The sequence below is a fragment of the Haloarchaeobius sp. FL176 genome (assembly GCF_024609245.1).
Taxonomy (GTDB): Archaea; Halobacteriota; Halobacteria; order Halobacteriales; family Natrialbaceae; genus Haloarchaeobius.
Genome location: NZ_JANJYH010000001.1, coordinates 278,417 through 389,631 on the forward strand (window position 1 = coordinate 278,417; position 111,215 = coordinate 389,631).

Consider the following 111,215-nt stretch of genomic DNA (forward strand, 5'->3'; position numbering starts at 1 on the left):
TGCGCGCTCGGTGAGCCCGTCCTCCTCGTCGTCACCGGCTCCGGCGGCTTCGCCGCCTCCGTCTCGATGCGCCTGCGGCGCATCGCCCGCCTGATACCCCAGCCAGCAGACCCGGCTCGGGAGCCCCTGGAAGTGGACCTGCTCCTGTGCGAGCTCGATCCAGCGCCGCAGGTGGTCCTTCTCGGGGAACAGTTCGAGGATGGCCTCGTCGGTGCGGTGAATGTCTTCGGGGTCGCCCGAGAGCGCGGCCCACCGGAACGGCCCCTTCCCGCGGCAGAACAGCGGGCGGATGTACGCCGGGACGAAGCCCGGGAAGTCGAACGCGTCCTCGTGGTTCCGGTGGTCCTGCACCTGTCCGCGGATGTTGTTCCCGTACTCGAAGGCGATGGCGCCCTCGTCCTGCATCTGCAGGATGCCGTCGACGTGGCGCTCCATCGTGTCCATGCTCTCCTCGACGTACTGCTCGGGGTCCCGCTCGCGCAGTTCGTCCGCCTCGTCGACGGTGTAGCCCGACGGGTAGTAGCCCTCCAGCTCGTCGTGGGCGCTCGTCTGGTCGGTGACGATATCGGGCACCCAGCCCCGCTCGAGCAGGCCCTCGAACATGTCGGCGGCGTTCATGTGGACGCCGATGGAGAACGACTCGCCGGCCTCGGCGGCCGCCTCGGCGCGCTCGATGGCCTCGTCGAGGTCGTCCGTCTTCGCCATGCAGTAGCCCGTCTCGATGCGGCGGTCGATGCGCTCCTCGTCGACCTCGGCGGCGATGCAGACGCCGTGGTTCATCGTCACCGCGAGGGGCTGTGCGCCGCCCATCCCGCCGAGGCCGGCCGTGACGACGGTCTTGCCGCGGAGGCCGTCGTTGTCGGGATAGTGCTGCTTGGCGAGTTCGGCCAGCGTCTCGTAGGTCCCCTGGATGATGCCCTGCGTGCCGATGTACGCCCACGAGCCGGCGGTCATCTGACCGTACATGATGAGCCCCTTGGACTCCAGCTCGTGGAAGTGCTCCCAGCTGTCCCAGCGGCCGACGATGTTCGAGTTCGCGATGAGCACGCGCGGGGACTCCTCCCGCGTCTGGAACACGCCGACGGGCTTGCCGGACTGCACGAGCAGCGTCTCGTCGTCCGCGAGCTCCCTGAGTTCGTCGAGTATGGCGTCGTAGGCGTCCCAGCTCCGTGCCGCGCGGCCGGTCCCGCCGTACACCACCAGCTCCTCGGGTTTCTCGGCGACCTCGGGGTCGAGGTTGTTGTTCAGCATCCGCAGCGCGGCCTCCTGCCGCCAGCCCTCGCACTCGATGTCCGTGCCGGTCGGTGCACCCTGGTACTCGCGCCACTGTTCGGACGGCTCCCCGATGTCGTGACCGCCCTCGTCGCTGTCGTCGTGCCGTTGCATACCTGATTAGACGGCAGCCAGACCGAAGGGAGAATAGCAAGCTATGGGAGGTATTTTTAAATGTAGCATGCGATTCGTCGACTATGCACGAGGTCACCGCTCGCGTCGCCGACGACAGCCCGTACGCGCTCGCGACCGCGGGATCGGACGCGACCGTCGAACTGTGGTGCAACGACCACCGCGATCTGCTCCACGTGCGCGGCCCCGCCGAGGGCGTGCGCGAGCACGTCGAGGCCGCCGTCGGCGTCTCGGACGCCGTCGCGCACGACGACGAACTGCTGCTCGTCACCGCCGACTGCCTGCGCGAGCACGACGAGACCATCGAGCCGTACGTCGCCGCGAACGACTGCCTGCTCGTCCCGCCCATCCGCTACGAGCGCGGTGCGAAGGTCGTCCGCGTCCTCGCGCTCGACCCCGCGAACCTCACCGGCTTCTACCGGGACCTCACGGCCGACCACGACGTGACCGTCGAGGCCAAGCACGACCGGGCGACGCCGAGCCGCCGGTCCCCGCTCGTCGACCTCGACGCCGTCCTCCCCGACCTCAGCCCGCGCCAGCGCGAGGCCCTCGTCATCGCCTTCGAGGCCGGGTATTACGAGATACCCCGCGAGACGACCACGGAAGACCTCGGGGAGGCACTCGGCGTGGACCGCCGGACCGCCGAGGAGCACCTCCGGCGGGCGGAGAACAAGCTGCTGGGTGCGCTCGCGCCGCGGCTGCGGTGAGCTTGATCACCTGCCCGGTCACTCGCCGAAGTCGACCACCCGCTCCTCGGTGCCGCCCGGCCAGGCGAACGTGAACCGGACCTCCCCGTTGGTCCCACCGAACAGCGACTCCGTCCGCTCGACGGTCACCGACTCGCCGGCACCGACCGGCCGGATGACCGTGGCCAGCGGGGCGTAGCCGGGGCCGCTCTGGTTGAGTGCCGCGCGGAAGGTTCCGTCCACGTCCGCAGTGTTCTCGACGATCACCGAGAAATCGGCTGGGCCACGGCTCCAGGCCGGCTCGATCGCGAACGTCCGGAGGTCGAACCCCGGTGGCGCACGCGCCAGTTCGTCGAGCACCGCCGACGGGAGCCTCCAGGACGCCGTCTCGTCGTCGACTGACAGCTCGATCCGGCCCGCTTCGGCGTCGAGCGATTCGGGGACCTCGAACAGGAGGGACCCACCCTCGTCCGCGTAGTACGACGTGATCGATTCGCCGTCGACCGTGGTGTCCCGGTAGCCGTAGCGGCCGGCCGGCCGGGTCGTCGTCGACCCCACGTCGAGCACGAACTCGTCCGCGGCGGGCGAGACGCCGTCGAGCGAGACGTTGGCGAACACGTACTGGTCCTCCCCGGAGACGCCCAGCGAGTCGGGCGTCGTGAGGTGGACGAACGACTCCGTCGTCACGACCGCATCGAGCGTCACGGTTCCGTCGCCGACGGCGACCGACTCCGACACCGTGACCGCTGTCTCGCCGGCTCCGGTGGTGGTGCCGGCCGGGTCGTCAGTCGTCGGCGTCCCGTCCGTCTCCGTCCCGCCGCCGGGCGAGCTGTCCCCCCCGAGACAGCCAGCCAGCGGGACGACGCCGCCACAGAGTGCGATGAGTTGCCGTCGGTTCATACGCCGTGGTGCGGGACGGACCGGTAAGTGCCTTCAGCAAGCTGAAACGCTGGTCGAACCCTCCGCCACCCCGGCGGGCGTCGCATTCAGACGGGAGGTCTCCACGCTGACCGAGCCCGCCGACCGTTTATGAGTGATGCCGGGGCCAACCAGGGGTAGATGACACCGACCATCACTCCGCCCGTCCGCCCTCCGAACGACCCCGCGATCGGGAACCGATGGGCCACCGCGCGCTCGTAGCCTACGGCCGCGCCGACGGGACCTACTCCCTGCACCACTCGCAGTGGGGTGCCCTCGGCTTCGCGCTGTGCGACGACCTCGGCCCGGACAGCCCGTTCGGGGCCGACGCCGACTGGGAGGAGCCAGCCCACGAGGCCGTCGTCGCCGGCGAACGCCCCGCCGTCCCCGAGACCCACGACGCGCCGGTCGACCCGGAGCCACGCGGGTCCATCCCGTCCCTCGGCGCTCTCCCCGCACGCTTCGACTTTCTGGAGTACGAGGCCGCGTTCGTCGTCTCTCGAACCGGCGACGTCCGCGCGTTCCAGCCCTGCTGGTTCGCCCGGGCGCTGGACGACGCCGAGCCCGTGGGCGACGGCGCGCTGGTCTCGGTCCGGCGTGGACGTGACCCAGTCAGCGATGCAGCCCGCGTCTCGACGTGGTTCCGCGGCGTCGCCGACACGGTGCGCGTGCTCTGTGAGTGCGGCACGCTCGACCGCGACGACGCCCGCGAGCACCTCCGGACCCGGCTTCGGGAGTGGGCTGCCGAGGGCCGGACGGTGCTGTTGCCACCCTGAGAACTCGCCGTCGACACGTGCGGCTTTTGTACCGCCGCCGCCGAGATGCAGGCAGTGTCACGCGAGCGAACCGGAGCCGGCGTCAGCACCGTCGTCGAGCCGACGCTCTCCGAGGCGGAGACGGCGATGACGGAGGCGCTGGGCCGCGGCGACCTGCTCACCGTCTTCGGCCGCTGTGCGGTCGACTACGAGGGTCGGGCGTCGAGCACGCTCGGCCCGGGCGACCGTCACGTCACTGCCAAGCCCGACGGGACGGTCCTCGTCCACACCGACGAGGGCCAGCAGCCCGTGAACTGGCAGCCACCGGGGTGCTCCCAGCACGTCGAGCGGGCCGCCGAGGACGACGAGCTCCGGCTGGTCAGCACGCGGGAGAACCCCGACGAGGAGCTGGTCGTCAACTTCGAGTCGGTTCGGCAGGTGTCCGCGTTCGCGGTCGACGACGGGGAGGACCTGTCGCTCACCGGCTCGGAGGCGGACCTCCGCCAGCGCATCCTCGAATCGCCGGGGCTGGTCGAACCGGGGTTCCAGCCGCTCGTGACCGAACGGCAGACCGCCGCCGGCGCGGTCGACATCTTCGGGGAGGACGCGGACGGGAACGTCGTCGTCGTCGAGCTCAAGCGCAAGCGCGTCGGGCCCGACGCGGTCGGTCAGCTGAGCCGCTACGTCGACGCGCTGGAGCGGGACCTCCACGCCGACGCCACGGTCCGGGGTATCCTCGTCGCGCCGTCGGTCACGGAGCGGGCGCGCCGGATGCTCGCCGACCGCGGACTGGAGTTCTCGGTGGTCGAGCCACCCTCGAAGGGCGAGTGAGGGCCGGTCGCGCCGCTCGCGACGCCCTCGCCGCGACGGGTGGACTTTTGACGCTCCCGTCCGCACTCGGGTGCATGGAGAAAGTGAACATCGACGACGTTGAACCCGCATTCATGGACGGCTCGGACCTCGACCGCCGCGGGCTGTCGGACCACCTCGGCACCGAGGACCTCGCCATCAACTACTACGCCATCGAGCCCGGCGAGTCGCTCTCGGGCGGGATGCACGCCCACTTCGACCAGGAGGAGGTGTTCTACGTGGTCGAGGGCGAGGTGACGTTCGAGACGCCCGAGGACGAGTTCGTGGTCGGCGAGCACGAGGTCGTCCGCTTCGCGCCGGGCGACTTCCAGACGAGCGTCAACGGCGGTGACGAGGACGCGGTCGTCATCGCGCTCGGGGCCCCGAAGCCGAGCGAGGACGTCCGCGTCCCGATGGAGTGTCGCGAGTGCGGGGAGTCGGACACCCTCCAGTTCCACATGACCGAGGACGGGCAGTACCTGCGCTGTCCCGAGTGCGGGAACGAGTTCGCCGCGCCGACCTGAGCGGCGTCGTCCTCTACTCGGCCCGGAACGAGATCGGCGGGAGCCGCGACCAGTTCGCGGCGCTGCTCCCGGTGTGGAGCCGCTGTCTGGTGCGTAACTCGACGATGTAGCTGCACTCTTCTGGGCCCTCGTCCGCGATGTCGAACCCGGCGTATCGGCAGTCACTCCAGCTCCCGCTGCAGCTCGTCCAGCAGGCGCAGCGCCTCCATCGGTGTCGTATCAGCGACGGTTACCCCGCGGAGTCGCTCGGCGACCACCTGTGCATCGTCCTCGCCGGACGCGGTGCCGGTGGGTGCCGTCGTCGTCCCCTCGACGGCGGTCACATCGCTTGGCTCGTCCTCACCACTGGTCGGTGCCGTTCCGGCGGTCGTCCGGGCCAGCAGCTCCCGTGACCGGTCGAGCACCGCGGTCGGGACGCCGGCCGCGCGGGCCACCTCGACGCCGTAGGACGCGGTGGCGGGGCCGCGGCCGACCTCGTGGTTGAACCGGACCTGGTCGTCCGTCTCGGTCGCGGAGAAGTGAAGGTTGAACGCACCGTCGAGCTCGCGGGCGGTCTCGGTCAGCTCGTGGTGGTGCGTCGCGAACAGCGTCGTCGCCCGGAGCTCGTCGTGGACGTACTCGGTGACGGCGCGGGCGATGGCGAGCCCGTCGGCCGTCGAGGTGCCCCGACCGACCTCGTCGAGCAGGACCAGCGAGTCATCGCTGGCCTCTCGGAGGATGTCTGCGAGCTCGGTCATCTCGACCATGAAGGTGGACTGCCCGCCGGCGATGTCGTCGCTCGCGCCGACGCGGGTGAAGACGCGGTCGAGTATGCGGAGGTCGGCCCTGGCCGCCGGGACGAAGCTGCCGGCCTGAGCCATGATACAGATCAGGGCTACCTGCCTCATGTACGTCGACTTTCCGCTCATGTTCGGCCCGGTGACGACGGCGAGGTACTCGTCCCGGTCGAAGCTCGCATCGTTCGGGACGAACGACTCCTGAGTGCGCTCGACGACGGGGTGACGACCGGCCTCGATGTCGATGCCGGTCTTCGAGAACGTCGGCCGGCTGTAGTCGTACTGTGCGGCGGCCGTGGCGAAGGCGACGAACACGTCGAGGGCGGCGACCCGGTCCGCCAGTCGCTGGACGCGTTCGGTCTCGGCGGCGACCGCCTCGCGCACCTCGCGGAACAGCTCGTACTCCAGGTCGTCGGCGCGCTGTTCCGCTCTGAATATCTCGTCCTCGCGCTCCTTCAGCTCGGGCGTGTAGAACCGCTCGGAGTTCTTCAGCGTCTGTCGGCGCTGGTAGTCCGCCGGCACCGAGTCGAGGTTCGGGTTCGTCACCTCGATGTAGTAGCCGTGGACCTGGTTGTGACCGACCTTCAGCGAGTCGATGCCGGTGCGCTCGCGCTCCTGTGCTTCGAGGTCGTCGATCCACTGCTTGCCGGAACGTTCGGTCTCGCGGAGGTCGTCGAGGCGTTCGTCGTACCCCTCGCGAATCACACCGCCCTCGGTCACCTCGATGGGCGGTTCGGGACGGATAGCCCGCCCGACGAGGTCCCGAACGTCTTCGAGTTCGTCGAGGCCGTCGCGCAGGCGGACGAGGCGGTCGCAGTCGGTGTCGGCGAGGGCCGCTTTCAGCTCCGGCACGACGTCGAGGGTGTCCTTCAGCGAGCGGAGGTCCCGGGCGTTCGCCCGGCCGCGGGAGACCCGGGCGATGAGCCGCTCCACGTCGTAGACGTCACGCAGCAGTTCGTGGAGCTGCTCCCGCGTTGCGGGGTCCCGGCTGAGCTCGCCGACGGCGTCGTGGCGACCGGCGATGCGTTCCTCGTCGACGAGCGGACGGCGGAGCCAGTCCGTGAGCCGACGGCGGCCCATCGCACAGGCCGTCTCGTCGAGCACGTCCGCGAGCGTCGCGCCTTCGACGCCGCGGACAGCGCGGCGCTCGAACAGCTCGAGGCTGGCGAGGGCGGTCGGGTCGAGCACCATGTACTCCCGCGGGTCGTACCTCGTGAGGTGGTTGAGGTAGTCGAGGTGGCCGTCCTCCGGATCGGTCGTGTCCGCCGAGTCGTCCGTCGCCGGTTCACCGGCCCCGCCGCGGGCGTACTCGGCGTAGGCGAGCAGCGCGCCGCAGGTCCGGACCTCGGCCTCGCCCGCGAGCAGGCTGTCGGGGTCGCCGAAGTACTCGCGGACCGTCTCGGCGGCTGCATCGACGTCGAAGGCGGTCCGGTCGAACGGCGAGACCATGCAGTCCGCCGGGAACGCGTCGGTGCCGACCTCCGGCCCGACGATGGCCTCGGCGGGGTCGAACCGTCCGATCTCGTCGGCGACGGCGGCTGGCGACGACGGCGCAGTCGCGTAGAAGTCACCCGTCGACACGTCGAGCACCGCGAAGCCGTACTCGCCGGTGGTCGCGGGGTCGTCGTCCGGGTCGGCGCTCCGGGTGAGACAGGCGACGAAGTTGTTGTCCGCCGAGGCGAGCAGTTCGTTCTCGGTGAGCGTGCCGGGCGTGACGACCCGGGTGACCGCGCGGTCGACCACACCGGTCGTCTCCGCCGGCTCCTGTACCTGGTCGGCGACTGCGACGCGGTAGCCGGCCTCCAGCAGCGACTCGATGTAGCTCTCGGCGTTGTCGATGGGCACCCCCGCCATCGGGTAGCGGCCCGTCGAGTCCTCCCGCTTGGTCAGCGTCACCTCGCAGATCCGGCTCGTGACCTCGGCGGCCTCGCAGAACGTCTCGTAGAAGTCGCCGACCTGGAACAGCACGAGCGCGTCGTCGTAGCGCCCGGTCAGCTCGAAGTACTGCCGCATCATCGGCGTCAGCTCGTCGGCCTGCTCGGCCATCTTCTCGGGCGGTCCGAGCGCTCCGTTCATGGGTGCCGCTCAGGAAGCCGACCCACAAGAGCGACCCGGTCTGTGGTAGCGAATCCGGGACGGGTTCCGGTCAGATGGTCGACGGGCGGACGTGGAACTCGAGGTCGACCCGCCGACGCTCCCCCTCGAGGTCGGCGACGGCCCGCTCGAACACCTGCTGGGCCTCGCGGGCGGCGAGGGGTTTGATGCGCCGGAGCACCCAGTCGGTCGAGACCATCGGCGGGAGGCTGAGCCGGCCGAGACGGGACCGTCGGCGGTCGAACTCGATGCGGAGGCGGATACGGGTCGCGGGAGCCTCGTCCTCGATAGCCCGGCCCCCGTCGGCTGCAGCGTCCGTCGCGTCCGGTTCCTCGTCGGCAGGCTCCAGTCCCCAGTACCCCTTCGCGTGCACGTCGTTCGGGATGCGCCAGTCGATGCGGTTCGGGCGGTCGAGCTCCGTCACGGCCGGGGTCAGCGTGTAGGAGAGCTTCCACCACTGGAGCGTGATGTCGAAGCGGGTCCCGACGGCGCCGTCGCCGCGTCTGGTCACGTCCGAGACGTACTCGGAGTAGCGCTCGTGGTTCGTGAAGTCCAGCAGGAACTCGAACGCCTCCTCGCGGGGCACGTACACGACGGTCGAAAGCTCGACTGCGTCCACGCCCGCACTGAGGACCGGACCGAAAAATAGCTGTCTCCGGCCCCGGCGCTGTCAGCCGCCCTTGACGAGGGTGGTGATGCCCGCCTCCTCGAGTATCAGCCAGACGACGAACAGGGCGTACAGCCCAAGGAGGAGCCACGCTTCCCTGCCGGAGACGTTCATGTCGGTCCGCATCAGGGTGAACAGCACCACCGTGGCGAACACGAGGAAGGCCATCATCGGTGCGGCCCGGGAGAAGTTGATCTCGAGGGCACCGCCGACGACGACCCCGAGTGGGACCGCGACGAGCAGGTCGAAGATGTTGCTCCCGAACACGTTGGCGAGGCTGGTCGAGTCGCGCCCGCCGCGGGCCGCCTGGACGCTGACGACCGTATCGGGCAGGCTCGTCCCGGCGGCGACGACCGTCAGCCCCCAGACGAACGAGGGCGTACCGAACGCGTCACCGAGCTCGATGGCGCTCCTGACGAGCATCTCGACGCCGACGAGGATGACTACCAGCCCGGCGAGCAGTTCGAGCCAGCGTCGCCCGATGTTGGCCGAGCGCTCGTGGTGACTGGAGTCGTAGTCGTTGGTGTCCTGGTACTGGTTGAAGACGTAGAGCCCGTACAGCGCCAGCGGGATGAGTGCGAGCATCGGGGTCATGTTCCCCTTGAGCGCCGTGCCGGTCTCCGTCGGGTAGTAGATGACCGCGAACGCGAAGGCGAGGAACAGCGTCGCGACCGACAGCATGTAGAACTGCGCCTCCTTGTAGACGAGGTCGCGGTCGGCGGTGAGGCCGGTGTTCCCGCTCAGTCCGGCCGCAGCGGGGATGATGAGGATGTTGAACACCGCCGAACCGACGATGGCCGCGACACCGAGCTCGAACTCACCGTGGACGAGCACGGACAGGAGCACACTCGACAGCTCGGGGAAACTGGACCCGAGGGCAGCGACGATGGCACCCTGGACGACCGGCGGGAGGCCGTAGTGGACGCCGATGCGCTCGCTCGAGCGCTCTAACCACGTACTACCGACCCACGTCACGCCGGTCCCGAGGGCTGCGAGACCGAGGAACAGCAGGACGTCTAGCATCCGGTTACGGCACCACCGTCACCGGGTACGTCTGGGCGTCCAGTATCGTCTCGGTGGCGCTCCCGAGGACGTACTCGTCGATGCCGGACCGCCCGTGACTCCCCATCACGATGTGGTCGACGTCGCGCTCGTCCGCGAGTTCGAGTATCTGGCCGCCGATCTTCGTCGCGTAGTGGAGCCGTGAGTCGTCCTCGGCCTCGGGGAGGGCCTCGATGGTCGCCTCGACTCCCTGTTCCTCGCACTGCTCGCGCGCGCTGTCGAGCAGCTGTTCGGTCGCCGCAGCCTCCGGGTCGCCGATGTGTACCACGTCGAGCTGGCCCTCGGACCGGTCCGCGAGGCCGATTCCGAGTGAGAGGGCACGGACGCTCGGCTCCGACCCGTCGATGGGGACGAGTACGTGCATATCGGAGGCAGTGTCTGGATTCGGGTTAACTGTTGGGTGTCCGGGCGCGCCACCTGAACGGTACGTAGGTGAAACCAGTATACATGACCGTAAGATATCGTTAATCAGCGGTTGTGGCCAGTAACGAGCCGTTGTGCCTGGCTGGCCGAAACGGGGGTCCGCATATAAACGTGTTGGCCACACAGGGCGTAGAGCTATAACGGTCGATACCCTGTATCACACTGGGGGAGAAGAGAGGTGTCAATCAGCACGCCAGCGATTAGTCGTACCGAACGCGCTGTCGACTCGACAGCGCTCGAAGAGGGGGAGATACATTCCGTACTGAGCAACCAGCGTCGGAGGCTCGTACTCAAACAGCTCCGTCGTAACGGGGGAGAATCGACGCTACGCGACCTCTCCGAGTCTATCGCCGCCGAGGAGACCGGAGAGTCGCCGCCACCACGGAACATCCGCGACAGCGTCTACGCGTCCCTGCACCAGACCCACCTGCCGAAGCTAGACGGGCTCGGCATCGTGGAGTACGACTCGAACACGAAGTCGGTGTCGCTCACCGACCTCGCGGACGATCTCGTACCCTACACGACGGTCATGAGCAACACGGGACTACCGTGGTATCAGCACTACCTGCTGCTCGGGCTCGCGGCGATGGCGAGTGTCATCGCCGCGGACCTCGGCGTTCCGCTGCTCACGGAGGTGGGTCCCATCGGGGTCGCACTCGTGTTCTCCGTCGCGATGATTACCTCGCTCCTGGTCCAGCTGTACACCGGGACGAGACCGCTTCAGCGACTCGGACAACGCGTCCGTAGCGGCCGAACCGACTGACCGGGGTAGTCCGAAAGGGGGGCTTCCTGGTCCGTTGTTTCTGCGTGAGAACGAGCTAGCGAGTGATTAGTACCGCGGGCAGAACGGTCTTTACGTTTCGATACGTTACATCGGACGACTGATGAGTGCGATCCGAACCGAGAAACTCCGGAAAACCTACGGTGACGTCACCGCTCTGGCCGATCTCACGCTCGATATCGAGGCCGGCGAGCTGTTCGGGGCGCTCGGACCGAACGGCGCGGGCAAGACGACGACCATCGGCATCCTGACAGGGCAGCTACAGCCCGACTCCGGCACCGCGTCGGTGCTGGGCCACGACCCTGTGGCCGAGCCGGTCGAGACGCGGCGCCACGTCGGCATCCTGCCGGAACAGGAGTCGCCGCCGAGTTTCATGACCCCGAGAGAGTACTTCGACTTCGTCGCGACCGTCCGCGACGTCCCGGCTGACGTGGTGGAAGAGCGCGTGGAGCAGTGGGCACAGCGGCTCTCGTTCGCCGAGAAGCTCGACACGCTCAGCTCGGACCTCTCGCGCGGCCAGCAGCAGAAGGTGATGATAACCCAGGCGTTCCTGCACGAACCCGAGGTCGTGTTCATCGACGAGCCACTCGCCAACCTCGACCCCATCGTCCAGGAGCGCGTGAAGCGCTACCTCCAGGACTACCGCGAGCGAGGCAACACCCTGTTCATCTCGACGCACCACATCGAGGTCGCCGAGGAGATCTGTAGCCGCGTCGGCATCGTCTACGACGGCCGTCTCATCGCGGACCGGCGGCCGGCCGAGATGGACGACGAGGAGTCGCTGCTCGACACGTTCGTCGCCAACGTCGGCAGCGACGAGGAGTGGACCGAACCGACGGCGACCGCCGGCGATGACTAGCCTGAACCGCCGGCTGTTCGTCGAGATGCTCCGCGAGGAGTGGCGGCTCCACAGCGAGCTGTTCGGGGGCAGCCGGTTCGCCGGGTTTCCGGTGTTCGTCGCGCTGCTGACCTCGGGGGCGGTGTATCTGCTCACCACCACCGGCACGGAGATCGGCGCGATACTCGCCGGTGTCCACGGGCTCGCGCTCTTCTTCGGGCTGCGTACCGGCTCTACCGGCTTCGTCGGTCAGGATGCGATGCGTGACGTGCTCGGGGACGCGACGATGCTGGTGTTCAGCGCCCGCACGCTGCCGGTCTCACAGCGTCGGCTCCTCAGCGTGTTCCTGCTGAAGGACGCGGTGTACTACGCCGTGCTGTTCCTGCTCCCCATCGCGGTCGGTTTCACGCCCGCCGTCGCGTCCGGTGACCTCACGCTGCTTGCGATTCCCACGGCGTGGGCGACCACGACCGCGATGTTCCTGCTCGGCGTGACCATCACCTTCGCCGCCATCGGCCTCTCGACGCGTGGGGCGTCCGGCCGGCTCCTCCTGCTCGGACTCGCCGCCGGTGCGGGACTGGCCTTCGTCTCGGGCGTCGACTTCGTGCAGTTCACGCCGTACGGGCTGTTCGACGGGGCGACGCTGCCGGAGGTCGTCGTCGCGCTCGCGCCGATTCCGCTGCTCGCGGTCATCGGCATCGCAGTCTACGACACCAGCTACGAGCGCGCCGCCCGCACCGCCGGCCGGACGTTCCCGCGCTGGCAGGCGCGGCTCCCGTTCGACGCCGACGGCCTGACCGTGAAGACGTTGCTCGACGTGCAACGCTCCAGCGGCGGCCTCGGCAAGGTGCTGTTCTCCGGCGGCATCCTCTTTGCGGTGAGCTGGCTGCTCATCGACCTCGCCGAGACCATCACCGGGCTCGAACCGTCGACCGGCATCTCCTTTGGGGCCATCCTCGCGCTCTCGGCCTTCACCACCTACAACTGGATCACGATGTACGACGACGTGGCCAGCTACCAGCTCTATCCGGTGTCGGTCGCAGACGCGGTTCGGGCGAAGTTCCGGGCGTTCCTCGTGCTCGGCATCCCGACCTGCGTAGGCTACTTCCTCCTCGCGGTCGTCTGGCAGGGAGCGCGGCTCCCCGAGGCGGTCGTCGGGCTCGTGCTGCTGGTCGGGGTCGCGCTCTACCTGTTCGGCGTGACCGTCGCGCTGGCGGGCTTCGACCCGAACGAGTTCCTGTTCGACACGGTGCTGTTCGCCGGGTTCGGGGCCGCACTCGCCGTCGTGCTCGTTCCCATCCTCATCGTGGGGCTGGTACTCGCGCCCGTCTCGACCGGACTGCTGGTCGCACTCGGCGTCGGCGGTGTCCTCGTCGGCGGTATCGGCATCGCACTCTACCGACGGTCGGTGCCGAAGTGGGAGCGCCACTACCGGCGTTAACCCGGTTACAGTGACGTTACCTGCATCGTTTGGAGGCAGGTATATCGGTCTCCGCGGACTACCTCGGTTCCTATGGAAGACGATCAGATTCCGGTCACCGCCGAGGCACCGGACAGCCCGTTCCGCACCACCGGCACCGACCACATGACCATCATCGGGAGCAACGAGGCGGACACCGTGGCGTTCTACCGCGACCTGCTCGGGATGCCGCTCGTACTCCGACAGCCGAACCTCGACGACCCGTCGCAGACGCACCTGTTCTTCGACACGGGTGATGGCCGCATCCTCACGTTCTTCGTGAGCGACGACCGGCCGTCGAACGCCGGCCCGCAACGGACCGGGGTCGGCGGCGTCCACCACCTCGCGTTCAGTGTCGCCCCCGACCGCTTCGAGGAGATGGTCGAAGCTATCGAGGCGGACGGCCGCGGCTACAACATCTTCGACCGCGGTATCTTCCACTCGCTGTACACCACCGACAACAACGGGCTCGTCATCGAACTCGCCACCGACAAGTACGAGTTCCCCGACGAGCGGCGGGCCGAGGTGCTGGCGACGACCCAGCGCATCCGTGAGGAGGACGGTGCCGAGTACGCGCAGGACGAGCACATGGCGGCCGCGCTGGAGGAGCTCGGCATCGAGGTCGTGAAGCACGACCTGCCCGACGCGGACAGCGGCGTCGGCGGCGTCTCGTAACCAATCCGTGCAAATCACCCCCCAAAGATAAGCCACCCACGGGTGTAGCGGTGGGTATGTACGAGGTACTGCTGGCACTCGACACGGCGGAAGAGCGCGCACGTTCTCAGGCTGAGGCGGTCGTCGACCTTCCGGAGGCTCCGGACTCCGTCCGCGTCACTATCTTCCACGTCTTCCGGGACAACCCGGAGGGGGCGTCCGTGACCCAGCTCGCCACGGTCCACGCAGTCCGTGACGTGCTCGACGAAGCGGGTATCGACTACTCGCTCTCCGAGTCGAGCGGGGACCCCGCCCCGGAGATTCTCGACCAGGCAGCCAAGAAGGACGTCGACTGCATCTGTGTGAGCGGCCGCCGGCGCTCGCCCGCCGGAAAGGCCCTGTTCGGCTCGACGACGCAGGGCATCATCCTCGATGCGGACCGCCCGGTGCTCGTCGCACCGCCGCAGAACAAGTAACGGAGGGCTCCGACCCCGTTTCTCGACGAACTCCTACGCCGAGTGATATCTGTGCCCGATAGAATAAAATGAATGCAGTACACTGTGAAATATATGTCTGGGCAACGTTCACGGACGTCGCAAGCTGCGACGGGTGACGGCGGCTCGCCGACCGTCGTCAGGACGGACTCGGTGCGTGTGGCGAAGCACCTCTCCGACGACGCGGCGGCCATCCCCGTCATCAGGTACGAGATCGAGTCGAACGCCGACACCGCTGTCGCAGTCACGCTCCGGGACACGATGCCACCCGGGGTCGAGTCCGACGACGTGGGGTTCCACGCCGACTACGAGGCCGACCAGTGGCAGAAGACGACCGAGGGCGTGGAGTTCCGCTACTCGCTCGCGCCGAACGACCTTGTCGAGACGGTGGTCGGCCTCCGTACTACGTCCGTCCCCGACCCCGCCGCGTTCGCGAGCGAGCCCGAGCTCACGGTCCTCGGCGGGGACGGGACCAGCCGGTCCGCCTCGAGTGCCGACGAGGACCCCGACACGGCTTCCGGTCCCGAAGTGCCGACTCCCGACGACGAATCGGCGGACTGGGAGCGCGATATGGACCTCTCGTCCATCGAGCGGTCGTTCGCCGGTCAGGACGCGGCCGGCTCCAGCGACGACGAAGACGACACCGCGCCCGCCGCGCCAACCACTGACGCCTCGGACGAGGTCGCCGACGACCCCCCGACCCTCGACCTCGAAAATCCCACGGGCGCGGCACCCGGGAACGACGAACCGAACCTGGGCGACACCTCGACCGACAGCTCGAGCGAAGCCGACGGCGACAGCGAGCCGCCCGGAACCGACCGACGGCTCGACGCCGAGGACGACGTGGTCGGCGAGCTCGTCGCGGCCTTCCGGAACGACCGCGTCGACGAGGCCGACCGCGAGCTGCTCCGCAACGAGCTGAACCTCGAGCTCGCCGATTCGACTTCCTCGTTCGTCGACCACCTGCAGTCCCGGGCGAAGCGAAAGCGGGACCAGCTCACCGCGGAGCTGGACGGGCTCGAGGAGAGCATCACCGACCTCTACGGGCTGAAAGCCGACGCGAGCAGCGTCTCGAACGTCCAGAACCGGGTCGATGCGCTCCAGCAGACCACCGCCGAAGCCGAGCGCGTCGAGACGCTCGCGGCGTCGCTGCGTGACCTCGAGGACCGCGCCGCGTCGGCGTCGACAGTCGGCGAGCTGTCCGACAGACTCGCCCACCTCGCGGACGACGCCGCCCGGGCCGACGATCTGGAGCGTGTCGCCCAGGCCGCCCGCGAACTCGAAGAGCGCAAGGCCGAGGAGCGGACGGTTGCGGCGCTCGAGCGCTCGCTCGGGAGCGACCTCGAAGCAATCCGGGCGGACCTGGCGGCCGACATCGAGACGACTGGGATCGAACTCGATGCCCGCATCGACGATGTCGTGGAGGCCCACGCCACCGTCTCGGAGGTGAACGAACTCGAGGGGCGGCTCGCGAGGCTGCGCGAGCGCGTCGCAGCGCTCGAGGAGTCCGCCGCGGCCGCGGCGGACCTGCAGGACGCCGAAGAGCGCCTCGATACCGCCGTCTCGACGCTCGCCGACGAGGTCGAGGCGCTCGACGAGCGCGCGGCCGACGACGACGACGACCTCGGCGCAGTCGAGGAGACGCTCCGGGCGGAGTACGTCACCGAAGCGGACGTCGAGGGCGTTGTGGAGGCGCGGCTGGACCAGGGGGTCGAGCGCTTCCTCGCCCTCGCACTCGGGACCGGCGCAGTCATGTCGAGTGTCTCGGTTGGGGCGACGACCAGCCTGACCGCGGGCGGTGCCGTCGCCGCCGTCGGTGTGGCACTGCTCGGCGTCTGGTGGTACCTCGGGCGGCGGCGAACGGACCCCGAGAGCGTCGGCGTCTGACACCGGCCGGCAGTGTTGGGGAGGGGGTGGCGTCAGCGGGTGGAGGGCAGGCGTCAGCGGGTGAAGGGCAGGCGTCAGCGGGTGGAGAGGGAGGTGATTCGGTGCGGCTCCGCGGGAAGCCGTCTCGGTGTTCAGACACGCTGTAGGTCGATACACGGCTCGAACCCACCGCCGACAACTGTCTCGGCGTCGACCGCACGCCGCTCGTAGGCGGTCCGTTCGCGTTCGGAGAGTGACTCCCACTGGTCCGAGAGCCGGCGCGTCGCCGTCGAGAGCGGGCCGCGTTCGTCGGCGACGAGCGCCTCGTTGAGCGCGACCGCGACCGCAGCGGGTGTCGAGCGAGCGAGACACGCATCGGCAGCGGCGTCGGCGTTGACGCTCTCGCCCGTCGGCTCCTCCACGGTGACCCGCTCGCGCAGCTGGTCGCTGAACCAGACCTCGCGCCCGGTGAGCGGGAGCCGCTCGACGGCGACGCGGGGGTCACCGGTCCAGGCGGGGAACTGCGGCGCGCGACGGTAGGCGTCGCCGAAGCCGCCGATCCGGTCCGTGCAGTCCGTACTGAGCAGGTCGTAGCAGGGCTCGCAGACGGCCACGAGGGTGCGGAGGGCCCAGCTGTCCTGGTCCTCGTCGGCGACGCTGAACAGGTACGCGACCTCGCCGTCGCCGCCGCTCCCGGTGTCGATCTGTGCGGCACAGCGACCGCATCGGTAGCCGTAGAACGCGACGACAGCGCGGCGACGGGCACCGAAGTCCGGGGGTGCGTCGCGGCGGCCGGTGTCGGGGTCGACGACGCCGTCGTCGTGCGCGGCGTCCACGTCGAACCGGTGGTAGCAGTAGCTGCGGTCGTCGACGAGGTACGCGAGGTTGTAGGGTGCGTGCTGGGCGTCCGTCTCGAAGGTGAACTCGGTCATGGGTTGGTGGAGTCGGCGCTGGCGGTCGAACGGCGGTTCCTCCACGGGTGGCCGCCTGCCAGCAGTACAGGGCGTGCTGGCGGTGGAGCCACGCGCTGCCGGGCGTCGGGGACCGGCGTGACGGGGGGCCTCAGCGAGAAAGCGGCGTACCCGTCACCGTGGTCGACGGCTTGTCACCGTGTGCGGCGTACCGGTGGTCGCCACCAGTACGGGTCTCGTTCCGCACGACGTGGGTACGCGTCATGTAACTCGATATTCAGGCTATGGGGTGTTAAAATTTTCTATCGTAAACTTATACCACTTATAATTGGTGTGGCTCCGGTTCTTTCGTGGATTACCCAATAAACACCCAATCAGTTCCGAGTTCAGTGCCCCCGGCCCGGACCAGCGTAAGAAACAAGTAAATCGTGGTACAGTTGCTATCGATGAACGAGCCAGTCATCGTGGACGCGGTACGGACACCGTTCGGGAAACGCGACGGTGCGTTCCGTGATACTCATCCACAGGACCTCGCGGCAGCACCGCTCCGTGCGCTGGAGGAACGCAACGGCTTCGACCCCGCCATCGTCGACGACGTGGTGTACGGCTGTGTGACCCCGAAAGGCGACCAGGGGTCGAACATCGCTCGCATCGCACCCCTCGTGGCGGGGTGGGGCGAAGAGATACCCAGAGACGCCGGGGCCGGCGCGTCCTACGAGGGCCGCCACGGCCCGCCGGGCGTCCAGCCCAACCGGATGTGCGGCTCCGGGCAGCAGGCCATCAACTTCGCGGCCGGGCAGGTCGCCGCCGGCTTTCAGGACGTGGTCGTCGCCGGCGGTGTCGAGCACATGACGCGCGAGCCGATGGGATCGGACGGCGGCTCGATGGCCGAGACTTACAGCGAGCACTACTCGGAGCTCGTCCCGCAGGGCGAGTCCGCCGAGCGCATCGCCGAGACGTGGGGCTTCGACCGGGACGACCTCGACGACCTCGCCGTGGACTCCCAGCGACGCTGGGGCGAGGCGTGGGAAGCTGGCCGCTACGACTCGCAGGTCGTCCCCGTCGAGACGACGCTCGACGGCGAGCCAATCACGGTCGAACGCGACGGCCACGCCAGACCCGGCACCGACATGGACACCCTCGGGGGGCTCCCGCTCGCGTTCCGCGAGGAGGGCGAGGGCGTCATCCACGCCGGCAACAGCTCCGGTATCGTCGACGGCGCGGCCGCGACGCTCGTCTGCTCCCGCGAGGTCGCCGAGGCGAACGGCTGGGAGCCGATGGCGCGTATCGTCGCCCAGGAGGTCGTCGGCGTCGACCCCGTGATGATGCTCACCGGTCCCATCCCGGCCACCCAGCAGCTCCTCGATTCGGAGGACATGACGGTCGACGACGTCGACCTGTTCGAGGTGAACGAGGCGTTCGCGAGCGTCGTCGCCGCGTGGCTCGAAGAAACGGGCGCGCCGTGGGAGCGCACGAACGTCAACGGCGGGGCCATCGCCCACGGCCACCCGCTCGGGGCGACCGGCGCGGCCCTCGTGACGAAGCTGGTCCACGAACTCGAACGGACCGGCGCGGAGACGGCGCTCTCCGCGATGTGTATCGGGTTCGGACAGGGCATCGCGACGCTCATCGAGCGCGAATAAGCGGTCGGTCAGCCGGGATGCTCGCTCTCGAGCGCGGTATCCCCGCGGAGCGGCCGCTGTCGGTTGGCGCGCTCGAAAGAGAAGAACCGCCGAATCAGGCGAGCCGCGCGAACGCGAGCGTGCCGGAGATATTCTTGATGTAGATCTGGACCACGTCGCCCTCCTGCGCGCCGGGCACGAAGATGGTGTACTTGCCCTTCTCGGCCACACCGTCGCCCTTGCGGCCGGTGCCGGTGATCTTGACCTCGTAGGTACGTCCCTCCTCGACCTCGTCGGGATTGACGTTGGCGCTGCTCGGGGACTTGCTCTTCGAGACGGGCTGGAAGGCACCACAGGCCTCACAGCGCAGCATGTCGACGCCGTCCTCGGTCACGAGGCGCGTGTCGGGGAGGCCGCACTCGCCGCAGGTGACGTACTCGTCGATGTACTGCTGGATGGCCGCGTCGAAGTCGGAGACGGAGAACGAACCGTTGTAGCGGGCGCGGTTGCCGTCGAACTGGCCGTTGGTACCGAGCTCCCGCTGGATGGTCCGGTGGAGGTGCTGGGAGTCCCGCGAGAGGGCGTCAGCAATGGCCTGGAGGTTGGTGAGCCGTGTGAACGCACCGTCTGTCTCGCCCGCGGGGTCGGGAACGGAGAGGCGGCTGCCAGCGTCCTGCGGTCTGTCGGGGAGGTCGTCGTGTGCTCGGTCGAGAAGTGCCTCGTATTCCATACACGCTGGAGGTGATGGGCGCGTTTCAACCTTCGGATACTGCCGTCGGCGGCCGTCCGGCGGTTCGCGGGTGGCTGACGGAGAAGCCCGAGGGTTCCCGACGGGCTACCTTCGGTGTTCGACGGCGACGTCGGTCGACCCACCATCGGGAAGCGCGTGGACCAGATCGACACCGGTGACACGCCCGGAGAACGTGAGCCGCGACTGGTAGGTACACACCGGCTGGTCGTCGCAGGACTCGCAGTCGGTGTCGCCGCCCGTCGGTCGAACCGGCGTCGCCTCGACGATGGCCTTCCCGCGCTCGTCCTCGGACGTGAACACGCTCAGGTTCACGTCGTCACAGGGGGTGTGCAGCAGGAGGTCCCCGCTGACGACGACGGTATCCGAGCCGTCGAACCGCACGGTGCCCTCGCTGACAGGGTCGGCCACGCACCGGCGGGCCGAGACGGTGGTGTCGGCGTCGTCGATGCCGAAAGAGTCCCCGCTCAGACAGCCGGCCAACGGGACCGCACCACAGAGTGCGGACAGGACGCGGCGTCGGTCCATACACTGATTCCCACCGAACAGTTCATCAATCTGTCCACTTCTCGCTGGAGCAGCAGGCTCTCGAACAGCAGAACCCGACGAGCAGCAGGTGCTTTACCGACGGCGGCCGATAGACCGGCCGTGACCGACCCGGACACCGTCGCGGCCGCGATCGCCGACGCCGAGGAGGTAGTCGCACTGACCGGCGCTGGCCTCTCCACCGCCTCCGGCATCCCGGACTTCCGGAGCGAGGGCGGCCTCTGGGACGAGTTCGACGAGGGAGCGTTCACCATCCGACGCTACCGCGCACAGCCGGCCCGGTTCTGGGCGGACTGGCTCTCGCTGCACGACCACTTCTTCGACGGCGAGGTCGCCCCCAATGCGGCGCACGATGCGCTGGCCCGGCTGGAGCACGCGGGCCACCTCGACGCGCTGCTGACCCAGAACGTCGACGGACTGCACGCCGAGGCCGGCTCCGAGACCGTCGTCCACCTCCACGGCACCGGGACGCGGGCGACCTGCCCCGACTGCGGCGCGTCCATCGCCGTCGAGGCCGCCCGCGACCGCGTCGCCGCCGGCGAGGGCGCGCCGACCTGCGACTGTGGCGGCGTCTACAAGCCCGACACCGTGCTGTTCGGCGAACAACTGCCCCCTGTGGCTATCCAAGAGGCGCGGCGGCGGGCGGAGACGGCGGACGTGTTCCTGGCCGCGGGCTCGTCCCTGACCGTCGACCCCGCTGGCCTGCTGCCCGACACCGCGCTCCGAAATGGCGCGACGCTCGTCGTCGTGAACCTCGACCGCACGAAGTACGCGGCCAGGGCCGACCACGTCGCCCGCCGGTCCGTCGAAGAGTTCCTGCCGGCGGTCGTGGCGCGGGTTGCGGAGCTCGACCGCTGAGTCTCAGTCCTCGGCCAGCCGCGCCGTGACGACGCTGCTCGTCAGCTCGTCGAGCGTAGCGGTGACGGTGTAGGCCGGTGTCTCCACCCGGAGGCGGGAGTCCGGCGTGACGTCCGCGAACCGGACGTGGACCTCGAACGTCCCGTCGCGCTGGACCGGCGCGGCTTCGACCCGGTCGCTCCCGACGTGGCGCGCCACGACCATCTCGCCGGCGTATCGCCGTCGGGTGCGCCCCCGGACGCGGTAGAGGGTGCGGTTCGACGCGTCGGCCCCGACCACGGGATAGGACTGGTCAACCCACTCGAAGAAGCCCTCGTCGATGACGTAGACGTTCTCGTAGCCCGCGGCCTGAAGCTCGGCCGCCCGCATGGAGGAGAGGTGGTGCGGGCAGCCGCAGTAGCAGACGATGCGCTCGTCGGTCGCCCAGTCGCCGACGTGGGTGTCGTCGATACCGGTCCCGACCGGGCTCGCGACCGCGCCGAGGACGTGGGACTCACGGTACTGGCTCAGCCCGCGGGCGTCGGCGATCCGGGCCTCCTGGCGCGCCCACCAGTAGTGGACGTCCTCGATGGGTGCGAGCTGTATCTGCTCCCCCTCGACGCCGATGGTCCGGTAGCTCGACGTGTCAACCGCGCGTTCGGCGGGCACCGCCTCGGGCTCAGGTGGGAAGCCGTCGGTCGGGTTCGGGTCGCCGGGGTTCGCGGTCACGTCGCGCGGGGAGTCCGAGGAGCCGCCCGACTCGGTCCCGTCCCCGCCGATCTCCTTCGGGGTGTTCGCGTCGGTCGTCCCGCTGGTCGTCTCCGTCGGGGCCTCCGTTCCTGTTGCCGGGTCCGTCCCGGCGGCGTCGCCGCCGTCGCCGAGACAGCCGGTCAGGGTGCCGAGGGCGACGGCACCGGAAGCGAGCAGCGCGCGTCGTTTCATACCAGATTAGTTCAGTCGGAACAAAAAATGCGTTCCGGTTAGAGAACGTCTATCACACTGTTCAGGTGTCCCGGTCCGGACCGCTCAGCTGGGCCGGAGTGCGGACTCGTCGACGTCGTCGACGGCGTCGTAGCCCGCGAGCGCGACCGTCAGGTCGAGATCCGCGAGGAAGTTCTCGCAGACCGTCGCCACACCGTCCTCACCGGCGAGTGCCAGCCCGTACACCCAGGGGCGACCGACCGAGACCACGTCGGCGCCGAGCGCGAGGGCGACCACGGCGTCGGCCCCGCGGCGGATACCCGAGTCGAAGACGACGGTGGCGTCCTCGCCGACAGCTTCGACGATGCCGGGGAGCTGGTCGAGCGCGGCGACGGCGTTGTCGACCTGTCGGCCACCGTGGTTCGAGACGACGACGCCCGCCGCGCCGTGGTCGACAGCCGCTCTCGCGTCGTCGGGATGGAGGATGTCCTTCGCGACGACCGGGAGGTCCGTCAGCTCGGCGATCCAGGCGAGGTCGTCCCAGGTGAGCGTGGCGTCGGAGAACACCTGCACGAACTCCTGGGCTGCGGCGCGCGGGTTCGCTTCGGGCGGCTGGGCGAGCCGGTCGCGGAACACCGGGTCGCTGGTGTAGTTCGCGATGCCGTCGCCGTCGAGGAACGGCAGGAAGCCGCGGTCGATGTCGCGCTCGCGCCAGCCCAGATGGGGCGTGTCGAGTGTCACGACGATGGCGTCGTAGCCGGCGTCCTCGGCGCGCTGGACCAGACTCCGCGTCAGCTCGCGGTCCTCGCTTGCGTAGAGCTGGAACCACTTCGGCGTCTCACCGAGCGCGTCGGCGACATCCTCCAGTGGCTCGGACGCCTGCGTCGAGCAGACGTATGGAACGTCCCACTGGGCCGCCGCCCGGGCGCTCGCGAGGTCGCCGTCCTCGTGGACGATACCCTGCGCGCCGATAGGTGCGAGGAGGACGGGGACCGCGAACTCCTGTCCGAGCACGGTCGTCGAGAGGTCACGTGTCCCCGTGTCACGCATGACCCGTGGGACGATGCGGTAGTCGTCGAACGCCCGGCGGTTGGCCCGCATCGTGGACTCGCCGCCGGCCCCGCCGGCCACGTAGTCGTACGCCCGGCCGTCGAGCTTCTCCCGGGCGCGCTCGGCGAGTCGGTCCGGGTCCACGGGGATATCCGGGACGGTTCCAGTGAGCATCCCCGTCGTGTAGACGCTCGTTTGACGGTGCCGTCCGTACGGTGTCGAGGCGTCCTCGTCGTCGACCATACGGAGGAATCGGCGGGTCGTCGCTTCAGTCTAGGGGCGCTCTACCGCCCGGGCGTCTACACCGTGCCGGGCGAGCCGTCGCCGAAGCCGTCATCGCCCTCGTCGGCGGGCGTGCCCTCCTCGAAGCCGTCCTCGTCGTCGAACCCGCCGGGGCCGCTGTCGTCGCCGGGGGTCGCACCGCCGGAACCACTCTCGTCGTCCGGTCTGCGGTCCGCAACGAGGTCGTAGTCCGGCAGCAGGTCGCCGAGGACGAGCAGCCCGTGGTAGCGGTGGTACGACTCGACGGGTACGAGGACGACGGCCCAGACCGCGAACAGCGCCACGGCGTAGACGGCGCCGACCACGACGACGGTGGCGGCAGCGAGCAGACCCGGCGTCGTCGAGAGGACCGCGAACACGCCGAACACGACCAGTGCAGCCGGGATGAACAGCACGAGCGCGGTCACGCCGAGGACCATCGTCGCGGCGGTACCGGTGACCAGCCGGATGACGTAGCTGATGACCGCGAACCCGATGTACTCCACCGTCTCGTCGGTGATGGACGGCCAGAGGGTCCGCCAGCCGTCGAGGACCCCGCAGTCGTCCGCGAGCATCACCGGGACGACGAAGGCGCTCGTGAACCCGTTGAGGATGCCGACGACGAACGCGAGGATGAGCAGGAGCGGGATGGCTGCCAACAGGAAGAGGAGCCCCAGCTCGGCCCCGGTTCCGAGCAGGAAGGGGACGAAGAACGCCGCGACGACACCGAGGACGACGAGCAGCATCGGCAGGGACACGGCGAGCCGGAAGCCGAACAGCCGGAGCCCACGCCGCCAGTACTCCCCGAGGTTGTGTCTGATGCGGATCTCGCCGCTGACGAGCGCCTCGACGAAGACGAACTCCATGATGGCGCCGAGAGCACCGAACAGGAGGAAGAACCCGAGGACGGCCACGACGAGCCCGCCAACGGCGAGGAGCAACTCGCCGTCGGTCAGCGTCAGCCCTAGGTCGCCGCCGCCACCGCCACCGCCGCCGCCACTCGACCCCGCGAAGTTGAAGGCGTAGGACGGGAAGCCGGTGCCGCCGCCGACGAACAGCACCACGAGCGCGAGCTTGAGCCAGCGACGCAGGTCGAAGGGGAACAGCAACCCCTTCGTCACGTCGATGGCGTCGTCCAGTTCGTCTACTGCGTGGAGGGACATGTCCGAGCAATTCGCTGGCACTACCATAGATGTACCGGAGAACCGACAGGACTCGGTGCCGGACCCGGAACACGTTTCCGCCGACCGGCCGTGGTGACCACCATTCGATGGCAGACGTACGACGGATACAGGTGTCGGGCGGATCGGACGGTAACGCCGAGGGCGGCAACAGCGCGTACCTGCTGCCCGACAGGGGTGTCCTCGTCGACCCCGGCCCGCCGACCGAATCGGCGTGGGACCGCCTCCACGACGGCATCACCGCCGCCGGGCTCGCGCTCGCGGATATCGACCACGTCCTCGTCACTCACTGGCACGCCGACCACACGGGGAACGCGGCACGCCTCCACGAGGCCGCCGACGCGACCCTCGCGATGCACGCGCACGATGCGCCGCTCGTGGCTGACTACGCGGCGGAACGGGAACGCCGCCTCGACCGCGACGCGGCGACGCTCGAACGCTGGGGGGTCTCGGCGGACCAGGTCGCGACGCTGGTCGACTTCGACAGCCCATCACCCGTGCCCGACTCGGTCCCCGTGCACGAACTCACTGACGGCGGGAGCGTCGCCGGAATAGAGGTCGTCCACACACCGGGCCACACAGCCGGGCACGCCGCCTTCGTCCTCGACGACGTGGGGTTCGTCGGCGACGCCGTCTTGCGGACCTGCACGCCCAACGTCGGCGGCGGCGACACCAGACAGGACGACCCGCTGACGGCGTACCGACGGACCCTCTCGCGGCTCGAAGCGCGGGTCGAGGTCGCCCGGCCCGGCCACGGCGAGTCGTTCCCGCTCGCGTCGCGCGTCGCCGAACTCCGCGCGCACCACCGCGAGCGCTCCGGTCGCGCGCTCGCTGCACTCGCGGCCGTGGAGCCGGCGACGCCGTGGGCACTCGCCGAGCGGCTGTTCGGCGAGATGACGGGCTATCACGTCAAGTTCGGTGCCGGCGAGGCGTTCGCGCACCTCGAACACCTCCGGCACGCGGGGCTGGTCAGCCGGGTCGACGACGACCCGCTGGTGTACGGGACGGACCACGACGGTAGCATGGACCCCGCTGAGGCCGGTGTGGCGGCCTGGGACTCCGAAGTGCCGAACTGACGGCTTCCCGAAACAGCTGGTGGCTCCCCCTGCTCGACCGACCCCTCGGAGACGACACGCCCGACGAACAGGTCGACCTCGAATCGCGCCGGGGGGACGCCGACGAGGCCTGCTGGGCAGGCCTCCCCCGATTCGGATTCCGCGACCCGAACCACGAAGGGGTCGGCCCACGTGTTGCCGGTATGCCAGCAGCAGTCGTCACCGGCTCCTCACGTGGTCTCGGCCGTGCAATCGCGCTCCGCTTCGCCAGCGACGGCTACGACGTCGCGGTGAACTACCACAGCAGCGACGAGGCCGCCGCCGAGGTGGCCGACGCGGTCCGCGAGCGCGGACAGGAGGCCGTCGTCGTCGGCGCGGACGTCTCGGAGCCCGACGGTGCCTCGCGGCTCGTCGAGACCGCGGCCGACGAGTTCGGCGGCGTCGACCACGTCGTCAACAACGCCGGCATCGACCAGCACGTCTACACCGAGTCGCTCTCCCCGGCCGATTTCGACCGCATCATGGACGTGAACGTCAACTCCGCGTTCAACGTCACGAAGGCCGCGCTGTCGTATCTGGAGGCCTCCGACGACGACCCGTCGGTGACGAACGTCTCCTCCATCCTCGCACACACCGGCGCGCCCATCGAGTGCCACTACGCCGCCTCGAAAGGTGCGCTCATCTCCCTGACGAGGAGCCACGCCGGGGACTTCGCGCCCGGGATCAGGGTGAACGCCATCGCGCCCGGCCACATCGAGACGGACATGACCGCCGACCGCACGCCCGAGGAGAAAGCGGAGGAGATGGCGGGCATTCCGGTCGGTCACTTCGGCCAGCCAGCGGACATCGCGGAGGCCGCCGCGTACCTGCGTGACGCGACGTTCGTGACCGGGGAGACGCTGAACGTGAACGGTGGCGAGCGGATGGGCTAAAATCCGTTCGGGACGTTCGCGGGCCGCACGTTTTCCGGTCGGGTGAACACGAGCTACCTACCGATTCCGGTACGCCCGCAACCCGGCCTCCAGCCGGTCGAACCCCTCGTGCAGTCGCTCCTCGGAGTTGGCGAACGAGAGACGGAGTCTGCCCTGTCCGGTGTCGCCGAAACCGCTTCCGGGAGCGAGGACGACGCCGTGCTCGCGGAGGAGGAACTTCGCGAGCGCGAGGTCGTCCTCGACGCCGGGGTCGAGGAAGGCGTAGAACGCACCCTCCGGCCGCGGCGCGGTGAGGCCGTCGATGGCGTCGATGCGGTCGACGACGAGGTCGCGGCGCGACTCGAAGGCATCGTACATCGCCTCGACGGGCTCCTGCGGGCCGGTGAGCGCGGCGATGGCGGCGTGCTGGGCGACGCTGGAGGCGCAGGCAGTCGTGGACTCGTGGGTCTTGACGACCTCGTCGACGAGGTGCGAGTCGCCGGCCAGCCAGCCGAGGCGCCAGCCCGTCATCGCGTACGTCTTCGAGCACGAGCCGACCGTGAGCACGTGGTCGGGGTGGTCCGTGAGGGCCGCGATACCCGTCGGGTCGCCGTCGTACGACAGGCCGAGATACACCTCGTCGGCGATGACGTACGCGTCGTGGTCGGCGGCGGCCGCCACGACCTCGCGGCACTCCTCGGGGTCGAAGACGCGCCCGGTCGGGTTCGACGGCGTGGTGAGCACGACCGCGGCGGTGTCCGTGCCCATCGCGTCGATGACCCGGTCGGCGTCGAGATCGTAACCGTCCTCGGCGGGCATCGGAACCTCGACGAACTCGCCGTCGGCGAGCGTCGCCTGCGTCTCGTAGTTGGGCCAGGTCGGCCCGGGAACGAGGAGTTCCTCGCCGGGACCGACGGTGGCGAGGACGGCGAGGTGGAGTGCCTCCATCCCGCCGACGGTGACACAGACCTCATCGGGGTCGTGGTCGACGCCGTACTGCTCGCGCATCGTGTCCGCGATTGCCCGGCGGCACTCGGGGAGTCCGGCGTTCGCGGTGTAGTGTGTCTGCCCGGCGCGGGCGGCCTCCGTGGCTGCGTCGACGACGTGCTCGGGCGTGTCGAAATCCGGTTCGCCGACCTCCAGCCTGACGAGGTCGCCGTCGTGTCGCTCCGCGAGGTCGAACATCACCCTGATGCTCGACCGTTCGACCGCCTGGACGCGCTCGGTTGGTCCTCTCATACCGGGGGATGTGCCGGCGGCGAGAAAAGCGATTGGGAGCCGGTGGTCTGGACGGGAGTCAGAGCGCGTCGAGTCGGTCGGGGGCTGCCGGGTCGTGGCCGGTCAGCATGACCGCGTCGTGCCGGCGGCGCAGGTCGGCGAGCCGGTCCAGACTGTCGAACCAGTTCTGCTTGTTCCAGACCAGCGAGCCGTCCATCGGGCGGCGGTCCGTGACGTTCTCGTCCACGAAGCCCACGTCGCCCGCCAGAATCACCGTGTCAGCGTCGCGGTGCAGCACCGTCGCGACGAGCCCGGGAGAGTGGCCGGGGAGACGGACGAGGTCGATGTCGCGGAACGGGGTGGCGCGGTCGCCGGTGAGGAGCTGCCAGTCGATGTCGTGGTCGAAGTCGCCGGCGAGGTAGGCGGCGTCGCCGGAGCCGGTCTTCGCACTCACGTACGCGAACGCGAACTCCTCCCGATGGACGTACACCAGGACGCCGGTGCCGGCGAAAGCACCGAGGCCGCCCGCGTGGTCGAGGTGCAGGTGGCTCTGGACGACGGCGTCGATGTCGGCGAGCTCGTAGCCCGCCGCGTCGAGGTCCACGGAGAGCGGGCGGAGCCCCTCGTGGGTGAACGCGTCGTACAGCTCGGCGGGCCAGTGCCCGTCGGCGGCGTCGGGATGCGACCCGGTATCCCAGAGGATGGTCGCATCGGGGTGCTCGACGACGACGTTGTAGACGGGACACTCGACGCGTTCGTGGACTGGGTCCGGTGTCGTTGCCGTCCCGAGGCCCACGTCCTCGAACAGGTAGCCCTCGTCGACGACGAGCCGGCCCCGTCGGACCGGGGTGAGCGAGATGTCGGCCATGGCGTCGGTCGGTGTGCCAGCATCCTCAAACCCCGGGGCGTGGGGAGACGGTCGGGACCTTGCCACTCGGCGGGGCGTCATCGCCACGTTCCGGCACCGACTTTTACCCTGGCCCCTTCGACCGAATCATGCTGGACGGATTCGAGCACGCGGCGGGGGCCCACTGCGGTTCCACGTCGCTGACCGACGTGGCGACGTACCGGCGGTGGGGGCTCTCCGAACCGATGTGCTTCGGCATCGGTGCCGGACTGGGATTCAGCTTCATCGAGTCCGAAGACGGCCCAACGAAGCAGTTCGTCGGCCGCACGCCGTGGCTGGAGACCGCCTTCCACGAACACCTCGGTGTCACGGTCGAACAGGGCTCCGAGCAGACCTTCGAGGCGGCGTGGGACGACGTGACCGCACACCTCGACGCGGGCCGCCCGGTCCTCCTGTTCGTCGACATCTTCTACCTCCCCTACTACGACTCGGACGTCCACTTCAGCCCGCACGTCGTCCTCGCAGTCGGCTACGACGAGGAGTCGGTGACGCTCGCCGACAGCGAACACGACGACCTCCAGCGACTCTCGCTCTCGAACCTCCGGACGGCGATGGGCTCGGAACACGGGTTCTTCGGCGAGCTGACGAACGACTGGCTGGTCGCGATGGACGACCCGACACGGTCTGTCGCCGACGCCGCCCGGGACGGCCTCCGGACGACCGCAGAGGCGATGCTCGAACCCGAATCGACGACCTGGGCGGGCGACGCGACGAACGGGCTCGACGGCCTGCGCGCGTTCGCCCACTCGCTCCCCGACTGGCCCGACCTGCCCGACGCTGAGTGGTGCACCCGCTTCGCCTACCAGAACGTCGAGAAGCGCGGGACCGGTGGGAGCGCCTTCCGCGGCCTGTTCGCCCCGTTCGTCGCGGAGATCGAGCCCGAGCTCGAGGCCGTCGACGACGCAGTCGTTACGGAGGCCCGTGGCATCGACGACGACTGGGGCACCGTCGCCCAGCACCTGAAGCAGGCCGGCCTCGCGGACGAACCCGATGAGAGCCAGCGGGCCTACGACGCCGCGAGCGAGGCTCTCCTGTCGGTCGGTGACCGTGAGGAGCAGCTGTACGAACGCCTGCTCGACCGGCTCTAGCTCGCCTCGCGTCGGGCCTCGACCGTGTCCTGGAGGTCCCGAACCCGCTCCTTGACCGCCGTGACGATGTCGTCCATATCGGTCCCACCCTGGTCGCGCTCCTCGTCCGGGTGTCCGAAGTAGTACGGCTTCGCCGGCTCGAGCTCCTCGATGAGCTTGAAGTTCACCACCACCCCGACGACGACCGCCGGTCCGCCGGTCGACGAGCGTCGCTGGAGCGATGCCGTCAGCGTGACAGGTCGACCTGTCTGACCGGACCGACGGATAACCATCGATTTGAGCCAGTACCGACCCCATAACGGGGTTACCTGTGTGAATAGATAACAGTATGCTTTATAATCCCTGGGTCGTTACGACACGACAACATGAAGCGACGGCACCTGCTCGGAGCCTGCGCTGGCGTGACCTCCCTTCTGGGGGGGTGTGTCAGCAGGGTCCAGGTGCCGACGGACGACGACCCCGACAGACGCAGGAGCAATCGAGTCAACCGCGGTGACCTGGTTCGACCCGAGGACGACTCCCTCCGGCGAGTCTCGGACCTGCCTCTCGCCTCGCTGAAGCGAGCACCGGCACCGCCGGAGGGCGAACCGCAGCCGGCCGAATCCCCGTCGAACGGTGGCGAACTCACCGTGACGGACGAGTACTGGCGCAACCGCACCCACGTGAGCGCCTACAGCATCGATGGGGTGGAAGTCGAGGTGTACCCCGACCAACCGGTCAGCGACTCGGACGTCGGGAAACTGTACGTCGCCCTGATGGAGTACCCTCGCCAGCAGGTCATCGCGGAAGGAATCAGCGAGCGGTTCCAGCGCTCCCAGCGACGGCAGTCCATCACAGTCGATTTCGACCTGTCCACGGCACCGCGGAACGACCGCCTCCAGTACGTCGTCTTCCTGCTACCCGGTGACGCGGACATCGAATCGGTCGACCCCAGCCGGGCGGAGTTCGTCATGGAGACCGACCCGTTCGTCGTCTACTCCGGCGAGAAACGCATCCGCCGGGCACCCTCCGGTGAGGAACCCGGGGAGACGACCAGCAGCCGCTACAGCCGGACGCCCATCGAAGGCGCGTACCTGCTGCGCATCGGCGGTCGAACCGCGGGCCGCGACTGGGACCTGAACCTCCTGGTGTTCAAGTCCGCACACGAGCAGTCTTGGCGCCGGCCCCGAGGCCGTGCGAGGCACGAGTACGTCACCGTCGAGCTGGTCAACGGGACCGCGAACGAGCTCGCGACGATCCTGTACGAGGAAGCGGAGTCCAACGGTGCGGCGAGCGAGAACGGGAGGGTCGAGTTCGCGGTGGACGTCGTCCAGTCCCTTCCGTACGCGTCCGACAGCGTGACCGCCGGCTTCGACGACTACACCAAGTTCATCCTGGAGACGCTGGTGGACGGCGGGAACGACTGCGAGGACACCGCTATCCTGCTCGCGTCGGTGCTCGAGACGCCGGTGTTCAACAACGACGCCGTGCTCATCCAACCCCCCGGCCACATGGCCGTGGGTATCTGGGGGCCGGAGCTCGAGGGCTACAAGTACCATCACGAGGGACGCAGGTACACCTACATCGAGACGACGAACCCCGGCTGGAGCATCGGCGACGCCCCGGAGGCGTACCAGGGCGAGCGTGCCGATATTCATCAGGTGTAGGCCGACGGCTGCGTCTCACGGAAAGATACAGGTAGCCTGGGTGAAAGTATCCTCGCAGGACGGGTATGAGCGAGACGAAAGAGATCGTACTTGGAGAGACAGTTGACGGGGCGGCAGTGGCGGTACCCGTCGTGGAACTGCTGACCGGACGCGGTTTCGTGACGGGCAAGTCCGGGTCCGGGAAGTCGAACTCGGCGAGCGTCATCGCCGAGGAGCTGCTCGAGGCTGGCTTCCCCCTGCTCATCGTCGACACCGACGGGGAGTACTACGGCCTGAAGGAGGAGTACGAGCTGCTCCACGCGGGGGCAGACGAGGAGTGCGACATCCAGATCGCACCCGAGCACGCCGAGCGGATGGCGAACCTCGCGCTGGAGGAGAACGTCCCCATCATCCTCGACGTGTCCGGCTACCTCGACGAGGACGAGGCGAACGAGCTCATCCTCGAGACGGCGAAGCACCTGTTCGCCAAGGAGAAGAAGCTGAAGAAGCCGTTCCTGCTCGTCGTCGAGGAGGTCCACGAGTACATCCCGGAGGGCGGTGGGATGGACGAGACGGGGAAGATGCTCATCAAGATCGGCAAACGGGGGCGCAAGCACGGACTGGGCATCGTCGGCATCAGCCAGCGCCCGGCCGACGTGAAGAAGGACTTCATCACGCAGGCGAACTGGATGGTCTGGCACCGGCTCACCTGGGAGAATGACACGAACGTCGTCGGGCGCATCCTCGGCAACGAGTTCGAGGAGCGCGTGACCGACCTCGACGCGGGCCAGGCGTTCATGATGTCGGACTGGGCCGAGCAGGAGGTCCAGACGGTGCAGTTCCGGCGCAAGCGCACGTTCGACGCCGGCGCGACGCCCGGCCTGGAGGACTTCGAGCGGCCGGAGCTGAAGTCGGTCAGCGACTCGCTGGTCGACGACTTAGAGGAGATCAGCGAGGAGAAGTCCCGGCGCGAGAACCGGATCCTCGAGCTGGAGGCGGAGGTCGAGAAGAAAGAGCGACGCATCGAGACGCTGGAGGAGGAGCTCGAACGTGCCAAGGACATCTCGAACGCCGCCAAGCAGATGGCCGACGCGGTCGCCGGCAACACGGGCATCGAGACGACCGGCGAGCAGTCCACGCTGCCGACCGGCGACGAAGGTACCGACGACGTGACCGACGCCGGCGACGAGGACCAGAGCAACGCCGAGATAGAGGCCGAGCGCAACGAGCTCCGTCGGCGGGTTCGCGAACTGGAGGGCGAGGTCGACCGGCTCGAATCGCGCAACGAGAGCCTGCGCGAGGAGGCCGAATCGCTGCGCGAGGGCGACGTCGACGCCGACGTCGTCCAGGACCAGCGCGACCGCATCGCCTTCCTCGAGACCGCCGTCGACCAGCTCCAGCGGCGGCGCTCCGGCCGGGCGGACGACGAGAAGTCGACGGCGGGTGACGAACTCGACGCCACGGCCGACCTGAGCGCGCTCGTACAGACCGACCCCGTCAGCGAACGCATCGAGCGGGCCATCCGCGAGGCCGACTGCAACGAGCGCTACACCTGGGAGGTCGTCACGGTGCTGCGGGAGAAGGCCCCGACGACCGTGAGCGACCTGTCGACGTTCGTTGACACGGGGAGCGACCGCATCCAGAGTGCGCTCACGGAGCTGCGTCGCGAGGGCGTCGTCGCCCGGGAGAAGTCGACGGGCGAGTATCGGCTCGACGAGTCAGCCATCCGGTCGATGGTGGCGACGGCTCGCGAACGCGAGGCAGTGTCGTCGTTGACGGGTCGGGAGCCGTAATCGCGGTCGAGCGAGGGCCGGCTCAGACCGACCGCTCGGCGGCGAGCCGCAGAAAGTTCTCGTACACTCGCGTCGCGTCGACGCCGTCGAACCCGTGGTCGCCGTCTTCCCAGCCGAAGTCGGCCACGAGGCGGTCACGGTACGCCGCAGTGAACTCGGGGTGGAACTGCACCGTCCACAGCGGCGCGTCGCGGTGTCGCGTGCCGAAGACGCGGCAGTGCTCGGCGGACGCGACGACGTCGAGCCCGTCGCCCGGCTCGGTGACGGCGTCGCCGTGGACGGCGGGCACGACGGGCTCGACGCCGTCGAACAGCGGGTCGTCGTCGAACTCGACATCCACCAGCGTCGCCGTGGTCCCGACGTGTTCGACCGTGCCCCCGAGGGCGGCGTTGACGAGCTGGTGGCCGAAGCAGACGGCGAGCGTCGGTATCTCGCGTTCGACCAGCTCGTCGACGAGCGCCATCTCGTCGTCCATCCACGGGTGCTCGTCTGCCTGATACACGCCGGCGGTGCTCCCGGTGAGGACGACCGCATCGACGCCGTCGAGCGTCGGTTCCTCGCCCTCGGGATAGCGCACGACGACCGGCTCGTCGAACTGAGCGAGCAGCGCCTCCTCGTGGTACTCCGCGTCGGTGTCGACCTCGTTCCGGACGACCAAGACGGTCTGGTCCGCCATCGGCTACGCGATACTGCCCACGTCGTCGATGGGCATCACCGAGTAGTCGACCGAGAGGATGTCCTTCGTGGCGCGGATCTTCCCGACGAACGTCGAGATGTCCGTGAGCCTCCCCTCGAGGATGAACAGCTCCATGCAGTAGTGGTCGCCGACGTGGTTGTGGACGTTCGAGGCGACGAGGTTCTCGTACTCGTGGCGGAGGTTCATCATCCGCTGTTCGACCTTCGAGGACTCGTAGTCGAACAGCACGGTGACGACACCGATGAGCTCCCTGTCCTCCAGTTTCTTGTCCTCGAACTCCCCGAGCAGGTTCCGGGAGGCCTCGCGGACGACCTCGCTACGGCCCGTGTAACCGTGTTCGTCCGAGAACTGATCGATTCGTTCGAGCAACTCCTCCGGCATGGAGACGCTGACGACGGTCATGTATTAACGGATTCGTCCAGATATATTAAGAAGTTCGTATCAGCCGGCGCTCAGGCGGGCTCAGTTATTAGCTTCGAGGGCGTCCCGCCGGTCCCGGTAGGTGGCTGCCGTCTCGTCGGCCCCGGTGCGTTCGCAGACCTCGCTGAGCTCGTCCAGCGTCTCCCGCAGGTACGTGGACGCACCGATGGCCTCGTACTGGTCGACTGCTGCCTCGTACGCGTCCCGCGCCTGCTCGTACTCGCCAGCGGCCTCGAGCGCGCGGGCGTGCCACCGACGGGCTCTCGCCAGTCCGGGTGACCGGTCGAGCGACTCCAGCGTCTCCACGGCGTCGCCGAGTATCTCGGTCGCCTCGACGGCGTCCCCATCGGCGAGGACGAGCAGGCCGCGGTGTGCCCGTGCGAGTGCGCGGTCCCGTTCGTCGCCGACCTCCGCGGCGAGTTCGTCACACGTCTCGAGCAGCCGCGCCGACTTCTCGAACGCGCCCCGTTCGCGATGAGTCGCCGCCAGCCCGCGCAGGGCGGTGCACTCCTGATACCGGAGCTCCTCATCGCGTGCGATGTCGAGCGCCGCCGCCAGGTGTTTTGCCGACTCGTCGAGTGCGCCGCGCCAGCGGAGCGTGTTCCCGAGCGCCCTGTTGGCGTTCGACTCGGGTTTCCCGACGCCGAGGCGCTGGGCCTCCTCGACCGCACCACGGAGCCGCCCGACGGCTTCGCCGAGCGCACCGCGGTCCCTGGCGGCGACGCCCAGGTTGATGCTGGTGCTGACTGCCTTCTGCTGGGCGCCGAGCTCGCGGTACTGGCGATGGCTGGCTTCGAAGAACTCCACGGCGTTGCCGAGGTCGCCCCGTTCCCACTGGACGATTCCGAGGTGGTTCAGCACCTCGGACTCGGTCCGCTTCGACTCGACCTCGTCGAAGATGGAGAGCGCGTCCCGGAGTCGGCGTTCCGCCTCGTCGATGTCGCCCTGATACCACGCGAGGAGTCCGAGCCCGTTCAGCACGGACGCCTCGCCCTTCCGGTCGTCGACCTCACGGACGAGTTCGAGCGACTCCTCGGCCAGTTCGCGGGACCGGTCGAACTCGCCCTTGGACTCCGCGATGATGCTCTGGACCTCCAGACTCCGGGCGCGGAGCACCGTCTCCTGGCGGTTCGACTCCGTCGATTCGGCCACCGTCTCGATGCGCTCGCACTCCTGGCGGGCGGCGTCGAAGTCCCCCGCGTCGACGTACATCTGCGCGCGGCCCACGAGGGCGTGTCGCCGGCACCACGTCGAGCAGGAGTCGGGGAGCGTCAGCTCGGTGTACTTGGGGTGGCCGTACAGCGGCGCGAGGTTGGCCGAGTCACGGCCGAGTTCGAACACGCGGTCGACGACCACGTCCCGCCAGTGGTCGGGGCTGTCGTCGAACGCCTCGACCGTCGGCGCGTCCCCCTGCCGGTAGCGGACGACCTCGCTCCGCAACGACGGCTCGGTCACGAGTCGGAACAGCGGGTTGACCGCCTCCGCGAAGGTGCGATGCGCACTCGCGTCCCCGCGCTCGTTGACGAGGTGCGTGAGGAAACTGTGTGACCAGGCGCCGTGGACCGCCGCCACCCCCTCGTCGTGAGGGAACAGCACCTTGCCGTGGAGTGCCGTCACCGCCCGCTCGACCGCGTGGGCTTCGGGCCCGTCGTCGACGAGGGCGAGCGCGTCGAGCAGGTCCCGTTCGACCGGGAGACCACCTGCGTTGAGCACGTTCACGAGTGTCGCGACCACGAGGACCGGCGGGTCGTCCGCGACGTCGTCGTACACCTCGCGGACGTTCCGCGACAGCGGACTCGCCGTCCGCCGGTCGCCCTCCACGGCGATGTCGGCCGCGTTCCCGTAGCGGTGCGCCAGCGTCAGCAACTCTCCGGCACCGTCGCTCCCGGTGCTCTGTGGTGTCGCCCAGGAGTCGCCAGGGAGATCCTCGTCGTCGACGAACTCCTCGAGCGGAGGTATCGGACCGTCGACGATGCTCGCGACGTGGTCGTGCAGTCGTGTCCGCTCCTGGTCGTCCAGGTCGGGGACCTGCACGGTCTCGACGCCGGACCGTCGGAGCGACTCGCGACGGGGGTCGAGCGGCTCCGGCGGCGACGACCACTCCGACTGCCGCGCGTCGAACAGGAACGCGACGTCGTCGGCCTGCTCCAGAACTTCGAAGACGGCGTTGGCCACCGGCCGGACGGCGTCTTCCACGACCACGAGTGGCGTGCCGCGCGCGTCGTCGAGCGACGCGGCGAGCCGCAGCGGGTCGTCGAGCACGGCGGCGCTGTCGCTCTCGCGATAGCAGACGGGGCCGTTGCCACGCTCGCGCCAGCGACAGGCGGCCGCCTTGCAGACCGTGCTCTTCCCCGCGCCAGGCGGCCCGACGACCGCCAGGTTCCCGCCCGTCGCCAGCGCGTCGACGAGGTCGACCGCGAACTCGCGCCGCTGCCCGTCGACGACGTGCTCGCGGTCGAGCGTCCGGCCCGCGGCGACCGCCCCGAGCGTCGGTGTCGTCCGCAGCATGGCACCCGGAGACCTGTCGTCATCGTGTGCCACCGTGCGTTCGTCGACCGGGATGAACCCCTGACTGCGGAGGACGTCCTTGCTTCCCTCGTCCCACGTCGGCACGTCGCCCGCAGCGCCGACCAGCGGGTTGACCGCGTCCCCGCGGTCGAACGCCGGGGTTTCGGCGGCCTCGAAGACGGTCGTCGCCCAGCTGGTCGCCGCCTCCGTCGCCGCGACGTCGGCGACCGCGTGCATGGCGCCTCCCTCCTCGTAGATCGTCACGAAGACGCGGCTATCGTCCGCCGCCTCCACGCGGAACACGCCGAGCCGTGTCGGCACGTCGTCGCTCGTCTCGACGCGACACACGGCGGTATCGTCCGGACCGAACGTCGTCGGGGCGACCGAGCGCATCGTCTCGTAGACCTCGTCGTCGACGGCGAGTGCGACGGTGGCACCGTCTTCGACGAGCGAACGCAACGTGCTGACGGTCCTGTCGTCGGTGACCGAGGGCCACGCCCCGCGCACCGCCGTCGCGTCTTCGAGCGCCGAACGTAGCCGCCCGACCAGTTCGAACGGGTCGGCCTCGGCGACCGTCTCGACGGTCGCGTCGGCGAGGACGCCCGGGTCGAGTGGGGTATCGCCCGGCAGTGGCGCGAGCGCGTCGGCGTGTCGCTGGACGGCGTCGAGCGCCGTTACCTGATCGCGGTACTCCTGGAGGGCGAGCGAACCAGTGGTGGTCCGGACGTAGCCGTCGTCGGCTCGCTCGACCCAGCCGGCATCCTCGAGCTCACGGATGGCGCGGTTGACGGTCGAACGGGAGACGTCCAGCTCGTCGCAGAGGTCCCTCACGTGATGTCCGTCCCCCCCGAGATGCCCCAGCACCTGTCGCCGTCGGTCGAGGAGCTCGACCGCCGAAGCGACGTCGTCGGGACTCATGTATCGTCAAGGATGATTTGTCAGGGGTGTTATTAAAACTCACGTCGTGAGACAGTGTGTCAGTCGGTGAGTTGAGTGTGTATGCACCCGTCCGCCAAAATGGGATCAGTGGAACCATCGGTCACGTCGACGTGATGGGGGATACGGAGGGTCGAGACGTTCGACCCAGGCCACGTCGGCGCCCGGGGGGACGCCGACGTGGCTGCACGCCGCTGATCCTGACACGCCGCCGGGCCCTTGCCCGGGACCTCGGCGGCCTCGCCGATGGAGTGGGTTCGTGCCTGCCCGCTCCCGTCGGTCACACAGTTTCGGACGCCACCGGCCCCTTGCCCAGGCCGCCGGTGGTTCGCGACGGCCGGGGTCCGTGCCCACCTCCGTCCGTCCACCGAATCTTTCTGTCCCCGCGACGACTCGGCCCACCGACGCACGGCGTCCACGCCGGCGATTGCCGCCGTTACTGCCCGTAGGATTCGAACTTCTCCTCGACGACGCCGAGCTGGTCGTCGCTCAGTTCCTGTGCCTCGCCGTTGCCGCGCGCCTGCAGGTACACCTGCGAGAGGTTCTCGACGTGGCCGGTGTTCTCGACGGCGGTCGGCAGGTCCTCACCGGTGACGACGAGCCCGTGGTTCTCGATGAAGCAGGCCCGGGAGTCCGCCTCGTCCATCGCGTCGACGATGTTGCGGGCGAGCTCCTCGGTCCCGTACGGCGCGTACTCCGCGACCGGCACCTCGCGGCCGACTGCGACGATCATGTAGTGCACCGGCGGGAGGGGCTCGTGGAGCACCGACATCGTCGTCGACCACGTCGAGTGTGTGTGGACGACCGCGCCGGTGTCGAGAAAGCGGTAGAGGTGGCGGTGCATCGGTACCTCGCTCGACGGTTTCATGCCGCCGGCGACCTGCTCTCCCTCGAGGTCGACGACCGGGACGTCGTCCGCGTCGAACCCGTCGTACGGGACGCCGGTCGGCGTGACCGCGAAGGCGTCACCCTCGCGGACGCTCAGGTTGCCGGTCCGACCCGGAGTGAGGTCCGCGAGTTCGGGTGCCCAGTCCACGACGGCCTGTCGTTGCTGTTCGTGGCTCATGCCGCGACCACCGCCGCGATGTCGCCGAAGTCGTCGACGTGGTGGTCCGGCTGCCGTCGGCTCTCGAGCTCCGCCTCGTCGGAGTTGAACAGGACCGTCGTCAGGCCGACGGCGTTACCGCCCTCGATGTCGGCGGTGACCGAGTCGCCGACCATGACGACCTCGCTCGGGCGCAGGTCGAGCTGCGAGAGCGGGAGCGTGAACATGACGGAGGCCGGCTTCTCGGAACCAGCCTCCTCGCTGGTGACGACGAGGTCGACACTGCCCTCGATGCCCAGGTGCTCGATCTTCTTGAGCTGGATTCGGGTGGTGAGGTTGCTCACGATGACGATGTCGAGTCCTGCCTCGCCGATGGCGTCGAACGTCTCGACGACGCCGTCGAACAGCTCCATCTCGTCGATGTATGCGTCCCAGTAGGCTTCGCCGAGCTCGAGCGCGTGGCGGGACTTGTGGGTGCCCGTGTGGATCTCGATGAGGCGTTTGAAGTAGAGGAAGCGCTCGTGGGCCGACGCGGTGCCGGCGAGCTCGCGTTTTACCTCCCTGCGAGCTTCCTGATAGCGCGCCTCGAACGCCTCGCGGTCCAGCTCGTAGCCGAGGTCGTTCGCCCGCTGCCAGGCCGTCCGTTTCCCGGCCTCGTTGCAGGGCTGATACGGGTAGAGCGTGTTGTCGAGGTCGAAGAAGACCGCACTGAAGTCCATGGTACCCCGAACCGTGGGGGCGGCGCTACATTACGCTGTTCATCCAGCCCCCCGGGCCGGCAACCACCGCGTACAGCCAGACCGCGTAGAAGAATCCGTAGAAGCCCGAGACGCCGGGGATTGCGGTCGCAAGCCTGACCGGGACGGCGACGAGCAGTCCGAACGGTCGAGCGACCGTCGGGAGCGCTCGTGCGGTCGCGACCATCGACGCGGTGTCGCTGTGGCTCGGGAAGGCAGTGAGGGCGAGCGTCCCCCCGACCCAGACGAGGAGCGGCCACACCGGCGTGCCTGCCAGTGCGACCGCACCCACGAACGCGGCGAGTGCGAACGTCGTGTTGACGACGAGCGGCGCGAGCGCGACGATGGCGTCCGCGTAGAACGACTCGATCGGCTCGTGGTCGACGTACGCGTCACTCGCCAACGGGTTGAGGTACGCACTCCCGTGGACCGGCACCCCGAGCAGCCGGCACGCCAGCTCGTGTGCGAACTCGTGGGCGGCGATGCCGGGTGCGAGGAGGACGGTCACGACGATGTTGGTTCCGACAGCGACGTGGGACACGCTTTACGTGCCGGCAGTGGGGCCGACGGGCGAAAACCGTTGCCCTCGCCGATGTGTCAGTCTCGCCGAAGTCCCGGGAGTTAGGGTCGTCGCCGTTGACGGTCGACCATGGAGTTCGACGGATACCTCGGGACGGACGACCGCGACTGGGAGACCACCGCCGACGGCACGCTGCGGGTTGCCATCGTCGGCCTCGGCTGGTGGTCGCGCGAACGCGTCCTGCCGGCGCTCGCGGACCTGGAGAACTGTGCTGCGACGGTCGGCGTCAGCGGTTCGTCGGCCAAGCGCGAGCAGGTCGTCGCCGACTGGCCGTCGGTCGAGCACGGCCTCTCCTACGACGAGTTCGCCGCGGGCGAGGCGGTCGGCGCCTACGACGCGGTGTACGTCTGCACGCCGAACGCGTTGCACCTGCCACACGTCGAGACGGCGGCCGAGTTCGGGAAAGCCGTCCTCTGCGAGAAGCCGATGGAGGCCTCGGTCGAGCGCGCGGAGCGACTCGTCGCGGCCTGCCAAGCGGAGGACGTACCGCTGATGGTCGGCTACCGGATGCAGACCGACCGTGCGGCGCGAGCGGTGCGCCGGCTGGTGCGCGAGGGCGTCGTCGGCGACCCGGTGACCGTCCACGCCCACATGTCACAGCCGATCGCCGAGATGTTCGACGACCCGTCGCACTGGCGGCTGGACCCCGACCTCGCGGGGGCCGGCGCGTCAGTCACCGACCTGGGCGTCTACCCCATCAACACCAGCCGGTTCGTGCTGGACGCGGACCCCGAGGCCGTGACGGCCTCGACGTGGTCCAGTGAGAGCGAATGGTTCGAGCGCGTTCCCGACGAGCGTGCGAGCTTCCAGCTCGCGTTCCCCGACGGCGTCACCGCGCTGTGTTCCGTCTCGCAGAACGCGTACAAGACGGCCGAGTTCCGCGTCGTCGGCACCGCCGGCGAGGTACGGATGCGCCCGGGGTTCTTCGGTGCCCAGGAGAACGAGCTGCTCCTCTCGACCCCGGTTGGCGAGACCAGCGTGACGTACGAGCCGGCCGACCAGATGCGCGAGCTGTTCTGCTTCTTCGCGGACCGCGTGCTGGCCGGGAAGACCATCCCAGCGGACGGCCAGCACGGTCTCGTCGATATGCATGTCGTGGAGGCAGTGTACGACGCGGCCGAGGACGAGACGCGTCGTAAGCTCTGAGACGCGTATCGGAGCTGGGGAAGACGGTACCTAACGTGTAGCGGTGTACGACGAAGTGGGCGGCCGGGGAATGCTGTATCCGTGTCCCGAGGAACGTCGCCAGCGCACGGTCCCCGCCGGCGACCGACTGGTACGCCCGCCGTAGTCACTCCGGGAACGTCTCGTCCGTCTGGCGACCGAAACCGCGATACTGCGCGACCACCGATGACAACATTCTGTTTCCTACTATCGTAGTAGTGGAGTAGAAACTATTAAGATAGTACACTGCATAGCTGGGAGTACACGAGCATCCGAGCCGCTCGATGGTTCACCAATGTCCGAACCGAAACAGACGCTGAAGACGACCGAGAGTCGAACGCCGTCGCGCGACAGACGGCGTAGCAGAACGAGTGGCCAGAGTCGGGCCGAGAAGACCGAGCGCACGCAGGACGAGCGCCAGGTCTGCCCCGAGTGTGGTACTGATGCCATCACCGACGACGAGCACGGTGAGACCGTCTGTGGCGACTGCGGAATGGTCCTCGAGGAGGACCTGGTCGACCACGGCCCCGAGTGGCGTGCGTTCGACAGCCGGGAGAAGAACCAGAAGTCGCGCGTCGGCGCGCCGACGACGCAGATGCTCCACGACAAGGGTCTCTCGTCGGTCATCGACTGGCAGAACAAGGACGCCTACGGCTCCGCGCTCTCCTCGCGCAAGCGTCAGAAGATGCAGCGCCTGCGCACCTGGGACGAGCGGTTCCGCGCCCAGAGCGCCCAGGACCGCAACCTCAAGCAGGCCCTCGGCGAGGTCACCCGGATGGCCAGCGCGCTCGACCTCCCGGACAACGTCCAGGAGACCGCGTCGGTCATCTATCGGCGTGCCCTCGAGGACGACCTCCTGCCCGGCCGCTCCATCGAGGCGATGGCGACGGCCTCGCTGTACGCCGCCGCCAGACAGGCGAACGTGCCCCGGAGCCTCGACGAGTTCGCGCCGGTCAGCCGGGTCAACCGTCGGGAGTTCGCCCGCGCGTACCGGTACATCGTCAAGGAGCTCGACCTCGCGCTCGAACCCGCGGACCCGCTCGACTACCTGCCGCGGTTCTGCTCCGAGCTCTCGGTGCCCAACGAGCTGAAACTCCGCGCCGAGGAGCTGCTGGAGGCCGGCAAGCGCCAGAGCGTCCACAGCGGCAAATCGCCCGTCGGCCTCGCGGCGGCGGCCATCTACGCCGCCTCGCTGCTGACCGACGAGAAGCTCACCCAGCGCGAGATCGGCGAGGCCGCCGACGTGAGCGAGGTCACCATCCGGAACCGGTACAAGGAGCTCCTCCAGGCGGACGAGGAGTTCCAGCAGACCCCCCAGGCGACGGCCTGATGCGCCCGAACTGGCCAGTCCAGCGCGGGCACAGCAGCGACCGTCGCGAGGCCGAACGATTAAACGACTACCCACCGAACCAGAGCCAACGACCTGACCGAGAATGACAGACACCGACGCGGGGTCGACCGACGACATCGTCGCTGAGACGGTCGAACTCCTCAAATCGTTCGAACTGACCGAGTACGAGGCGAAGTGCTTCGTCGCACTCGCCCGCATCGGACAGGGCACTGCCAAGGAGGCCAGCGAGGTCGCCGACGTGCCACAGGCGCGGGTGTACGACTGCATGGAGACGCTTCAGGACCGCGGTCTCGTCGACGTGCAGCAGTCGAAGCCACGCCAGTACCGCGGGAGCGACTCCGACGACGCACTCGACACCATCGAGCGGCGCGTCGACCGGAAGCTCGAACGCCTCCAGGAGCTACTCCCCCAGCTCCGTGAGGGTGAACGTGGCGACGGCGGCGGAGAGATATGGGTCACCGACGGGAGCGACGAGGTCGCCGAGCGGATGGCGACGCTCGTCGAGGCCACCGACGACGAGGTGATGCTCGCGGTCGCCGCCCCCGACCTCCTCACGGACGACCTGCTCGAGGCGCTCGCTGCCGCGACCGACGCCGGCGTCGACGTCACCGTCGGCTCCCCCGACGAGAACATCCGCGAGCGTGTCACGGAGCACGCCGCGGCCGCGACCGTCGTCGAGACGTGGACCTGGTGGGAGACGGTTCCCATCCGGAACGGCGCAGTGTCGAGTGTGTTGATGACCGACGGCGAGGCGCTGCTGGTGAGCGCGGACGCGCCGACAGAGCTCCCGAGCGTTCGCACGCATCGGGCCGTCTGGACCGACAGCGGCGAGGCACCCCTCGTCGGGATGATGCGGCCGCTGCTCGCGAACGCGATTCGTGGCGAGATCGAGGGAACGGCCGCACTGTAGGAGGGCGACCGGGAGGGCCGTCCCGGTCAGTTCGCGGCGACCCGACGGAGGTTCTTCACCAGTTCCGGTCGCTGTTCGACGAGTACGTCGAGCAGCCGTCCGGCACGCTCACGGTGGAAGTCGGCAGCGCGCAGCTCGCCGGCGTCGGCGTAGTGGCGGGCGACGCCGAACAGGCCGCTGACGAGCAACACGACGTCCGAGGCGTCGAAACGAGCGGTGAACTGGTCGTGGGGGAGCGCCTCCACACGAGCCGTCAGGGATTCGACGCGCGTCCTGACGGCATCGACAACGCAGGCGCCGGTGTCGGTTGTCCGGTCGGAGTCGTCGAGGTATCCGAGTGCGGAGCGGGCCGCGCGGAGGAGCTGTTCGTCCACGTCGACGGTGACGGTCTCCCCGGTGAGGGGTCGCGGCTCGAGCGACGGGGAGAGCCTCGCCGGGTCGTCTACCGTGCGGGTGCGGGAAGCGGGGGGCATAGGTCGGACGACTCGTACTCGTGCCGCCGAGAGCATATAACGGCCAGACGGTTGGCGTGAGTTCGATTCGTTTCACCGTATCGGCGCAAAAAACCACGTTTTACTGCAGTAAACACACCCTTTATGAGCGGACGAGCGCCTGCTATATGTTTTATGCCGCCATCTCAGTCGGTGTAGTCGTCGGGCGGTCACCGCTTCGACGACCTCGTCGACAGCCCGCCCTTGCAGCAACACAACCCTCGCTTGAACCGGCCGTATCATTCATTGTTGCTCCTAGACACCGTTCACCCGATGGGGCAGGAGTCGATATTCACGACCGAGTCGGTCGAACCGACGCAGCGAGACAGCGTCTTCGCGAGCACCCCGGACGCTGCCCACCGGGACCCCGAACGGGAGGGTGGACGCGACGTGAATCCGCTGCTCGACCAGCACGCGCCGTTCGACCGCCGGTTCGACGCCGCGACGACCGCCCTCGGGCTCGCACCGTCGACGCTCGACTTCGAGAGGCCGACCGTCACGCGGATGCGTATCGAGTCGGCCGCCGGCGAGGCGACGGGCGAGACCGAGGCCGTCGTCGAAGCCGCGCGCGAGTTTCTCGTCGGCGTGGTCGCCGAGCCGTCGGCCTATCCGCTGGAGCGCTGAGCGTCGGGCGGCCGGAACTCACCGTATCTCGTCCTGCAGCCGTTGTAGCACCGGTATCTCGTCGATCCGTTCCTCCGGGAGCGCCCGCCAGTCGATGCCGGACGGTCGTCGTCCGTCCCCGGCTGGTCGGACCGTCCGCTCGGGCGTCACGACCAGGTCCATGGGTACGTCGTGCTCGTCGTGTGGAAGGGCCTCGCCCCGGACCTGTCGCTCGTGGACGGTCGTCGCGACGGTGGTCCGGGCGTCGACGCGGTCGAACTCCGCCAGGACCCCGAACTCGAGGTCGCTGTAGCCCTCTCCTTTGCCGATCCGTGCGCCGTCTTCGGAGACCGCGACGCTCCCACTGACGACGAGGTCGACGTGCGGGAGTTCGTCGGGCCCGACCGCGACGCCGGCGTCGGCCAGCCCGCCCACCGTGGTCGCGTCGTCGATGTCCGTGACTGCTTCGGGGTCCAGCTCGACGAAGCACCGCTCGTCCCGGAGCCGCGGGACCGCGACGTAGAGCGTCTTGCCCGCCCGGAGCGCCGCCCGACGGACCGGGAGCTGTGGCGCGTCCGGGTTCGCCTTCACGGTTCGGGCAGCCTGCCACTCGTCGCTCTCGGTCAGTCGGTCCGCCGCCGCGTCCGCGCCCGCGAAGTTCGGAATCCGGTCGTGCGGTGGGTACGGGAACCGTGCCGTCCCGCTCTCCTCGAGGTCGTCCCAGACCTGCTGGCGTATCTGCTCTTTCTCCATGGGCCCGGGGTTGGGGCCGTGACCTGAAAAGGACTCGCGGCCGCACTGCTGACTGCTGGTCGGAGTGAGTGTCTCCCGGTGGGGAGGCCGACGTAGTGGGGTGATGGAGGGAAACGGTGGTGCGGGTGGAAGCGGAGGCGAGGGGTGGGTGGTGGAGAGGCCGAGGTGGCAGGCAGGGAACGTGGTGTGGGTCGTTTCGGTGTGGGATGCCAGTGGACCTTACGCGCCTGCGGCGTCGTCGGCGGGGCCGTGGCCGTGACCGACGACGAGCGCGAGCGTGTTCAGAGCCAGCAGGACGAGGAACGCACCCGCGCCGTTCGTGCTCCCGAGTCCCGACGCGAGCAGCGGCAGGTGGACGAACGGGAGGACGACTGCCAGCCAGAAGCTGCCCTTTCGAACGGGCGCGAGCAGTGACTGGGTGTCGATGCGTCGGTCGTGGGTGTCAGGGAGCGCGGTGGACATCAGGGGCACCTCGTCGGCATCAACGCCTTGAACGGACACCATCATATAACGGGTCGAGCGTTCGGGTTATTTCCCCGCGTTTTACCACCTGTTAGTTCGTTTTGCCGTTCTTCTTGACCTTTCGAGAGACGTTTAGAAGTTTTACAAGTCTCTCTGGGAGCGTTATTTGCATCTATTGCCACAATTGTGTACGAATCCGGACAACTGCTCCGCCCCGCGCCTGCCGGTCTCGAACGAGTCGTTCGACCGGCTCGAGCGGCGGCGCGCGCGGCGAACGGTTTACCGGGGCTTCCGAATTTATACGTCCGGCCGCGCAACCAGCAGCTATGGAACTAGACTACGTTCCGCTCGGACGGACGGGCACGATGGTCAGCGAACTCGCCTTCGGCACCTGGCGCTTCGGCCGCGAGACGGAGGCCGGCGTCGAGATCGGCGAGAACCGGGCCTACGAACTCCTCGACGCCTACGAGTCTCACGGCGGTCGCTTCATCGACACTGCGGACGTCTACGGCGGCGGCGACAGCGAGACGTGGATCGGCAACTGGCTCGCCGACCGCGACCGCGAGGACTACGTCATCGCCTCGAAGATCTACTGGCCGACACGCGAGGAGGACCCGAACGGCCGCGGGCTCTCGCGCAAGCACCTCCGCCGACAGATCGACCTGCTGCTCGAGCGCCTCGGGACGGACTACGTGGACCTGCTGTACATCCACCGATGGGACGACGACACGCCCGCCGAAGAGTTCATGCGGACCCTCGACGGGTTCGTCGAGGACGGGAAGGTGAACTACCTCGGCGCGTCCACGCTGTACCCGAACGCCTGGAAGGTCGCGAAGGCGAACGAGCTGGCCGAACGCAAGGGCTACGAGCCGTTCACCGTCACGCAGCCGCGGTACAACCTCGCCGACCGCGAGGTCGAGGCGAACTACCTCGACATGTGCGCGGACTACGAGCTCGGCCTCTGTCCGTGGAGCCCGCTCGCCCAGGGCTTCCTCACCGGGAAGTACACGCGAGAGGACCAGACACCGGAGAACTCGAAGGTCGCAGCGGAGGACCGCTTCCGCGAGAACTACCTCACCGACGAGAACTTCGACCTGCTCGACGAACTCCACGCGGTCGCCGACGAGGTCGGCGGCTCGCCCGCACAGACCGCCATCGCGTGGCTCCAGCACCACGACCGCGTCTCCGTCCCACTCCTCGGCGCGCGCACCGTCGAGCAGCTCGAGGAGAACCTCGGTGCCGCCGCCATCGACCTCTCCCAGGAGCAGTTCGAACGGCTCGCCGACGCGAAGGAACAGCCGCTGGGGAACCTCTGACGGTCGCCGTCTCGAGCGCCGAGGAAGTGACTGAGTGAGTGAGCCGGCGGCGTCACGAGGGCCGTCAACACTTTATCCCGGTTATGGTTCGATAACAGTAGTAACAGCTGATGGCCGAAGAGCACCCGGTCAGTATCGTCTGGGTCGCCGCCGAAGACAGCTCTCGACAACCTAGAGAGACAGTTCTCGACGGTATCGACGCTGTTCTCTCACCCGGAGAGGCGACGGACCACGCGGCTGCGCTCGAGAGGCCCGGTGAAACCTGTTTCGTCGCCGTGGGCGTCTCCGGATTAGTCTGGTTCAGGCAGTGTGCCGATGTGGTCTCGGACCCGCCGCCGGCGCTCCTCGTGGTCGACGATGCGAGCCTGGCCGAGGCGGCCGTGTCGGGCCCCGTCGACGAGGTCATCTGGCAGGACGCGGTGGCGGATCCGGAGCGCTTTGCGCTGCGTGTCGAACGGGCGGTCGAGAGCTGGTCCGATAGCAGGCATCCGAGCGCCCCCGGCTTCGACCCCCTCGTCGAGCACACCCGCGACATCGTCATGATAGTTGGGCGCGACGGCCACCTGCGACGCTGGAACTCCGTGGTCGAGACAGTCCTCGGCAAGACGGGCTCGGAGCTCGACGACCTCGAGGTGCGGTCGCTGTTCGACGACGCGGACGTCCCTCGGCTCGACGACCACCTCGCGGCGGTCACGGGAGGCGAGACGCGGACGATCCAGCTCGACGTACGCACGGCCGGCGGCGAACTCCGCCCCTTCGAGTTCGAGACGAGCCCCTTCGTGGTCAGCGGGACGACAGTCGGCGTCTGTGCCATCGGCCGGGACGTGACGGAGCGCGAGGCCAGGGCGGAACAGCTTCGTCGGACGGAGCGTCGGTTCGAGGCGGTGTTCGCCGACCCGATGTCCTTCCTCGGCATCCTCGACACCGACGGTAAACTCCTCGACGCGAACGAACGGGCGTGCGAGTTCGCGGGTATCACGGAGGCAGAGGCCACCGGTCGGCAGTTCTGGACGCTGCCCTGGTGGTCGCACTCCGACACCGAACGCGACCGGGTCCGGGCCGCCATCGCCCGCGCGGCCGACGGCGAGTTCGTCCGGTTCAAGACGACGAACATCGGAGCCGACGGCGAGGTTGTCCACGTCGACATATCGTTGCGCCCGGTGGTTCGCGACGACGGGACCGTCGGCTCCATCGTCGTCGAGGGGATCGACATCAGCGACGAGGTGACGGCGAACCGGGAGCGAGAACTGCTGCTCGATGCGATCCAGTCCGCTGCCCAGTCTCCCGACCTCGGGGCCTCGCTGACCGCGACCCTGCGGACGGTCGTCGAGAACACGAACGCCGCCTACGGCGAGGCGTGGATTCCGGACGGCGACGAACTGCGGTTCCAGAACGCGTGGTGGACCGGGGATTCTGCCCTCGAGTCGTTCGGCCGGCAGCGAAGCGGGTTCCAGCTCTCCCGGGGCGAGGGGCTACCGGGACGCGTCTGGGAGACGGGTGCGCCGGAGTGGATAGCGGACCTCGAAGCCGGCAGCGAGGCCCGGCTCCCGTGGCTCGGCGAGGTCGACCACTTCGGGCTGCAGACCGCGGTCGCGGTGCCGGTGCTCGGGACCGGCGGGAGCGTCCTGACCGTGCTCATGTTGCTGACGGACGAGAGCGGGGGTCGCGACGACCGCTTCCTCGAACTGCTCGAGACCATCACAGCGCACCTCGGTGCCATCCTCCAGCGGAAGCTGACCGAGGCCGAGCTGGCCGCCGAACGGGAGCGCCAGCAGCGCCTCCTCGAGACCAGCCCGGTCGGCATCCTCGTCGTCGGCAGCGACGGCTCCGTCGAACAGGAGAACCAGCGCGCCCGCGACATCCTCGGCGTCGACGACGACCGGTCGGTCGCGGACGCTTACGAGCATGAACCGTGGCGGGTGACTCCGACAGGTACGGATACCCCAACGCTCGGGGAGAGCTGGTTCCAGAAGGTTTCGGAGAGCGGTACGGCGATACGCAACGAGGTGTACGTCGTCGACCGGGCCGACGGCGAGCGGCTCTGGCTGCTCGTCAACGCCGCGGCCGTGGGCGACGACGAGAAGGAGATCATCATCTCCTTCTCCGACATCACCGAACAGAAGCGACACGAGCAGGCGCTCCAGAACCAGGCCGAACGGGTGAGCGTCCTCAACCGCGTGCTCCGACACGACCTTCGGACGCATCTGACCGTCGTCGGCGGGCTCCTCGACCGCATCGCCGAGCAGGCCGACGTGCCGGCGGCCCCAGTCGAAGCCATCCGCCAGTCGCTCGAGGACATAGAAGAGCTGAGCCAGCGCGCCAGACGCATCGAGACCGCGTTCGAGTCCGACGCCCGGAGCACCTTCGACCTCTCGGCGCTGGTCGACCGCGCCGCGGCCGACCTCGTCGAGACTCACCCGAACGCGCGGGTGCGGGTCACCGAACAGAGTCCACCACCCGTCCTCGCACACGAACATCTCCGGCTCGTCCTCGACAACCTGCTCGAGAACGCCGTCGTCCACCACGACGACGATCAACCGACGGTAGAGGTGTCTATCGCACGCCACGACGAGGGGACCGTCCGGCTCGTCGTCGCGGACGACGGCCCCGGAATCCCGGAGTCGGAGATCGAACTCCGCGAGTCGGGGCTCGAGACCGCACTGGAGCACTCCGACGGACTCGGACTGTGGATCGTCCGCTGGCTCGTCTCGAAGTCGGACGGCGACCTCAGACTCGAGCAGACGGCGGCCGGTTCGCGGGCCGTCGTGTTACTTCCGGTCGCGCCCGGAGCAGGATAACACCGAGGCAGCGGACACTACTGCGCTCTCGTCGCGAACTTCTCGCGGACCTTCTCGATCTTCGGGTCGGCGTGGAACGTACAGTAGCGGTCGTTCGGGTTCTTGTCGTAGTAGTTCTGGTGGGCCTCCTCTGCCTCGTAGAAGGTCTCGAGGTCGACGACCTCGGTCACGACGTCGTCGTCGTACTCGCTGTCGAGTTCGTCGACGAACGCCGCGGCGAACTCGCGCTGCTCGTCGTCGTGGGCGAGGATGATGGAGCGGTACTGCGTCCCGACGTCCGGCCCCTGTCGGTTGAGCTGGGTCGGGTCGTGGACCGTGAAGAACACCTTGAGCACGTCCTCGAAGCCCAGCACGTCGGTATCGTACTCGATCAGGACGACCTCCGCGTGGCCCGTCTCCCCCGAGCAGACCTGCTTGTACGTCGGGTCCGAGACGTGGCCACCCGCGTAGCCGGAGGTGACGGACTCCACACCCTCGAGTTCCTCGAACGCCGCCTCGATGCACCAGAAGCAGCCGCCGCCGAGCGTCGCTCGTGCTGTCGTCATGCATCCACGTAGGGTCGGCACCGGCAAAACCCCGTCGGAACCCTCAGTCCTCGGTGACTTCGAACGCGATTCCCGAGCAGCGCCAGTCGTAGCCGACGACGTGGCGGTCCGGCCCCATCGCACAGGAGCTCGTTATGATGCAACCACCAGAAACACCGCAACCTGCCTCCTGGTTTCTCACGACATCGCGTCGCGGTCGAGCGGGTCCTCGATGTCGCCCATGACCGTCTCCAGCGCGTCCGTCGCGGTGAGTAGCCCCTGGACCTCACCCTCGGCCATGGCGAGGGCGAGCTCCTGGCCCTCGGCCTGGAACTGGTCGATGACGCCGCTGACGCTCGTGTCCACCGCGACGGTCATCGGCGGCGCGGCGACGTCCGCCAGATCCAGCTCCCCGGCCCGGATCTCGTCCAGATGCTCGAGCAGGGACGGCACGTAGACGACGCCACGGTAGTCGTCGAGGTCGCTACCGACGAGCGGATAGCGCGTGTGCGGCGAGTCGTACACCTTCTCGATGTTCTCCTCGATTGGGTCCGCCGTCGAGAGGACGACCGCGTCGTCGATGTCGACCATGACGTCACCGACCATGATCTCGTCGACGGTCAGTGCGTTGATGACCTCCTCGTGGCGCTCCTCGGAGAGGTCTCCCTGTTCGAGCAGGAAGTTCAGCCGGTTCCGCAGCTGTGCACGGTTCTCGATGACGTCTTCTTCGGCCTCGAGCCACGCGCCGGTCATCTCGACACCGAACAGCTTCAGCGTCGCCTTCGCCACAGTGTCACCGACGCTGATGATCGGGGAGATGACCCAGGCGAACCAGTAGAGCGGGCGAGCCCCCCACTTGCAGACGAACTTCGTGCGCTCGACACCCAGGTATGTCGGCGTCTGCTCCCCGTGGGTCAGGTGGACGAGGTTGATGATGAGGAAGGCGAGCAGCCCACCTGCCCCGAGGGAAGCCAGCGCGGTGTTGTGGAAGTACGGCTCGAAGATGGCCCCGAGCGCGGGTTCGGCGACGATACCGACCGCGATGCTCGAGCCCGTGATGCCGACCTGACAGCTCGTCAGGTAGATCTCGAGGTCGTCCGTCATCTCCCAGGCACGTCGGAGCGCCGGCGTGTCGAACTCCGACTCGGAGTACTGTCTGACCCGTGTCAGTGCGAACTCGATCGCGACGAAGAACCCGTTCGCCAGGATGAGGGCGAGACCAGCGAGTAGCCGGATGGCTATCTCAAGCGAGTTCATCACGTGGCCGGCTTCCGTCCAGTCCGGGAAAAATGACCGGGGTTACTGCCTTGGGTCGACGCTCCTTGCGTCGGGGAATCGGTGTCCTTTTGCGAGCGACACCGATAGTCAGAGCCACCGATTCCCGCTCTCGGGCACCGTTCCGGGTCACTTTTCTTCTATCTTTCTTACTGGTGCTGCCAAGTATCCCAACGCCGATACACCCGATCCGACCGAATCCTTTCCGCGTGAAAGACACCGAAACCGAACCGGCCAAATCGATTCAGGAAACAAAACACTCATTTTCTCTGGATACGTTTGTAATACTATGTACGACCTCACAGGGTTCCAGCGGGACCTGTTGTACGTAATTGCGGGGCTCGACGACCCCCACGGACTCGCGATCAAGGATGAGCTCGAAGACTACTACGAATCCGAGATTCACCACGGTCGACTCTATCCGAACCTCGACACGCTCGTCGACAAGGGCCTCGTCGAGAAGGGAGAGCTGGACCGGCGGACGAACTTCTACACACTGACCCGGCGCGGTCGCCGCGAGATCGACGCCAGACAGGAGTGGGAAGCGCAGTACGTCGACCAGATGGAGACCGCAGAAGCGTCTTCGTAACGACCGCTAGGTCCCGCCACCGACGGGCAGCACACGAGGGAACAGGGACCACGGATTCACGGCACCCCGATTCATTCTTTCGACGCGACGACCGACAGCGGCAGCGACGGTCGGCGGTCGAGCAGCCGCCGAAGCCCGCCACGGAGCCCGTCGCCCAGCGCCTCGTCGGTCCCGTCGTCGCTACGACGGACGAGCCGTCCGCGGACGATGGGTGCGACCGGCGGGACGCCGGCGTCGATACGCTCGAACGCGGCCGTCTCGAAGCGTTCGTCCGCCAGGAACCGTTCGTCCGTCGCCCGGTCGAGCTGGCAGCCCGCCGCCAGACGACCCCAGATCGGCTGGACCGTCGTCTGGAATCGAGCCTGCCAGCCGTCGGCGCGGACGTGCTCGAGGAACCGGAACTCGCCGCCGGGCTTCAGGACGCGCGCCACCTCGTCGAGCGCCGCGTCGAACCCTGGGATGGTGCAGAACACGAGCGCGGCGACGACGACGTCGACGCTGTCGTCCGCGAGCGGGAGCGACTCCGCGCCGGTCGGGTAGATGGTGACCGAGAGCCCGGACTCGCGGGCGTGCTCGACCGCTCGCTTGCGCATGTGCGGGTCCGGTTCGACCCCGAGGACCGCGTCGGCATCGCTGGCGGTCAGGTACGGGAACATCGCACCGGTGCCGACGCCGATGTCCAGCACCGTCCCTTCGATGTCGGCCGCCAGCCACCGGCGGTGTGACTCGATGCGGCGCTCGAACGGGGCGACGACGGGGTCGTAGATGGCCGCGAACAACGGATGTCCCTCCGCCGGTGCGTCGTCGGTCACTGGAAGTTGCCCGTAACGTACGCTTGGACGTCGTCGATACGGTCCGGGTCGAACGTCCAGAACCCCTTCCAGGGCCCCAGTCGGCCGTCCTCGCCCGAGAGCTGGTGGCAGACGAGTGCCGCCGACTCCGTCGGGTCGGTCGGGTGGGTGTAGACGACGAACCAGGCACGACGGAGGTCCTCGACGGAGGCGTCCGTGTAGGTCGTCGCGTCGATGTCGCTGGGGATGGCCTCGTCCGCGATGCCGTAGATGTTCACGTCGACACCGATCTCCCCAAGCGAGCGGTACACCTCCTGGGTGCCGCGTTCGTCCTGCAGTCGCGAGAGGTACTGGAAGCTCGAATGTATCTCCCCGACGCCGTGTTCCCAGGCCAGTGCCTCGATGTACCGGGAGAGCTCGATGAGGAGGAACTTCTGTTTGCGGGTGTCGGGGTAGCCCTCGACGGTGAAGACGGTGTCCGCGAGTCCGAGGATTGCCTCCGGGGTGTCGACGGCGTCCAGGTCGCGCGCGCCGGAGATGTAGGTGTCCGAGTTGACGAACAGGATGGCGTTCTGTAACGACTCCAGTGAAGAGCTGAACGCCGTGCCGTCGGTCCGGGAGACGACGACGGTGTCGCTGGGGACGGTGCCCTCGCCTCCGTCCTCGATGACGTGGACCGGTTGCTCGTCGAAAAGGTCGTCAAGCATCCCCTGGACGACATCCGATGTCTGCCTATCGACAACCGTCAGGGTCCGTGAACCCCCCTCGACGCGGTCGATAAGCTCCATGAGACCCATACTAGCGGGAGTTCCCGGACGGCATTAAACGTTCTCGCCGGACGAAACCGCAAGCAGTAATTCGGCTCTACCGACAGCCGGTGGCGACCCCCGAGGTGGCCGCGAGCGAGTGTCTGCGGGGTGACTGGAGCCATAGTGTGTTAACGCGACTCAGGATAATAATATAACCCTCCAGCCGGTAGAACTGTTTGCTATGAAGAAGCAGGAACTCATCCACCTTCACGGACTGCTTGCGGAAGTATCCACACACTACGAGACAACGGCCGACGGCGACCTCAACCTAGACGAGTACGAGTCCCTTGGTATTCGACCAACGAGCATCCACAAATCGAAGACTGACCACAAGGCGGCTGTTTTTGCACTCGCGAACGGCATCACCTCCGACATGAGTTCCGAGGAGTCCGAAGAGACGGTCGCCGTCTCCGCAGACTAAACGGTAGAACTCGTCCTGCACTGAACTAGAACCCGACAGCGACAGCTTCGTCTCGCTCGAATATCGTGGCTCGTTACTCGATCAGGTCCTCGAACTCCGGCAGGACCTCGTCGTCCTCGTCGCTGCCGTCCTCGGCCTCGTGAACGTCGTCGTCTGCAGTCGGCGTGTCCTCCTCCGCTTCGGTCTCCTCGTCGTCGTCCTCCTCGATGACTTCGACTTCGAGGACCTCCAGCGGGATGTTCTCCAGCCGCATCCCGATCTCCTTGCGAGCGATCCGGGACGCGTGCTCCTCGCGTTCGACGTTGAACACCGTCATCTCCAGTTCGAGGGCGACCAACGCCTCGTCGGCCGCGATGAACGCAGGTGGGAGCTCCTCGCCGGACGGCGACGTCCGGCTGCCCATGTTGATCTCGACGTAGTTGAGGTCCGGATTCAGCATCTCGCCAGTTTTCGAGATGGCGATACGAACGGCTTCGTCCGGTGTCCCTACGTCGTAAACCGGCACTGCAGCTTCGACGACAACTCTGCAGTTCATGCAGTAACATGGTTGCCCGCCGAACAGTATCAAGGTTGGCGTTCGTTCAGCCCGACAGGCGACGGCGACAGGAGCCTCCGGGACGACGACCCGGCTCCGTAACCCCCAAACCGACGCGGCCCGGAGGGTCGGTCGATGGAGACAGGGTCTATCCCGCTGTCGTCGCTCCCCGGCGGCTTCGACGTACACGCGACGCTGGAGAGTGGCCAGTCGTACCTCTGGCGACGCGAGGACGGACGGATGTACGAGGGCGACGAGGACGGCTCGCCGTGGTACTACATCGCGCTCGACCTCGACGAGCAAGACGCCGCGACCGTCCCGCTACCCGACGGCGAGCCACACGCCATCCGGTTCCGCGTCGCGGCGGACAGCCTCGAGTGGGAAGCGACCTGCGACGCCCACGACGCGCTCGTCCACCTCCTCCGGCTCGACGACGACCTTGACGCCATCGTCGCGGATGCGCCCGACGAGGCGCTGATAGGCGAGGCGTACGACGCCTACCGCGGCCTCCGGCTCGTGCGCGACCCGCCCTTCGGCTGTACCGTCTCGTTCATCTGCTCGGCACAGATGCGCGTCGAACGCATCCACGAGATGGTGTCGACCCTCGCCCGGGAGTACGGCGAGCCGGTCACGCTCGACGGGCGCACCTACCACGCCTTCCCCACGCCCGACCGGCTCGCGGCGGCGACGGAGGCCGAGCTACGCGACCTCGGCCTCGGCTACCGTGCGCCCTACGTCCAACGAACCGCCGAGATGGTCGCCACGGGCGAGGCCCACCCCGCGTCGGCGGCCGGCTTGGCCTACGAGGACGCCCGGGAGTACCTCACGCGGTTCGTCGGCGTGGGCGAGAAGGTCGCCGACTGCGTCCTCCTGTTCTCGCTCGGCTACGACGAGGCCATCCCGCTCGATACGTGGATGCGTACCGTCGTGTCGGACTACTACCCCGACTGCGACCGTGGCAACTACACGGAGACGTCCCGGGCGCTCCGCGAGCGCTTCGGCGGTCGCTACGCCGGGTACGTACAGACGTACGTGTTCCATCTGCTGCGGACCCGGGAGTGAGTCGGCCGCGGCTCCGACACCCAGCCTTTTCCCGACCGACGCCGTCGGCCACCGTATGAGCGAGGAACGAACCCGCGCACACGTCTTCGTCACCGGTCGCGTCCAGGGCGTCTACTACCGTGCGAACACCCGCGACACCGCCGACGAGCACGGCGTCGACGGCTGGGTTCGGAACCTCGACGACGGTCGCGTCGAGGCCGTGTTCGAAGGGCCGGAAGATGCCGTCGCGGCGATGGTGGAGTGGTGTCACGAGGGCTCGCCGGCGGCGAACGTCGAGGACGTAGCGGTCGAGTACGAGGAACCCCGGGGCGAGGAGGGCTTCCGCATTCGACGGTGAGGCAGGCCCCTCTCTCGGGGAGCAACGCCAGCCCGTGCGAATGGCGCGGATTTACCACGGCTCCGTCCGAATCACAGGCCATGATTACGAGCGAGCGCATGGCCCAGGTCGACGAGAACGCCGAGGCCCTCGGCGTCCCGCGCAAGCAGCTCATGGAGTCGAGCGGCAACGCCGTCGCACACGTCGTCCGCGAGGTCGCACAGCCCGGTGACCGCATCGTCGTCGTCGCCGGCCGTGGGAACAACGGCGGCGACGCGTTCGTCGCGGCCCGCTTCCTCGACGAGTTCGAGGTGACGACGCTGCTGCTCGGACGCGCCGAGGCCATCTCGACGAAGATCGCTCGCGAGAACTGGAACGCGCTCCAGCAGGCCGAGTACGACACCCGCGAGGTTCGGGACTCGACGGCCCTCTCGCTCCCGGACGCCGACGTGGTCGTCGACGCGATGCTCGGGACTGGTGTCACGGGCGCGCTTCGCGAGCCCGAGGCGACCGCCGCCCGGGCCATTAACGACGCCGACGCGACGGTCGTCGCCGTCGACGTGCCCTCCGGCGTCGACGCGAACACCGGCGAGGCCGCGGGCGCAGCAGTCGCGGCCGACCACGTCGTCACGTTCCACGACGAGAAGCCCGGGCTCGCGGACGTGGACGCCGCGGTCACCGTCGCCGACATCGGCATCCCGGACGCCGCCGAGACGCTCGTCGGTCCCGGCGACCTGCACGTGCTCTCCCGTGACCCGATGGCCCACAAGGGCGACTTCGGCGAGGTGCTCGTCGTCGGCGGCGGGCCCTACACCGGCGCACCCGCGCTCTCCGCGCAGGCGGCGATGCGTGCCGGTGCCGACCTCGTGCGCGTCGCCTGCCCCGCGAGCGTCGCCGACACCGTCCAGGGGTACGAGGAGGGCCTCATCGTGCGCGGCTTCGCCGGGGAGCTGCTCCGGCCGAGCCACGTGGACCAGCTGCTCGACGCTGCCGTCGACGCCGACTGCGTGCTGCTCGGACCGGGGCTCGGCCGCGCAGAGGGGACGCTCACCGCCGTCGGCGAGTTCCTCTCCGAGTACGACGGTCGGGCAGTGGTCGACGCCGACGCGCTCCGTGCGATCCCGTCCGCCGGAACGGACGCCGACCTGCTCTGTACGCCCCACCAGGGCGAACTCGTCGCCATGGGCGGCCAGACCGACGAGGACTGGGAGACGCGAGCCGAGCTGGTCGCCAACTTCGCGGCGGACCTGGACCAGACGCTCCTCGTGAAAGGGGCCTACGACGTGGTGAGCGACGGTGAGACCACCCGCGTCAACCGCACCGGCAACCCCGGCATGACCGTCGGTGGGACCGGCGACGTGCTCGCGGGTATCTGCGCTGCACTCGCGAGCACGCACGACCCCGTCACCGCCGGCTCGGTCGCCGCGTACGTCAACGGTCGTGCCGGCGACGCCGTCGTCGACGAGCAGGGCTACGGCCTCTTCGCTAGCGACCTGCTCCCCGAGATTCCGCACGCGATGTGGGGTGCGCGCGATGTCTGATGACGGGTCGGCGGGCGACGCCGGCGACCTCACCCACGTCGACGACGACGGCGACGCGCAGATGGTCGACGTGGGCGCGAAGCCGGACTCGCACCGGCGGGCCGTCGCCGAGGGGACCGTCCACCTGCGCGAGTCGACCGTCGATGCCATCCGCGACAACGCGGTCGACAAGGGCGACGTGCTCGCGACGGCCCGAATCGGGGCCATCCAGGCGGTCAAGCACACCTGGGAGACCATCCCGATGTGCCACCAGATACCCGTCACGAACGTCGACACCGCGTTCGACGTGGCCGACGACGCGGTCACGCTGACCGTCGCCGTCGAGACCACGGGCAAGACCGGCTGCGAGATGGAGGCCCTGGAGGGCGTGACGACCGGACTGAACGTCGTCTGGGACATGGTGAAGGCCGCCGAGAAGGACGAGCGTGGCGAGTACCCCGAGACGTGCATCACGGACGTTCGCGTCGTCGAGAAGACGAAGGAGGAACCGTGACGGGGTTCGACACTGCCGCGACCGACCTGCTCGGTATCGACCACCCGGTCGTACAGGCACCCATCGGGAGCGCGACCTGCCCCGGACTGGCCGCCGCGGTCGCCGACGCCGGCGGACTGGGCCACCTCGCAGTGACGTGGCGCGACCGGGAGGCGACCAGCCGAGCTATCGCGGAGACCGCCGCCGCGACCGACGGCACGTTCGCGGTGAACCTCGTCCTCGACGAGGAGACTGGCGTGCTGGACCCGGCCGAGCACGTCGAGACGGTGCTGGACGCCGGTGCCGAGGTCGTCTCGTTCTCCTTCGGCGACGCCGGACCGTACGTCGCCCGCTGTCACGACGCCGGTGCGACGGTGTTCCAGACCGTTACCGACGCCGAGTCCGCTCGCGAAGCCGAGTCCGCGGGCGTCGACTGCGTCGTCACCCAGGGGTGGGAGGCTGGCGGCCACGTCCAGGGCGAGGTGGCCACGATGCCGCTCGTCCCGCGCGTCGCCGACGCGGTCGACGTGCCGGTCGTCGCCGCAGGCGGTATCGCCGACGGCCGTGGACTGGCTGCGGCACTCGCGCTCGGGGCCGACGCTGCCTGGCTCGGCACCCGGTTCCTCGCGACCGAGGAGGCACGTGTCCACCGCGTGTACCGGGACCGCGTGCTCGCCGCGAGCGAGTCGGAGACGGCCTACACGACGCTGTTCGACAAGGGCTGGCCCGGGATGCCCCACCGGGTCGTCGAGAACGAGACCGTGCACCGCTGGCGGGAGGCCGGCGAACCAGCACCGGGCGAGCGGCCGGGCGAGTCCGACACAGTTGCGCGGTCCGGCGACGGCGACCCCATCGAGCGCTACGACGAGGCGCTCGCGACGCCAGCGGTGTCCGGCGTCGTCGACGACATGGCGCTGTTCGCGGGACAGTCGGCCGGCCTGACGGACGAGCGACGGCCAGCCGGCGAAGTCGTCACCACCGTCGTCTCCGAGGCGGCGGCGACGCTGGACGGGCTCGACGAGCGCCGGCGCGATAACTGAGTCACTGCACCGGCGTCGAGAGGTCGCCGGCCCGCGAGCGCGCCTGCTCGACGACGGCCGGCCGTGCCTCGAAGTCGACCATCACGTCCTCGTCGCCGTAGGTCACGTCGTCCACGTTCGCGTTGTCGTGAATCCACGAGACGAGGCTCATCGTGTCGTCGGTCATCGGGAGGACCAGCCGCTCTTGCTCCCAGTCGGGCAGCTCGTGGACGATGCGCTCGCGGAGCTCGTCGACGTTGAGCCCCTCCATGCCCGAGACGGCGACGGGGTTCGGTGCGAGCGCGGAGAGCGCATCGCGCTTCTCGGCGAGTTCGTCGTCGTCGACCGTGTCGATCTTGTTCAGGACGGTGACGATGGGGGCTTCGTTGCGCTCGTACAGCGTGTCATGCGAGGTCACGAGCTTCTCGCGTATCTCCTCGACCGGCTCGCTCACGTCCACGACCAGCAGCACGAGGTCCGCCCGGTAGACCGAGTCGAGCGTCGACTTGAACGACTCGACGAGCCAGTGGGGCAGATCGGAGATGAACCCGACCGTGTCCGTCAACAGCACGTCCCGGTCCTCGATGTCGGCCCGGCGGGTCGTCGTCCCGAGAGTGGTGAAGAGACGGTCCTCGGACTCGGCGGTCGCGTCGAGGTCCGGATGGAGGTCCTCGTTCGCGTCGATGTCGAGGTCCTCCGCGAGCCGGCGCAGCAGTGTCGACTTCCCCGCGTTGGTGTAGCCGGCGAGCGCGACGAGGTCGAAGCCGGCCTCGTGGCGGCGCTCGCGTCGATCCTGCTCGGTCTGTTCGATGCGTTCCAGCTCGTCCCGGATGCGGGCGATCTGGTCCTTGATGTCCTGCTCGCGGCTCTCGTCGTACTCCCCGAGCCCCATGAAGCCGGGGTGCTCGTCGCGCTTCGCGAGGCTGGTCTTGGCCTCCGCGCGGGGGAGCTCGTACCGAAGCTCGGCGAGCTCGACCTGGAGCTGTGCCTTGCGGGTCTGTGCCCGCTGGCCGAAGATTTCCAGGATGAGCGTGAACCGGTCCATCAGCTCGGTGTCGTCGGGGAGCTTCTGGCCCAGGTTGTACATCTGGTACGGCCCGAGCCGGTTGTCGAAGATGACCGTGTCGGCGTCCTCACGGGCCGCGAGGGCCGCGAGCTCGTCTGCCTTCCCCTCGCCCAGCTGGAGCGCCGGGTCGGCGGTGCGTGACTGGGTCAGCTCCGCGACCACGTCGTAGCCCGCGGCCGCGGCGAGCTGGCGTATCTCTTCCGTGTCGGCGACGCCGTCGTCGACGCGTTTCGCGACGATGGCTCTCATCGAGCCACCTCGGCCGTACCGCTGGCCGGTCGATACTGTGTCCCGCCCGACGGCGCGACCGCCATCGGGCCCTCGACGCTAGGCTCGGCGGTCCGCCACCTCGATTCTGCGAACACGTTCCATACGGACTGTAGCCGCTCGCCCCTCTTGAATCCCTCCCCGCGACAGTCCGGGGACGCCACCGTTCCAGCGTCCGTCTGGCGGTTCCCGTCGGTCGCGCCAACGACCCTCGAATCCTGCCGCCCTCGGGGAGTGCGTTAAGTACTGGCCCCAAAAGACTTATTCAGGAGTCGCGTGCGTATCAGGATATGTTATCCCTACAGCTCGCCCTCGACCCCCAGCAACTCGGGCTGGAGTTCGGGACAGGGGCCGTCATCGGCGGTCTCATCGGGTTCGCGGCGAAGAAGGTCGCGAAGATCATCGCCGTCCTCGTCGGCCTGGAGATGGCGCTGTTCAAGTTCCTCGAATCGAAGGGCTACATCTCGGTCAAGTGGGACGAACTCAGCGGTGGTATCCTCGGTGCGGCCGAGCAGTCCGGCGAGATAAACACCAGCTGGGTCGAACCCATCATCTCGACGCTGTCCATCGGCGCGGGCTTCACCGGCGGCTTCATGGTCGGCTTCCGGAAGGGATAATCGACGGCAGCGCGCTCCGATCTCTCGCGGTCTGATTCTTCGCGACGTAGACGCCGACGTGTGAGCGACCAGCGACAGCTGCGGTGCTACCGCCCGCCGACGGCGAGTGCATCCACGGGGGCCTCGGCCAGCGTGTGCTGGACGAGGTGGAGTCTCTGGCACGGGAGGCAGGCCCGGGACCCTGATGCCCGACCTGACGGCGTTCGAGGAGCGGTTCGTCCGGCGGCCCTACCGGGCGGAGCCTGACTGAGACCAGCGGGAGAAAGCACTTACAACCCCGTCTGGAATCGACGGCCGTGACATGGCCCGTACGTCCCTCCTCACCTGTCTCGTCCTGGCACTCCTCCTCTCGGGGTGTCTCGGCGTCGTCGGCCCTGCGGACCCACGACCATCGGGACACGTGCAGGGGAGCGTCGTCTCCGAGGCGTCCGAGAAGTCGTCCGTCGTCAGCCTCGACTCGTCGAGCATCCCCGAGGACTCCCACGTCGCGGCAGCCGTTCGGGGCGCAGTTGCAGAGCACGAACGGGTGAGTGGCGACGGCACCGTCGCGGTGTCCCTGAACGCCTCGGAACTGGCGACCGCCGAGAAGCGTCTGGAGCAGCTTGAAACCTCGTCCGTCCGCTACGAGGGGTACGTCGTGAAGCTGCTGCTGGCGGTCGAAGACTGACTCCGAAGAACCGGGGACGACTCTACCGCGTACTCAGTTCGTCCTCGTCCTTGACGATCTGGGTCTCGGCGGTGCCGCTGGTCCGGTCGTTGACCATGTCGTAGAAGTCGTTCTGCATCCCGGCGGGGAAGCGGACGACGCCGATCCACGAGCCGTCGTTCTGCCACTCCTCGCTTTCGAGCTCGCCGTAGCTCCGGACCTGCGCCTGCGTGCTGCCGGCGTAGTCCGCGGGGACGTGGACCGCGACGGTGACCTCGTCGAACCGGATGGGGATGACCGGCCGGAGCGCGTCGAGTGCGTCGTCGACGTGGCTCTCGACGGGCTCCATCGGGTCGACGGTGAAGCCGGCCTGCTCCAGGGCGGACTCGATGCGCTCCGGTGGGTGGGGCGCGTCGTCCATCTGCGGGTTGACCGCGTTCCGGGCGATCTTGTTCACGAGCTGCTTGCGCTTCTGTTCCTGCATCTCGCGGCGCTGCTCGGCGGTGATCTGAATCTCCCCCCGCTTGATGACCATCGGGATGATCTCCAGCGGGTCGGTGGTCTCGAACACCGTCTCGAGGTCGTCCTCCGCGGGACGGTCGCCACGCGAGGCGTCCTCGAACACGTCCTCGGCCGCGATGACGTCCTCGAGGTCGCCCTCGAACTCGTCTCGTTTTATCTCCAGGGCAGCGTCCGGGTCGACGAGAACCTCGAACCGCGCACCGTGGCTCTCGAGTCGCGCGGTCACCGCTTCGTCGAGCGAAATCATACCCGAACCTTACACGGGGTGGTTAAAAAGCTGTTTCCCGTGACGTGGGTTACTCCTCGGAGTCGTCGTCCGTGGAGTCGTCCGCGCCGGCGTCGTCGTCTTCGTCCGCGTCGTCGGTTTCGGTGTCGTCCTCCTCGGCCGCCAGCAGGTCGAACGATTCGAGGTACTCGCCGACCTCCTCGTCGGTCAGCTGGACGAACTGCTCGGACTCGGCGTCGACGGTCGCCATTCCGACGCCTTCCGGGCGCAGGCTGCCGTCGTTGGCCGTCGCGAGCGCGGAGAGGGCAAGCTCGATGCCGCCCTCGAGATCCGCCTCCTCGTCGTAGTTCGTCTCGAGGTACTCCTGGATATCGCCACGGTCCGCACCGACCGCGAGCGCCTTCCACTCGTAGGGGGTGCCCGACGGGTCGGTCTCGAAGAGACGGGGCTCGCCGTCCTCGATGCCGCCGACGATGAGCGCGACGCCGAACGGTCGCGCGCCGCCGACCTGCGTGTACTGCTGGATGTGGTCGGTGACGTCCTTCGTCAGCGTCTCGACGCCGATGGGCTCGCCGTAGCGGAGGTGGTTGACCTGCGCGTCACGGCGGGCGAAGTCGATGAGCTTGCGAGCGTCGGCGACGTGGCCCGCACTGGCGATGCCGATGTGGTCGTCGGCCTTGTGGATCTTCTCGACGCTGGTCCGCTCCATCAGCGGGGAGCGGATGCGCTTGTCGACCGCGAGGACGACTCCCTCCGCTGTTCGGACGCCGATGCTCGCCGTCCCGCGCTTGACCGCCTCGCGGGCGTACTCGACCTGATAGAGGCGCCCGTCCGGGGAGAAGATGGTGATGCCCCGGTCGTACGCCTGCTGTTGTTGTCCCTGCATTGTGTGTCACTCGAAATCCGTGTTCGTCGCGCCGACGTACCGGTCGTCGACCCGCACGTCGAGAACGCCGTTCCGCTCGACTGCCGGTACTTCGCCGCCCTCGAACGCGACGGTTCTCTGGGCCGAGGATTGCCTCGGCCGTCCTAAATACTTTTCTTCACAGGCCCGTATCGTGCCCGAAATCCCGCGAACGACGACGCCGAGGTCGTGGCTGTCGACGCTCGCCACGCAGGCCAGCGCGGCCCGGGCCGCGTCGGCGTGGCCGTGTCGTGCGCGGACGATTGCCTCGCCGACCCCATCCGAGAACTCGAACCGGACGACCGTGCAGTCCGCGTCGGCGCTGCCGGAGTCCCCGAGGAGGTTCCCCGCCGCGTACCAGAGCTCGCGCTGGAACGAGCGCCGCGAGAGCGAGGCGTCCGGCGTCGACTCCAGCTCGACCGCGAGGTAACGATAGCGCGGCCGGAGGTGTTTGGGGAGGTGCTTCACTGTCGTTCGGTTGGGGCGGCGGCCGTTTCAACCTCTCGAAGTCGGCGGTCGGCTCAGACCCGCTCGCCGACGAGGACGCCGACCTGGTCGTGGACCGGCTCGACCGCGATGAGCGCGTAGCCCGCGTCGGTGAAACAGTCAGCCAGGTGGCCGACCGTGGAGGGGTCGTCGACATCCGGGGAGTAGAACGGCTCCTCGGGGTCGGGCTCGCCGAAGAACATCACGTCACCGAGGACGATACGGTCCGGACCGAGGGAGCCGAGCACGTCGATTGCCTCCCGTTTCTCCTCGTCGGAGAGGTGGTGCATCGCGAAGTTCGAGACGACCACGTCGACCTCGCCGTCGTAGTTCGGCTCGCGGAACGTCCCCTCCCCGAACGCGACGTTGTCCAGGCCGGCCTCGTCCGCCTTCCGGCGCGCCTCGTCGAGCATCCCCTCGCTGATGTCCCGGAAGACGACCGTCCCGGCGTCCTCGGCGAGCGAGAGACCGATGGCACCGGTGCCACAGCCCACGTCGAGGACCGTCTCGGTGCCCGAGAGGGCGTCGCGGGCGTGGTCGAGCACCAGCGAGACGCAGGCGCGGTACTCGTCGGTCTGGTTGTGCTCGTCGTCGTACTCGGCGGCGACGTCGTCGAAGCGGGCGGCGTGTTCATCGATCGACTTCTTCATACCGCCCTCTACGCACGCCGGGCTCTATGAAGGACTCGGACTGGCGCTCCCGGTTCCGGTCGGCGAGCCGACCCCACTCGGCGAGCCCCTCCCGGATGCGCTCGGGACCGAGCCCGATTGTCTCGCCGATTGCGGCCAGTTCGCGCGGGGCCCGCAGGTGGAGGTGACTCGTCGGGTCGACGCTTACGACGTACGGCACGTCGAACTGGTCGACCAGCTCGGCGAGCTTCGTCAGCCCCCGGAGTGCCTGCACCCGTCCGCCGCCCGAGAGCCGACAGACCCGCCCCAGGTCGAACTCCAGGCGGACGCCGTTCTCGACGGCGGCCTTCGCGAGCACGTGGTTCACGTCGCCGTCGTTGCGCATCGGGTGGGCGAGCACGTCCACGCGGTCCTGCTCGACCGCGAACCGGTTCATCGCGTTCGTCCCGCCGTGGACCAGCAACAGCGTGTGGTCGCCCCGGTAGTTGCCGACGTAGCCGCTCGCCTGCGAGGGGTCGTCCGCACGGATCTCCATCCCCCGCACCACGTCGACGCCCATCTCGTCGCGGATGTGCTCGGCGTCGTACTCGGTTCGGGCGTCGCCGTGGTTGCGAACCACGACCCCGTCGAAGCCGTAGCTCGCGGCCGTGTGGGCGTAGCGGGCGACGGTCGCGTCGCCGTCCGGGTGTGCGTGGACGGCCTCGTACATGGCTCGTCGTCTCTCGGGGGATTCCCTTAGGGTTCCGGTTCCGCGTCGAGGAGCTTCGAGAACGTAACTGCGTGTCGCAGAACTATCCACGCGACATCGAGTTTCGACTATCAGCCCACGGATTGGGTGGTATGTCGGTGTGCGAACCTAACGCTGGCGTGTTTATCACCTATCGGTGATGTTGGCATAGCTATGTGGAATACAGGGCGCGAATTCATCAACTACTTTAGTATACGTTGACAAAAATAATTTAAAGAATAATATAAAGCAATTCTGTATGAGCGAACGGCAAGGAAACGGGCCAGAATTCAACGACACCGAGCCCTCACCCGCAGAGATCCTCGCCCCAGCTCCAGTCCTCGGGCTCGGCGCGTTCCTCATTGGTGTCGCCCTTCATTTGATTAACCCCATCAGCGTCTTCCCAACCCCGTTGAACTTCGTTGGCGGCGGCATACTCGTCGTTGTCGGGGTCGGAATTCTCCTCACCGCCGTTCGAACGATGCGTCAAATAAATAAATCACCACCTCACGAGGACGAACCATCGGAACTCCTCACCGACGGCCCCTTCAAGTACACTCGTAACCCGCTTTATCTCGGAATTATCGTTATATACCTTGGGTTGACTGGCCTTCTCAATAGCCTCTGGCCGCTGGCCCCTCTCCTCGTTCTCGTATGGTATTTTGATCGGGTTGCCAGACGCGAAGAGGCATATCTCGACTCGAAGTTCGGCGACGAGTTTAGCCAATACCGTGAGAACGTACGTCGGTGGCTCTGAAGCGTATCCATCTCTCAAGTCTCATGACTCACAGCCGATTACAAACCGCGTGCAGAACTCATCCGCTGTATTCTGTACGCGGTTCATAACAAAAGGGATGAAGATTGGGCCATGCAGCGTTACATCGTTCGTCTGCACTTACCGGACCGATCGATGACAGAGTAGAGTTCTCCGTCGTTGCCTGCGCTGGCTCACCTGGCGAAGCCCGCGGGTGGTGACGCGAGCGAGCATCGCAACCCGGTGGAGAACCGTGGGGCGGTTGGATTGCCGGGGCTCTCTCAGTATCGACGTCGGTGTCGGAGGCCCCGAGCAAATTGCTGTCCTCCCGAAACGCGCCGGGGACCTACGTCCCGTCCTCGTCGGCCAGCGTCTCCAGCGTCTCCTCGGCGTTGTCGACGGCCTTCTCGCGCTTGGCCGGGTACGCCTCGACCTTCGCACGGAACGTGATGCCGTCGCCGAGGGCGGTCTCGCCGGAGAAGGCGGCCTGCTTGTCGAGGTGGACGAAGAACTCGCAGTTCTCGGTGACGCGGTCGTCGAGCTCGTCGACGAGGCGGTCGACCTCGGGCGCCTCGGCCAGTCTCGAGAGGACGTGGCGCACGTCGTCGGCGTTCTCGACGCGAGCGGAGAGCACGACGATGCGGTCGCCGTGGTGACCCTTGCTCTCGGCCCGCTCCAGCTCGAACTCCTCGGGCAGGTAGTGGCGGAGTGCGCCCTCGACGCGTTTCTCGTCCTCCGTCGCGTAGCAGAACGCCCGGAGGTCGACGTAGTGGAACGGGACCGAAGCCATGGTGAAAACAGGTGGTGTGCCGCGTTACTCCTCGTCGTCTTCGTCGTCGGCCTCGGCGGCGTCGAGCTGGTCCTCGGGGATGCCCTGCTCCTGACCGTCCTCGAAGGAGACGGTGTAGGTGGCGTCGCCGAACATCGTGTCCATGACCTGCGTGATGGTGCCTGTCTCGCCGTCGAACTCGCTGTGCTTGTCGTTCAGGACGACGGTGTCGTCTTCCTCGAAGCTCATGCCCTGGGATATCCGTGGCGGCGATAAAAAGGGACTGATTCGCGGTGGGTCGACCCGACGGCCCGCCCGGCTCAGGCGGGAGTCTCGATACCGAGTTCGGCGAGCAGCGTCGCGGCGGCGGCCGACGACGACTGCGGGCCGCGACCGGTGATGAGGTCGCCGTCGACGGTCACCGAGGTCTCGGACTCCAGCTCCGCGTCCCAGTCCGCTCCCGCGGCGACGACCTCGTCCTCGACCCAGTAGGGGAGCTTCCGACCGTCGGGCATGATGTCGTTCTCGTCGACGATGTCGCCCTCCCAGGCGTTCGGAAAGCCGGTGACGGAGCGGCCGTCGACGAGGAACCCACCGTCCGCATCACGGGTGAACGCGAGGATGCCGACCGCGTGACAGACGACGAGCGCCTTCCCTTCGTCGCCGGCGACCGCCTCACGCAGGAGGTCGCGGGCGTGATGGTCCTGGTTCACGTCCCAGGCGGTGCCGTGGCCGCCGGGGAACACGACCGCGTCGTAGTCCTCCGCCTCGACCGTCGCGAGTGGTTCCGGGTCGTTGAGTCGCTCGTCGGTCTCGTGAATCTCCCGGGCCTCCTGTGCGTACTCCTCGCCGACCTCCTCGGGGTCGAGCGAGCGCTCGTCCACGACCGGCGGGTTGCCGTCCGGTGTGGCCACGGTCACGTCGACCCCGGCCGCGGTCAGCGTGGTCAGCGGCTCGATGCACTCCTCTGCCCAGTACCCTTCCTGACTGACGACGAACAGTGCAGAACTCATTCTATCCCCGCTAGGCAACGGAGACGTTTCAGGGACGAGGAAGCGGTCCGCCATGCCGTAACCGTCTCGTGTGACACGTTTCCGGACCGGCGAAACGACGAAGTGAGCGGGCGGACGACGGACCACCATGACCCGCGACTGAGCCCGGACGGGTGGCCCGACCGTGGCATGCCCGTTCACGACGCTGTACCGTGCTCAACCGACACGTAACGGACCGCCACCCATGGAGATACGCGACCCACGACCCGACGAACACGACCGCATCGGCACCGAACTCCTCCGCCCGGGCTATCGAGAGGCCGAGGAGCGCGAACCGGAGTACTGCAACCTGGCCGAGCAGGCACGGACGACACCTGGCCTCGACAGCTGGCTCGACGACGACGACCGGACCATCCTCGTCGCCGCCACCGACGACGGCGAGCTGGTCGGCAGTATCTCCGGTGCAGTGTCGCCGACGCCACCCATCTACGACCGCCCACCCGTCGTCTACTGCGACGGGCTCTACGTCAAACCCGAGTACCGCCGCGAGGGCGTCGCGACCGACCTCCTCGACCGGCTCGTCGACTGGGGCCGCGAGCGCGGCTGCGGCTTCTTCTCGCTCTCCGTCCACGTCGACAACGAGAGTGCGACCGAGTTCTTCGAAGCGTACGGTATGGAGCAGGCGTACCGCTCGATGCGGGCGAGCATCTGAGTCGGACTCGCCGGCCAGCCCCGCCCGCGGTCGGGCCTACGCCACGTCACCGAACGTCTGCCCGTCCTGCGAATCGGCCTTCATCCGGCGGATGGTCGCCCGCGCCTGGCTCGCGTCGTAGCCGAAGTAGACGTCCTCGGCGTACTCGTCGGCGACCTCCGTCGCGTGTGCCAGGCTATCGATGTCGACATCGACGGCGTACAGCTCGATTGAGAACGGCTTCGAGAGCGCGTCGACGAACCCGCTCGCGATGACCTCCAGCCAGTAGGTCGTCGAGTACGCCATGTCGTACAGCGGAACGACGAACTCGTCGACGTGCTCGGCGATGGCGTCGAGGTCGAGTCCCGCCCGCCGGTACAGGTGCTCCGGGTACGGATCGGGGTACAGCGTGAAGTACGTCTTCCCGGGGATGCGTTCGGCGGCTTCGGCGACGAACTCCGTTATCACGTCGGCACGCCACTCGAATCGGTCCGCGTCGGGGGCCTCACGGAGTTCGTAGTCGTCGGGGTCGCCGCCGTCGCGGTCGACCCGCCACTGCGCGTACGACTCCTGGCAGTGCTCACAGTAGCAGTACTCCTCGCGGGGGAAGCCCACGTCGTCCAGCCGGACGGCCCCGTTGGCGTCGGCGCAGTCGGCGATGGTCTCGAGCAGCCCCGCCCGATAGCGCTCCCGCGTCGGACAGATGTACCCCCAGTCGAAGTATGGCCGCTCCCGCGTCGCGGGCTCGCCCTCGTCGCTGACGGGGACGAGGTCCGGTTTCGCCTCGCCCGCGGCCGTGTCGCCGAAGCAGGAGACCATGTTCACGGCTTCGTCGACCGGCTCGACGGCCCGACCGGTCACGTCCTTGACCTCGTAGAATCCCAGCTCGAACTCCGCCCAGTCGAGCTCCTCCTCGTTGCGCGTGACGACGCCGTACATACCCGTCGCTACAGGGTGCTGTCGGGGTAAGTGGTTCGAAAGAGGCGGGCTACTCTTCGTCGAGGTCGTAGTCGACTTCGACCGTGGAACCGCCGCTGGTGGCCATCTTGTACACGAGCGCTGCAACGATCAGGGCGAGCAGGAGTTTCACCTTCTTCGACATAGAGATACGTTCGTCCGGTGACTATTTAGTACTTTCCGAACGGGTTTCCTTTCCCATCTCCGAGACGATGAATTAGTTACTCCCCACCGATGTGGTTCGCGATGTCCTCGCGGACGATCTGTCCGCAGAACTCACAGCGCACGCCGTCGCGCAGCACGGCGAACCGTGTCTCGACCGGCTCGTCGGCGTTGGTGATGCAGTTGTGGTTCGGACAGGACAGCACGCCGGTGACGTTCTCGGGGCGGTCCACCCGATGCTTCTCGACGACATCGTAGTCACGGACGATGTTGATGGTCGCGTCGGGCGCGATGAGCGAGAGCACGTCCACCTCGTCCTGACTCAGCTCGCGGCCCTCGACCTTCACGACGTCTTTCGTCGCGAGTGTCTCGGAGGGGACGTTCATCCCGATGGACACCTGCTCGCCGCCGCTGCCGTCGATGCCGAGGATGGCCAGCACGTTCAGCGCCTGGCCGCCGTGGACGTGGTCGATGACGGTGCCGTTCTCGATCTTCGAGACGCGAAGCTGTTTGTCGGTCATGCTGAATCCTCCAGCAGCAGGTCGAGCAGCGCCATCCTGACCGGGACGCCGTTGTGTGCCTGTTCGAAGTACCGCGCGTAGTCCGTGTCGTCTATCTCCGGGGCGATCTCGTCGACGCGCGGGAGCGGATGCATGACGGTGAGGTCGTCGCTCGCCGCCTCGAGCGTCTCGGCGTCGATCTGGTACTCGCCGGCGATGCGGTGGTACTCGTTCTCGTCGGGGAACCGCTCGCGCTGGATGCGCGTGACGTAGAGGACGTCGAGCTGGGGCAGCACCTCCTCGAGGTCGGTGTGCTCGCGCACCGTCGCGCCCGCCTCGTGCAGGTCGTAGCGGACCGAGCGAGGGAGCTTGAGCGATTCCGGCGAGACGAAGTGCTGGGTCGCGTCGAAGTTCGTCAGCGCCGTGGCGAGGGAGTGGACGGTCCGGCCGTACTTCAGGTCGCCCATGATGCCGATAGTGAGGTCGTCCAGCCCCGCGTTCTCGCGGACGGTGTACAGGTCGAGCAGGGTCTGTGTCGGGTGGTGGCCCGCGCCATCACCCGCGTTGACGAGGGGCACGTCGACGAACTCGCTCGCCATCTTCGCCGCACCCATCAGCGGGTGACGCAGGACGAGCGCGTCCGTGTAGCCCTCGACGACGCGGACGGTGTCAGCGAGCGACTCTCCCTTCTTCACCGACGAGGACTCGATGGAGCCCATGTCGACGACGTCGCCGCCGAGACGCTTCATCGCCGCCTCGAAGCTCATCTTCGTGCGCGTGCTCGGCTCGAAGAAGCAGAGCCCGAGGAGCGTTCCGGCGTGTCGCTGGCCGAACGACGCCGGGTTCGCGTCCACCTCGGCCGCGCGGTCGAGGACGAGTTCGATGTCCTCCCGCGTGAGTTGGTTCGCCGTCAGCAGGTGGTCGTGACGCATCGAGTGAACAGGGTCCGGCGTCGGACTTGAATCCAACCATCTTCCGCGGGGCGTGGTCGACCGTTCGGATCGGCACGGTCGTCGGCACGAAAGCGACTTCCTCCGGTCGAATCGCCCGGAGTTATTACGACGCGTTGACAACCGCACGGGTATGCCCTCCCGTCGCCAGCTCCTCGCGGCCGTCTCGACCGGTGTCGCCTCGACCGCTGGCTGTCTCGGCAGCCTCCCCAGCGACGCCGACGTCCGTCTCTGCGTGGTCGAGGTCCGCAACCGCCTGCCGGACGCCCGCGAGGTCAGGCTCCGCGTCCACGCCGACGATCAGACCGTCTTCGCCGACGAGTTCACCGTCGTCGCCCAGACGACGGCCCGAGTCGACCTCCCCGTGGAGCTACCGCCGGCGCTCTCCGTCGAGCGACCCGACGATCTCGGACTCGAACTCTCCATCGAGGGGCTCTCCGGCCCTGCCAGAATCGACCTGCTGGAGGAGTCGACCGTCGGACAAACCTGGCTCGAACCCGCCTTCGAGGTCGGTCCCGAGGCCGAGCTACTGACCGAGGTTGGGTCCACGTCCGACTGCTGAGCCGGAGCCCCCGGCCACGAATCCTTTTATGTGGACGCGACCAATCCGCGGGCATGAGTCTCGACGACCGCGCCGAGGAGCTCGCCTCCGACCTCGGTGTCGACAAAGAGGAGGTCAAATCGGACCTCGAGAACCTGGTGTCGTACAGCGTGCCGATGGACGAAGCCGTCCAGAGCCTCCGCCGCAAGTACGGGGACGGCAGCTCCGGTGGGGGCGGCAGCGCGCCCTCCGAGAAGGACATCGGAGACGTGACCACCGACGACAGCAGCGTCAGCCTCACCGCACGCGTACTCACGGTCGGGAAACGCTCAATCCAGACGCAAGGCGAACAGCAGGACATCTTCGAGGGCGAACTCGCCGACGAGACCGGGAAGCTGTCCTACACCGCGTGGACCGACTTCGGGCTGAGCGCGGGCGACACCGTTCAGATCGGTAACGCCGGCGTGCGCGAGTGGGACGGCCAGCCCGAGCTCAACCTCGGCGAGAGCACGTCGCTGTCGTTCCTCGACGACGAACTCGACGTGCCCTACGAGGTCGGCGGCGAGGCGACGCTGCACGAGCTCCAGTCCGGCGACCGCGGCGTCACGGTCGAGGTCGCCGTCGAGGAGGCCGAGCGACGGACCATCGACGGCCGAGAGGGCGAGACGGACATCCTCAGCGGCGTCTTCGGCGACGAGTCCGGCCGCCTGCCGTTCACCGCGTGGGAGGTCCACGAGGCCATCGAGGACGGCGACCCGGTCCGCGTCGAGAACGCCTACGTGCGCGAGTACCGGGGCGTCCCCGAGGTGAACGTCTCGGAGTACTCCACCGTCACGCCGCTCGACCGCGACATCGAGGTCGGCGAGGACGCCACGCAGGTCTCCATCGCGGAGGCCATCGCGGCCGGCGGGATGTACGACGTCGAACTCGTCGGCGACGTGCTCGCCGTGCGGGACGGCTCCGGGCTCATCGAGCGCTGCCCGGAGTGCAGCCGAATCGTACAGAACGGCCAGTGCCGAAGCCACGGCGACGTAGCGGGTGAAGACGACCTGCGCGTGAAGGCCATCCTCGATGACGGCACCGCCACCGTCACCGTCGTCCTCGACCGCGAGCTGACCGAGGACGTGTACGACGGCACCCTCGCGGACGCCAAGGAGCAGGCCCGCGACGCGATGGACAAGGAGGTCGTCGCCGAGGACATCCGCGAGAACATCGTCGGCTTCGAGTACCGGGTGCGGGGCCACTTCTCGGTCGACGACTACGGCGCGAACTGCGACGCGACGAGCTTCGAGCGGACCGACGACGACCCGGCCGACCGTGCCCGGGCGCTGCTCACGGAGGTCGAATCATGAGCGACATTCAGCGCCGCGAGACCGCCTACCGGCTGTTCGCCGCGGAGTTCGACAACGCGACGCTGTCGCACCAGGAGGCCGACGAGGAACGCGCCCCGAACTACGTCATCACGCCGACCGGCGCTCGCGTCAACCGGCTCTTCGCGGTCGGTGTGCTCACCGAGGTCGAGTCCGTCAACGACGACGTGCTCCGGGGGCGCATCGTCGACCCGACCGGGGCGTTCGTCGTCTACGCCGGCCAGTACCAGCCGGACGAGATGGCCGCGCTGGAGCAACTGGACACGCCAGCGTTCGTCGCGGTGACGGGGAAGGCGCGGACCTTCTCGCCGGACGACTCCGACCGCGTCTACACCTCGGTCCGCCCCGAGAGCATCACCCAAGTTGACGCCGCGACGCGTGACCGCTGGGTGGTCGACGCGGCCGAGCAGACGCTCGAACGCGTCGCCACCTACGCCGCCGCGGCCGGCCTCGCGGAGCGCGGCGAGGACCTGCGCCTCGCCCTGCAGTCCCGCGGTGTCTCGCCGGGACTCGCCGACGGCATCCCCCGCGCGATGGACCACTACGGGACCACCGCAACCTACCTCTCGCGACTCCGTGAGACCGCCCTCGACGCGGTCCGCGTGGTCACCGGCGACCGCGACGAGGCTACCGCCGTCACCATCGACCCGGACGACGAGGGCGACGGCAGCGCGACCTGGGCGGACCTCCGCGACGAGGACCGCGCCGCGTTCGGCTCGCCGCTCGGCGAGGCGGAGCCCGTCGAACCCACGGACACGGACGAGGCAGCCGCCGACGAGGAAGCCGCCGAAGCAGTGCCCGACGACGGGACAGCCAAACAATCGGTAGCCGACGACGAGGCGACCGAAGAATCGGTGGCCGACGAGCAACCGGTCGCTACCGACGCCGAACCCGCGAGTGAACCGGACTCGGCAGCCAGCGTGGACGAGCCGACCGACGACCCCGACGAGAGCGAGCTGGCGGCGCACGAACCCGAACCGGAATCCGGGACGACGGACGAAGCCGAGGACGAGACGGCTGCCTCGGAACCCGCCGACGCCGAGAGCGAACCCGAGGACGCTGACGCCGGCGGCATCGGCGACTTCGAGCCGGGTGACCTCGGCGACGACGACGAGGAATCGGAGGAGGACGCGACCGCCGAAGACACCGCCACCGAAGCAGACGCATCCCCCGCGGCTGACGACGGCGGGATGTACGAGATGGACGAGGCGGAACGCGAGGAGATCGAGGACGAGTTCGGCACCGAGTTCTCCAGCGGGAACGACGTGGCCGACCCCGGCGAGGCAGGCATCGAGACGCCCGAACCCGAGGCCGACGCCGAGCCCGCCGCGGAGCCGGAAGCGGACGACGCCGAGGCCGATGCCGACGAATCCGACGCCGAGGCGGACGCATCCGAGGACGAGGGCGATGAACCCGCCGCGGACGTCGACCTCGAGTCGCACCTGCTCGACGTGATGGCGGAGCTCGACGACGGCGACGGCGCGGACCGCGCCGAACTCGTCGACCGCGTCGCCAGCGAGACCGGAACGTCCGAGGCGGCAGTCGAGGACGCCATTCAGGACGCGCTCATCGGCGGGCAGTGCTACGAACCGGGCGACGACCGCCTGAAGGCGATCTGAGCGATGGCGAGCGTCGAGCCGGTGCCCGGCCGGCCGGCAGCCGTCGTCGACACCGGGATCGAGCGTACACTCGTCGTCGCGGACTTCCACGCCGGCATCGAGGCCGGACTCAGGGTGGAGAGCGGCGTCCACGTCGCCAGCCGCGCCGAGGAGCGGCGCGAGGTGGTCCACACGATGCTCGATTCGACCGACCCGGACCGGTTCGTCGTCCTCGGCGACTTCATGCACTCCATCGGCAGCCCCGGCGGGGCAGAGCGCGGCGAAGTAGAGGTGTTGCTCGAAGCTATCGACGTTCCGACGACCGTCGTCAAGGGCAACCACGACGGCGACATCGAGTCGTGGGTCGACGCAGCCGTCACCGACGGCACGGGCGTCAGGCTCGGCGATATCGGGTTCGCCCACGGCCACACCTGGCCCGACCCTGCGGTGCTGGCCGCCGATATCGTCTGTATCGGTCACGAGCACCCCTGCGTGCGGCTGACCGACGAGGTCGGCGGCAGCCGTATCGAGCGCGGCTGGCTCCGCGGCTCGCTCGAACGCGAGCCCTTCACCGAGCGGGAGCTCGACCAAGACTGGTCGGAGCCCGAGCTCGTCGTCTTCCCGGCGTTCAACGACCTCTGTGGTGGGACGTGGGTGAACGTGAACGAGAACTTCCTCGCGCCGTTCCTCCCCGAGGCGCTGCCGAGCGCGCAGGCATACTTGCTCGACGGGACGCGACTCGGCGACTACGGTCGCGTCTAGTCGTCGGTGTCGGGTTCTACGGCGGGCTCGCTGTCCCCGTCGTGAACGTCGGCGGGCTCGCTGTCCCCGTCGTGAACGTCGGCGGGCTCGCTGTCCAGCTCGTCGAGTTCGGCCTCCAGCTCGGCGACGTGGTCCGCGAGGCGGCCGATCTCCTCCTGTAGGGTGTGGAGCTCGTCGGCGGCGGCGTCGCCGGCCACCGCGGCGGCGTCGACCTCGCCCTCGACGAGCTCGGTGATAGTGAACTCGTCGCCGTCCGGGCCGGGGAACTCCGTCTCGTCGAGTTCGGCCTCCAGCTCGGCGGCGTCGACCGGGTCGAAATCCGCGGCCAGTTCCTCGAACGTCTCGACGACGTCGTCGATGACCGGTTCGGACGTCTCCTCCTCGGCCGTGATCGGCGAGACGAACACGTCGACGACCTGCGGGCGGTCGACGAGCGCCTCGACGATGCGTCCCGGTGGCTGGTCGGTGACGACGACCACGTCCACGACGTCACGTCGGCCGTCGCCGGTGACCTGCCGGCCGTCGATCTCGAAGGCGTTCGCGAGCTCCTGGGCGACGACGACCGCGCCGCCGCCGTGGTAGCTGTCGCGTGTCTCGACGCGGACGAAGTGGCTTCCCCGCGACACGGGCTGGTCGAGCAGGGCGTCGACAGTCGCCTCGTCCGGCGGCGCAAGTTCGCCGGCACCGCCACGGACGACCGGATGGGGCCAGTCGTTGTCGGGCTCTGGGAGCGCCTCGGGGAGCGATCTCGTGACGGGCGCACCCGGTGTCGGTCCAGCCCCTGCCGTCGCACCGTCGGTGTCGTCCCAGGTGCCACCCGCTGGCGGGGCAGCGACGGGCTGTGACCCGGCATCCGACCGGTCTGGTGTGGCGTCGGCCGGCGTCGTGAGCGCACGCTCGACGGCGGCTCGGATTCGCTCGAACGGCTCGTCCGAGGCGAAGCGCCCGTCCACCCGGAGGAGGTCCGCCTCGACGCCGACCGGTCGGAGCGACGGCGCGTTCGGGTTGGAGGTGACTCGCAGGTGTGGCTGGCCGAGGAAGCCATAGATGTGGTCGGGTTCGGAGAGCCAGACCATCAGCAGCGTCACGACGGTATCGCCGGGCGGGACCGAGCCGGTGTAGACGAGCCGGCCGTCGTCGAACGCAGTCCACCCCTGGCCGCCGTAGTCGGCGTGGACCGCGACGTGCTCCCGCTGTACCGACTCGGGGAGTCGCTCGGTCAGCCTGACGCCGACGGGGGCGTCCCTCGCGGACTCGAAGGCGAATTTGACCGACGGCAACGGGAGGGTCTCCAGGTCCAGCCCCTTTCTGACGACGACGTCTTCGACCTCGACGTCGACGGTGTACCCCCCATACCACCTGCTGGGCACACGCATTCGGACGTATCACCGTGGTAGAGGGAGATAGTCGCTTTGTCAAAAATCCTGATTTTACCCGACGAAACGAAGCGCCGAGCGACTTATTCCCGTCGCGGCGTTAGGACGGGCGATGACGGAGGGAGCGGCCGCGTTCACCGTCCTCGGAAGCGAGGTCAGGTCGGCGCTGTCGGACAGGGGATTCCAGACGCCGACACGCACCCAGCGGCGAGCACTGCCGCCCATCGCGGCGGGCGAGCACACGCTAGTCGTCGCTCCGACTGGGACCGGGAAGACGGAGACCGCGATGCTGCCGGTTTTCGACTCGCTGGTCCGGAACGAGGACGAGGAGCGGGGCACCTACGGCTTCCGGGCGCTGTACATCACGCCGCTCCGGGCGCTGAACCGCGACATGCGCGAGCGACTCGACTGGTGGGGCGAGCGGCTCGGCCTCGACGTGGACGTGCGCCACGGCGACACGACCGACTACCAGCGTTCGAAGCAGGCGAACGACCCACCGGACGTACTGGTGACGACGCCGGAGACGGTGCAGGCGATGCTCACCGGGTCGAAGCTCCGGACCGGGCTGGAGTCGCTGGAGCACGTGGTCATCGACGAGGTCCACGAACTCGCGGCCTCGAAGCGGGGTGCACAGCTGACGGTCGCGCTCGAACGCCTCCGGGAGCTGGCGGGGCCGTTCCAGCGTGTCGGTCTCTCGGCGACGGTCGGCGACCCCGGAGAGGTCGGCGCGTTCCTCACCGGTGGCCGGGGCTGTGCGATACGGCAGGTCGACGTCGGCAGCGACCTCGACGTGTCGGTCGTCGAGCCCGCCGTCGAGGACGGCGACGAGCGCCTCGCGAGCGAGCTTGTCACCGACGCAACCGTCGCGAGCCACGTGCGGACGATACTCGACCTCGTCGAGCGAAACGAGTCGACCCTCATCTTCGTGAACACCAGACAGACGGCGGAGGCACTCGGCTCGCGGTTCAAGGAGCTCGGTGCCGACATCGGCGTCCACCACGGCTCGCTCTCGAAGGAGGCCCGCATCGAGGTCGAGGACGAGTTCAAGGCCGGCGATCTCGATGGCCTGCTCTGTACCTCCTCGATGGAGCTGGGCATCGACGTTGGTCGTATCGACCACGTCGTGCAGTACCAGAGCCCCCGCGAGGTCGCACGGCTGCTCCAGCGCGTCGGCCGCGCTGGCCACCGCCGCGACGAGGTCTCCTCGGGCACCGTCGTGACGACACGGGCCGACGACACGTTCGAGGCGCTGGCAATCGCCCGTCGGGCCCGCGACGGCGAGGTCGAGCGGGCAAACATCCACGAGTGGAGCCTCGACGTCGTCGCGAACCAGGTACCTGGCATCGCGATGGATGCAGACGAGATATCGATGCGCGCGCTCCACGAGCTGTTCACCCGTGCCTACCCGTTCCGTGACCTCGCCGAGTCCGACCTCCGGGCGGTAGTGTCCGAACTGAAAGGCAACCGCGTGGTCTGGTTCGACGAGGCCGCCGACACCGTCGAGACGACCGGCGGTACCTGGCAGTACGTCTACGCGAACCTCTCGATGATCCCCGACGAGGAGACCTACGACGTCGAGGACGTCGCCAGCGGCCAGCAGGTCGGCACGCTCGACGAGCGCTTCGTCGTCAACTTCGCCACCGCCGGCGAGGTGTTCGTCCAGCGCGGCGAGATGTGGCGCATCGTCAACGTCGACGACGACGAGTCGACGGTGAAGGTCTCGCCCGTCTCGGACCCCGCCGGCGAGGTGCCGTCGTGGGTCGGCCAGGAGATTCCGGTGCCCGAGGCGGTCGCCCGCGAGGTCGGCGCGATGCGCGACGTGGCGACGCCCCAGTTCGAGCGCGGGGCCCCACGGACCGCCGTCGCCCGCGAGTTCGCCAACCGCTATCCGGCCGACGAGGCCTCGCTCGCGAGCGCGCTGACGCAGGTGGAGAACCACGTCGAGACGGACGCGCCGACCCCGACCGGCGAGCGAATCGTCGTCGAGGGCCGCGGGAACACGTTCGTCGTCAACGCCCCGTTCGGGCACAAGACGAACGCGACGCTCGGCCGCGTGCTCTCCTCGCTGCTCGGGCAGCGCGCGGGCTCGACCGTCGGGCTCGATACGGACCCGTACCGCATCGAGCTGGAGGTGCCGTCGGGGGTGTCGCTGGGTGAAGTCCGCGAGCTGCTGGAGACGACCGACCCGGAGCACGTCGAGGCCATCGTCGAGCTCTCGCTGAAGCGCTCGGACGCGCTGAAGTTCCGGCTCTCGCAGGTGGCGGCGAAGTTCGGCGCGCTCAAACGCTGGGAGGGTAGCGGTGTCTCCGGCGACAGACTGCTCGCCGCGCTCTCTGACACCCCCATCTACGACGAGGCGGTCCGCGAGGTGTTCCACGAGGACCTCGCGGTCGAGGCCGCCGCCGACGTGCTCCGTGCGATACGCGACGGCGACTGCGAGGTCCTCGTCCACGGCGACCGGACGCCCATCGGGACCGACGGTCGCTCCGCCGGGAAGGAGTTGCTATCGCCGGAGAACGCCGACGCGAGCGTCATCGAGACGGTGAAAGAGCGCATCCGCAACGACCGCGTCATCCTCTTCTGCGTCCACTGTGGGGACTGGAAGCAGAAGACGAAGGTCCGACGCGTGCGTGACCAGCCCGACTGCCCCGAGTGTGGCTCGACGAGGATCGCCGCACTCAACCCCTGGGACGAGGAGAGCGTCGCGGCTGTGCGCGCCGACGACAAGGACGAGGAGCAGGAGCACAAGACCGAACGCGCGTACCAGGCGGCGGGCCTCGTCCAGAGCCACGGCAAGCGAGCCGTGATCGCCCTCGCGGCGCGTGGCGTCGGTCCGACGAACGCGGCCAGGGTCATCAACAAACTGCGCGAGGACGAGCAGGCGTTCTACCGGGACCTGCTCGCACAGGAGCGGGAGTACGCACGGACCCAGAGCTTCTGGTGAGTGGTGTCATGAACAGTAAGTTTGGCCAGCCCGGAAGGGGGGGAGTGGTGGGCCAGGCGTCAGCGGTGGTTCAAAACGCGCAGTTGGGGAGTAATCCATACAGTTTCGACGTTCGGCGAGGAGATAGCCACACGCGTAAGCAGTGACAGTCGGAGTCACTCTCATCGATTAGTACCGGCTCGCTCGCTCCCGAAACGCACAAACCTCTCGCCCCCACTCGTCCAAGCATGCGATTCGTGCCCGACGGCCGTCGATACGCCGGCCTCCTGTTCGCCGCCGCGCCGGTCGCGACGGTCCTGGCCACCCCCATCGCCGGCGCGGCGTTCGTGCTCGCCGGCGCCGCGACGCTGCACTTCTTCCGCGACCCACCACGGTCGCCGCCGCCGTCGGGCGTCGTCTCGCCCGCCGACGGCCGTGTCTCCGTCGTCCGCGAGGAGGACGACCGGCTCCGCGTCGGGGTGTTCATGAACGTCACCGACGTGCACGTCAACCGCGCGCCGATCGCGGGGACGGTCCGCGAGGTCGAGCACGTCCCCGGAGCACACGGACCGGCGTTCTCGAAGGACTCGGACAGAAACGAGCGCGTCCACCTCCGCATCGACGCCGCCGAGGAGGCTGCGGGTCCGGCCGGCGCGCTCGACGGCACCGAAGTCGAACTCACGCAGATCGCCGGTGCGTTCGCCCGCCGCATCCACCCCTGGGTCGAGCCGGGCGCGACCGTCGAGCGCGGCGACCGGGTCGGCCACATCGCGTTCGGGAGCCGAGCCGACGTGCTGTTCCCGTCCGTGGTCGACCGCTCGGACCTCGAGGTCTCGACGGGCGACACCGTGCGCGCCAGCGAGTCGGTGCTCGCGACGGTCGAGTCGGCGACGGACGAGACCGCCTGAGCCAGTCACTCCCAGCCGACCAGGGACTTCAGCCACCCGTAGGCTGTCGACGCGACGTACAGCCAGCCGAGCATCAACACGACGGCGAGCGCGAGCCCGAGAAGACCACTGAGGAGGACCAGGGGGTACGACACCTCGTCGAGGCCCCCGACCTGCTGGACGACGAGGTCCGGAAGCTCGACGAAGACGGAGAGGAAGCTCCAGGTCCCGAGCGCGACCCCGACGACACCCACGAGGAGGAAGGCGGCGAGTCCGACCACCTCCACGAGCTGGACCCGCTCGACGGCGTCGAACATGGCTGTAACTCGTCGCGACGGCCACTAATCGGTTCGGGCGGCCGGGGACGGAACTTTTAGGCCGGGGAATCCCGTCGATGAGAGCGTGAACTGGGACTCCCTTCGCGAACGACTCTCGCTGTCCGGCGACGAGGGGAGCGACGCTACAGACGACGGTGACAGCGTCGCCAGCGACTCTCCAGCCGAGAGCGGCTCCGACGGTGGCCCGCGGGTCACCCGCCGTCGCGCACTCACCGCACTCGGCACCGTTGGGTTCGCTGGCTCCGCGAAGGCCCTCGACAACGTGGTGGTCGGCTACGGCATCCTCGAGGGGACGAACCTCCGCGACCAGGACCTCGCGACGGTCGCCGGCCAGCGGCTCCACCCCCGCCGGACCTGGACGAGCGTCCAGGGGAACGAACTCGTGTTCGCGGACCGGACCGCCTTCCTCTCCGGCGACGGCGTCGACGAGACACTCGACCTCGCGACGGCGACCAGCGCCGACGCACGGGCGCTCGACGACGAACTCGGCTTCGAGCTGTTCGAGCCGCTGGTCGCCGCCGACGACACGCTCGCCCGGATGGTCGACGAGGACCCGGCAGCGGTCGACGGCCTGCGGTTCGAGTTCTCGACGTACGAGCCGTTCTTCGAGCGGGTCCGGGACGGCGACGCGCGGCCCGGTGCGGTCGCCTGGCTGCGGGAGAACCGCTACACGGACGTCGAACCCGCGACCGTCGAGGCCTTCGCGGGTGCCGACCCTCGCGAGCCGAAGGCCGTCGTCGACGGCCTCGTCGGCGCGTTCCGCGGACACACCAGCTACGACATCCCCAGGTATGCGGCCGGCTCCGTCGAAGACAACGTGTTGCTCGGCAGCGTGGACCTGCGCCAGCACTTCGAGTCCCCGACGGCCTTCGAGGCACTGGAGGACGGCCGCAACAGCGGGCTGTTCTGTTACGAGTTCGTCTACCGCTCGGTCGAGGCACTGCACTCCGTGTCCGCGTACGAACAGACGACGCCGGTGTTCGGGGGGCGCGTCCACGACGAGCGCCACAAACACGCCTTCACCGCCATCGGGAGCGTGCTCCGGGAGGACGACCAGCTCGTGATTCCGATGACGTTCGTCGACTACACCCACTCCACGCTGTACGACGACCTCGCGCTCCGCGGCGTGATGGGCCGCGGACTGGAGGCGTACAACGACCGCCACCGGGCGACCGACATCTACTGGAACAACTGACGCCGGCCGCCCGCACGGTCCGTCCGCCCGGAAACTGTGTCACCCGAACTCTTGCGGCGTGGAGATGGCCCGCGTAGTCGTCCTACTGACCGTGGAGCCGCTCCAGCGCCGCCTCGAAGTCGGCCATCTCGATGACCAGGTCGGCGGTCCGCTCGTTGGCCTCCTCCGCCGGGATTCCCTCCGCTATCTCTCGGATAGCGCGCATCGAGGCGTCCCGCACGAGGCCGTCGATGTCCGCGCCGGTCATGCCCTCCGTGCGTGCGGCGAGTTCGTCCAGGTCCACGTCGTCGCCCAGTGGCCGACCCTCGACGGTGACCTCGAATATCTTCCGACGACCCGCCTCGTCCGGCTCGGGCACGAGGATGTGCGTGTCGAGCCTGCCGGGACGCAACAGCGCGTCGTCGACGTGGTGCTTGCGGTTCGTCGCGGCGAGCACGACGAGGTTCGGGTTCTCCGCGAGCCCGTCGAGCTCGGTCAGCAGCTGGGAGACGACGCGCTCTGTCACCTCGTTCGTCTCGCTCCCGCGCTGGCCCGCCACGGCGTCGATCTCGTCGAGGAAGACGATGCTCGGTGCGGACTGGCGGGCGCGCTCGAAGACCTTCCGGACCGCCTTCTCGGACTCGCCGACGTAGCGGTCGAGCAGTTCGGGGCCGTCAACCCGGATGAAGTTCACACCGGACTCGCCGGCGAGCGCGCGGGCGAGCAGGGTCTTCCCGGTGCCCGGCGGGCCGTGCAGCAACACGCCGGACGGCGGCGTGGTGTTCGCCGCCTCGAACAGCGGCCCGTACGCCAGCGGCCACTCCACGGCCTCGCGAAGTGTCTCCTTGGCGTCGTCCAGCCCACCCACGTCGGAGAAGTTCACGTTTGGCTTCTCGGCGATGTACTCCCGCATCGCGGAGGGTTCGACGGAGGCGAGCGCGGACTCGAAGTCCGAGCGGCCGACCGTCGGGTTCTGGTTCCACTCGCTGCGGGCCTCCTCCTCCGTCGGCCGGTTCCGGATGGCGATCATCGCCGCCTCGCTGGAGACACTGTCGAGGTCCGCGCCGACGAAGCCGTGAGTCCGGCGCGCGATGCGGTCGAGGTCCACGTCGTCGGCCAGCGGCATCCCGCGGGTGTGCACGTCGAGGATCTCCCGACGCCCGTTCTCGTCCGGCACGCCGATCTCGATCTCGCGGTCGAAGCGGCCGCCTCGGCGGAGCGCGGCGTCGATGCTGTCGACCCGGTTCGTCGCCCCGATGACGACCACGTCGCCCCGGGACTCGAGCCCGTCCATCAGCGAGAGGAGCTGGGCGACCACGCGGTTCTCGACGTCGCTCTCGTCGTCGCGCTTTCCCGCGATGGAGTCGATCTCGTCGAAGAAGACGATGGCCGGCGAGTCCTCCCGGGCCGCCTGGAACGTCTCGCGGATCTTCTTCTCCGAGTCGCCCTTGTACTTCGACATGACCTCGGGCCCGGAGACGTGGTGGAACGAAGCGTTGACCTCGTTGGCGACCGCCTTCGCGATGAGCGTCTTCCCCGTCCCCGGCGGCCCGTACAGGAGCACCCCACGGGGCGGATCGATGCTCATCTTCCGGAACAGGTCCGGCTCCGAGAGCGGCAGCTCGACCATCTCTCGGACGAGTTCGAGCTCGTCGTCGAGGCCGCCGATATCCTCGTATGTGACCCCCGAGGTCGGCTCGCTGGGCTGTGACGCCGAGGAACCACCGCTCCCGCGCTCGGACGTGGCACCGCCGGCGGTGCCCGACTGGCCGCTCGTCGCTGTCTTCGGCGTCGTCGTGGACCCAGTCCCCTCGACGACGATTCGGGTGCCGGCCGTGATGCGGACCGGCGACTCGGGTGTCGTCTCGGCGATGCGGAACGGCTCCGCCGCGATGCGCTCCAGCCGGATGCGCTCGCCGACGCTGACCGGGTGGCCCTCCAGGTCGCGCGTAATCGCCCGCTCGACGATGCCGTCGGGGACGTCACGTAGCGACTCCGGCGGCGAGAGCCGGATCGTCGTCGCGTCCGTGACCTCCTCGGCGTAGACGCGGACCTGGTCGCCGACGTTCGCGCCGGCGTTCGCCCGCGCGTCGGCGTCGATCTGGATGACCCCGTCCGGCACGTCGGCGTCGGCCGGCCACACCTTCAGGACCGTGCGACGCGAGCCCTCGACGAGGACGGTGTCGCCGCTCAACACCCCCAGGTCACGACGCGCCGATTCGGTGACGCGGGCGACCCCTCGGCCGGCGTCGCGCTTCTCGGCGGCTCGCACCGTCAACAGCACTTCCGTCCCTCCCTCGGCACTCATACTGGTTCCTTTCGGTCGGACGCTCTTGAGAATTGTCCTCTCGTGACATCGAACCCGGCTTCAGTCTCGGACTCACGACCCGGACAGGCCCGGGAAAACACCGATGGTTCTTGCCGTCGTTGTCTCGACCATGGTCGCCACGACACAGCGAGACGGCGAGACCTGGTACGAGTGCGAAGACTGCGGGCTGCTGTTCGACGACCGGGACGACGCCAGAATGCACGAGGCAGACTGTGACGGCGAGGACCCGTCGTACATCCAGTAGCTACAGCTTCGCCTCCTGCTCGGCCGCGAGGTCGGCCGCCTGCTCGCGCGTCTGGGCGGTGGTCCAGCGCACCTTCGCGGCGTCGCGGTACGCCAGCGCGTCCTTCAGCTCGTCGCGCAGGACGCCGTGCCCAACCTCGACGACGGTGCCGTCCGCGTCCCCGAGTTCGTACACTCCCAGCCTGTCGGGCGCGCCGGCGACGGTCGACCGCTCGAACGCTTCCCAGCGGCGCTGCAGTGGCATCAGACGACCTCGTAGGAGTGCTCGCTCATCTCGTCCTCGGCGAAGACGAAGACGCGGCCGCGGGCGGTCTCCGGGTCGGCCTCAACGACGACGGCGTAGCCCTCGGTGCGCACCGTGACGCCCGGGAACACCTCCTCTTCCTCGTCTGGGTCGAGGATGACCCGGCCGACACCGGTGGAGTCGAGGATGTCGTCGTGCGTCTTGCGGTCGTTGACGTACAGCATGACGCCCTCGGTCTCCGTGGGGTCGGTGACGAGAATCTGGACGTGCTTGCCCGGCGGACAGCGCACCGAGTCCTCCTTCCGCTGGGGGACGCCGTTGTAGAACGTCTCCCGCCCGTCGGTGTACTCGACGACGACGCCGCCGTCCTGCAGTTCGACGCCGAGCGTGCTCGGCGCGATGTCGCTCCGGTTGCTCATGCTCCCGACTTGTTCGCCGGTGGGCAAAAGCGACGCGATGCAGTGAGCGACCGTCGCTCGGATGAACCCCTGCCGGAGTGGCAGGTTTGGGTGGCACCACAACCCCCAAGTTCCCCCTCGTCATCCGGTCGCACATGGACGGCCACGGCCGCGCCGTCGCCCCCGCCGCGGGGACGGTGTGCAACGCGCTCGCGACCGGTCGAGGCTCGGCCTTCGCCATCGACCTGAAGACGACGGCGACGGTCGACCTCGACGCGACCGGTGCGTACAGCGGTGAAGTGGCGGACGCGCCAGCTGCCGACACCACACTCGTCGAGCGCTGCGCCGAACTCGCGGTCGCGGAGTGGGGCGACGGCGAGGGCGCGACGGTCCACACCGAGAGCGAGGTCCCGATGGCCGCCGGCCTCAAGAGCTCGAGCGCGGCAGCGAACGCGACCGTGCTGGCGACGGCCGACGCGCTCGGCGTCGACCCCGACCCACTCGACGCCTGCCGCCTCGGCGTGCGGGCCGCCCGCGACGCCGGTGTCACCGTCACCGGCGCGTTCGACGACGCCAGCGCGAGCATGCTCGGTGGCGTCACCGTCACCGACAACCAGCGCGACGAGCTCCTCAGCCACGAGGTCGTCGACTGGGACGTGCTCGTCTGGTGGCCCGACGCGCAGGCATTCAGCGCGGACGCAGACGTCGAGCGCTGCAAACGGGTCGCACCGCTCGCGGACCTCGTCACGGACCTCGCGCTCGACGGCCGCTACGGCGAGGCGATGACGGTCAACGGCTTCGCCTTCTGTGGCGCGCTCGGCTTCCCCACCGAACCGCTGCTCGAGGGGATGCCCGCCGTCGACGGCGTCTCGCTCTCGGGGACCGGCCCCAGCTACGTCGCCGTCGGGAGTCAGGACGCACTCGAATCGCTCGCAGGACACTGGACCGAGAGAGAGGGAACTACATGGCACACGACGACACGACAGACCGGCTGCCGGACGAGATGACCCTCGACGAACTCCGCGCGGAGATCGAGGAGATAGACCGCGACCTCGTCGAACTCATCGCGAGACGGACGTACGTCGCAGACACCATCGCGGAGGTCAAGGCCGACCAGAACCTGCCGACCACCGACGAACAGCAGGAGCAGGCGGTGATGGACCGCGCCGGCGCGAACGCCGAACGCTTCGAGGTCGACGCCAACCTCGTCAAGGCCATCTTCCGGCTGCTCATCGAGCTGAACAAGGTCGAACAGCGAGAGTCCCGGTAGCCTGTCAGCGGCGACTCAGACCTCGTAGCGGAGCAGAACCATTGATGCGCCATCGGAGCCCGTCCAGAGAACCCTGACGGTGTCACCGGCCTGGACGTTTGATACTGTCACGCTGTCTCCCTGTGTGACCGTGCCGGAACCGGGCCAGGGCTGCGTCTCGCCGTCGACTTCAACCGCGACGTCGCCGCCTTCGAACGAGTCACCGACCTCGTGCGTGATGGTGAGTTCGCCGGCGGCCTCGTCGTAGCTCGTCGCGAACTCGACCTGTGGGGCCTCGGCCATGTCGGCGCTGCTTCCGACGTTCAGAACGAACGCCCCCACGACGGCGGCGAGGACGACCAGGAGCGGGATGAGGACGAACATCCCGACGGCGAGTGCGACGAGTAGTTTTACCCAGGTGGGTAGCTCTCGTATCGATTGAACGACATCTGCCATATGAAACGGGCCTCTGGCACGTGAAATAAAGATTTGGTTTCGAGCTGGCTGTCGACCGCGAACCGATCAGCGGGCTACTCCACCGGACCCTGCGTCCCCGCACACAACCGCCGTGGCGGCGGCAGCGGAGACGAGTCGCGGCGGCCGGAATACGAATCTGACGAGGCGGTCCTCGCCGCCGTCGTCCCGCTTTACGTGTATATCACCGAGGGAGTCGCGGCTCGCGCGCCCGAGTAAGCGGTGGGAGGGGAGACGCTCCAGTGCCTGTGTCGCCCGCACGCGAGTCAGTACGTCCAGCGTCGCCGGATGCGGTCCGCCACTTCCGGGTTCTCTTCCCGGAGTGACGCCACGTCGCGGTCGCCGTCCACGTTGACGACGTGGACCTCACCACGGCGCTCAGTGTAGCTGTCCTGGAAGTCGTAGACGACGCCGACGACTGTCACCCCGTCGGAGACGTCCTCGCTCTCGAGCAGGAACTCGACCTGCCGGTCGACGTTGTACTCCACGAGGTGGTTCACCGCCGTGGAACGGTCGAGGTCGGCCGGGAGCATCTCGACGCCGGGTTCAAGGAAGTCACTGAGCAACGACACCGAGTGCTCGATGCCCGCCGGTTCGTCGATGCCCTCCGTCAGGGCGTCGTAGGTCGCCGTCACCGCCCCACAGCCGGTGTGGCCGACGACCAGCGCGACCTCGGTCCCCGTATGCGCCAGCGGGTAGAGCACGTCCCCCGACACGACCGGTCCCGCGTCGCTCTCCTGGACGACCCGGTTGCCGATGTTCCCGCAGGTGAACAGCCGTCCCGGCCGGTCGTTGCCCCAGACGTGGTCCTGAAGGACTCGGGAGTCCGAACAACAGACCGTCACGGCTTCCGGGTGCTGTGCGTCCTGTACGTCGTCGAACCGGTCCACGAACTCCCTGGCGTGTTCGGCGTTCCCTGCCAGAAGGTCTGTGATCGTCTCCCTCATGATGCGTAGCGCGGCTGGCACCGAGTAGAATCATTCGGTCTCGCCAGGTGCTCTGGAGAACGGCGCATCCGGCGGAATACGGGCGATACTGGCCGATCCCGGGTAGATTCGAAGGCCAAAGCTTACCGCTGAACTATGGGGTGACGCGGCCGACCCTCCGGAGGTTCGCGAGTCGCACGCGCATCGATCACACCCCGCCCGAGCACGCCGGGGCGCTGTCCACCGTGTTTGTCCATCTCCACCGCTGAGGCCTCGACACGACCGCTGCTGCGACGCCTCCGTGGGGCGCTCAGAAGTCCGCCCGCTCCAGCCAGTCGACCGCGGTCAGCACGAACCAGGCCATCCAGACCACGAACGCGGCGAGTGCGGCACCGTACAGCGCGACCCGCGACCCGGCGACGAGCGCGAGCGCGAGCGGAGCCACGACGAGAACGAGTGCGACGACGTTCCGCCGCCAGTCCCTCAGCGCCGCGCGCAACGCGGTCAGTCCCGGTCCCTTCGACACGTCGCGTCGTTGGGTGACCGCGACCAAATAGGTGGGTGCTCGCCGCGACGGCGACCGTCAGCGGCGGCGACGGCGAACGACGAACGCTCCGAGCAACGTCCCGACGAGCGCGGCGACCACCCCGAAGCCGGGGGTCGACCCGGTCGATTCACCGCTCTCGGTCGTCTCGGCTGCCGTCTCGCCCGCACCCGCCGTCTCGGCAGTCGTCCCCTGCTGGGTCCCTTCCGGCGTGTTGATGAGCGGTTGCGTGGTCGCCGACGCGTTCTCTACCTTCGAGAACGAGAAGAACGTCCGTACGGGCTGTCCGTCCGGGGCGACGACCCCGTCGCCCTCGGCGTCGAAGGAGCCGTCGCTGTCGGACGTGTGGAGCGTCGCAGCGAGCGACTGCGTGCCGTCAACGCTCATCGACTCGAACAGCGAATCGTCGATGTCGACGGAGAGATTGTCGTAGCTGCCAGCGTCGAGACTGCGGGTCCCGACCACCTCGGTCGGCGCACCGGCCTGGACCCGCTGGAGCACCACGTAGCCGGGCTGGTTCAGCTGGACGCGGGAGAGCGTCACCGAGGGGGAGTCGGCGCGCTGGCCGTTGTACTCCGCGGCCAGCACTCGGGCCGGACCGTCGGCGCTCTTCCCGACGGGGATTCGGGCGGCGACGTAGCTCCCGTGGAGTCCGGTGACGGAGCTGTCGACCATCGGGTCGAATCCGCCGTCGTCGGGGTTCTTGTCACGGTGCAGGACGATCCAGTAGGTGCGATTCCCCTCGTGTTCGTCCCAGTACTGCTGGTCGATCTGTATCTCGAATTTCGAGCGAGCGCCGCTGTCGATGTCGACGACACCCACGGGCCGGCCCGGCTGGTCACCCTGGTCCTGATGGACGACGAGGTAGCCACCGTTCACCGAGAACATCGACTCCACCACGATGGTCCCATCGTCGGAGACCTGCGGGTCCGCTCTGACGTGGCTCCCGTGAGCCGCGACGGGCGTCGCCACCAGCGTCGACACCATCGCGAACGCGAGCAGGAGGGCAAGCGGTCTGCGCATGTCGTTCCGTGGGGAAGCCGCCGGGAAAGAACTGTCGCTACGCGGTAAAGCTCGCCCCGTCCATCCGCAGGAAGGCGGTCTCGTAGCCCTCGTGGCGGCCGACCTGTGGCGGCGTGACGACGGTGATCTCGACCTCGTCTCCCGACTCGAGGCTGTCGACTCGCGTCCCGTAGTGATACTGGATGTCAGGGTGGATGGCACGGGACAGCTGGCCGTCGTAAACGTCCTCGCCGCCGCGTGTGACCGTCGCGTCCATCGACATCATCGGCAGCACGAGGTCGTTGTGCGGCGTCCGGGCCGAGACGTAGAGGTAGGCGCCTGCGTCGCCAGCGAGCTCGTTCTCGGCGGCTTTGAGGACGAACTCCGCCTCGTCGACGCTCTGGGTGCCGACGGTCTCGCCCGGCAGCTCTCCGGGGGACGTGGCGACGCCGGTGGGCATCATGCCCATGTCCATCGGACGAATCGCACCGGGGTCGCCGGCCTGGTCGAGCTCCTCGATGGTGAGCTGGTCACGGACGGCCTGGTTGAACTCGAATCCGAGGTCGACGGTCGTCGGCTCGTCGAACCGGCCGGCGAACGACCCCATCGGCTCGGCGCTCAGCGGGCTGGCGGAGACACGGGCGGTGTAGCTCCCGTCGCCGGCGAGCGTGAAGTTCCCGCCGTAGTGAAAGCCCATACGCTGGGAGAGCATCGGGTAGATGACCTCCTCGCTGACGGTCTCGCCGTCCTGCAGTATCTCGACGCTGACGCCGGATTCTGGCAGGACCACGCCCGTCTCCTCGTCCCAGACCTGGACCATCAGGTGGACCGACTGACTGTCCTCCCGCTGGTGTCTGGAGAGGTCGCTGCCGGTGACCGTCCAGAAGTTGTGGGGCACCGCGAGCATCAGGCCGAACGAGTAGTCGCCACCCATCGACATGCCGGACTCCGGCATCGCCATCCCTTCGAGGTAGGACTGGACGTAGACGCCGTCGGGCCCGTCTGTCACGGCTGTCTCTGTCGGGGTCGCGGTCGGCGTCGGCGTCGGCGTTCCGGTACCGTCGCCCTCGCTACCACCGTCGCCGAGACATCCCGCTGCGCCGGCGAGGGCCAGGCCGGGCAGCGTCCGGAGGAGTTGGCGGCGTTGCATGTAATCCCCTAGCGAGAACCTGTAAAAAACCGTTCTGGTTCGCCCGTCGAATCACCCGCCGACTGGTCGGGCGAGAATCCACAGGGAGAGAGCCGTGTAGCCCACAATCAGCGCCACCAGCGGCGGCGTGTCCCCGGGGTGCAGCTGCGTCCGGGGCCTCAGGTGGGCCGCGACGGCAGCGACGGCGTCGAGGAGATATACGTCATGTACCCCGACGGGCGTATACAGCAGCTCCCGTACGAGAACTGGGGCCGACGTCCGGTCAGTCGTCGAGGTACGTGTCGCGCATCGTCCGTGCGAGCAGTCCCTCCCGGTCGAACGCAACTGCGACGGCGACGAACGGGTCGCCGACGGGGTCGAGCACGAACACAGAGCGCGCCACACCGTCGTCGTCCCGCGAACGGTTCACCCGTAGCACCAGCGGCTCGATGGGCCGGGTACCACGCTCGAACCCGGCGAACAGCTCGCCGCTGCTGTCCCCGAACACGTAACAGACGCCCGTTTCCTCGCCGTCGGTGTCGCGCAGCACCGTCGAGTTCATCCCGGATCCACTGGTCACAGCCTCCGCCCAGGCGTCCTGCGCTGCCTCGAAGAGATTCGTCGTCTCCGGCACGAAACGATATCGCGTCGCGCGCTCGACGGCCAGCTCCGAGACCGTCGGCGGCGACGCCTCCCAGTCCAGCGTCGCCGACACCAGTGCGCCCGGCACCACGTCCCCGAGGGCGTCCGAGTCGGCGACAAAGGTCGGCTCGTACTCGTGGGCGTCCGGGTCCTCGTCGGGCTCCGGTAGCGAGACGAACACCCACTCCTCGTCGCTCCGGGGGCTCGCCAGCGCACGGAACCGCCCGCTCGTGGTTCGCATGGTCGTGCCGAGGGACCGACGCCAGTTAACGCACCCGGAACGGGAATCCGTAGATTCAAACCGCTTCCACCGCCTTGTACCCACGATGACTATCCCGACGTTCGTAATCGGTATCGCGGGCGGAACGGGGGCGGGGAAGACGACCGTCGCCCGCGAGGTCGCAGACACAGTTGGCGAGGCCGTGACACGCATCCCCCTCGACAACTACTACGAGGACCTCTCGCACATGCCACTCGAAGAGCGCGAGGAGGTCAACTACGACCACCCCGACGCGTTCGAGTGGGAGCTGCTCGTCGACCAGCTCGACTCGCTGCTGATGGGCCAGCCCATCGAGATGCCCCAGTACGACTTCGAGATACACAACCGAACCGACGAGACCGTCACTGTCTCCCCCTCGGACGTCATCGTCGTCGAAGGAATCTTCGCCCTCTACGACGACGACATCCTCGATATGTGTGACCTCCGCGTGTTCGTCGAGACCGACGCCGACGTCCGCATCCTCCGCCGCATCCGCCGCGACGTGCTCGAACGGGGGCGCGAACTCGCCGGCGTCATCGACCAGTACCTCTCCACCGTCAAGCCGATGCACGAGCAGTTCGTCGACCCCACGAAGAAGAACGCCGACGTCATCATCCCCGAGGGCGCCAACCGGATGGCCGTCGACCTCCTCGCCGAGAAGGTCGAAGCCGAGACCGAGGGTGGGCCCGACGGGGAGACCGCCCGCGCGTGGGAAGCCGTCGAGGAATCCGACCGGACCACCGTCGAGCCCTCCGACCCCGAGGCGGACTCCCCCTCCCCGAACTGACCGGGACAACAGGCAATTTTTATCACTCTCCGTTCGAGATGCGTCCACATGAGCGCCAAAAACGGCTCCGACGGCGACCTCCAAAGCCCGGCCCGCGTCGAGGGGGGGTTCCTCAAGCAGAACGCCTGGCTCAAGCCCTTCGCATTCATCCAGTTGTTCCTCATCCTCTCGCTCCTCGTCCTCGACCTCGCGAACGACCTCATCGTCCAGATCCAGGGCCGCTTCAGTAACGTCCTGTTCGGCATCATCCTGGCAGTCGTCGCGCTGACCCTCCTCACCGGTGTGATCGTCCTCGTCGTGAACGCGTACCGGTACGTCACGAACACGTAACCGCCACTCTGTCGGCTGTTTCGCGGATTCAGTAGTCGGAGCAGGGTCGATGTGCTACGAAATCGACGGGGATATTCTTAGATTCGAAGCCGGTCCGGTCACGTTTCGGAACGGCAACACGGCGACCCGTCCGTGTCACTACGAGAACGCTTTCTTCGGGTGTGTTGCTCGTCGTTGGCTTTCTCTTCGTCGCTATCCGGAGACTGAACATTCCAAAGAACACTACTGATTACAGCCAGAGAAAAGCGTATGGAGGAGAGGGTCCGCACACTGTTTGTCTACGATGCAGACTCTATGGTCGCTCTCGACAGCGACGAATTATCCAGTGCTGCGGACGCGCTGGTGGTTCAGACTGCCCATAGCGTCAGCGAGGCACTCGACCGTCTGACAACCGATGCCTTCGACTGTGTTCTGTCGACCTATCAGTTGCCAGACGAAGACGGGGTAGCTTTCCTCAGTCACATCAGAGATTTCGATACCGACCTGCCGTTCGTACTGTATACACACAGCGGAAGTGAGCAGATTGCAAGCGACGCAATCTCGACGGGTGTCTCAGAATATATCAGAAACGATCCCGACACGGACCAGACAGAGACAGTTGCCAGTCGACTCCTCGCAGTGGCAAGTGAGACACCCGGCGATTCGGAGGCGAAAGTCCGCGAACTCACGGAGGCGACAGACGACGTTCTCTGGCTCATTTCCGCGGATTGGGATGAAGTACTGTTCGTCAACTCGGCGTACTCCAGAGTCTGGGGGCAACCGGAAGCAAAACTGCGAGACGACCCACGGGCGTTTCTGGAGGCTGTTCACCCCGAAGACCGCCCACGTGCCGAGAAGGCAGTCAACCGTCTCAGAGCCGGAGAGTCAGTCGAAATCGAACTTCGGGTCGATTCGACCGAAGAATCTCAACGGCGAGTCTCGATTCAGGCCGAGCCGATTTTCGACGCGGATGGAAATGTAAGGAGAATTGCAGGGGCGTCTCGCGAGGTGACCGAACAGCGTCTCCGACAGCGCCGTCTGGGCGAACAACAGCAAATGGTCCAGAGCATCTTCGATGCAATCCCGGACGTGCTGTACACGTTCGATACCCACAGCACCCTGCTCCGGTGGAACGACCAACTCGAGGCAGAAACGGGCTACGACGCAGACGAGATAGAGGAGATGATCGTGACCGATTTCGTCCCGGCAGACGAAGTCGAAAAGATCGCAACCAGTTTCCAGTCGATTATTGAGGATCGTCGGTCGGTGACAGTCGAATCAGCCTTCGAAACCAGCGACGGTGAACGTGTCCCCTTCGAGTTCACTGGTGCTCCGCTGGAAGATGCTGATGGTAGTCTGCGCGGTGTGACCGGCGTGGGGCGGAATATCTCCAACAGAAAGGAGCGGGAACGCCGCTTCGAAGCAGTCTTCAACAACACCTACCAGTTCACCGGAATTATGTCGCCCGACGGAACACTGCTTGAGATAAACCAGACAGCAATCGAATTCGCCGGGCGCAGTCGCGAGACACTCGTCGGACAGAAGATCTGGGACGCATACTGGTTCCAATCAAACGAGACGGCCAAACGAACAGCAAGAGAGGCCGTCGAGACGGCCCGACGCGAAGAGCTGTTCCGGGAACAGATCTCCGTCCAGGGTGCCGATAGAGAGGCAGTTATCGACTTCTCTGTCCGGCCAGTCGTCGACGACAGCGGTAACATAGAGCTGTTAATCGCCGAAGGACGGGATATCACTCGCCTCTCAGAGCGGGAGCAACAACTCGACGTGACGAACAGGTTTCTCCGCCACAACATCCGGAATAAGCTGACCATCATCCAGGGCCACGCGTCGGTTATTGAAGAGGCCGACGACGACCAGTTACAGTCCTACGGAAACAGGATTCTGATGGCAGCGACTGACCTCGACGGGTCTGCCGAGATGGCACGGAACATCCACGACGTGATAGAGGCTGACCCGACACCCAAGAGAGTCAATCTCGCCGGACAGATCGAGAAAGCCGTTTCAGACGTGGGAGACGAGTATCCGGAGGCCAACCTGCCAGTTGATTCGCCAGAATCGGTCACAGTCGCCAGCCTTCCGTCGCTTCACGAGGCACTTGGCGAACTGCTTCGCGTCGTATTCAGGGATACCACAATCTCCAATCCGACGGCGAAAGTTACTGTCACACAGGACGAGTCAATAACTCTCGAGATAACAACTGTCGACGGTGGTCTTTCCAGCATCGAACAGGAAGTGCTGGCGGGCGAAATAGACCTCAATCAGATACGGCACCCACAAGGGCTGGGAATCTGGTATGTCTACTGGCACGTCTGGTACTCCGGTGGCCGAGTCACAATCGACGGGAACGATGTACGGATTCACTTTCCCGAGTCATGAGGAATTTACTCAGATCGCCACTCTTCTCGCACCGTGCTACACGACGTTTCAGGACCAGCTCAGAGAGATCGAAACCACTTTCTATCATCCATCTGAGTTATACGCCCCCAGAGAGTCGATGGCCCGACGCGGGTCGATAAAACACAGCAGGTGCGTTCGAGTTTCAAAGGCCAAGACCCACCGCGATCAAGTCTCTCCCACGGCGGGTAGCCCGAGTGCGGCCGCACTCACTGGGCGGACGCCAAAGGTGTAGTGCGTATACCAGCAGAAGGCCCCATGTTATCAAAAATTATATGTTCTCCTCACGGACTGGCTGATCTCTACAGCGACTACATCGTTCAAGGCTATCAAGCAGCCTATGGGATACGATAGCGGGATCCCTCCCGATGCCCGGATATAACCAACGAGATTATACGCAAAATGGTAGAAGCCGGTGGAGGGATTTGAACCCTCGACCTATTCCTTACGAAGGAATCGCTCTAGCCAGTCTGAGCTACACCGGCGCTCCGTGCGCACTCTCCCGTTGTCCGATGAGTACAATAAGGGTTGCGAATCGCCCCGGGAGTCACGCTCTCGTCAGGCGAACGTCCAGGCAGACGTTGTACTCGTGAGGGGCGTACGAGCGGACGGTTCGCCGCTCCTCGACCGTGACATCGTACGCGGGTTCTGCGGCCGCACGGATCGCGCGCTCGCCCGGGCCGAATCGGTCGTCCTCGTGCTGGATGTCGTAGTAGTGGAGCACGCAGTCGTCGCCGGCGACGGCGACCGCAGTGTCGAGGAACTCCTCCGCGCTGTGGGGGAGGTTCATCACGACGCGGTCGGCCCAGTCGTGGTATCTCTCGCCAACGTCACGGACGTCACCCTGGACGGCGGTCAGCTGGGCCGTCGTGTCGTTCCGACGCGCGTTCTCGCGGAGATACTCGACGGCGGCTTCGTTCAGGTCCACCGCGACGACCTCGCCCCCGCGCGCCGCGGCCGGAATCGCGAACGGCCCGACACCGGCGAACATGTCGAAGACGTGCTCGCCCGGCTGGACCTGTTCGACGACGCGATGGCGTTCGGTCGCGAGCCGTGGCGAGAAGTAGACGGTGTCGAGATCCAGCGCGAACTCGTGGCCGTACTCGCGGTGCACGGTCTCCGTCTCCTCCCCGACGAGCACCGTCCAGTCGCGTACGCGGAGCTCGCCCTGAATCTTCGAAGCGCGGTCGACGACCGTCTCGACCGGGAGGTCGGAATCGACGATAGCCCGGGCGATTTCACGGGCCCGTGCCGGCTCGTCCTCGTCGACGATGGCGACGTCGCCGAGCCGCTCGTAGCTGAGGTCCTCGCCGAGGATGTCCGCCGGCGTCGTCGGTGTGCGCCGCGTCGGCGCGTCGTATGTGACGACGGTGAATTCTCCGGGAACCGCGTCGGCGTCGGTCACCGGGAGGTAGAGCCAGCCCTCGTCCCCGGTAATCGCGTACTCGTCGTCGAGCAGTTCCGCGTCGGCGAGCCGCTTTCGCGTCGTCTCGCCCTCGGACTGCTCGACGCGAACGCAGGGAACGTCCATGGTCGAACCTACCTCGCGGCGGCCCTAACGCCTTCGCTTTCGGTGGGTGAGCCGAACACGGCCAACTTATCGGTCCGGCCGCCCGAACACCGGTATGCTCACCTTCATCGGTCTCGGCCTGTACGACGAACGGTCCATCACCGTCGAGGGCCAGGAGGCGCTCCGGGCAGCTGACGCCGCCTACGCGGAACTGTACACGAGCAAGCTCGTCGGCGCGGACATCGAGGACGTCGCTGCGTACCACGACATCGATATCGAGGTTCGCGACCGGGCCGGCGTCGAACAGCACCCAGGGGAGATCCTCGACGCCGCCGAAGACCAGGACGTCGCTTTCCTCACTCCCGGCGACACGATGATCTCTACGACCCACGTCGACCTCCGCCTCCGCGCTGACGAGCACGGAATCGACACCCGGGTCATCCACGGAACGACCGCACAGACCGCGACCAGCTCCCTCACTGGGCTCCAGAACTACCGGTTCGGCAAGGCCACTACGCTCCCCTTCGAGTACGCTCACGGCGGGGACGGCGTTCCCCAGAGCGTCCTCGACACCATCGCGGACAACCGCGAGCGCGGCCTCCACACCGTCGTCTACCTCGACATCAAGGTCGGCCGCGGCCCCGACGGCGACGACCCCACGCACGAGGAGTACATGACCGCCGACCACGCGGCCCGTCAGCTGGCCGAACACCTGCCGGACACGCTCGGCGTCGTCGTGGCCCGTGCGGGCAGCCCCGACCCACTCGTCACGGCCGACAGCCTCAGTGCACTCGCAGATCGTGAGTTCGGCGACCCGCTGCACCTGCTACTCGTCCCCGGAGAGTTACACCCGATCGAGGCTGACGCTCTTCGCGAACTCGCTGGAGCACCCAGGGAACTCGTCGAGTACTGAAACGGATTCGTTCTCCGGATTGACCGACGTGACGAGTGCCGACAGTCGCGAGAATCGACATTGCTGGCGCTGGTGGATGTAGCGTCCGAAAGAAAACGAAGTACCGCGAAGGACCGGACGAAGTCCGGTTAGTTAGCTATCTAGTTCTGACGGCGGAGCGCGAGGAGCGCTGCGCCCATCAGAGCGACGAGTGCGACACCGATGCCGAAGCCGGGCTGACCGCCATCATCGCTTTCAGTGTCGGTCGGCGTGTCCGTCTGCGTCGCCGTCGGAGTCGGCGTTGCCGTCTCGGTCGGCGTCGGCGTTGCCGTCTCGGTCGGCGTCGGCGTGCTCTCTGCCTCGACCGTTATCTCAGCCGTCCGGCTGGAGTCGCCCGCGGAGATACCGTGCGTGTAGGTACCCGCGTCGACGTCAGCCGCGATGCTGAACTCGACGGTCTTGGACTCGCCGGGTGCGAGCGTGACTTCCCGAGAGTCGACGACGTCACCGCCGAACGTGAATTCGACAGTCGTCGTGCCCTCGGTGCCACCGTTGTTCGCGACGGTGGCCGTGGCGGTCACTTCGTCACCGACGGTGACCGTACCGGGTGCGCTGAGGTCGGAGACCTCGAACGAAGCCGGTGCGGCGGCCTCAGTGACCATACCGTCAGCCGTTGCGACCGTGGACCCAGCGACACGTGCGTTCACACTGAACGTGCTGTTGACGGAGACATCGCTGAAGTTTGCCTCGAAAGACCACGTGCCGTCGGGCTGAACTGTCGCGCTACCCTGCTCGAGGAAGGAAACGCCGGAGTCGGCGTCCGTGCCGGGCAGGCGGAAGTTAATCTTCGTACCGGGTGCCAGCGTCGACTCACCGGAGATGGTCTGGGCCGAGTCAGACTCGACGACAACCATGTCCTCGTCGTTAACGTCGATGCTGGTGCTGCGTTCGATTACCTGGAACTCCGTCGTCACGGTCTGCTGGGAGCCCGCGAGCGGACCCTTAGCGACCGTGAGGTTTGCGACGTAGTCGCCGTGACCGACGAGACTGTCGAACGTTCGACCGTCACGCTCAGCAGTCAGGTCGTCAGTGTCGGACACCAGGTAGTAGGTGTCTGCACCGAACGGCGCGATGACGTCCGTGTTCTCGCTGCTGAGGCTGACCGTGCGCGGAGCGAAGTTCCGAGCGGGGTCTGCCTCCGTGACCGTCAGCGAGACGTCTCCGGCGAGGCCCGAGTCGCTGTTCGCGACTGCGAGAACGTTACCGAAGCCGGAGAGACCGCTGGCTTCGAGCTCGTGGACCAGGTAGTCACCACTGGCAATGTCATCGCTTTCGGTGATGACACTTGCATTGATGCCTGCAGTAACGTCTTCGCCGTCAACGTCGCCGTCATTGTTGACGTCGAGATTGGCGTTACCCGGGATAGTCCAGGTGTTCAGCGAAGTCGTGCTGCGCGGTCGGATGTCGAACGTGCCGACGTTCTGCGCGTCAGCCGTCGTGTCCGAGCCAGCTGCAATCTCAAGCTGGTAGCCGCCAGTTGCGATGAGTTCGTTGCTACCGAAGTAGCTCTCATCGACCGGCGTGACGCTGTCGTCCCCAACTGCCAGGAACGTGTTCTGCGCGTTGTCGTCCGTCATCGACGCAGTGTTGACGATGAACGCAACCGACCCGTCCTTGTTCTCGTCGGTAACGGTCAGGTTGGCCGTGTAGCCTTCGTCAGCGTTACCGATCTGAACTGCGGCGGTCTTCGTGTTGTCCATCGTCACGGTGACCAGCGCGAGATCACCGAGTTCGTCTTGGTACAGCGAGTTAGAAGCGGCGAAGTCGGCCGACCCGGACTGCGCCTGGTCGACGTTCACCGTCGCGCTCGCTGCGTTACCAGTGTCTGCGACGACGAAGTTCGTCTCGTAGGCACCGGTATCTTGGTCGTCGACACTGTCGAAGTCGGCGGTCAGGACCGAATCGATGCCGTACGTAGTGCTAGTGACAAGCAGTGCGTCAGCCTCGTCGTTGCTGTCACCGTCCTCGTTCCAGTCGATGTAGTCGCCGCTCACACCGAAGACCGTCTCGGTCTCACTCGGGGTGAGCTTGTCGTTGACTATGTAGAGAGTGTAGCCGTTGCGGTTCGAGTCGAGTTCGATCTCCGTCGTGGAGTCGGGCGCCTCGTTCGTGACGTTCACCGGCGAGACGTCCTCAACGGAGAACCGCTGGGACGTGACGTCGAACTCCACGGTGGTGGAGCCGTCATTGTTCGTTAGGCGGTACGTGTCCGTGCTGAGCCCGGACGTATCAACAGTGACGACACCGTCGTCGTTGTTGACAGCCGTCTCGAACGTCCAGCCGTCCTCAACCTGCTGCTCGAGCTCGACATTCTCGCCTGCGGCGAAGGAGTCAGTCTCGTATGCGACCTGGCCGGACCAGAGACGGTCGCCCTCGTCGATCTCAGGCGTGTAGTCCTGGCCGTCGTCGCCGTCGTCGCCATCCTGACCGTCGTCAGCCGACTGGACGGTCACGGACGTGTCGACGGTTGATTCACTCTCGCCCATGGCGCCGTCTGCGGTAACCGCCAGGTCACCGGTCGAGGCATCACTAGCGACGTTGAAGGTGACCGTCGTCGTGACGGACGAACCCTGGTCGACTCCGCTGAGGTAGATGACTACCCCATTGGAGAGCTGGCCGTCTCCACTTGCGCTCGCTGCCTCAACACCCGAGGGGGTGTCGAGAGCGATTGCTGCGGAGCCGGCGTCTTCGTCACCATCATTGGTGAGCGTATATTCAATCTGGAACTGTCCCCCTTGGTCGACGGGCGAATCGGGGCCGGAAGCGGTCAGAGCCGCTTGCGACGGCGTTGCGGACGCAGATACGGGAACGGCCGCAAAGACCGACAGCACCATCAGTGCTGCCAGGCCGATTGCCCAGACTTGTTTCGTTGTGTCTGTCATAGGTCGTTGATTGTGTTCGCTATCTCGTTAGTTGTCTGCGTTGTAGGCATCGATCACGGCCAGGATGTCCTGGATCGTGGCGTTGCCGTTGTTGTACTCGTCGATGACGCTGAGGACGTCCTGGATGGTCGTCGTCTCATCGCCACTGCTTTCGATCGTCAGCGTCGTCGCTTCTGTGTCGTCAGAGGACGACACCTGAACCGTGTAGCTACCAGCATCGAGACCGGTCGTGTCGATGGCGGAGCTGATCGTGACCGTCTCACCGCCCGAGATGATCTCGGTGGTCACGGTCTGCGTCGACACCACGGTACTGCCGTTCAGCACCTCAATCGTGGCATCCTCGGTGGACGCCACGGAGCCACCGTTTTCGATGTCGGCGGTCACAGTCACGGTGTCACCGCTGGTCGCGTTGACCGGGTCGACTCCGAGGTTGGACACCTGGAAGTCGCTCGGGGTGGCACCAACGATGACGAGGTTCACGTCGTCAGTAACACTTGCTCTGGTCTGACCGTCACCGAGACCGGGCAGTTGCTGAACCGGCGACTCGGCGCGGACGCTGTACTGGTTGTTGGATGCCTTGGCCGGCACACGCGGGAGCGTGTACTTTCCAAGGAAGCCAGCGTCGTTGTCGGATTTCGTGTACAGCGTGAAGCCGGAATCGGGGTCCGGAGCGACCAGACCATACTGCTGACGCACTGTCGAGTTGAAGTCCTCGAACCGGTAGTTTGCGAGGTCCTCGAACGCCACTGCTTCACTGGTAACCAGGAAGTTGCTGTTATCGAGCTCAGCCGGTTCAAAGCCGGGCTGACTGGCGTTGTAGGAGTCCTCGTAGATACTGACCGTTGCGTGCGTGTTGTTGAGCCGCTCGATACGAACTTCGACGCTGTTTTCGTTCAGCTGGAACGCTTCCACCCAGACTCCGGCATCCGCAATCGGATTGTTGCTCTCGTCAGTGACGATACCGGAGAGCGAACCGAACTGCGTGATGCCGGTAATGGCCTTTGCGGTAGCGTCCGTTGCGCCCTCGTCGGTCGTCGACTGAGCGTAGACGCCCGAGAAGAACCCTTCATCGGTAACTGCGTCCGCAGGCGTGCCTGCGGGCGGAGTGACGACTCCGAGGTCCTGCGTGGACACGTCAGACTGAAGCCAGAGGATAGCCTGGCCGTCATCACCGGTTGCAACGGTGATGGTGTTGTTGACCGAATCCTGGCTAAGTATCGTTCCGCCAGCAACGTTGGTCCACTCACCGTTGAAGTTGTCCTCGTTGGCGTCAGTCGAGCCGAGTTCATTGTCGGGGACCGTCACGGTCACGGTGCCGTTAATCGGGTCGCCCGAGCTCTCGGCAGTCGTCTGGAGCAGGTCAACCTCGACGGCGGAGTCGTCACGGGGGAGAACCTGCGTGAAGCCATCAGACTGGTTGTTGTACGCGTACTCTTCGTATGCGTCGGGGTTTGCAGCGTCCGACGGCGCTGCGTCCGTCGACGGGAGCAGCGCGATCGCGTCGATGTTGACGACCGGGTCAACATCACGCTCCTCAAGCACCAAGGTTTCGTCGTTCTGGTCCTCGTAGGTAGCGCCATTCTCGGTGACGAGAACGTCTGCGAAGTCACGATCGTAGCCAGTCTTCTCGGCGATGATCGTGTAGTAGACGCCTGCCTGCCCGTCAGTGTAGAGCTGATCAAGCAGGTAGTCGCCGTCCTCGTTGGTCTCATCGATCAGCTGCGGGCCGTCAGCACTGCTGTCGGCTGCAGCCTGGTCGGAGGTCAGGTTCTCGGACGTCTGGATGACCACGTCGGTCGCCGAGACGTTCTGGAACGGATCGTCCGGTGTAGTACCGATCGAAGCCTCGCGGCTTGCGTTCGTCTGCTTGGTCGAAACCTGGACCGTGTAGTTCCCCGCCTCGAGCGGCGTGATGAGGAACGCGGACTGACTGTCGTCGTTACGGTCCGTGGCGAAGAAGCCCTGACCAACATCGTTGTTGGTCGTGTTCAGGGAGTCGACCAGACCAACCTGTTCATCTTGGTTCCACATCCCAGGCCCGGAGGAGTCATCTTCCTCAAGCTCACCTATTCCCGCAAGGGGGTCGGCGATTCCAACTTCCGACGCAAGCCGGACCTGAGTTTCAAGGCCACCATCTTCACCGAAGTCGGGGCCAACCTCAACCTCGTACTCGTCGTTGTCCATCACTTCACCGGTGTCCTGATCGATGACGCGGTAGTACAGCGTGTCTCCCGCGCTCGCACCGAAGTCAGTGACGTCGACCGTAGTCCAGATAGTGTTGGACCGGTACTGTGCCGACGTGACCGTCCACACAGTTGCATCGTCGAGACCACTTGTGGTGTCGCCGTCGAACACCTGGCCAACGAACTGACCCTCACCGGACAGCACGCCGAAGCGCACCGGCGCGGTGTCAAATATCGTCGTGGTGGAGTTGGTGACAGTTGCGTTGAGCGTTGCGGACTGAACGACACCTGACCGTGCGGTGAAGTACGTTTCACCGTTGGCGTTTGTCGTGTTCGTGATGGCGCCAGCAGTGACAGACTGGTCCTCGTCTCCGAGGGTAATGAGGTCACCGTTGTCGGAGAGAGTGACATCGATACCCTCGAGGCGCACGTCGGTCTCCTCGCCGATCTGGCCGTACACAGTTGCACGGTATTCGACGAGCGTACTGTCATCGGCGGGACCCGAAGTCGTATCGACAGGCTCGAGAACGACGCGTTTGGGCTCTGCGGTCGCCTGCAGCGTCACGTCGAGCTGACGGTTGTCGTCAGCTGGAGTCAGCGAGGCAGCCGCAGACGTTTCGGTGGTGAAGCCGCCCTTCTGGGCCTGTGCACGGTAGTCACCGTACGGCACGCCAAGGGGCAGGGTGTTACCGTCCGTGTTCGTAGTCAGGGGGTTGTCAGGGTTGACGATGTTCCCCGTGTTGGTGTTGATGATGAACACCTGTGCGCTCTCGACGTCGCCTTGCGTGAAGGAGTTCACGTAGGCCGAAATCACGCCGGGTGCACGGTTGTTCGCCTCATCGAACTTGAGAATCTGCGTACCTTGCGTGTCGTAGTAGCTGGAACCGACGAGGAGCGAACCATCGAAGTCGTCGACCGCTTCGACACCGGCGTCGATGGTGTCACCGTCGGAAGCCGAGTCGGAGAGTCGTGCGCTAACGTACACTCTCTCTACGGAGTCAGAGGTGTTCGCAGCGGTTCCGTCGAAACTCACTCGCGTGTTGAGGCTGTCGTACGGAACGGTCCGATTCTCGGCAATCAGCTGACCTTCACTGTTGTACAGTTCAACGTTGACGTGCTCGACGTCGTCGGCAGTGATGCCGGTGCTTTGGCTGCCGAAGGCGAGGTTCACGTCAACGTAGGATACGTTGTCTGTAGCACTCGTGTCACTCACGTTCGCAGCTTCAACCGTCAGACCACGAGTGGTGTTTGCGTTCTGAGTCGTGTCGAAGGCACCGGTGGAATCGTAGGTCACCTGTGCCGTTGCGGCGGGCTCACCGTTAATCGTAATGTCAACGGGGGCACTGCCAGCGGTACTCGGGTTTTGGACGTCCGAGTACTCCACAGTGACTGTGTCTCCAGCACTGACGGATGTAGTACCGTCGAGGGTGATAGTCAGTGTTTCACCGTTGTTGGAACTGGAGACATCGGTGACGGTGTTAGTGACGTCATTACCGTTGACGATTACAGTCACGTCACCTTGGCCGACATTACTTATGTCAGATGTAGGCGAACCTACACTATAATCCACAACTATACTAGTTAAGCTGCTGTCTCCTTCAGCATCTGCACTCACGGTGTGGGTTGATCCAGAATCAACCGTAGCCGGATTTGCAGACGCAGATGCGTTTGCAGTCGCAGCAACTGTCCCGGTAAACGCCACGGCTCCTCCTGCGATAGAGGTGACCATGAGCGCAGCCAGGAACAGGCTGCGTACCTTGTCTTTCGTTTGTGTTGATGTCATGTTTTGTCGTTTCTGTCGGTCGGTGCAGCACTTTTCTCCCCGTGTCCGTCTGTGGGATGCGGGCCGAACAAGGGGCTACTTGCTACTGTCACCATGGGTAGGGGTACATCGAAGAAGCAGGAACCGTTGTTATAAATGCTTTGTGGTGGTGGGCCTGTTTGTTAACGGGACGCACACACGTGCTATCGGTTGTTTTTCGGAGCCAAACGGTATGTATACGACCCAAAGTGTGCGGACAAATTATTTAAATCAACGATAGTCCTCGGGGGTCCGGTGGAGTCCCTGGCTTTCTCCGCAACGAGTGTGGTACTTCTGCTTGGCCCGGCTCAGTCCCGCGTGACGATCTCGACTTCCTGCCCGTCGAGCGTCTTGGTGAACGCGTAGCGGTCGTTGCAGGACTCGGGGTCGCGGTAGTCCTCGGCGCCGCGTGCCACGAGCGTGTTCCACGTCTCGTGGAGGTCGTCACAGCGCACGGCGACGTGTCCCCAGGCGTCGCCCACGTCGTAGCTCCGGCCGTCGTAGTTGTAGGTGAGCTCGACGCTCATCGCCTCGTTGGCGGCGTCCTCGGGCTTCAGGAAGTAGAGCGCGAAGTCGTCGAACTCCTCGCGGCGGAACAGCTCGTACTCGAGCTTGCGGGTGAACCAGCCGATTGCGGCGTCGGCGTCTTCCACTCGCAGCATCGTGTGGTCGAGGCTGTACTTCGCACCGTGGTCGCGCTCGACGAGTTCGACCTCGTGGCCGTCGGGGTCGCGGACGAAGGCGTAGGAGCCGCCACAGGAGTCGGGGTCACGGTAGTCCTCGACGCCCTCGTCCATGAGCCCCGCGTAGGCGTCGTAGACATCCTCGACCCGCACCGCGATGTGTCCCCAGGCGTCGCCGTGGTCGTACGTGCGGTCGTCGTGGTTGTAGGTGAGTTCGAGCAACGCGCCCTCCGCGTGGACGTCCTCGGGGCCGAGGAAGACGTTGGTGAACGTGTCTGCCTCCCAGCGGCCCTTCTCCTCGTAGTCGAGATGTGTGGTGTACCAGTCGAGACTGGCGTCGAGGTCCTCGACGCGCATCATGGTGTGGCCGAGCGTTGCCTGCATACGAGAACGTACGGCCAGCCTGTTGAAACCAGTAGCGGATGCGGAACACCAGTCCCGGCTCACTTTTCGTCACCCGTGCTCGCACACGTGTGAGAGAAGTCGGATTACTTCCGCAGAACGAGCTTCAGCACGTCCTCGTCCTGGAGTTCGTGCTCCGTCCCGACCTGCTGCCCGTCGTGCTTTGCGCTCGGGCCGCGGATTCGGGCGAACCGAAACCGGTCCTCGAAGTCGCCGCCGAGCTTCGAGAGTGCGTCCTCGATGGTCGCCCCCTCGGAGACGACGAGTGGCTCCTCCCAGTCGACACCGCGGCCGGGTTTGTCCATGTAGACGCGGATGAGCCCGAGGTTCTCCCAGATGCGCTCCTTCAGCGCGTCGAGGCCCTTCTCCTCGGCGGCGGAGATGAACGTCGCCTCCTCGGGGTCGATGTCTCGCTTCCGGAGCTCCTCGTCGACCTGTTCCTTGTAGGAAGGCTCGATGAGGTCGGTCTTGTTGACGGTGACGATGGACGGCGTGTACACCCGATTGTCCATGACGCCGTCGATGAGCCGGTCGATGTCGAGTTCCTCGCCGAGGTTGACGTCGGCGTTGACGTAGCCGTGTTCGCGGAGGACCTGTTTGATCGTGTCGTCGTCCATCGGCTGGTCGACCGTCGAGGTCACCTTGATGCCGTCTTTGATCTTCTTCCGGATGGTGACCCGCGGGGGCTGCTGGTCGATCCGAATCTTGTTGTTGTACAGCTCCTTCCGAAGCCGGTCGTACTGCTCGATCTCGAACACGGAGAGCATGAACACGAGGAGGTCGGCGCTTCGAACGACCGAGAGGACTTCCTTCCCGCCACCGCGCCCGTCTGCCGCCCCCTCGATGAGACCGGGCACGTCGAGCAACTGGATGTGCGCGCCGTTGATGTCGACCATCCCGGGGTTGACGGTCAGCGTCGTGAACTCGTACTCGCCGGTCTCCGAGTCGGCGTTCGTCATCGCGTTGATGAGCGTCGACTTGCCGACGCTGGGGAAACCGACCAGTGCGACCGAAGCGTCGCCGTGTTTCTCGACCGCGTAGCCCTGCCCGCCACCGCTGCTGGACTGGTTCTCCAGCTTCTCTTTCTTCTGTGCGAGCTTGGACTTCAGCCGCCCGATGTGGGCCTCGGTGGACTTGTTGTAGGGCGTCTCGGCTATCTCCTCCTCGATCGCCTCAATCTCGTCTTCGAGCCCCATCGTTGCACTCTCGGCCGTCGGAGCCGAAAAACCTGTCCACTCCGTCCCGCCACCGATGGCCAGCTTCCCTCCCAGGAGGTTCGGTCCATTAATCAAAGTGAGAAATAAACTTCGCGCAGAGGATGACCGACCCGGCGCGGTTACGCGACAGTACGCAGATCGTCCTCCCCGACGGGACGCCCCGCGCGGTGCGACGGCGGCTGGCCGAGGAGTTCACGTTGACCGTCCGCAAGGAAGCGGACACGTACCGGCTCGTCGGGAGTCCCGTCGAGATTGACCGCGCGAGCGACTTCCTGGTCAGGCAGGGCGTCCTCGTCCGCTGAGAACGTCCGTTCCGGCTCGCGGAGCCGCGCAGGACGACTACGTCCGGAGCCGTGCGAGCGCGTCGAGGGCCCCTTCGGCGTGTGCCTCGTCCAGCACCACGTCGGCAGCTGCGAGCGCCCGGTCGTCCGCGTTCGACGGTGCGAAGCTCCGCCCGACCCGCTCGAACGTCGACACGTCGTTCTCCGAGTCGCCGACCGCTGCGAACTCCCCCGGCTCGTAGCCCAGCCGCTCGGCGACGCGTTCGAGCATCAGTCCCTTCGACATGTCCGGCTGTTTGAGGTGGAAGGCGTAGCCGGTGTCGACGACCCCGAGGCCGTGCTCCGCGGCGACCTCGCGGAGCAGTGCTTCGTCCGCGTCGAGGTCGACGGCGACTTCGGTCTCCCGCCAGCGGTTCACGAGGTCGACGTCCCCCCAGCCGAGGTCGCCGCCGGCGGCCTGGAACGCCTCGACGGCGGCGGTCGTGCGCTCTCTGTCGCCGTGGACCAGCACCTCGTGGTCCACGTGTGCGATACCCCCGTTCTCGGCGATGACACGTTCCTCGATGGCGATGAAGGTACAGAGTGCAACCGGATACGGGAACGCTTTCCCCGTCGCCAGCACGACTGGCGCGGGCCACTCCCGCACCGGCTCGAAGACGCGCGGGTCGATACCCCCCTCCGGCCGGGTGAGCGTGCCGTCGATGTCGAGGACGAGCGGCGGGGCGTCGGTCATACCTCCCCTGGGGCGACCGGGGCTAAATGGCTCACGCTCTCGAGTCGCTCTCGTGTTGCAGCTCGTACAGCCGGCTGAACACGAGCGTCGGGAACCGGGGCTCGAGCTTGCTCGGTGGCCGGCCCGCGCTCTCGGCGTCCCGCTCCGCCGTGACGCGCTCCGTGATCCCCTCCTCGGCAAGCTCGTACAGGTACCGCTTCACCGTCGACGGCGAGAGGTCGATGCCCGGTGCCGCCGCGACGGACGCCGCCGCGTCTCCCACTGACCTCGTCGCCTCCTCGGGCAGGTCCACCAGCGTCCGCAGCACGACCTGTCGGTTCTCGGGGAGCGTCAGCACCCGCCCCAGCGCGACCGTCGGTCGCGGAACCGCGTCGAGCCCGGCCTCCAGGTCGCGTTCGGTGATGCGCTCGTGGCCTTCCCTGGTCGCCACCTCGGCGGCCCCGAACAGTGCGGTGAGCGCGTCGTGGGCGTCCCCCTTCGCCCACTCCGCGATTCGCCTGATCTGTTCGTGGTCGAAGGCCTGCCGGGCGAGGCCGTCCGAGGCTCTCCCCGTCAGCAGGTCGACGAGCGCGTGCTGCTGGTACGGCGGAACGTGGATGTGCTCCGGTGGCAGCAGTTCGCTCGACAACTCCTCGGGTGGGGTCCGGCCGACTGCGATCCAGCTGAGTCGGCCGTCCATCCCGTCGAACGCGCCGTGGAGTGTGGAGAGCCCGAGCGTGTCGAACTCGTCCACGTGGTCCACGGCCACGACCGCGCGGTCAGTGCCCGACAGGCGCTGCATCAGCCGCGACCGGAGCGAGTCCGTTCGCACGCCCTGCTTCGGCACCTGTTCCTCGACGAGCGCATCGAGCACCGTGTGGTAGAGCGCGAACTCGCTGTCGTCGACACGGGCGTCGACGTAGACGAAGTCGGGCGCAGGGGTCGAACGAGCCCGGGTCGTGGTGTGGATGACCCCCCCGGCACCGGTCAGCAGCTGGTCGAGGTGGTCGAACAGCGCGGTGACGACTGCCGACTTGCCGACCCCTCCGTCCCCCCAGACGTAGGCCGTCGGCGGCAGTGACCGCTCGAAGATCGGGTCCAGATGGTCGAGCAACTGCTCGAGGACTGGGCCCCGTCCCGACGGATCTTCGACGTGGACGACCGGGGACAGGGCGTCGTAGTCCTTCACGATGCTGGGCTCGCCGCTGCGCCGTTGTCGTCGTCTGATTCGTGCTTCGATATCCATGCGATTGGTCGGTGCGGTTGTGGTAGCTCGGTCCGTCCAGTGCTAAAAGCCTCGGGAGTGCACCGAGGCCGTGTCGGTGGCGACGCCTCGTGGGCGTGGTGCCTCAGATGTAGCCGGCGTTCGGCAGCACGGAGACTATCTCGAGGATTGCTACGCCGACCATCGCGATTGCGATGGCCATCGCGGGCGGGTCGACGTGGGTTCCCGAGTGCGCGTAGAAGAGGCGCTGGGTCACCTCGCCGAGGAGCCCGCTCACCGCGCCGAAGACGCCGGCCGCCAGCAGCGCGACGACCGGACCGAAGTCGGGCAGCAGCACGACCGCTCCGACCGCCCCGATGAGCGTGATGTGGTGGGTCACCGGGATCTTCTCGACGCCGAGGTTCAGGAACAGCAGGCTCATCGCAGAGATGGCGTAGCCGAGGAAGATGCTGTTGGTCATGATGTAGATGTACCCACCGAGGATGCCACCGACGAGCCCGATGGCCGTGACGCCCGACCACCTGTACTGGTGGGGGAGCCACGGCTCGGTCGCCAGCCGACCCTGGTGCTCCATGGGCACCTCACCGCCGTCCGCAGCGGTGTGGGGCTCCTCGCGCTCGAACGGCGACATGTCGAGGAGGCCCGAGCCGGCGGACTTCCCGACGATGGGGTAGCCGAAGACGCCCCGCGCGACGAACGCACTCACGACGACCGTCAGCGCGATGGAGTCGGTGACGCCCGTCCCGCTGACCACGAGAAGCGCGCCGGCGAACTGGTTGAACAACGCGCCGAACACGCCGAAGATGGCACCGACCGCGAGGATGTCGGGCTTGGTGCCGAAGGCGTACAGGATGTTCTTCCCGAAGTGGTAGTCCCAGTCGTCGGGCTCCATCTCGGGATACTTCTTCCCGGCGTAGGCCGAGGCGGCGACACCACCCGCGAACGCGATGTGCGGGCCGGTGACGGCACCGAAGCCGATGATGCCGGACAGTCCGCCGACGAGTTCCCCCTGTCCGACCGCGAGGTCGGTCCCGCCGAGCTGGCGGTTGATGATCCCGAGGCCTTCACCGAGGAAGACGACGAACCCGGTGAAGATGAACGCCGGCAGTGCCCCGATGGCGGCCCCGAACGCGCCGCCGGCTGCGGCTGCGATGACCAGCAGCAGGAACGTCTCGACGCTGATGTCGATGATCGGTACCATCGTCTGGATTGCGACCTCGAACATCGTCAGTCACCCCCGTCCTGCGCCCAGTTCAGGCTGCGCTCGACCGCGTCGCCCCAGCGGTCGTACTTCGCGTCGAGCTCCGCCTGGTCGCCTTCGGGGTCGAACGCGCGGTCGACCTGCCAGTTCTCCCGCAGCTCGTCGATCGTCTCCCAGTAGTCGACCGCCAGCCCGGCGGCGTACGCCGCACCGAGCGCGGTAGTCTCGTCGACCTCGGGCCGGACGATGTCGGTCCCGAGGATGTCCGACTGCAGCTGGCAGAGGAAGTTGTTCTTCACCGCGCCACCGTCGACGCGGAGCCGGCCCATGTCGATGCCGGCGTCGGCCTCCATCGCCTCGGCCACGTCGCGGGTCTGGTACGCGATGGACTCGAGCGTGGCACGGACGATGTGCTCGCGCTCCGTGCCCCGCGTCATCCCGACGATGGTACCGCGTGCACGGCCGTCCCAGTGGGGCGCACCGAGGCCCGTGAACGCGGGGACCATGTACACCCCGTCGGTCGAGTCGACACTTCGGGCGAGTTCGGCCGTCTGGACCGGGTCGTCGATGAGCTTGACGTCCTCCAGCCACTCGATGGCCGCGCCGGTGATGAAGATGGCACCCTCCAGCGCGTACTGGACGGGCTCACCGGAGCGCTGGAATCCGATGGTGGTCAGCAGGCCGTGGTCGCTCTTGACGGCCTCCTCCCCCGTGTTCATCAGGAAGAATGACCCCGTACCGTAGGTGTTCTTCGCGTCCCCCTCGTCGAAGCACGTCTGGCCGAAGAGTGCGGCCTGCTGGTCGCCGAGGGCGCCCGCGACGGGCACCTCTGCCCCGAGGAAGCCCTCAGGATCGGTGGAGCCGTAGGTCGCGTCGTCGCTCGACGGCCGGACCTCGGGCAGCAGGGTCTGGGGCACGTCGAACTCGTCGAGGAGCTCCGAATCCCACTCCATCTCCCGGATGTTGTACAGCATGGTCCGGGAGGCGTTCGTGACGTCCGTGATGTGGTTGCCGGTCAGCTTGTAGATGAGCCAGGTGTCGATGGTCCCCATCAGGAGCTCGCCGCTCTCCGCGCGGTCGCGCAGGTCCTGCGGGAGCGTCCGCTCCATCTTCATCGGGTCGGCGTTGTCCAGTAGCCACTCCACCTTCGTCGCCGAGAAGTAAGCGTCCGCCTCCAGGCCGGTCTTCTCCCGGATCCACTCCACCTTGTCCTCCGATTCGAGCTCCTCTACCCTGTCGGTCGTCCGCCGGTCCTGCCAGACGAGGGCGTTGTGGACCGGTCGTCCCGTCTCCGAGTCCCAGAGCAGCGTCGTCTCGCGCTGGTTCGTGATGC

110 protein-coding genes, 1 tRNA gene and 1 pseudogene (2 of these 112 running past the window's edge) are annotated in these 111,215 nt (G+C 67.4%); 50 read left to right on the forward strand and 62 right to left on the reverse strand.

All coding sequences use genetic code 11. The features are described 5' to 3' along the window. Positions 1–1,386 carry the 5' portion of a urocanate hydratase gene (gene hutU, locus NO978_RS01420; protein ID WP_257297726.1) on the reverse strand. Its footprint begins 429 nt before the window's first position, so the window shows 1,386 of its 1,815 coding nt (coding positions 1–1,386); it begins with the start codon at positions 1,384–1,386; its stop codon lies off the left edge, out of view. A gap of 83 nt (positions 1,387–1,469) precedes the next feature. Between hutU and NO978_RS01425 the strand changes: the two genes are divergently transcribed. Then, positions 1,470–2,111, forward strand: coding sequence for a helix-turn-helix domain-containing protein (locus NO978_RS01425; protein WP_257297727.1), 642 nt, complete (start codon positions 1,470–1,472; stop codon positions 2,109–2,111). An 18-nt stretch (positions 2,112–2,129) separates the two neighbouring features. Here NO978_RS01425 and NO978_RS01430 read toward each other — a convergent pair whose 3' ends face one another. Further along, on the reverse strand, positions 2,130–2,990 hold the full coding sequence (locus NO978_RS01430; RefSeq protein ID WP_257297728.1) for a hypothetical protein: 861 nt from the start codon (positions 2,988–2,990) through the stop codon (positions 2,130–2,132). 218 nt (positions 2,991–3,208) lie between these two features. Between NO978_RS01430 and NO978_RS01435 the strand changes: the two genes are divergently transcribed. The 3 genes from NO978_RS01435 to NO978_RS01445 all read left to right on the forward strand — a co-directional run bounded on the left by NO978_RS01435 (position 3,209) and on the right by NO978_RS01445 (position 5,136). Continuing rightward, on the forward strand, positions 3,209–3,784 hold the full coding sequence (locus NO978_RS01435; RefSeq protein ID WP_257297729.1) for a DUF6735 family protein: 576 nt from the start codon (positions 3,209–3,211) through the stop codon (positions 3,782–3,784). 54 nt (positions 3,785–3,838) lie between these two features. Then, complete coding sequence (gene nucS / locus NO978_RS01440) at positions 3,839–4,594, forward strand: endonuclease NucS (protein WP_257297730.1); 756 nt, start codon at positions 3,839–3,841, stop codon at positions 4,592–4,594. Positions 4,595–4,668: 74 nt separating this feature from the next. Continuing rightward, positions 4,669–5,136 (forward strand): cupin domain-containing protein, encoded by a 468-nt coding sequence (locus NO978_RS01445; protein WP_257297731.1) that lies wholly within the window; start codon positions 4,669–4,671, stop codon positions 5,134–5,136. 161 nt (positions 5,137–5,297) lie between these two features. Here NO978_RS01445 and mutS read toward each other — a convergent pair whose 3' ends face one another. The 4 genes from mutS to NO978_RS01465 all read right to left on the reverse strand — a co-directional run bounded on the left by mutS (position 5,298) and on the right by NO978_RS01465 (position 10,099). Further along, the gene (gene mutS, locus NO978_RS01450; protein ID WP_257297732.1) at positions 5,298–7,988 is read right to left on the reverse strand and encodes a DNA mismatch repair protein MutS; all 2,691 of its coding nucleotides are present in this window, start codon (positions 7,986–7,988) and stop codon (positions 5,298–5,300) included. 70 nt (positions 7,989–8,058) lie between these two features. Further along, a complete protein-coding gene (locus NO978_RS01455) occupies positions 8,059–8,625 on the reverse strand; it encodes an SRPBCC family protein (RefSeq protein ID WP_257297733.1) in 567 nt (188 codons plus the stop codon). 51 nt (positions 8,626–8,676) lie between these two features. After that, complete coding sequence (locus NO978_RS01460; protein ID WP_257297734.1) at positions 8,677–9,696, reverse strand: sodium:calcium antiporter; 1,020 nt, start codon at positions 9,694–9,696, stop codon at positions 8,677–8,679. A 4-nt stretch (positions 9,697–9,700) separates the two neighbouring features. Then, positions 9,701–10,099: a universal stress protein gene (locus NO978_RS01465; protein WP_257297735.1), complete on the reverse strand. Its 399-nt coding sequence runs from the start codon at positions 10,097–10,099 to the stop codon at positions 9,701–9,703. A gap of 237 nt (positions 10,100–10,336) precedes the next feature. On the opposite strand from NO978_RS01465, the gene NO978_RS01470 reads away from it, so the two are divergent. From NO978_RS01470 to NO978_RS01495, 6 genes are all read left to right on the forward strand, one after another. Continuing rightward, on the forward strand, positions 10,337–10,921 hold the full coding sequence (locus tag NO978_RS01470; RefSeq protein ID WP_257297736.1) for a hypothetical protein: 585 nt from the start codon (positions 10,337–10,339) through the stop codon (positions 10,919–10,921). Positions 10,922–11,042: 121 nt separating this feature from the next. Further along, positions 11,043–11,798 carry an ABC transporter ATP-binding protein gene (locus tag NO978_RS01475; protein WP_257297737.1) on the forward strand — a complete coding sequence of 252 codons (756 nt, stop codon included), beginning with the start codon at positions 11,043–11,045 and terminating at the stop codon, positions 11,796–11,798. Then, a complete protein-coding gene (locus tag NO978_RS01480) occupies positions 11,791–13,218 on the forward strand; it encodes a hypothetical protein (RefSeq protein WP_257297738.1) in 1,428 nt (475 codons plus the stop codon). Before NO978_RS01475 ends, NO978_RS01480 begins: the two co-directional genes overlap by 8 nt. 72 nt (positions 13,219–13,290) lie before the next feature. Next, positions 13,291–13,911, forward strand: a complete 621-nt coding sequence (locus NO978_RS01485) for a VOC family protein (RefSeq protein ID WP_257297739.1) — start codon at positions 13,291–13,293, stop codon at positions 13,909–13,911. A gap of 56 nt (positions 13,912–13,967) precedes the next feature. Continuing rightward, the gene (locus tag NO978_RS01490) at positions 13,968–14,366 is read left to right on the forward strand and encodes a universal stress protein (protein ID WP_257297740.1); all 399 of its coding nucleotides are present in this window, start codon (positions 13,968–13,970) and stop codon (positions 14,364–14,366) included. 93 nt (positions 14,367–14,459) lie between these two features. After that, complete coding sequence (locus NO978_RS01495) at positions 14,460–16,271, forward strand: hypothetical protein (RefSeq protein WP_257297741.1); 1,812 nt, start codon at positions 14,460–14,462, stop codon at positions 16,269–16,271. 131 nt (positions 16,272–16,402) lie between these two features. On the opposite strand, the gene NO978_RS01500 is transcribed toward NO978_RS01495, so the two are convergent. Further along, on the reverse strand, positions 16,403–17,182 hold the full coding sequence (locus tag NO978_RS01500; RefSeq protein WP_257297742.1) for a hypothetical protein: 780 nt from the start codon (positions 17,180–17,182) through the stop codon (positions 16,403–16,405). A gap of 425 nt (positions 17,183–17,607) precedes the next feature. On the opposite strand from NO978_RS01500, the gene NO978_RS01505 reads away from it, so the two are divergent. After that, positions 17,608–18,804, forward strand: a complete 1,197-nt coding sequence (locus tag NO978_RS01505) for a thiolase family protein (RefSeq protein ID WP_257297743.1) — start codon at positions 17,608–17,610, stop codon at positions 18,802–18,804. A 94-nt stretch (positions 18,805–18,898) separates the two neighbouring features. Here NO978_RS01505 and NO978_RS01510 read toward each other — a convergent pair whose 3' ends face one another. Next, complete coding sequence (locus tag NO978_RS01510; protein ID WP_257297744.1) at positions 18,899–19,513, reverse strand: translation initiation factor IF-2 subunit beta; 615 nt, start codon at positions 19,511–19,513, stop codon at positions 18,899–18,901. 105 nt (positions 19,514–19,618) lie between these two features. Continuing rightward, positions 19,619–20,059: a hypothetical protein gene (locus NO978_RS01515; RefSeq protein ID WP_257297745.1), complete on the reverse strand. Its 441-nt coding sequence runs from the start codon at positions 20,057–20,059 to the stop codon at positions 19,619–19,621. Positions 20,060–20,179: 120 nt separating this feature from the next. Here NO978_RS01515 and NO978_RS01520 point away from each other — a divergent pair, with 120 nt between their 5' ends. After that, positions 20,180–20,935: an NAD-dependent protein deacylase gene (locus NO978_RS01520; protein WP_257297746.1), complete on the forward strand. Its 756-nt coding sequence runs from the start codon at positions 20,180–20,182 to the stop codon at positions 20,933–20,935. A 3-nt stretch (positions 20,936–20,938) separates the two neighbouring features. Here NO978_RS01520 and NO978_RS01525 read toward each other — a convergent pair whose 3' ends face one another. The 3 genes from NO978_RS01525 to NO978_RS01535 all read right to left on the reverse strand — a co-directional run bounded on the left by NO978_RS01525 (position 20,939) and on the right by NO978_RS01535 (position 24,309). Continuing rightward, positions 20,939–21,856 (reverse strand): rhodanese-like domain-containing protein, encoded by a 918-nt coding sequence (locus tag NO978_RS01525; RefSeq protein WP_257297747.1) that lies wholly within the window; start codon positions 21,854–21,856, stop codon positions 20,939–20,941. Positions 21,857–21,940: 84 nt separating this feature from the next. Then, a complete protein-coding gene (locus NO978_RS01530) occupies positions 21,941–23,128 on the reverse strand; it encodes an alpha-hydroxy-acid oxidizing protein (protein ID WP_257297748.1) in 1,188 nt (395 codons plus the stop codon). Between the two features lie 56 nt (positions 23,129–23,184). Beyond that, positions 23,185–24,309, reverse strand: coding sequence for a DUF4013 domain-containing protein (locus NO978_RS01535; RefSeq protein ID WP_257297749.1), 1,125 nt, complete (start codon positions 24,307–24,309; stop codon positions 23,185–23,187). Between the two features lie 107 nt (positions 24,310–24,416). On the opposite strand from NO978_RS01535, the gene NO978_RS01540 reads away from it, so the two are divergent. Together NO978_RS01540 and NO978_RS01545 are read left to right on the forward strand one after the other, a co-directional pair. Continuing rightward, complete coding sequence (locus tag NO978_RS01540; RefSeq protein WP_257297750.1) at positions 24,417–25,403, forward strand: MBL fold metallo-hydrolase; 987 nt, start codon at positions 24,417–24,419, stop codon at positions 25,401–25,403. A 182-nt stretch (positions 25,404–25,585) separates the two neighbouring features. Continuing rightward, positions 25,586–26,314 carry an SDR family oxidoreductase gene (locus tag NO978_RS01545; protein ID WP_257297751.1) on the forward strand — a complete coding sequence of 243 codons (729 nt, stop codon included), beginning with the start codon at positions 25,586–25,588 and terminating at the stop codon, positions 26,312–26,314. 57 nt (positions 26,315–26,371) lie between these two features. On the opposite strand, the gene NO978_RS01550 is transcribed toward NO978_RS01545, so the two are convergent. Together NO978_RS01550 and NO978_RS01555 are read right to left on the reverse strand one after the other, a co-directional pair. After that, the gene (locus NO978_RS01550; protein WP_257297752.1) at positions 26,372–27,532 is read right to left on the reverse strand and encodes a pyridoxal phosphate-dependent aminotransferase; all 1,161 of its coding nucleotides are present in this window, start codon (positions 27,530–27,532) and stop codon (positions 26,372–26,374) included. A 58-nt stretch (positions 27,533–27,590) separates the two neighbouring features. Beyond that, positions 27,591–28,379 (reverse strand): N-acyl homoserine lactonase family protein, encoded by a 789-nt coding sequence (locus tag NO978_RS01555; protein ID WP_257297753.1) that lies wholly within the window; start codon positions 28,377–28,379, stop codon positions 27,591–27,593. A 128-nt stretch (positions 28,380–28,507) separates the two neighbouring features. Between NO978_RS01555 and NO978_RS01560 the strand changes: the two genes are divergently transcribed. Next, positions 28,508–29,506, forward strand: coding sequence for a BtrH N-terminal domain-containing protein (locus tag NO978_RS01560; protein ID WP_257297754.1), 999 nt, complete (start codon positions 28,508–28,510; stop codon positions 29,504–29,506). Here NO978_RS01560 and NO978_RS01565 read toward each other — a convergent pair. Beyond that, positions 29,503–29,778, reverse strand: a complete 276-nt coding sequence (locus NO978_RS01565) for a hypothetical protein (protein ID WP_257297755.1) — start codon at positions 29,776–29,778, stop codon at positions 29,503–29,505. The two genes, NO978_RS01560 and NO978_RS01565, sit on opposite strands and share 4 nt — an antisense overlap. A gap of 93 nt (positions 29,779–29,871) precedes the next feature. On the opposite strand from NO978_RS01565, the gene NO978_RS01570 reads away from it, so the two are divergent. Together NO978_RS01570 and NO978_RS01575 are read left to right on the forward strand one after the other, a co-directional pair. Further along, positions 29,872–31,152, forward strand: coding sequence for a hypothetical protein (locus tag NO978_RS01570; RefSeq protein WP_257297756.1), 1,281 nt, complete (start codon positions 29,872–29,874; stop codon positions 31,150–31,152). 65 nt (positions 31,153–31,217) lie between these two features. Next, positions 31,218–32,924 carry a DUF87 domain-containing protein gene (locus NO978_RS01575; protein ID WP_257297757.1) on the forward strand — a complete coding sequence of 569 codons (1,707 nt, stop codon included), beginning with the start codon at positions 31,218–31,220 and terminating at the stop codon, positions 32,922–32,924. 22 nt (positions 32,925–32,946) lie between these two features. On the opposite strand, the gene NO978_RS01580 is transcribed toward NO978_RS01575, so the two are convergent. The 6 genes from NO978_RS01580 to NO978_RS01605 form a co-directional block, all read right to left on the reverse strand. After that, positions 32,947–33,600: a type 1 glutamine amidotransferase gene (locus NO978_RS01580; protein WP_257297758.1), complete on the reverse strand. Its 654-nt coding sequence runs from the start codon at positions 33,598–33,600 to the stop codon at positions 32,947–32,949. 3 nt (positions 33,601–33,603) lie between these two features. After that, complete coding sequence (locus NO978_RS01585) at positions 33,604–34,023, reverse strand: CopG family ribbon-helix-helix protein (RefSeq protein WP_257297759.1); 420 nt, start codon at positions 34,021–34,023, stop codon at positions 33,604–33,606. 60 nt (positions 34,024–34,083) lie between these two features. After that, a complete protein-coding gene (locus NO978_RS01590) occupies positions 34,084–37,467 on the reverse strand; it encodes a tetratricopeptide repeat protein (RefSeq protein ID WP_257297760.1) in 3,384 nt (1,127 codons plus the stop codon). 454 nt (positions 37,468–37,921) lie between these two features. After that, positions 37,922–38,551 (reverse strand): class II aldolase/adducin family protein, encoded by a 630-nt coding sequence (locus NO978_RS01595; RefSeq protein WP_257297761.1) that lies wholly within the window; start codon positions 38,549–38,551, stop codon positions 37,922–37,924. Next, on the reverse strand, positions 38,548–39,249 hold the full coding sequence (locus tag NO978_RS01600) for an HAD family hydrolase (protein ID WP_257297762.1): 702 nt from the start codon (positions 39,247–39,249) through the stop codon (positions 38,548–38,550). The genes NO978_RS01595 and NO978_RS01600 overlap by 4 nt, the downstream gene beginning before the upstream one ends. Before the next feature lie 25 nt (positions 39,250–39,274). Further along, a complete protein-coding gene (locus NO978_RS01605; protein WP_257297763.1) occupies positions 39,275–39,808 on the reverse strand; it encodes a hypothetical protein in 534 nt (177 codons plus the stop codon). A 108-nt stretch (positions 39,809–39,916) separates the two neighbouring features. Between NO978_RS01605 and gfo6 the strand changes: the two genes are divergently transcribed. The 3 genes from gfo6 (at position 39,917) to NO978_RS01620 (ending at position 43,272) form a co-directional block, all read left to right on the forward strand. Next, a complete protein-coding gene (gene gfo6 / locus NO978_RS01610) occupies positions 39,917–40,993 on the forward strand; it encodes a D-xylose 1-dehydrogenase Gfo6 (RefSeq protein WP_257297765.1) in 1,077 nt (358 codons plus the stop codon). A 313-nt stretch (positions 40,994–41,306) separates the two neighbouring features. After that, on the forward strand, positions 41,307–42,341 hold the full coding sequence (locus tag NO978_RS01615; protein ID WP_257297766.1) for a transcription initiation factor IIB family protein: 1,035 nt from the start codon (positions 41,307–41,309) through the stop codon (positions 42,339–42,341). 103 nt (positions 42,342–42,444) lie between these two features. Continuing rightward, positions 42,445–43,272, forward strand: a complete 828-nt coding sequence (locus NO978_RS01620; RefSeq protein ID WP_257297767.1) for a TrmB family transcriptional regulator — start codon at positions 42,445–42,447, stop codon at positions 43,270–43,272. Between the two features lie 26 nt (positions 43,273–43,298). Here the strand turns inward: NO978_RS01620 and NO978_RS01625 are convergent, their stop codons facing one another. After that, positions 43,299–43,745, reverse strand: a complete 447-nt coding sequence (locus tag NO978_RS01625; RefSeq protein ID WP_257297768.1) for a hypothetical protein — start codon at positions 43,743–43,745, stop codon at positions 43,299–43,301. Between the two features lie 291 nt (positions 43,746–44,036). Between NO978_RS01625 and NO978_RS01630 the strand changes: the two genes are divergently transcribed. After that, positions 44,037–44,387, forward strand: coding sequence for a hypothetical protein (locus NO978_RS01630; protein ID WP_257297769.1), 351 nt, complete (start codon positions 44,037–44,039; stop codon positions 44,385–44,387). An 18-nt stretch (positions 44,388–44,405) separates the two neighbouring features. On the opposite strand, the gene NO978_RS01635 is transcribed toward NO978_RS01630, so the two are convergent. Both NO978_RS01635 and NO978_RS01640 read right to left on the reverse strand, forming a co-directional pair. Next, a complete protein-coding gene (locus NO978_RS01635) occupies positions 44,406–45,119 on the reverse strand; it encodes a 5-formyltetrahydrofolate cyclo-ligase (protein ID WP_257297770.1) in 714 nt (237 codons plus the stop codon). A gap of 219 nt (positions 45,120–45,338) precedes the next feature. Beyond that, positions 45,339–45,581 (reverse strand): hypothetical protein, encoded by a 243-nt coding sequence (locus NO978_RS01640; RefSeq protein ID WP_257297771.1) that lies wholly within the window; start codon positions 45,579–45,581, stop codon positions 45,339–45,341. Between the two features lie 326 nt (positions 45,582–45,907). Between NO978_RS01640 and NO978_RS01645 the strand changes: the two genes are divergently transcribed. Then, positions 45,908–46,897, forward strand: coding sequence for an aldo/keto reductase (locus tag NO978_RS01645; protein WP_257297772.1), 990 nt, complete (start codon positions 45,908–45,910; stop codon positions 46,895–46,897). A 110-nt stretch (positions 46,898–47,007) separates the two neighbouring features. Continuing rightward, positions 47,008–49,695, forward strand: a complete 2,688-nt coding sequence (locus NO978_RS01650) for a PAS domain-containing protein (RefSeq protein WP_257297773.1) — start codon at positions 47,008–47,010, stop codon at positions 49,693–49,695. Positions 49,696–49,712: 17 nt separating this feature from the next. Here NO978_RS01650 and msrA read toward each other — a convergent pair whose 3' ends face one another. Both msrA and NO978_RS01660 read right to left on the reverse strand, forming a co-directional pair. After that, positions 49,713–50,240, reverse strand: coding sequence for a peptide-methionine (S)-S-oxide reductase MsrA (gene msrA / locus NO978_RS01655; protein WP_257297774.1), 528 nt, complete (start codon positions 50,238–50,240; stop codon positions 49,713–49,715). Between the two features lie 177 nt (positions 50,241–50,417). Next, entirely contained in the window at positions 50,418–51,476 is a 1,059-nt protein-coding gene (locus NO978_RS01660; RefSeq protein WP_257298051.1) for a CNNM domain-containing protein, read from the reverse strand. Positions 51,477–51,783: 307 nt separating this feature from the next. Here NO978_RS01660 and NO978_RS01665 point away from each other — a divergent pair, with 307 nt between their 5' ends. Next, on the forward strand, positions 51,784–52,083 hold the full coding sequence (locus NO978_RS01665) for a PadR family transcriptional regulator (RefSeq protein ID WP_256398539.1): 300 nt from the start codon (positions 51,784–51,786) through the stop codon (positions 52,081–52,083). Between the two features lie 71 nt (positions 52,084–52,154). On the opposite strand, the gene NO978_RS01670 is transcribed toward NO978_RS01665, so the two are convergent. Then, a complete protein-coding gene (locus tag NO978_RS01670) occupies positions 52,155–52,895 on the reverse strand; it encodes a class I SAM-dependent methyltransferase (RefSeq protein ID WP_369684082.1) in 741 nt (246 codons plus the stop codon). Then, the gene (locus tag NO978_RS01675; protein WP_257297775.1) at positions 52,892–53,671 is read right to left on the reverse strand and encodes a DICT sensory domain-containing protein; all 780 of its coding nucleotides are present in this window, start codon (positions 53,669–53,671) and stop codon (positions 52,892–52,894) included. The genes NO978_RS01670 and NO978_RS01675 overlap by 4 nt, the downstream gene beginning before the upstream one ends. Positions 53,672–53,864: 193 nt before the next feature. Between NO978_RS01675 and NO978_RS01680 the strand changes: the two genes are divergently transcribed. Continuing rightward, on the forward strand, positions 53,865–54,104 hold the full coding sequence (locus tag NO978_RS01680; RefSeq protein ID WP_089731908.1) for a UPF0058 family protein: 240 nt from the start codon (positions 53,865–53,867) through the stop codon (positions 54,102–54,104). Between the two features lie 73 nt (positions 54,105–54,177). On the opposite strand, the gene NO978_RS01685 is transcribed toward NO978_RS01680, so the two are convergent. Continuing rightward, on the reverse strand, positions 54,178–54,639 hold the full coding sequence (locus NO978_RS01685) for a DUF555 domain-containing protein (protein WP_257297776.1): 462 nt from the start codon (positions 54,637–54,639) through the stop codon (positions 54,178–54,180). 135 nt (positions 54,640–54,774) lie between these two features. On the opposite strand from NO978_RS01685, the gene NO978_RS01690 reads away from it, so the two are divergent. The 5 genes from NO978_RS01690 (at position 54,775) to NO978_RS01710 (ending at position 59,070) form a co-directional block, all read left to right on the forward strand. Beyond that, positions 54,775–55,701 carry a DNA-3-methyladenine glycosylase gene (locus tag NO978_RS01690; protein WP_257297777.1) on the forward strand — a complete coding sequence of 309 codons (927 nt, stop codon included), beginning with the start codon at positions 54,775–54,777 and terminating at the stop codon, positions 55,699–55,701. A 55-nt stretch (positions 55,702–55,756) separates the two neighbouring features. Then, on the forward strand, positions 55,757–56,038 hold the full coding sequence (locus NO978_RS01695; RefSeq protein WP_257297778.1) for an acylphosphatase: 282 nt from the start codon (positions 55,757–55,759) through the stop codon (positions 56,036–56,038). 80 nt (positions 56,039–56,118) lie between these two features. Beyond that, positions 56,119–57,558: an NAD(P)H-hydrate dehydratase gene (locus tag NO978_RS01700; RefSeq protein WP_257297779.1), complete on the forward strand. Its 1,440-nt coding sequence runs from the start codon at positions 56,119–56,121 to the stop codon at positions 57,556–57,558. Next, positions 57,551–58,051, forward strand: coding sequence for a cyclic pyranopterin monophosphate synthase MoaC (gene moaC, locus NO978_RS01705; protein ID WP_257297780.1), 501 nt, complete (start codon positions 57,551–57,553; stop codon positions 58,049–58,051). Before NO978_RS01700 ends, moaC begins: the two co-directional genes overlap by 8 nt. Then, a complete protein-coding gene (locus NO978_RS01710; protein WP_257297781.1) occupies positions 58,048–59,070 on the forward strand; it encodes a nitronate monooxygenase in 1,023 nt (340 codons plus the stop codon). The genes moaC and NO978_RS01710 overlap by 4 nt, the downstream gene beginning before the upstream one ends. A 1-nt stretch (position 59,071) precedes the next feature. Here the strand turns inward: NO978_RS01710 and hflX are convergent, their stop codons facing one another. Then, positions 59,072–60,364, reverse strand: coding sequence for a GTPase HflX (gene hflX / locus NO978_RS01715; RefSeq protein ID WP_257297782.1), 1,293 nt, complete (start codon positions 60,362–60,364; stop codon positions 59,072–59,074). 308 nt (positions 60,365–60,672) lie between these two features. Here hflX and NO978_RS01720 point away from each other — a divergent pair, with 308 nt between their 5' ends. Both NO978_RS01720 and NO978_RS01725 read left to right on the forward strand, forming a co-directional pair. After that, a complete protein-coding gene (locus NO978_RS01720; protein ID WP_257297783.1) occupies positions 60,673–60,999 on the forward strand; it encodes an FUN14 domain-containing protein in 327 nt (108 codons plus the stop codon). A gap of 301 nt (positions 61,000–61,300) precedes the next feature. Beyond that, positions 61,301–61,666: a hypothetical protein gene (locus NO978_RS01725; protein ID WP_257297784.1), complete on the forward strand. Its 366-nt coding sequence runs from the start codon at positions 61,301–61,303 to the stop codon at positions 61,664–61,666. Between the two features lie 22 nt (positions 61,667–61,688). Here the strand turns inward: NO978_RS01725 and NO978_RS01730 are convergent, their stop codons facing one another. Genes NO978_RS01730 through NO978_RS01750 form a run of 5 tightly spaced genes read right to left on the reverse strand, consistent with a single transcriptional unit; the run spans position 61,689 to position 65,121 of the window. Next, positions 61,689–62,414 (reverse strand): ribosome assembly factor SBDS, encoded by a 726-nt coding sequence (locus NO978_RS01730; protein ID WP_257297785.1) that lies wholly within the window; start codon positions 62,412–62,414, stop codon positions 61,689–61,691. Positions 62,415–62,463: 49 nt separating this feature from the next. Next, entirely contained in the window at positions 62,464–63,279 is an 816-nt protein-coding gene (psmA, locus tag NO978_RS01735; RefSeq protein WP_257297786.1) for an archaeal proteasome endopeptidase complex subunit alpha, read from the reverse strand. A gap of 6 nt (positions 63,280–63,285) precedes the next feature. Continuing rightward, positions 63,286–63,765 (reverse strand): Rpp14/Pop5 family protein, encoded by a 480-nt coding sequence (locus NO978_RS01740; RefSeq protein ID WP_257297787.1) that lies wholly within the window; start codon positions 63,763–63,765, stop codon positions 63,286–63,288. A 53-nt stretch (positions 63,766–63,818) separates the two neighbouring features. Further along, positions 63,819–64,433, reverse strand: a complete 615-nt coding sequence (locus NO978_RS01745) for a class I SAM-dependent methyltransferase (RefSeq protein WP_257297788.1) — start codon at positions 64,431–64,433, stop codon at positions 63,819–63,821. After that, positions 64,414–65,121: an RNase P subunit p30 family protein gene (locus NO978_RS01750; protein ID WP_257297789.1), complete on the reverse strand. Its 708-nt coding sequence runs from the start codon at positions 65,119–65,121 to the stop codon at positions 64,414–64,416. Before NO978_RS01750 ends, NO978_RS01745 begins: the two co-directional genes overlap by 20 nt. A gap of 277 nt (positions 65,122–65,398) precedes the next feature. Between NO978_RS01750 and NO978_RS01755 the strand changes: the two genes are divergently transcribed. Next, on the forward strand, positions 65,399–65,896 hold the full coding sequence (locus NO978_RS01755; RefSeq protein WP_257297790.1) for an isoprenylcysteine carboxylmethyltransferase family protein: 498 nt from the start codon (positions 65,399–65,401) through the stop codon (positions 65,894–65,896). Positions 65,897–66,239: 343 nt separating this feature from the next. On the opposite strand, the gene NO978_RS01760 is transcribed toward NO978_RS01755, so the two are convergent. The 3 genes from NO978_RS01760 to NO978_RS01770 form a co-directional block, all read right to left on the reverse strand. Further along, a complete protein-coding gene (locus NO978_RS01760; RefSeq protein ID WP_257297791.1) occupies positions 66,240–66,683 on the reverse strand; it encodes an RNA-binding protein in 444 nt (147 codons plus the stop codon). 24 nt (positions 66,684–66,707) lie between these two features. After that, complete coding sequence (locus tag NO978_RS01765; protein ID WP_257297792.1) at positions 66,708–66,911, reverse strand: DUF1918 domain-containing protein; 204 nt, start codon at positions 66,909–66,911, stop codon at positions 66,708–66,710. A gap of 71 nt (positions 66,912–66,982) precedes the next feature. After that, complete coding sequence (locus NO978_RS01770; RefSeq protein WP_257297793.1) at positions 66,983–67,675, reverse strand: type 1 glutamine amidotransferase domain-containing protein; 693 nt, start codon at positions 67,673–67,675, stop codon at positions 66,983–66,985. Between the two features lie 223 nt (positions 67,676–67,898). Here NO978_RS01770 and NO978_RS01775 point away from each other — a divergent pair, with 223 nt between their 5' ends. Continuing rightward, positions 67,899–68,366 carry a GNAT family N-acetyltransferase gene (locus NO978_RS01775; RefSeq protein ID WP_257297794.1) on the forward strand — a complete coding sequence of 156 codons (468 nt, stop codon included), beginning with the start codon at positions 67,899–67,901 and terminating at the stop codon, positions 68,364–68,366. Positions 68,367–68,402: 36 nt separating this feature from the next. Here NO978_RS01775 and NO978_RS01780 read toward each other — a convergent pair whose 3' ends face one another. The 3 genes from NO978_RS01780 to pyrB all read right to left on the reverse strand — a co-directional run bounded on the left by NO978_RS01780 (position 68,403) and on the right by pyrB (position 70,896). Beyond that, positions 68,403–69,284: a hypothetical protein gene (locus tag NO978_RS01780; protein ID WP_257297795.1), complete on the reverse strand. Its 882-nt coding sequence runs from the start codon at positions 69,282–69,284 to the stop codon at positions 68,403–68,405. Between the two features lie 239 nt (positions 69,285–69,523). Then, entirely contained in the window at positions 69,524–69,985 is a 462-nt protein-coding gene (gene pyrI / locus NO978_RS01785) for an aspartate carbamoyltransferase regulatory subunit (RefSeq protein WP_257297796.1), read from the reverse strand. Then, the gene (pyrB, locus tag NO978_RS01790; protein WP_257297797.1) at positions 69,982–70,896 is read right to left on the reverse strand and encodes an aspartate carbamoyltransferase; all 915 of its coding nucleotides are present in this window, start codon (positions 70,894–70,896) and stop codon (positions 69,982–69,984) included. The genes pyrI and pyrB overlap by 4 nt, the downstream gene beginning before the upstream one ends. A gap of 151 nt (positions 70,897–71,047) precedes the next feature. Between pyrB and NO978_RS01795 the strand changes: the two genes are divergently transcribed. The 4 genes from NO978_RS01795 to NO978_RS01810 are packed head-to-tail and all read left to right on the forward strand — an operon-like array spanning position 71,048 to position 75,185. Further along, positions 71,048–71,476 (forward strand): hypothetical protein, encoded by a 429-nt coding sequence (locus NO978_RS01795; protein WP_257297798.1) that lies wholly within the window; start codon positions 71,048–71,050, stop codon positions 71,474–71,476. Positions 71,477–71,529: 53 nt separating this feature from the next. Continuing rightward, a complete protein-coding gene (locus tag NO978_RS01800) occupies positions 71,530–72,807 on the forward strand; it encodes a Single-stranded DNA binding protein (protein ID WP_257297799.1) in 1,278 nt (425 codons plus the stop codon). Next, on the forward strand, positions 72,804–74,444 hold the full coding sequence (locus NO978_RS01805; RefSeq protein WP_257297800.1) for a hypothetical protein: 1,641 nt from the start codon (positions 72,804–72,806) through the stop codon (positions 74,442–74,444). The genes NO978_RS01800 and NO978_RS01805 overlap by 4 nt, the downstream gene beginning before the upstream one ends. A 3-nt stretch (positions 74,445–74,447) precedes the next feature. After that, on the forward strand, positions 74,448–75,185 hold the full coding sequence (locus NO978_RS01810; RefSeq protein ID WP_257297801.1) for a metallophosphoesterase: 738 nt from the start codon (positions 74,448–74,450) through the stop codon (positions 75,183–75,185). Here NO978_RS01810 and NO978_RS01815 read toward each other — a convergent pair. Next, positions 75,182–76,561, reverse strand: a complete 1,380-nt coding sequence (locus tag NO978_RS01815) for a hypothetical protein (protein ID WP_257297802.1) — start codon at positions 76,559–76,561, stop codon at positions 75,182–75,184. The genes NO978_RS01810 and NO978_RS01815 overlap by 4 nt on opposite strands. Positions 76,562–76,673: 112 nt before the next feature. Here NO978_RS01815 and NO978_RS01820 point away from each other — a divergent pair, with 112 nt between their 5' ends. Then, positions 76,674–79,505 carry a DEAD/DEAH box helicase gene (locus NO978_RS01820; protein WP_257297803.1) on the forward strand — a complete coding sequence of 944 codons (2,832 nt, stop codon included), beginning with the start codon at positions 76,674–76,676 and terminating at the stop codon, positions 79,503–79,505. Between the two features lie 227 nt (positions 79,506–79,732). Then, entirely contained in the window at positions 79,733–80,392 is a 660-nt protein-coding gene (locus NO978_RS01825) for a protein sorting system archaetidylserine decarboxylase (protein WP_257297804.1), read from the forward strand. A 5-nt stretch (positions 80,393–80,397) separates the two neighbouring features. Here the strand turns inward: NO978_RS01825 and NO978_RS01830 are convergent, their stop codons facing one another. After that, complete coding sequence (locus NO978_RS01830; RefSeq protein WP_257297805.1) at positions 80,398–80,688, reverse strand: hypothetical protein; 291 nt, start codon at positions 80,686–80,688, stop codon at positions 80,398–80,400. Between the two features lie 85 nt (positions 80,689–80,773). Here NO978_RS01830 and NO978_RS01835 point away from each other — a divergent pair, with 85 nt between their 5' ends. Beyond that, a complete protein-coding gene (locus NO978_RS01835; RefSeq protein WP_257297806.1) occupies positions 80,774–81,904 on the forward strand; it encodes a hypothetical protein in 1,131 nt (376 codons plus the stop codon). Between the two features lie 82 nt (positions 81,905–81,986). Here the strand turns inward: NO978_RS01835 and NO978_RS01840 are convergent, their stop codons facing one another. Then, positions 81,987–84,191: an AAA family ATPase gene (locus tag NO978_RS01840; protein ID WP_257297807.1), complete on the reverse strand. Its 2,205-nt coding sequence runs from the start codon at positions 84,189–84,191 to the stop codon at positions 81,987–81,989. 130 nt (positions 84,192–84,321) lie between these two features. Between NO978_RS01840 and NO978_RS01845 the strand changes: the two genes are divergently transcribed. Further along, positions 84,322–84,456: a hypothetical protein gene (locus NO978_RS01845; RefSeq protein WP_256301167.1), complete on the forward strand. Its 135-nt coding sequence runs from the start codon at positions 84,322–84,324 to the stop codon at positions 84,454–84,456. Here NO978_RS01845 and NO978_RS01850 read toward each other — a convergent pair whose 3' ends face one another. Both NO978_RS01850 and NO978_RS01855 read right to left on the reverse strand, forming a co-directional pair. After that, entirely contained in the window at positions 84,457–84,699 is a 243-nt protein-coding gene (locus NO978_RS01850) for a hypothetical protein (protein ID WP_257297808.1), read from the reverse strand. It lies immediately after the preceding gene. Further along, entirely contained in the window at positions 84,699–85,118 is a 420-nt protein-coding gene (locus NO978_RS01855) for a DUF5796 family protein (RefSeq protein ID WP_257297809.1), read from the reverse strand. The genes NO978_RS01850 and NO978_RS01855 overlap by 1 nt, the downstream gene beginning before the upstream one ends. Before the next feature lie 134 nt (positions 85,119–85,252). Between NO978_RS01855 and NO978_RS01860 the strand changes: the two genes are divergently transcribed. Both NO978_RS01860 and NO978_RS01865 read left to right on the forward strand, forming a co-directional pair. Beyond that, complete coding sequence (locus NO978_RS01860; protein WP_257297810.1) at positions 85,253–86,104, forward strand: shikimate kinase; 852 nt, start codon at positions 85,253–85,255, stop codon at positions 86,102–86,104. Then, positions 86,062–86,367: a chorismate mutase gene (locus NO978_RS01865; protein WP_257297811.1), complete on the forward strand. Its 306-nt coding sequence runs from the start codon at positions 86,062–86,064 to the stop codon at positions 86,365–86,367. Before NO978_RS01860 ends, NO978_RS01865 begins: the two co-directional genes overlap by 43 nt. A 15-nt stretch (positions 86,368–86,382) precedes the next feature. Here NO978_RS01865 and NO978_RS01870 read toward each other — a convergent pair whose 3' ends face one another. The 6 genes from NO978_RS01870 to NO978_RS01895 all read right to left on the reverse strand — a co-directional run bounded on the left by NO978_RS01870 (position 86,383) and on the right by NO978_RS01895 (position 91,304). After that, positions 86,383–86,802, reverse strand: coding sequence for a type IV pilin N-terminal domain-containing protein (locus NO978_RS01870; RefSeq protein ID WP_257297812.1), 420 nt, complete (start codon positions 86,800–86,802; stop codon positions 86,383–86,385). Positions 86,803–87,086: 284 nt separating this feature from the next. Further along, positions 87,087–87,767 (reverse strand): carbonic anhydrase, encoded by a 681-nt coding sequence (locus NO978_RS01875; protein WP_257297813.1) that lies wholly within the window; start codon positions 87,765–87,767, stop codon positions 87,087–87,089. 289 nt (positions 87,768–88,056) lie between these two features. Further along, positions 88,057–88,272 (reverse strand): hypothetical protein, encoded by a 216-nt coding sequence (locus tag NO978_RS01880; RefSeq protein ID WP_257297814.1) that lies wholly within the window; start codon positions 88,270–88,272, stop codon positions 88,057–88,059. A 57-nt stretch (positions 88,273–88,329) separates the two neighbouring features. Then, positions 88,330–89,313: a PGF-CTERM sorting domain-containing protein gene (locus NO978_RS01885; RefSeq protein WP_257297815.1), complete on the reverse strand. Its 984-nt coding sequence runs from the start codon at positions 89,311–89,313 to the stop codon at positions 88,330–88,332. Positions 89,314–89,350: 37 nt separating this feature from the next. Further along, positions 89,351–90,442, reverse strand: coding sequence for a fe2+ transport protein (locus tag NO978_RS01890; RefSeq protein ID WP_257297816.1), 1,092 nt, complete (start codon positions 90,440–90,442; stop codon positions 89,351–89,353). A 262-nt stretch (positions 90,443–90,704) separates the two neighbouring features. Further along, the gene (locus NO978_RS01895) at positions 90,705–91,304 is read right to left on the reverse strand and encodes a DUF6663 family protein (RefSeq protein ID WP_257297817.1); all 600 of its coding nucleotides are present in this window, start codon (positions 91,302–91,304) and stop codon (positions 90,705–90,707) included. A gap of 85 nt (positions 91,305–91,389) precedes the next feature. On the opposite strand from NO978_RS01895, the gene udk reads away from it, so the two are divergent. The 4 genes and pseudogenes from udk to NO978_RS01915 form a co-directional block, all read left to right on the forward strand. After that, complete coding sequence (gene udk / locus NO978_RS01900; RefSeq protein WP_257297818.1) at positions 91,390–92,109, forward strand: uridine kinase; 720 nt, start codon at positions 91,390–91,392, stop codon at positions 92,107–92,109. 48 nt (positions 92,110–92,157) lie between these two features. Continuing rightward, positions 92,158–92,439, forward strand: a complete 282-nt coding sequence (locus NO978_RS01905) for a hypothetical protein (protein WP_257297819.1) — start codon at positions 92,158–92,160, stop codon at positions 92,437–92,439. Between the two features lie 249 nt (positions 92,440–92,688). Next, complete coding sequence (locus NO978_RS01910) at positions 92,689–94,815, forward strand: PAS domain S-box protein (protein WP_257297820.1); 2,127 nt, start codon at positions 92,689–92,691, stop codon at positions 94,813–94,815. Between the two features lie 7 nt (positions 94,816–94,822). Next, a pseudogene (locus tag NO978_RS01915) lies at positions 94,823–95,022 on the forward strand (IS1595 family transposase); the annotation flags it as partial. Between the two features lie 221 nt (positions 95,023–95,243). On the opposite strand, the gene NO978_RS01920 reads toward NO978_RS01915, so the two are convergent. Both NO978_RS01920 and NO978_RS01925 read right to left on the reverse strand, forming a co-directional pair. Then, positions 95,244–95,318: transfer RNA gene (locus NO978_RS01920), tRNA-Thr, on the reverse strand. A 62-nt stretch (positions 95,319–95,380) separates the two neighbouring features. Beyond that, positions 95,381–96,364, reverse strand: a complete 984-nt coding sequence (locus NO978_RS01925) for a class I SAM-dependent methyltransferase family protein (RefSeq protein ID WP_257297821.1) — start codon at positions 96,362–96,364, stop codon at positions 95,381–95,383. Positions 96,365–96,458: 94 nt separating this feature from the next. Here NO978_RS01925 and dph5 point away from each other — a divergent pair, with 94 nt between their 5' ends. After that, the gene (gene dph5 / locus NO978_RS01930) at positions 96,459–97,256 is read left to right on the forward strand and encodes a diphthine synthase (protein ID WP_257297822.1); all 798 of its coding nucleotides are present in this window, start codon (positions 96,459–96,461) and stop codon (positions 97,254–97,256) included. 140 nt (positions 97,257–97,396) lie between these two features. On the opposite strand, the gene NO978_RS01935 is transcribed toward dph5, so the two are convergent. The 4 genes from NO978_RS01935 to NO978_RS01950 form a co-directional block, all read right to left on the reverse strand. Next, a complete protein-coding gene (locus tag NO978_RS01935) occupies positions 97,397–100,177 on the reverse strand; it encodes a BGTF surface domain-containing protein (RefSeq protein ID WP_257297823.1) in 2,781 nt (926 codons plus the stop codon). A 27-nt stretch (positions 100,178–100,204) separates the two neighbouring features. Then, positions 100,205–104,143: a surface glycoprotein gene (locus NO978_RS01940; RefSeq protein ID WP_257297824.1), complete on the reverse strand. Its 3,939-nt coding sequence runs from the start codon at positions 104,141–104,143 to the stop codon at positions 100,205–100,207. Positions 104,144–104,469: 326 nt separating this feature from the next. Further along, positions 104,470–105,228: a VOC family protein gene (locus NO978_RS01945; RefSeq protein WP_257297825.1), complete on the reverse strand. Its 759-nt coding sequence runs from the start codon at positions 105,226–105,228 to the stop codon at positions 104,470–104,472. 104 nt (positions 105,229–105,332) lie between these two features. Next, positions 105,333–106,442 carry a GTP-binding protein gene (locus NO978_RS01950; protein ID WP_257297826.1) on the reverse strand — a complete coding sequence of 370 codons (1,110 nt, stop codon included), beginning with the start codon at positions 106,440–106,442 and terminating at the stop codon, positions 105,333–105,335. Positions 106,443–106,564: 122 nt separating this feature from the next. Between NO978_RS01950 and NO978_RS01955 the strand changes: the two genes are divergently transcribed. Next, a complete protein-coding gene (locus NO978_RS01955; protein ID WP_257297827.1) occupies positions 106,565–106,765 on the forward strand; it encodes a hypothetical protein in 201 nt (66 codons plus the stop codon). Between the two features lie 37 nt (positions 106,766–106,802). Here NO978_RS01955 and NO978_RS01960 read toward each other — a convergent pair whose 3' ends face one another. From NO978_RS01960 to glpK, 4 genes are all read right to left on the reverse strand, one after another. After that, the gene (locus NO978_RS01960) at positions 106,803–107,477 is read right to left on the reverse strand and encodes an HAD-IIB family hydrolase (RefSeq protein WP_257297828.1); all 675 of its coding nucleotides are present in this window, start codon (positions 107,475–107,477) and stop codon (positions 106,803–106,805) included. A gap of 31 nt (positions 107,478–107,508) precedes the next feature. After that, positions 107,509–108,702, reverse strand: a complete 1,194-nt coding sequence (locus NO978_RS01965; RefSeq protein ID WP_257297829.1) for a Cdc6/Cdc18 family protein — start codon at positions 108,700–108,702, stop codon at positions 107,509–107,511. A gap of 103 nt (positions 108,703–108,805) precedes the next feature. After that, positions 108,806–109,906 (reverse strand): hypothetical protein, encoded by a 1,101-nt coding sequence (locus tag NO978_RS01970; protein ID WP_257297830.1) that lies wholly within the window; start codon positions 109,904–109,906, stop codon positions 108,806–108,808. 2 nt (positions 109,907–109,908) lie between these two features. Further along, a protein-coding gene (gene glpK / locus NO978_RS01975) for a glycerol kinase GlpK (RefSeq protein WP_257297831.1) crosses the window boundary here: on the reverse strand, positions 109,909–111,215 show its 3' portion. The gene runs 235 nt beyond the window's last position; only the last 1,307 of its 1,542 coding nucleotides appear in the window; its start codon lies off the right edge, out of view; its stop codon occupies positions 109,909–109,911.

What these genes read in the sequence shown, in the direction of transcription:
- NO978_RS01425 (WP_257297727.1), top strand. Translation starts at nt 1,470, where the DNA reads ATGCACGAGGTCACCGCTCGCGTCGCCGACGACAGCCCGTACGCGCTC.
- NO978_RS01430 (WP_257297728.1), bottom strand. Translation starts at nt 2,990, where the DNA reads ATGAACCGACGGCAACTCATCGCACTCTGTGGCGGCGTCGTCCCGCTG.
- NO978_RS01435 (WP_257297729.1), top strand. Translation starts at nt 3,209, where the DNA reads ATGGGCCACCGCGCGCTCGTAGCCTACGGCCGCGCCGACGGGACCTAC.
- NO978_RS01445 (WP_257297731.1), top strand. Translation starts at nt 4,669, where the DNA reads ATGGAGAAAGTGAACATCGACGACGTTGAACCCGCATTCATGGACGGC.
- mutS (WP_257297732.1), bottom strand. Translation starts at nt 7,988, where the DNA reads ATGAACGGAGCGCTCGGACCGCCCGAGAAGATGGCCGAGCAGGCCGAC.
- NO978_RS01460 (WP_257297734.1), bottom strand. Translation starts at nt 9,696, where the DNA reads ATGCTAGACGTCCTGCTGTTCCTCGGTCTCGCAGCCCTCGGGACCGGC.
- NO978_RS01465 (WP_257297735.1), bottom strand. Translation starts at nt 10,099, where the DNA reads ATGCACGTACTCGTCCCCATCGACGGGTCGGAGCCGAGCGTCCGTGCC.
- NO978_RS01475 (WP_257297737.1), top strand. Translation starts at nt 11,043, where the DNA reads ATGAGTGCGATCCGAACCGAGAAACTCCGGAAAACCTACGGTGACGTC.
- NO978_RS01480 (WP_257297738.1), top strand. Translation starts at nt 11,791, where the DNA reads ATGACTAGCCTGAACCGCCGGCTGTTCGTCGAGATGCTCCGCGAGGAG.
- NO978_RS01485 (WP_257297739.1), top strand. Translation starts at nt 13,291, where the DNA reads ATGGAAGACGATCAGATTCCGGTCACCGCCGAGGCACCGGACAGCCCG.
- NO978_RS01490 (WP_257297740.1), top strand. Translation starts at nt 13,968, where the DNA reads ATGTACGAGGTACTGCTGGCACTCGACACGGCGGAAGAGCGCGCACGT.
- NO978_RS01495 (WP_257297741.1), top strand. Translation starts at nt 14,460, where the DNA reads ATGTCTGGGCAACGTTCACGGACGTCGCAAGCTGCGACGGGTGACGGC.
- NO978_RS01500 (WP_257297742.1), bottom strand. Translation starts at nt 17,182, where the DNA reads ATGACCGAGTTCACCTTCGAGACGGACGCCCAGCACGCACCCTACAAC.
- NO978_RS01505 (WP_257297743.1), top strand. Translation starts at nt 17,608, where the DNA reads ATGAACGAGCCAGTCATCGTGGACGCGGTACGGACACCGTTCGGGAAA.
- NO978_RS01510 (WP_257297744.1), bottom strand. Translation starts at nt 19,513, where the DNA reads ATGGAATACGAGGCACTTCTCGACCGAGCACACGACGACCTCCCCGAC.
- NO978_RS01515 (WP_257297745.1), bottom strand. Translation starts at nt 20,059, where the DNA reads ATGGACCGACGCCGCGTCCTGTCCGCACTCTGTGGTGCGGTCCCGTTG.
- NO978_RS01525 (WP_257297747.1), bottom strand. Translation starts at nt 21,856, where the DNA reads ATGAAACGACGCGCGCTGCTCGCTTCCGGTGCCGTCGCCCTCGGCACC.
- NO978_RS01530 (WP_257297748.1), bottom strand. Translation starts at nt 23,128, where the DNA reads ATGGTCGACGACGAGGACGCCTCGACACCGTACGGACGGCACCGTCAA.
- NO978_RS01535 (WP_257297749.1), bottom strand. Translation starts at nt 24,309, where the DNA reads ATGTCCCTCCACGCAGTAGACGAACTGGACGACGCCATCGACGTGACG.
- NO978_RS01540 (WP_257297750.1), top strand. Translation starts at nt 24,417, where the DNA reads ATGGCAGACGTACGACGGATACAGGTGTCGGGCGGATCGGACGGTAAC.
- NO978_RS01545 (WP_257297751.1), top strand. Translation starts at nt 25,586, where the DNA reads ATGCCAGCAGCAGTCGTCACCGGCTCCTCACGTGGTCTCGGCCGTGCA.
- NO978_RS01550 (WP_257297752.1), bottom strand. Translation starts at nt 27,532, where the DNA reads ATGAGAGGACCAACCGAGCGCGTCCAGGCGGTCGAACGGTCGAGCATC.
- NO978_RS01555 (WP_257297753.1), bottom strand. Translation starts at nt 28,379, where the DNA reads ATGGCCGACATCTCGCTCACCCCGGTCCGACGGGGCCGGCTCGTCGTC.
- NO978_RS01560 (WP_257297754.1), top strand. Translation starts at nt 28,508, where the DNA reads ATGCTGGACGGATTCGAGCACGCGGCGGGGGCCCACTGCGGTTCCACG.
- NO978_RS01565 (WP_257297755.1), bottom strand. Translation starts at nt 29,778, where the DNA reads ATGGTTATCCGTCGGTCCGGTCAGACAGGTCGACCTGTCACGCTGACG.
- NO978_RS01570 (WP_257297756.1), top strand. Translation starts at nt 29,872, where the DNA reads ATGAAGCGACGGCACCTGCTCGGAGCCTGCGCTGGCGTGACCTCCCTT.
- NO978_RS01575 (WP_257297757.1), top strand. Translation starts at nt 31,218, where the DNA reads ATGAGCGAGACGAAAGAGATCGTACTTGGAGAGACAGTTGACGGGGCG.
- NO978_RS01580 (WP_257297758.1), bottom strand. Translation starts at nt 33,600, where the DNA reads ATGGCGGACCAGACCGTCTTGGTCGTCCGGAACGAGGTCGACACCGAC.
- NO978_RS01585 (WP_257297759.1), bottom strand. Translation starts at nt 34,023, where the DNA reads ATGACCGTCGTCAGCGTCTCCATGCCGGAGGAGTTGCTCGAACGAATC.
- NO978_RS01590 (WP_257297760.1), bottom strand. Translation starts at nt 37,467, where the DNA reads ATGAGTCCCGACGACGTCGCTTCGGCGGTCGAGCTCCTCGACCGACGG.
- NO978_RS01595 (WP_257297761.1), bottom strand. Translation starts at nt 38,551, where the DNA reads ATGAGCCACGAACAGCAACGACAGGCCGTCGTGGACTGGGCACCCGAA.
- NO978_RS01600 (WP_257297762.1), bottom strand. Translation starts at nt 39,249, where the DNA reads ATGGACTTCAGTGCGGTCTTCTTCGACCTCGACAACACGCTCTACCCG.
- gfo6 (WP_257297765.1), top strand. Translation starts at nt 39,917, where the DNA reads ATGGAGTTCGACGGATACCTCGGGACGGACGACCGCGACTGGGAGACC.
- NO978_RS01615 (WP_257297766.1), top strand. Translation starts at nt 41,307, where the DNA reads ATGTCCGAACCGAAACAGACGCTGAAGACGACCGAGAGTCGAACGCCG.
- NO978_RS01620 (WP_257297767.1), top strand. Translation starts at nt 42,445, where the DNA reads ATGACAGACACCGACGCGGGGTCGACCGACGACATCGTCGCTGAGACG.
- NO978_RS01625 (WP_257297768.1), bottom strand. Translation starts at nt 43,745, where the DNA reads ATGCCCCCCGCTTCCCGCACCCGCACGGTAGACGACCCGGCGAGGCTC.
- NO978_RS01630 (WP_257297769.1), top strand. Translation starts at nt 44,037, where the DNA reads ATGGGGCAGGAGTCGATATTCACGACCGAGTCGGTCGAACCGACGCAG.
- NO978_RS01635 (WP_257297770.1), bottom strand. Translation starts at nt 45,119, where the DNA reads ATGGAGAAAGAGCAGATACGCCAGCAGGTCTGGGACGACCTCGAGGAG.
- NO978_RS01640 (WP_257297771.1), bottom strand. Translation starts at nt 45,581, where the DNA reads ATGTCCACCGCGCTCCCTGACACCCACGACCGACGCATCGACACCCAG.
- NO978_RS01645 (WP_257297772.1), top strand. Translation starts at nt 45,908, where the DNA reads ATGGAACTAGACTACGTTCCGCTCGGACGGACGGGCACGATGGTCAGC.
- NO978_RS01650 (WP_257297773.1), top strand. Translation starts at nt 47,008, where the DNA reads ATGGCCGAAGAGCACCCGGTCAGTATCGTCTGGGTCGCCGCCGAAGAC.
- msrA (WP_257297774.1), bottom strand. Translation starts at nt 50,240, where the DNA reads ATGACGACAGCACGAGCGACGCTCGGCGGCGGCTGCTTCTGGTGCATC.
- NO978_RS01660 (WP_257298051.1), bottom strand. Translation starts at nt 51,476, where the DNA reads ATGAACTCGCTTGAGATAGCCATCCGGCTACTCGCTGGTCTCGCCCTC.
- NO978_RS01665 (WP_256398539.1), top strand. Translation starts at nt 51,784, where the DNA reads ATGTACGACCTCACAGGGTTCCAGCGGGACCTGTTGTACGTAATTGCG.
- NO978_RS01675 (WP_257297775.1), bottom strand. Translation starts at nt 53,671, where the DNA reads ATGGGTCTCATGGAGCTTATCGACCGCGTCGAGGGGGGTTCACGGACC.
- NO978_RS01680 (WP_089731908.1), top strand. Translation starts at nt 53,865, where the DNA reads ATGAAGAAGCAGGAACTCATCCACCTTCACGGACTGCTTGCGGAAGTA.
- NO978_RS01685 (WP_257297776.1), bottom strand. Translation starts at nt 54,639, where the DNA reads ATGAACTGCAGAGTTGTCGTCGAAGCTGCAGTGCCGGTTTACGACGTA.
- NO978_RS01690 (WP_257297777.1), top strand. Translation starts at nt 54,775, where the DNA reads ATGGAGACAGGGTCTATCCCGCTGTCGTCGCTCCCCGGCGGCTTCGAC.
- NO978_RS01695 (WP_257297778.1), top strand. Translation starts at nt 55,757, where the DNA reads ATGAGCGAGGAACGAACCCGCGCACACGTCTTCGTCACCGGTCGCGTC.
- NO978_RS01700 (WP_257297779.1), top strand. Translation starts at nt 56,119, where the DNA reads ATGATTACGAGCGAGCGCATGGCCCAGGTCGACGAGAACGCCGAGGCC.
- moaC (WP_257297780.1), top strand. Translation starts at nt 57,551, where the DNA reads ATGTCTGATGACGGGTCGGCGGGCGACGCCGGCGACCTCACCCACGTC.
- hflX (WP_257297782.1), bottom strand. Translation starts at nt 60,364, where the DNA reads ATGAGAGCCATCGTCGCGAAACGCGTCGACGACGGCGTCGCCGACACG.
- NO978_RS01720 (WP_257297783.1), top strand. Translation starts at nt 60,673, where the DNA reads ATGTTATCCCTACAGCTCGCCCTCGACCCCCAGCAACTCGGGCTGGAG.
- NO978_RS01725 (WP_257297784.1), top strand. Translation starts at nt 61,301, where the DNA reads ATGGCCCGTACGTCCCTCCTCACCTGTCTCGTCCTGGCACTCCTCCTC.
- NO978_RS01730 (WP_257297785.1), bottom strand. Translation starts at nt 62,414, where the DNA reads ATGATTTCGCTCGACGAAGCGGTGACCGCGCGACTCGAGAGCCACGGT.
- psmA (WP_257297786.1), bottom strand. Translation starts at nt 63,279, where the DNA reads ATGCAGGGACAACAACAGCAGGCGTACGACCGGGGCATCACCATCTTC.
- NO978_RS01745 (WP_257297788.1), bottom strand. Translation starts at nt 64,433, where the DNA reads ATGAAGAAGTCGATCGATGAACACGCCGCCCGCTTCGACGACGTCGCC.
- NO978_RS01750 (WP_257297789.1), bottom strand. Translation starts at nt 65,121, where the DNA reads ATGTACGAGGCCGTCCACGCACACCCGGACGGCGACGCGACCGTCGCC.
- NO978_RS01755 (WP_257297790.1), top strand. Translation starts at nt 65,399, where the DNA reads ATGAGCGAACGGCAAGGAAACGGGCCAGAATTCAACGACACCGAGCCC.
- NO978_RS01760 (WP_257297791.1), bottom strand. Translation starts at nt 66,683, where the DNA reads ATGGCTTCGGTCCCGTTCCACTACGTCGACCTCCGGGCGTTCTGCTAC.
- NO978_RS01765 (WP_257297792.1), bottom strand. Translation starts at nt 66,911, where the DNA reads ATGAGCTTCGAGGAAGACGACACCGTCGTCCTGAACGACAAGCACAGC.
- NO978_RS01770 (WP_257297793.1), bottom strand. Translation starts at nt 67,675, where the DNA reads ATGAGTTCTGCACTGTTCGTCGTCAGTCAGGAAGGGTACTGGGCAGAG.
- NO978_RS01775 (WP_257297794.1), top strand. Translation starts at nt 67,899, where the DNA reads ATGGAGATACGCGACCCACGACCCGACGAACACGACCGCATCGGCACC.
- NO978_RS01780 (WP_257297795.1), bottom strand. Translation starts at nt 69,284, where the DNA reads ATGTACGGCGTCGTCACGCGCAACGAGGAGGAGCTCGACTGGGCGGAG.
- pyrI (WP_257297796.1), bottom strand. Translation starts at nt 69,985, where the DNA reads ATGACCGACAAACAGCTTCGCGTCTCGAAGATCGAGAACGGCACCGTC.
- pyrB (WP_257297797.1), bottom strand. Translation starts at nt 70,896, where the DNA reads ATGCGTCACGACCACCTGCTGACGGCGAACCAACTCACGCGGGAGGAC.
- NO978_RS01795 (WP_257297798.1), top strand. Translation starts at nt 71,048, where the DNA reads ATGCCCTCCCGTCGCCAGCTCCTCGCGGCCGTCTCGACCGGTGTCGCC.
- NO978_RS01800 (WP_257297799.1), top strand. Translation starts at nt 71,530, where the DNA reads ATGAGTCTCGACGACCGCGCCGAGGAGCTCGCCTCCGACCTCGGTGTC.
- NO978_RS01805 (WP_257297800.1), top strand. Translation starts at nt 72,804, where the DNA reads ATGAGCGACATTCAGCGCCGCGAGACCGCCTACCGGCTGTTCGCCGCG.
- NO978_RS01810 (WP_257297801.1), top strand. Translation starts at nt 74,448, where the DNA reads ATGGCGAGCGTCGAGCCGGTGCCCGGCCGGCCGGCAGCCGTCGTCGAC.
- NO978_RS01815 (WP_257297802.1), bottom strand. Translation starts at nt 76,561, where the DNA reads ATGCGTGTGCCCAGCAGGTGGTATGGGGGGTACACCGTCGACGTCGAG.
- NO978_RS01820 (WP_257297803.1), top strand. Translation starts at nt 76,674, where the DNA reads ATGACGGAGGGAGCGGCCGCGTTCACCGTCCTCGGAAGCGAGGTCAGG.
- NO978_RS01825 (WP_257297804.1), top strand. Translation starts at nt 79,733, where the DNA reads ATGCGATTCGTGCCCGACGGCCGTCGATACGCCGGCCTCCTGTTCGCC.
- NO978_RS01830 (WP_257297805.1), bottom strand. Translation starts at nt 80,688, where the DNA reads ATGTTCGACGCCGTCGAGCGGGTCCAGCTCGTGGAGGTGGTCGGACTC.
- NO978_RS01840 (WP_257297807.1), bottom strand. Translation starts at nt 84,191, where the DNA reads ATGAGTGCCGAGGGAGGGACGGAAGTGCTGTTGACGGTGCGAGCCGCC.
- NO978_RS01845 (WP_256301167.1), top strand. Translation starts at nt 84,322, where the DNA reads ATGGTCGCCACGACACAGCGAGACGGCGAGACCTGGTACGAGTGCGAA.
- NO978_RS01850 (WP_257297808.1), bottom strand. Translation starts at nt 84,699, where the DNA reads ATGCCACTGCAGCGCCGCTGGGAAGCGTTCGAGCGGTCGACCGTCGCC.
- NO978_RS01855 (WP_257297809.1), bottom strand. Translation starts at nt 85,118, where the DNA reads ATGAGCAACCGGAGCGACATCGCGCCGAGCACGCTCGGCGTCGAACTG.
- NO978_RS01860 (WP_257297810.1), top strand. Translation starts at nt 85,253, where the DNA reads ATGGACGGCCACGGCCGCGCCGTCGCCCCCGCCGCGGGGACGGTGTGC.
- NO978_RS01865 (WP_257297811.1), top strand. Translation starts at nt 86,062, where the DNA reads ATGGCACACGACGACACGACAGACCGGCTGCCGGACGAGATGACCCTC.
- NO978_RS01870 (WP_257297812.1), bottom strand. Translation starts at nt 86,802, where the DNA reads ATGGCAGATGTCGTTCAATCGATACGAGAGCTACCCACCTGGGTAAAA.
- NO978_RS01875 (WP_257297813.1), bottom strand. Translation starts at nt 87,767, where the DNA reads ATGAGGGAGACGATCACAGACCTTCTGGCAGGGAACGCCGAACACGCC.
- NO978_RS01885 (WP_257297815.1), bottom strand. Translation starts at nt 89,313, where the DNA reads ATGCGCAGACCGCTTGCCCTCCTGCTCGCGTTCGCGATGGTGTCGACG.
- NO978_RS01890 (WP_257297816.1), bottom strand. Translation starts at nt 90,442, where the DNA reads ATGCAACGCCGCCAACTCCTCCGGACGCTGCCCGGCCTGGCCCTCGCC.
- NO978_RS01895 (WP_257297817.1), bottom strand. Translation starts at nt 91,304, where the DNA reads ATGCGAACCACGAGCGGGCGGTTCCGTGCGCTGGCGAGCCCCCGGAGC.
- udk (WP_257297818.1), top strand. Translation starts at nt 91,390, where the DNA reads ATGACTATCCCGACGTTCGTAATCGGTATCGCGGGCGGAACGGGGGCG.
- NO978_RS01905 (WP_257297819.1), top strand. Translation starts at nt 92,158, where the DNA reads ATGAGCGCCAAAAACGGCTCCGACGGCGACCTCCAAAGCCCGGCCCGC.
- NO978_RS01910 (WP_257297820.1), top strand. Translation starts at nt 92,689, where the DNA reads ATGGAGGAGAGGGTCCGCACACTGTTTGTCTACGATGCAGACTCTATG.
- NO978_RS01925 (WP_257297821.1), bottom strand. Translation starts at nt 96,364, where the DNA reads ATGGACGTTCCCTGCGTTCGCGTCGAGCAGTCCGAGGGCGAGACGACG.
- dph5 (WP_257297822.1), top strand. Translation starts at nt 96,459, where the DNA reads ATGCTCACCTTCATCGGTCTCGGCCTGTACGACGAACGGTCCATCACC.
- NO978_RS01935 (WP_257297823.1), bottom strand. Translation starts at nt 100,177, where the DNA reads ATGACAGACACAACGAAACAAGTCTGGGCAATCGGCCTGGCAGCACTG.
- NO978_RS01940 (WP_257297824.1), bottom strand. Translation starts at nt 104,143, where the DNA reads ATGACATCAACACAAACGAAAGACAAGGTACGCAGCCTGTTCCTGGCT.
- NO978_RS01945 (WP_257297825.1), bottom strand. Translation starts at nt 105,228, where the DNA reads ATGCAGGCAACGCTCGGCCACACCATGATGCGCGTCGAGGACCTCGAC.
- NO978_RS01950 (WP_257297826.1), bottom strand. Translation starts at nt 106,442, where the DNA reads ATGGGGCTCGAAGACGAGATTGAGGCGATCGAGGAGGAGATAGCCGAG.
- NO978_RS01955 (WP_257297827.1), top strand. Translation starts at nt 106,565, where the DNA reads ATGACCGACCCGGCGCGGTTACGCGACAGTACGCAGATCGTCCTCCCC.
- NO978_RS01960 (WP_257297828.1), bottom strand. Translation starts at nt 107,477, where the DNA reads ATGACCGACGCCCCGCCGCTCGTCCTCGACATCGACGGCACGCTCACC.
- NO978_RS01965 (WP_257297829.1), bottom strand. Translation starts at nt 108,702, where the DNA reads ATGGATATCGAAGCACGAATCAGACGACGACAACGGCGCAGCGGCGAG.
- NO978_RS01970 (WP_257297830.1), bottom strand. Translation starts at nt 109,906, where the DNA reads ATGTTCGAGGTCGCAATCCAGACGATGGTACCGATCATCGACATCAGC.